Source organism: Paraburkholderia aspalathi (assembly GCF_900116445.1).
GTDB lineage: Bacteria > Pseudomonadota > Gammaproteobacteria > Burkholderiales > Burkholderiaceae > Paraburkholderia > Paraburkholderia aspalathi.
Genome location: NZ_FPBH01000012.1, coordinates 56,854 through 172,196, shown reverse-complemented (window position 1 = coordinate 172,196; position 115,343 = coordinate 56,854). Strand labels below are relative to the sequence as shown.

At 60.2% G+C, this 115,343-nt stretch carries 103 protein-coding genes and 1 pseudogene (2 of these 104 only partly in view); 56 read left to right on the top strand and 48 right to left on the bottom strand.

The genetic code is table 11. The annotated features are described in order from the left end of the window. Positions 1-307, bottom strand: the 5' portion of a protein-coding gene (locus BM438_RS19880; RefSeq protein ID WP_093636622.1) for a hypothetical protein. 284 nt of this gene lie to the left of the window's left edge; the window shows 307 of its 591 coding nt (coding positions 1-307); it begins with the start codon at positions 305-307; the stop codon falls past the left edge of the window. 286 nt (positions 308-593) lie between these two features. Beyond that, positions 594-4,181, bottom strand: coding sequence for an indolepyruvate ferredoxin oxidoreductase family protein (locus BM438_RS19875; protein WP_093636487.1), 3,588 nt, complete (start codon positions 4,179-4,181; stop codon positions 594-596). A 99-nt stretch (positions 4,182-4,280) separates the two neighbouring features. Here BM438_RS19875 and BM438_RS19870 point away from each other — a divergent pair, with 99 nt between their 5' ends. The 7 genes from BM438_RS19870 to BM438_RS19840 all read left to right on the top strand — a co-directional run bounded on the left by BM438_RS19870 (position 4,281) and on the right by BM438_RS19840 (position 10,867). Beyond that, positions 4,281-5,186 carry a LysR family transcriptional regulator gene (locus BM438_RS19870; RefSeq protein ID WP_093636484.1) on the top strand — a complete coding sequence of 302 codons (906 nt, stop codon included), beginning with the start codon at positions 4,281-4,283 and terminating at the stop codon, positions 5,184-5,186. A gap of 312 nt (positions 5,187-5,498) precedes the next feature. Then, positions 5,499-6,332: an ABC transporter substrate-binding protein gene (locus BM438_RS19865; protein WP_093636480.1), complete on the top strand. Its 834-nt coding sequence runs from the start codon at positions 5,499-5,501 to the stop codon at positions 6,330-6,332. Positions 6,333-6,372: 40 nt separating this feature from the next. After that, on the top strand, positions 6,373-7,089 hold the full coding sequence (locus BM438_RS19860; protein ID WP_093636477.1) for an amino acid ABC transporter permease: 717 nt from the start codon (positions 6,373-6,375) through the stop codon (positions 7,087-7,089). Positions 7,090-7,110: 21 nt separating this feature from the next. Beyond that, positions 7,111-7,761 (top strand): amino acid ABC transporter permease, encoded by a 651-nt coding sequence (locus tag BM438_RS19855; RefSeq protein ID WP_093636474.1) that lies wholly within the window; start codon positions 7,111-7,113, stop codon positions 7,759-7,761. Next, on the top strand, positions 7,758-8,510 hold the full coding sequence (locus BM438_RS19850; protein ID WP_093636471.1) for an amino acid ABC transporter ATP-binding protein: 753 nt from the start codon (positions 7,758-7,760) through the stop codon (positions 8,508-8,510). Before BM438_RS19855 ends, BM438_RS19850 begins: the two co-directional genes overlap by 4 nt. 122 nt (positions 8,511-8,632) lie before the next feature. Then, on the top strand, positions 8,633-9,430 hold the full coding sequence (locus BM438_RS19845; protein WP_093636468.1) for an IclR family transcriptional regulator: 798 nt from the start codon (positions 8,633-8,635) through the stop codon (positions 9,428-9,430). Positions 9,431-9,736: 306 nt separating this feature from the next. After that, positions 9,737-10,867, top strand: a complete 1,131-nt coding sequence (locus tag BM438_RS19840; protein ID WP_093636465.1) for a porin — start codon at positions 9,737-9,739, stop codon at positions 10,865-10,867. Between the two features lie 139 nt (positions 10,868-11,006). On the opposite strand, the gene BM438_RS19835 is transcribed toward BM438_RS19840, so the two are convergent. Both BM438_RS19835 and BM438_RS19830 read right to left on the bottom strand, forming a co-directional pair. Next, positions 11,007-11,411 carry a DUF2471 domain-containing protein gene (locus BM438_RS19835; RefSeq protein WP_093636462.1) on the bottom strand — a complete coding sequence of 135 codons (405 nt, stop codon included), beginning with the start codon at positions 11,409-11,411 and terminating at the stop codon, positions 11,007-11,009. A 38-nt stretch (positions 11,412-11,449) separates the two neighbouring features. Then, positions 11,450-11,731 carry a CppA family protein gene (locus BM438_RS19830; RefSeq protein ID WP_093636460.1) on the bottom strand — a complete coding sequence of 94 codons (282 nt, stop codon included), beginning with the start codon at positions 11,729-11,731 and terminating at the stop codon, positions 11,450-11,452. 487 nt (positions 11,732-12,218) lie between these two features. Between BM438_RS19830 and groES the strand changes: the two genes are divergently transcribed. Next, positions 12,219-12,509: a co-chaperone GroES gene (gene groES / locus BM438_RS19825; protein WP_007178996.1), complete on the top strand. Its 291-nt coding sequence runs from the start codon at positions 12,219-12,221 to the stop codon at positions 12,507-12,509. Between the two features lie 54 nt (positions 12,510-12,563). Then, a complete protein-coding gene (gene groL, locus BM438_RS19820) occupies positions 12,564-14,204 on the top strand; it encodes a chaperonin GroEL (protein WP_054041672.1) in 1,641 nt (546 codons plus the stop codon). A gap of 148 nt (positions 14,205-14,352) precedes the next feature. Here the strand turns inward: groL and cysC are convergent, their stop codons facing one another. The 3 genes from cysC to BM438_RS19805 all read right to left on the bottom strand — a co-directional run bounded on the left by cysC (position 14,353) and on the right by BM438_RS19805 (position 17,461). Continuing rightward, positions 14,353-14,976 (bottom strand): adenylyl-sulfate kinase, encoded by a 624-nt coding sequence (gene cysC / locus BM438_RS19815; RefSeq protein ID WP_093636457.1) that lies wholly within the window; start codon positions 14,974-14,976, stop codon positions 14,353-14,355. Positions 14,977-14,990: 14 nt separating this feature from the next. Next, positions 14,991-16,205 (bottom strand): sulfotransferase family 2 domain-containing protein, encoded by a 1,215-nt coding sequence (locus BM438_RS19810; RefSeq protein ID WP_093636454.1) that lies wholly within the window; start codon positions 16,203-16,205, stop codon positions 14,991-14,993. A 395-nt stretch (positions 16,206-16,600) separates the two neighbouring features. After that, the gene (locus BM438_RS19805) at positions 16,601-17,461 is read right to left on the bottom strand and encodes a hydroxymethylpyrimidine/phosphomethylpyrimidine kinase (protein WP_054041676.1); all 861 of its coding nucleotides are present in this window, start codon (positions 17,459-17,461) and stop codon (positions 16,601-16,603) included. A 298-nt stretch (positions 17,462-17,759) separates the two neighbouring features. On the opposite strand from BM438_RS19805, the gene BM438_RS19800 reads away from it, so the two are divergent. The 8 genes from BM438_RS19800 to BM438_RS19765 all read left to right on the top strand — a co-directional run bounded on the left by BM438_RS19800 (position 17,760) and on the right by BM438_RS19765 (position 24,783). Beyond that, on the top strand, positions 17,760-17,930 hold the full coding sequence (locus BM438_RS19800; protein WP_007178992.1) for a rubredoxin: 171 nt from the start codon (positions 17,760-17,762) through the stop codon (positions 17,928-17,930). Between the two features lie 260 nt (positions 17,931-18,190). Next, positions 18,191-19,600 carry a FimL-related protein gene (locus BM438_RS19795; RefSeq protein WP_093636451.1) on the top strand — a complete coding sequence of 470 codons (1,410 nt, stop codon included), beginning with the start codon at positions 18,191-18,193 and terminating at the stop codon, positions 19,598-19,600. A gap of 276 nt (positions 19,601-19,876) precedes the next feature. Continuing rightward, positions 19,877-20,455: a YqgE/AlgH family protein gene (locus BM438_RS19790; RefSeq protein ID WP_054041678.1), complete on the top strand. Its 579-nt coding sequence runs from the start codon at positions 19,877-19,879 to the stop codon at positions 20,453-20,455. Next, positions 20,452-20,892 (top strand): Holliday junction resolvase RuvX, encoded by a 441-nt coding sequence (gene ruvX / locus BM438_RS19785; RefSeq protein ID WP_093636449.1) that lies wholly within the window; start codon positions 20,452-20,454, stop codon positions 20,890-20,892. The genes BM438_RS19790 and ruvX overlap by 4 nt, the downstream gene beginning before the upstream one ends. Next, positions 20,879-21,409 carry a bifunctional pyr operon transcriptional regulator/uracil phosphoribosyltransferase PyrR gene (gene pyrR, locus BM438_RS19780; RefSeq protein WP_093636446.1) on the top strand — a complete coding sequence of 177 codons (531 nt, stop codon included), beginning with the start codon at positions 20,879-20,881 and terminating at the stop codon, positions 21,407-21,409. Before ruvX ends, pyrR begins: the two co-directional genes overlap by 14 nt. Positions 21,410-21,480: 71 nt before the next feature. Further along, a complete protein-coding gene (locus tag BM438_RS19775) occupies positions 21,481-22,506 on the top strand; it encodes an aspartate carbamoyltransferase catalytic subunit (RefSeq protein ID WP_093636443.1) in 1,026 nt (341 codons plus the stop codon). An 88-nt stretch (positions 22,507-22,594) separates the two neighbouring features. Beyond that, complete coding sequence (locus BM438_RS19770) at positions 22,595-23,875, top strand: dihydroorotase (RefSeq protein WP_093636440.1); 1,281 nt, start codon at positions 22,595-22,597, stop codon at positions 23,873-23,875. A gap of 38 nt (positions 23,876-23,913) precedes the next feature. Continuing rightward, complete coding sequence (locus BM438_RS19765; protein WP_093636437.1) at positions 23,914-24,783, top strand: lysophospholipid acyltransferase family protein; 870 nt, start codon at positions 23,914-23,916, stop codon at positions 24,781-24,783. Between the two features lie 22 nt (positions 24,784-24,805). Here BM438_RS19765 and BM438_RS19760 read toward each other — a convergent pair whose 3' ends face one another. After that, positions 24,806-25,717, bottom strand: a complete 912-nt coding sequence (locus tag BM438_RS19760; RefSeq protein WP_093636434.1) for a symmetrical bis(5'-nucleosyl)-tetraphosphatase — start codon at positions 25,715-25,717, stop codon at positions 24,806-24,808. 226 nt (positions 25,718-25,943) lie between these two features. Between BM438_RS19760 and BM438_RS19755 the strand changes: the two genes are divergently transcribed. The 20 genes from BM438_RS19755 (at position 25,944) to BM438_RS19660 (ending at position 48,504) form a co-directional block, all read left to right on the top strand. Next, positions 25,944-26,855, top strand: a complete 912-nt coding sequence (locus tag BM438_RS19755) for a GDP-mannose 4,6-dehydratase (RefSeq protein WP_093636431.1) — start codon at positions 25,944-25,946, stop codon at positions 26,853-26,855. Between the two features lie 299 nt (positions 26,856-27,154). After that, on the top strand, positions 27,155-28,216 hold the full coding sequence (gene rfbB, locus BM438_RS19750) for a dTDP-glucose 4,6-dehydratase (RefSeq protein ID WP_093636428.1): 1,062 nt from the start codon (positions 27,155-27,157) through the stop codon (positions 28,214-28,216). 10 nt (positions 28,217-28,226) lie between these two features. Continuing rightward, the gene (gene rfbA, locus BM438_RS19745) at positions 28,227-29,120 is read left to right on the top strand and encodes a glucose-1-phosphate thymidylyltransferase RfbA (protein ID WP_093636425.1); all 894 of its coding nucleotides are present in this window, start codon (positions 28,227-28,229) and stop codon (positions 29,118-29,120) included. Beyond that, the gene (gene rfbC, locus BM438_RS19740) at positions 29,105-29,656 is read left to right on the top strand and encodes a dTDP-4-dehydrorhamnose 3,5-epimerase (protein WP_093636422.1); all 552 of its coding nucleotides are present in this window, start codon (positions 29,105-29,107) and stop codon (positions 29,654-29,656) included. The genes rfbA and rfbC overlap by 16 nt, the downstream gene beginning before the upstream one ends. A gap of 11 nt (positions 29,657-29,667) precedes the next feature. Next, on the top strand, positions 29,668-30,594 hold the full coding sequence (gene rfbD, locus BM438_RS19735; RefSeq protein ID WP_093636419.1) for a dTDP-4-dehydrorhamnose reductase: 927 nt from the start codon (positions 29,668-29,670) through the stop codon (positions 30,592-30,594). Between the two features lie 246 nt (positions 30,595-30,840). After that, entirely contained in the window at positions 30,841-32,256 is a 1,416-nt protein-coding gene (locus BM438_RS19730; RefSeq protein WP_093636416.1) for a mannose-1-phosphate guanylyltransferase/mannose-6-phosphate isomerase, read from the top strand. A gap of 1 nt (position 32,257) precedes the next feature. Next, entirely contained in the window at positions 32,258-33,076 is an 819-nt protein-coding gene (locus BM438_RS19725; RefSeq protein ID WP_093636413.1) for an ABC transporter permease, read from the top strand. Between the two features lie 4 nt (positions 33,077-33,080). After that, positions 33,081-33,857, top strand: a complete 777-nt coding sequence (locus BM438_RS19720) for an ABC transporter ATP-binding protein (RefSeq protein ID WP_093636410.1) — start codon at positions 33,081-33,083, stop codon at positions 33,855-33,857. Positions 33,858-34,067: 210 nt separating this feature from the next. Further along, positions 34,068-35,450 carry a phenylacetate--CoA ligase family protein gene (locus BM438_RS19715; protein WP_093636407.1) on the top strand — a complete coding sequence of 461 codons (1,383 nt, stop codon included), beginning with the start codon at positions 34,068-34,070 and terminating at the stop codon, positions 35,448-35,450. After that, positions 35,447-37,024, top strand: a complete 1,578-nt coding sequence (locus BM438_RS19710) for a polysaccharide deacetylase family protein (protein WP_093636404.1) — start codon at positions 35,447-35,449, stop codon at positions 37,022-37,024. Before BM438_RS19715 ends, BM438_RS19710 begins: the two co-directional genes overlap by 4 nt. Further along, a complete protein-coding gene (wecB, locus tag BM438_RS19705) occupies positions 37,021-38,139 on the top strand; it encodes a non-hydrolyzing UDP-N-acetylglucosamine 2-epimerase (protein WP_093636401.1) in 1,119 nt (372 codons plus the stop codon). The genes BM438_RS19710 and wecB overlap by 4 nt, the downstream gene beginning before the upstream one ends. Next, a complete protein-coding gene (locus BM438_RS19700) occupies positions 38,132-39,388 on the top strand; it encodes a glycosyltransferase (RefSeq protein WP_093636398.1) in 1,257 nt (418 codons plus the stop codon). Before wecB ends, BM438_RS19700 begins: the two co-directional genes overlap by 8 nt. Next, positions 39,385-40,512 (top strand): glycosyltransferase, encoded by a 1,128-nt coding sequence (locus BM438_RS19695; RefSeq protein ID WP_093636396.1) that lies wholly within the window; start codon positions 39,385-39,387, stop codon positions 40,510-40,512. Before BM438_RS19700 ends, BM438_RS19695 begins: the two co-directional genes overlap by 4 nt. A gap of 25 nt (positions 40,513-40,537) precedes the next feature. Beyond that, positions 40,538-41,962: a UbiA family prenyltransferase gene (locus BM438_RS19690; protein ID WP_093636394.1), complete on the top strand. Its 1,425-nt coding sequence runs from the start codon at positions 40,538-40,540 to the stop codon at positions 41,960-41,962. Further along, positions 41,959-43,278 (top strand): FAD-binding oxidoreductase, encoded by a 1,320-nt coding sequence (locus BM438_RS19685; RefSeq protein ID WP_093636392.1) that lies wholly within the window; start codon positions 41,959-41,961, stop codon positions 43,276-43,278. Before BM438_RS19690 ends, BM438_RS19685 begins: the two co-directional genes overlap by 4 nt. Continuing rightward, positions 43,275-44,015 (top strand): SDR family oxidoreductase, encoded by a 741-nt coding sequence (locus tag BM438_RS19680; RefSeq protein WP_093636390.1) that lies wholly within the window; start codon positions 43,275-43,277, stop codon positions 44,013-44,015. The genes BM438_RS19685 and BM438_RS19680 overlap by 4 nt, the downstream gene beginning before the upstream one ends. An 8-nt stretch (positions 44,016-44,023) precedes the next feature. Beyond that, on the top strand, positions 44,024-45,676 hold the full coding sequence (locus tag BM438_RS19675) for a hypothetical protein (RefSeq protein ID WP_143131726.1): 1,653 nt from the start codon (positions 44,024-44,026) through the stop codon (positions 45,674-45,676). 166 nt (positions 45,677-45,842) lie between these two features. After that, positions 45,843-46,781: an NAD-dependent epimerase/dehydratase family protein gene (locus BM438_RS19670; protein ID WP_093636386.1), complete on the top strand. Its 939-nt coding sequence runs from the start codon at positions 45,843-45,845 to the stop codon at positions 46,779-46,781. 14 nt (positions 46,782-46,795) lie between these two features. Continuing rightward, complete coding sequence (locus BM438_RS19665) at positions 46,796-48,079, top strand: NAD(P)/FAD-dependent oxidoreductase (RefSeq protein ID WP_093636384.1); 1,284 nt, start codon at positions 46,796-46,798, stop codon at positions 48,077-48,079. Positions 48,080-48,081: 2 nt separating this feature from the next. Further along, positions 48,082-48,504 (top strand): GtrA family protein, encoded by a 423-nt coding sequence (locus BM438_RS19660; protein WP_093636619.1) that lies wholly within the window; start codon positions 48,082-48,084, stop codon positions 48,502-48,504. A gap of 11 nt (positions 48,505-48,515) precedes the next feature. Here BM438_RS19660 and BM438_RS19655 read toward each other — a convergent pair whose 3' ends face one another. The 3 genes from BM438_RS19655 to BM438_RS19645 all read right to left on the bottom strand — a co-directional run bounded on the left by BM438_RS19655 (position 48,516) and on the right by BM438_RS19645 (position 52,905). Then, positions 48,516-49,529 (bottom strand): methyltransferase domain-containing protein, encoded by a 1,014-nt coding sequence (locus tag BM438_RS19655; protein WP_093636382.1) that lies wholly within the window; start codon positions 49,527-49,529, stop codon positions 48,516-48,518. Between the two features lie 430 nt (positions 49,530-49,959). Beyond that, entirely contained in the window at positions 49,960-51,621 is a 1,662-nt protein-coding gene (locus BM438_RS19650; RefSeq protein ID WP_093636380.1) for a hypothetical protein, read from the bottom strand. Between the two features lie 216 nt (positions 51,622-51,837). Further along, complete coding sequence (locus BM438_RS19645) at positions 51,838-52,905, bottom strand: phytanoyl-CoA dioxygenase family protein (RefSeq protein ID WP_093636378.1); 1,068 nt, start codon at positions 52,903-52,905, stop codon at positions 51,838-51,840. Positions 52,906-53,050: 145 nt separating this feature from the next. Between BM438_RS19645 and BM438_RS19640 the strand changes: the two genes are divergently transcribed. Continuing rightward, entirely contained in the window at positions 53,051-53,449 is a 399-nt protein-coding gene (locus tag BM438_RS19640; protein WP_093636376.1) for a transposase, read from the top strand. A gap of 323 nt (positions 53,450-53,772) precedes the next feature. Here BM438_RS19640 and BM438_RS19635 read toward each other — a convergent pair whose 3' ends face one another. Next, a complete protein-coding gene (locus BM438_RS19635) occupies positions 53,773-55,737 on the bottom strand; it encodes a hypothetical protein (RefSeq protein ID WP_167378423.1) in 1,965 nt (654 codons plus the stop codon). A 516-nt stretch (positions 55,738-56,253) separates the two neighbouring features. Here BM438_RS19635 and BM438_RS19625 point away from each other — a divergent pair. Then, positions 56,254-56,982, top strand: a complete 729-nt coding sequence (locus tag BM438_RS19625; protein ID WP_093636370.1) for a class I SAM-dependent methyltransferase — start codon at positions 56,254-56,256, stop codon at positions 56,980-56,982. A gap of 37 nt (positions 56,983-57,019) precedes the next feature. Here the strand turns inward: BM438_RS19625 and BM438_RS19620 are convergent, their stop codons facing one another. Genes BM438_RS19620 through BM438_RS19585 form a run of 8 tightly spaced genes read right to left on the bottom strand, consistent with a single transcriptional unit; the run spans position 57,020 to position 67,110 of the window. Continuing rightward, a complete protein-coding gene (locus tag BM438_RS19620; RefSeq protein WP_093636368.1) occupies positions 57,020-57,898 on the bottom strand; it encodes a hypothetical protein in 879 nt (292 codons plus the stop codon). Next, positions 57,895-58,488, bottom strand: a complete 594-nt coding sequence (locus tag BM438_RS19615) for a histidine phosphatase family protein (protein WP_093636366.1) — start codon at positions 58,486-58,488, stop codon at positions 57,895-57,897. The genes BM438_RS19620 and BM438_RS19615 overlap by 4 nt, the downstream gene beginning before the upstream one ends. A gap of 17 nt (positions 58,489-58,505) precedes the next feature. Continuing rightward, positions 58,506-59,561, bottom strand: a complete 1,056-nt coding sequence (locus BM438_RS19610) for a glycosyltransferase (protein WP_093636363.1) — start codon at positions 59,559-59,561, stop codon at positions 58,506-58,508. Between the two features lies 1 nt (position 59,562). After that, complete coding sequence (locus tag BM438_RS19605; RefSeq protein ID WP_093636361.1) at positions 59,563-60,546, bottom strand: glycosyltransferase family 4 protein; 984 nt, start codon at positions 60,544-60,546, stop codon at positions 59,563-59,565. Beyond that, complete coding sequence (locus tag BM438_RS19600) at positions 60,543-61,610, bottom strand: glycosyltransferase family 4 protein (RefSeq protein ID WP_093636359.1); 1,068 nt, start codon at positions 61,608-61,610, stop codon at positions 60,543-60,545. Before BM438_RS19600 ends, BM438_RS19605 begins: the two co-directional genes overlap by 4 nt. Beyond that, the gene (locus BM438_RS19595) at positions 61,607-63,949 is read right to left on the bottom strand and encodes a glycosyltransferase family 4 protein (protein ID WP_093636357.1); all 2,343 of its coding nucleotides are present in this window, start codon (positions 63,947-63,949) and stop codon (positions 61,607-61,609) included. Before BM438_RS19595 ends, BM438_RS19600 begins: the two co-directional genes overlap by 4 nt. Before the next feature lie 4 nt (positions 63,950-63,953). Next, the gene (locus BM438_RS19590) at positions 63,954-66,128 is read right to left on the bottom strand and encodes a glycosyltransferase family 2 protein (RefSeq protein ID WP_093636355.1); all 2,175 of its coding nucleotides are present in this window, start codon (positions 66,126-66,128) and stop codon (positions 63,954-63,956) included. A gap of 4 nt (positions 66,129-66,132) precedes the next feature. Continuing rightward, positions 66,133-67,110, bottom strand: a complete 978-nt coding sequence (locus BM438_RS19585) for a glycosyltransferase family 4 protein (protein WP_093636352.1) — start codon at positions 67,108-67,110, stop codon at positions 66,133-66,135. A 606-nt stretch (positions 67,111-67,716) separates the two neighbouring features. On the opposite strand from BM438_RS19585, the gene BM438_RS19575 reads away from it, so the two are divergent. The 3 genes from BM438_RS19575 to BM438_RS19565 are packed head-to-tail and all read left to right on the top strand — an operon-like array spanning position 67,717 to position 71,607. Next, complete coding sequence (locus BM438_RS19575) at positions 67,717-68,676, top strand: UDP-glucose 4-epimerase family protein (RefSeq protein WP_093636348.1); 960 nt, start codon at positions 67,717-67,719, stop codon at positions 68,674-68,676. Positions 68,677-68,686: 10 nt separating this feature from the next. After that, positions 68,687-69,709: an MraY family glycosyltransferase gene (locus BM438_RS19570; RefSeq protein WP_093636346.1), complete on the top strand. Its 1,023-nt coding sequence runs from the start codon at positions 68,687-68,689 to the stop codon at positions 69,707-69,709. A gap of 11 nt (positions 69,710-69,720) precedes the next feature. After that, a complete protein-coding gene (locus tag BM438_RS19565; protein ID WP_093636344.1) occupies positions 69,721-71,607 on the top strand; it encodes a polysaccharide biosynthesis protein in 1,887 nt (628 codons plus the stop codon). Between the two features lie 70 nt (positions 71,608-71,677). On the opposite strand, the gene BM438_RS19560 is transcribed toward BM438_RS19565, so the two are convergent. Then, positions 71,678-72,679 carry a glycosyltransferase family 9 protein gene (locus tag BM438_RS19560; RefSeq protein WP_167378422.1) on the bottom strand — a complete coding sequence of 334 codons (1,002 nt, stop codon included), beginning with the start codon at positions 72,677-72,679 and terminating at the stop codon, positions 71,678-71,680. 75 nt (positions 72,680-72,754) lie between these two features. Next, a complete protein-coding gene (locus BM438_RS19555; protein WP_054041755.1) occupies positions 72,755-73,855 on the bottom strand; it encodes an MraY family glycosyltransferase in 1,101 nt (366 codons plus the stop codon). A 269-nt stretch (positions 73,856-74,124) separates the two neighbouring features. Between BM438_RS19555 and BM438_RS19550 the strand changes: the two genes are divergently transcribed. Both BM438_RS19550 and BM438_RS19545 read left to right on the top strand, forming a co-directional pair. Beyond that, the gene (locus BM438_RS19550) at positions 74,125-75,678 is read left to right on the top strand and encodes a methyl-accepting chemotaxis protein (RefSeq protein ID WP_093636340.1); all 1,554 of its coding nucleotides are present in this window, start codon (positions 74,125-74,127) and stop codon (positions 75,676-75,678) included. A gap of 157 nt (positions 75,679-75,835) precedes the next feature. Beyond that, positions 75,836-77,359, top strand: coding sequence for a hypothetical protein (locus BM438_RS19545; protein WP_244179402.1), 1,524 nt, complete (start codon positions 75,836-75,838; stop codon positions 77,357-77,359). Positions 77,360-77,465: 106 nt separating this feature from the next. On the opposite strand, the gene galE is transcribed toward BM438_RS19545, so the two are convergent. Genes galE through BM438_RS19525 form a run of 4 tightly spaced genes read right to left on the bottom strand, consistent with a single transcriptional unit; the run spans position 77,466 to position 81,796 of the window. Beyond that, positions 77,466-78,494 carry a UDP-glucose 4-epimerase GalE gene (gene galE, locus BM438_RS19540; protein WP_093636336.1) on the bottom strand — a complete coding sequence of 343 codons (1,029 nt, stop codon included), beginning with the start codon at positions 78,492-78,494 and terminating at the stop codon, positions 77,466-77,468. A 12-nt stretch (positions 78,495-78,506) separates the two neighbouring features. Continuing rightward, positions 78,507-79,655: a glycosyltransferase family 4 protein gene (locus BM438_RS19535; RefSeq protein WP_093636333.1), complete on the bottom strand. Its 1,149-nt coding sequence runs from the start codon at positions 79,653-79,655 to the stop codon at positions 78,507-78,509. 51 nt (positions 79,656-79,706) lie between these two features. Beyond that, positions 79,707-80,537, bottom strand: coding sequence for a glycosyltransferase (locus tag BM438_RS19530; protein ID WP_093636331.1), 831 nt, complete (start codon positions 80,535-80,537; stop codon positions 79,707-79,709). Then, positions 80,534-81,796: an oligosaccharide flippase family protein gene (locus tag BM438_RS19525; RefSeq protein WP_093636329.1), complete on the bottom strand. Its 1,263-nt coding sequence runs from the start codon at positions 81,794-81,796 to the stop codon at positions 80,534-80,536. The genes BM438_RS19530 and BM438_RS19525 overlap by 4 nt, the downstream gene beginning before the upstream one ends. 304 nt (positions 81,797-82,100) lie before the next feature. Between BM438_RS19525 and BM438_RS19520 the strand changes: the two genes are divergently transcribed. The 4 genes from BM438_RS19520 (at position 82,101) to waaA (ending at position 86,998) form a co-directional block, all read left to right on the top strand. After that, positions 82,101-83,495: a phosphomannomutase/phosphoglucomutase gene (locus BM438_RS19520; protein ID WP_093636327.1), complete on the top strand. Its 1,395-nt coding sequence runs from the start codon at positions 82,101-82,103 to the stop codon at positions 83,493-83,495. Between the two features lie 162 nt (positions 83,496-83,657). Further along, positions 83,658-84,659: a lipopolysaccharide heptosyltransferase I gene (gene waaC, locus BM438_RS19515; RefSeq protein ID WP_093636325.1), complete on the top strand. Its 1,002-nt coding sequence runs from the start codon at positions 83,658-83,660 to the stop codon at positions 84,657-84,659. Between the two features lie 61 nt (positions 84,660-84,720). After that, positions 84,721-85,605, top strand: a complete 885-nt coding sequence (gene kdoO / locus BM438_RS19510; RefSeq protein ID WP_093636322.1) for a Kdo hydroxylase KdoO — start codon at positions 84,721-84,723, stop codon at positions 85,603-85,605. A gap of 76 nt (positions 85,606-85,681) precedes the next feature. Further along, positions 85,682-86,998, top strand: coding sequence for a lipid IV(A) 3-deoxy-D-manno-octulosonic acid transferase (waaA, locus tag BM438_RS19505; RefSeq protein WP_093636320.1), 1,317 nt, complete (start codon positions 85,682-85,684; stop codon positions 86,996-86,998). 55 nt (positions 86,999-87,053) lie between these two features. Here waaA and ureG read toward each other — a convergent pair whose 3' ends face one another. From ureG to urtA, 13 genes are all read right to left on the bottom strand, one after another. Beyond that, complete coding sequence (ureG, locus tag BM438_RS19500; RefSeq protein ID WP_093636318.1) at positions 87,054-87,707, bottom strand: urease accessory protein UreG; 654 nt, start codon at positions 87,705-87,707, stop codon at positions 87,054-87,056. Between the two features lie 11 nt (positions 87,708-87,718). Beyond that, positions 87,719-88,399, bottom strand: coding sequence for an urease accessory protein UreF (locus BM438_RS19495; RefSeq protein ID WP_093636316.1), 681 nt, complete (start codon positions 88,397-88,399; stop codon positions 87,719-87,721). Beyond that, positions 88,386-89,066 carry an urease accessory protein UreE gene (gene ureE / locus BM438_RS19490; protein WP_093636314.1) on the bottom strand — a complete coding sequence of 227 codons (681 nt, stop codon included), beginning with the start codon at positions 89,064-89,066 and terminating at the stop codon, positions 88,386-88,388. The genes BM438_RS19495 and ureE overlap by 14 nt, the downstream gene beginning before the upstream one ends. Positions 89,067-89,069: 3 nt before the next feature. Continuing rightward, entirely contained in the window at positions 89,070-90,776 is a 1,707-nt protein-coding gene (gene ureC / locus BM438_RS19485; RefSeq protein ID WP_093636312.1) for an urease subunit alpha, read from the bottom strand. Positions 90,777-90,831: 55 nt separating this feature from the next. Next, a complete protein-coding gene (locus BM438_RS19480) occupies positions 90,832-91,137 on the bottom strand; it encodes an urease subunit beta (protein WP_093636309.1) in 306 nt (101 codons plus the stop codon). Between the two features lie 17 nt (positions 91,138-91,154). Then, complete coding sequence (gene ureA / locus BM438_RS19475; protein ID WP_054041799.1) at positions 91,155-91,457, bottom strand: urease subunit gamma; 303 nt, start codon at positions 91,455-91,457, stop codon at positions 91,155-91,157. A 172-nt stretch (positions 91,458-91,629) separates the two neighbouring features. After that, positions 91,630-92,433: a transporter substrate-binding domain-containing protein gene (locus BM438_RS19470; RefSeq protein WP_093636307.1), complete on the bottom strand. Its 804-nt coding sequence runs from the start codon at positions 92,431-92,433 to the stop codon at positions 91,630-91,632. Between the two features lie 228 nt (positions 92,434-92,661). Then, a complete protein-coding gene (locus BM438_RS19465; protein ID WP_093636304.1) occupies positions 92,662-93,543 on the bottom strand; it encodes an urease accessory protein UreD in 882 nt (293 codons plus the stop codon). Positions 93,544-93,705: 162 nt separating this feature from the next. Next, a complete protein-coding gene (urtE, locus tag BM438_RS19460; RefSeq protein WP_074286084.1) occupies positions 93,706-94,398 on the bottom strand; it encodes an urea ABC transporter ATP-binding subunit UrtE in 693 nt (230 codons plus the stop codon). Positions 94,399-94,454: 56 nt separating this feature from the next. Continuing rightward, positions 94,455-95,318, bottom strand: coding sequence for an urea ABC transporter ATP-binding protein UrtD (gene urtD / locus BM438_RS19455; protein ID WP_093636302.1), 864 nt, complete (start codon positions 95,316-95,318; stop codon positions 94,455-94,457). Further along, positions 95,315-96,499, bottom strand: coding sequence for an urea ABC transporter permease subunit UrtC (gene urtC / locus BM438_RS19450; protein WP_093636299.1), 1,185 nt, complete (start codon positions 96,497-96,499; stop codon positions 95,315-95,317). The genes urtD and urtC overlap by 4 nt, the downstream gene beginning before the upstream one ends. Before the next feature lies 1 nt (position 96,500). Next, complete coding sequence (gene urtB / locus BM438_RS19445; protein WP_244179401.1) at positions 96,501-98,126, bottom strand: urea ABC transporter permease subunit UrtB; 1,626 nt, start codon at positions 98,124-98,126, stop codon at positions 96,501-96,503. 144 nt (positions 98,127-98,270) lie between these two features. Then, entirely contained in the window at positions 98,271-99,569 is a 1,299-nt protein-coding gene (urtA, locus tag BM438_RS19440) for an urea ABC transporter substrate-binding protein (RefSeq protein WP_093636295.1), read from the bottom strand. Positions 99,570-99,776: 207 nt separating this feature from the next. On the opposite strand from urtA, the gene BM438_RS45560 reads away from it, so the two are divergent. Then, a complete protein-coding gene (locus BM438_RS45560; RefSeq protein ID WP_167378421.1) occupies positions 99,777-99,914 on the top strand; it encodes a hypothetical protein in 138 nt (45 codons plus the stop codon). Positions 99,915-100,040: 126 nt separating this feature from the next. On the opposite strand, the pseudogene BM438_RS19430 reads toward BM438_RS45560, so the two are convergent. After that, positions 100,041-101,147, bottom strand: a pseudogene (locus BM438_RS19430) (DUF3443 domain-containing protein); the annotation flags it as partial. A 35-nt stretch (positions 101,148-101,182) separates the two neighbouring features. Between BM438_RS19430 and BM438_RS46225 the strand changes: the two are divergent. Next, positions 101,183-101,320 carry a hypothetical protein gene (locus BM438_RS46225; RefSeq protein WP_244179400.1) on the top strand — a complete coding sequence of 46 codons (138 nt, stop codon included), beginning with the start codon at positions 101,183-101,185 and terminating at the stop codon, positions 101,318-101,320. Positions 101,321-101,531: 211 nt separating this feature from the next. On the opposite strand, the gene BM438_RS19425 is transcribed toward BM438_RS46225, so the two are convergent. The 5 genes from BM438_RS19425 to BM438_RS19405 form a co-directional block, all read right to left on the bottom strand. Beyond that, the gene (locus BM438_RS19425; RefSeq protein WP_093636289.1) at positions 101,532-101,984 is read right to left on the bottom strand and encodes a DUF2844 domain-containing protein; all 453 of its coding nucleotides are present in this window, start codon (positions 101,982-101,984) and stop codon (positions 101,532-101,534) included. Positions 101,985-102,171: 187 nt separating this feature from the next. After that, complete coding sequence (locus tag BM438_RS19420) at positions 102,172-103,494, bottom strand: DUF3443 domain-containing protein (protein ID WP_093636287.1); 1,323 nt, start codon at positions 103,492-103,494, stop codon at positions 102,172-102,174. A gap of 24 nt (positions 103,495-103,518) precedes the next feature. Then, the gene (locus BM438_RS19415; protein ID WP_093636285.1) at positions 103,519-104,001 is read right to left on the bottom strand and encodes a DUF2844 domain-containing protein; all 483 of its coding nucleotides are present in this window, start codon (positions 103,999-104,001) and stop codon (positions 103,519-103,521) included. Between the two features lie 404 nt (positions 104,002-104,405). Continuing rightward, positions 104,406-104,729 (bottom strand): rhodanese-like domain-containing protein, encoded by a 324-nt coding sequence (locus BM438_RS19410; RefSeq protein ID WP_054042884.1) that lies wholly within the window; start codon positions 104,727-104,729, stop codon positions 104,406-104,408. A 68-nt stretch (positions 104,730-104,797) separates the two neighbouring features. Continuing rightward, entirely contained in the window at positions 104,798-105,451 is a 654-nt protein-coding gene (locus tag BM438_RS19405; protein WP_093636283.1) for a protein-L-isoaspartate O-methyltransferase family protein, read from the bottom strand. Positions 105,452-105,800: 349 nt separating this feature from the next. Here BM438_RS19405 and BM438_RS19400 point away from each other — a divergent pair, with 349 nt between their 5' ends. The 6 genes from BM438_RS19400 (at position 105,801) to BM438_RS19375 (ending at position 112,760) form a co-directional block, all read left to right on the top strand. Continuing rightward, complete coding sequence (locus tag BM438_RS19400; RefSeq protein WP_093636281.1) at positions 105,801-106,886, top strand: LacI family DNA-binding transcriptional regulator; 1,086 nt, start codon at positions 105,801-105,803, stop codon at positions 106,884-106,886. A 3-nt stretch (positions 106,887-106,889) separates the two neighbouring features. Beyond that, complete coding sequence (locus tag BM438_RS19395) at positions 106,890-108,377, top strand: sugar ABC transporter ATP-binding protein (RefSeq protein ID WP_093636279.1); 1,488 nt, start codon at positions 106,890-106,892, stop codon at positions 108,375-108,377. Then, entirely contained in the window at positions 108,358-109,371 is a 1,014-nt protein-coding gene (locus BM438_RS19390) for an ABC transporter permease (RefSeq protein WP_093636277.1), read from the top strand. The genes BM438_RS19395 and BM438_RS19390 overlap by 20 nt, the downstream gene beginning before the upstream one ends. 83 nt (positions 109,372-109,454) lie before the next feature. After that, complete coding sequence (locus BM438_RS19385) at positions 109,455-110,417, top strand: substrate-binding domain-containing protein (protein WP_054042876.1); 963 nt, start codon at positions 109,455-109,457, stop codon at positions 110,415-110,417. Between the two features lie 79 nt (positions 110,418-110,496). Beyond that, complete coding sequence (locus BM438_RS19380) at positions 110,497-111,546, top strand: sugar phosphate isomerase/epimerase family protein (protein ID WP_093636275.1); 1,050 nt, start codon at positions 110,497-110,499, stop codon at positions 111,544-111,546. Between the two features lie 62 nt (positions 111,547-111,608). After that, a complete protein-coding gene (locus BM438_RS19375; protein WP_093636273.1) occupies positions 111,609-112,760 on the top strand; it encodes a Gfo/Idh/MocA family protein in 1,152 nt (383 codons plus the stop codon). A 66-nt stretch (positions 112,761-112,826) separates the two neighbouring features. Here BM438_RS19375 and BM438_RS19370 read toward each other — a convergent pair whose 3' ends face one another. From BM438_RS19370 to BM438_RS19360, 3 genes are all read right to left on the bottom strand, one after another. Continuing rightward, positions 112,827-113,087, bottom strand: a complete 261-nt coding sequence (locus BM438_RS19370; RefSeq protein ID WP_012432018.1) for a hypothetical protein — start codon at positions 113,085-113,087, stop codon at positions 112,827-112,829. Positions 113,088-113,230: 143 nt separating this feature from the next. Continuing rightward, entirely contained in the window at positions 113,231-114,391 is a 1,161-nt protein-coding gene (locus BM438_RS19365; protein WP_093636271.1) for an ABC transporter substrate-binding protein, read from the bottom strand. Between the two features lie 31 nt (positions 114,392-114,422). Continuing rightward, a protein-coding gene (locus BM438_RS19360) for a CysB family HTH-type transcriptional regulator (RefSeq protein ID WP_007175965.1) crosses the window boundary here: on the bottom strand, positions 114,423-115,343 show its 3' portion. 21 nt of this gene lie beyond the right edge of the window; 921 of the gene's 942 nt are visible here — the last part of the coding sequence; its start codon lies off the right edge, out of view; its stop codon occupies positions 114,423-114,425.

Genomic DNA, 115,343 nt, shown 5'->3' with positions numbered 1-115,343 from the left:
GCGCGGTTGCGGCTGCGGGCATGCTTGCGCCAGGCGGGGTCGCCGAAAAACTGCTTTGGGGCAAGGGTGGCCGCGACGGGGCACCCGTCGACGACGTTTTGGTTGCCGCAGGTTTGCGCGGTGGAAGCTGCGATTCGTGCGCGATGTTGATCTTCGTCTGCTTGTTGGCAGTGGCGTAGCACATCGCGGTGTCGATGCTGCGCTGATAAGCGCTTTGACTTCGGATGGGGTAGACGAGTGGCTGCCATGCGAAAGCAGCACTGCTAAACACCCATAGCGTCAATGCCGTATATGTTTTGATTCCCATCGCAGTCGCTCCCGCAGCGATGTTTCGCCGTTCGCCGGCAATCGCGCTTCGCGGTATGTTCTCGTACCTGCTGATTTTGCCGCTGAACGGCGGCTCACTTCCGCGAAGGCTGCTTTCTTGAGGGTAGCACCGGGGAACGTCGGCGCAAGGCGTCGTATAGCGCGCGAAAACGCCATCCTGCAGTCGAATCACGACACTCCAGCGTGAAAGGGCGGCAAACGCGGCGAAAAGCCAGGGGAATTCCCTGGACGCCGCGTGCCGCCACGCTGACTGAAAGACCAGATTGTCAGATCGCCTTTCTCACCGGTTGGAAGTCCGCCTGGTCAGCTGCGCTGCGATATTCCGCCAGCCATTTGTCGCGTTTCGTCGCCGCGGCCAGGACGTTGCGCTCCTTGACGTGACCGAAACCGCGAATCTCGTCAGGGAGGTTGGCAAGCCGCATCGCGACGTCCAGACGGCTGTTGTCCAGCGTGCTGCAGAACTCGTCGATCAACGCGATGTACTGGTCGATCAGGGCGCGTTCACCGCGCCGCTCGGCAGTCTTGCCGAATACATCGAACGCACCGCCGCGCAGGAACTTGAGCTTCGCCAGCACACGGAACATCGGGAGGGTCCATTGCCCGAAGCGTTGCTTTTTCAGGTGACCGTGTTCGTCGCGTTTCGCCAGGAGGGGCGGTGCGAGGTAAAAGCCGAGCTTGTAGTCGCGGCCAGGTTCGCCTTCGAACTGTGCCCGCAGTTTTTCGAAGTACGCCGGGTCGGCATACAGACGCGCAACCTCGTACTCGTCCTTGTAGGTCATCAGCTTGGCCAGATTGCGCGCGACCACTGGCGTGAGGCGTAGCTTCGAGCCCGCGGCGAGCGCGGTTTCTTTGGCTCGCATCTGTTCGATTACCGCTCGATAGCGCGCGGCATACTGCTCATTCTGATAGAGGCCCAGCAGTTCGACGTTACGCTCGATGAGCCGCTCAAGCGACTCCGGCATCTGCACAACGATTGCCTGTTGCTGATTGGCGCGCGGCGCGAATGCATCGGCCGCTGCTTCGCCGTTCTGTGCGACAAAGCGACCCCATTCGAACGCGAGGCGATTCTTGTCGACCGCCACGCCGTTCAGTTCGATGGCACGGTCGAGGCTTTCGTAGCTGACCGGCAGCCAGCCGCGTTGCCATGCGAAACCCAGCAGCAGCGGATTCGCGTACAGCGTGTCGCCAAGCAGCGCGAGCGCGAGGCGATTGGCGTCGATGAAATCGCAGTCCTCGCCGATGCTGTCGCGCAGGTCGCCCTGGATCTGGTCGCCGGGAAAGGCCCACTGCGGATCGCGCACGAATTGCGCGGTCGGCGTTGCGCCGCTGTTGATCGCGGCCTTGGTGACACCGCGTTGCGTGCGTGCCAGGACTTCGGCGGACGCCGATACGATCGCGTCGCAGCCCAGAATCAGACGCGCTTCGCCGGTCGCGATACGGGTTGCGTGCAACTCGTCCGGCGTTGCTGCGATCTGCACGTGGCTCAGTACAGCGCCGCCTTTTTGCGCGAGGCCCGCCATGTCGAGCACGCTCACGCCTTTGTTCTCGAGATGCGCGGCCATGCCGAGCAGGCCGCCGATCGTCACGACACCAGTGCCGCCGACACCCGTTACGAGCACGCCATAGGGTTTGGCAAGACCGGCGATCTCCGGGCGCGGCAGCGCTGTGAAGTCCGGAAGCGCGGCTCCACTGGCCGTCTTTGCCGGCTTCTTCAACTGCGCGCCTTCAGCGGTAACGAAGCTCGGACAAAAGCCGTTCACGCACGAGAAGTCTTTGTTGCACGACGATTGATTGATCTTGCGCTTGGTGCCTTGCGGCGTTTGCAGCGGTTCGACAGACAGGCAATTCGATTTTACCGAGCAGTCGCCACAGCCTTCACAGACGGCGTCGTTAATGAACGCCCGCTTGGCCGGATCCGGATAGGTGCCGCGCTTACGGCGCCGGCGCTTTTCGGTCGCACAGGTTTGGTCGTAGATCAGGACCGTGGTGCCCGCGACCTCGCGCAACTCGCGTTGCAGACGGTCGAGCTCGTCGCGGTGATACACCTTCACGCCTTCCGGCAAGCGCACGCCCGTAGCGTATTTTTCGGGTTGGTCGGTGACGACGAGCACCTGCTTCGCACCTTCGGCGGTCACCTGGAACGCGATCTGCGGCACGGTCAGCACGCCGTCGATGGGCTGGCCGCCGGTCATCGCGACCGCATCGTTATAGAGAATCTTGTAGGTGATATTCGCACCGGCCGCGATCGAGGCGCGGATCGCCAGCAAACCCGAGTGAAAGTAAGTACCGTCGCCCAGATTCGCGAACACGTGACGTTCGTTGGTGAAGTGCATCTGGCCAGTCCACGCCACGCCTTCGCCGCCCATCTGGCTGAAGGTTTCCGTGTTGCGGTCCATCCATATGGTCATGTAGTGGCAGCCGATGCCGGCGAGCGCGCGTGAGCCTTCGGGGACGCGCGTCGACGTATTGTGCGGGCAGCCCGAGCAGAACCACGGCTGCCGTTCGGTGACGGTGCGCGGCGTGGCTGCGTCCCGTTCCTTCGCTTCGATGATGGCAATGCGTGCTTCGATCCGGGCGCGTACGTCCGCAGGCAAATCGGCTTTCGCAAGACGCCGCGCGATCGCCTTTGCGATCAGCGCCGGCGACAGTTCGTATTGCATCGGCAACAGCGCCTGGCCGCGCGGGACTGACCACTCGCCGCCTGCGTCATCGCGTTGATCGAACTTGCCGAATACTTTCGGGCGCACGTCGTCGCGCCAGTTGTAAAGCTCTTCCTTCAGCGCGTATTCGAGGATCTGGCGTTTCTCTTCGACCACCAGAATCTCGTCGAGTCCCGTAGCAAAATCGCGTGCGTTCTGCGCATCGAGCGGCCACACGCAACCGACCTTGAGCACACGAATGCCGATCCGTGCGCAGGTGTCGTCGTCGAGCGACAAGTCGGCCAGCGCCTGACGCACGTCGAGGTACGCTTTGCCCGCGGTCATGATGCCCAGGCGCGGCGTTGGGCTGTCGATCACCACGCGGTTCAGTTTGTTTGCGCGCACATAGGCGAGCGCCGCATACCACTTGTGGTTGAGCAAACGCGCTTCTTGCGCGAGCGGCGGATCGGGCCAGCGGATGTTCAAGCCGCCTTCGGGCATCTCGAAGTCATCCGGCAACACGATCTGCAAACGGTCCGGATCGATGTCGATCGACGCGCTGGCTTCCACAACGTCTGTCACGCATTTCATCGCGACCCACAGACCGGAATAGCGGCTCATGGCCCAGCCGTGCAGACCATAGTCGAGATACTCCTGCACGCTCGCCGGATAGAGCACCGGAATGCCGCTCGCGACGAACATGTGCTCGGACTGGTGGGCAACGGTTGACGACTTCGCCGCGTGGTCGTCGCCCGCCAGCACCAGCACGCCGCCATGCGGATCGGTGCCTGCCGAGTTGGCATGCTTGAAGACGTCGCCGGTGCGATCGACGCCCGGACCCTTGCCGTACCACATGCCGAATACGCCATCGACTTTCGCGTCGGGCCACAGATTGAGTTGCTGCGTGCCCCACACAGCGGTGGCGGCGAGATCCTCGTTAACCCCTGGCTGGAACACGACGTCGTGTTCCTTCAGATGCTTTTTCGCTTTCCACAGTGCCTGGTCGAATGCGCCGAGCGGAGAGCCGCGATAGCCCGATACATAACCCGCCGTGTTCAGTCCCGCGCGACGATCCCGTTCTTTCTGCAGCATCGGCAAGCGGACCAGCGCCTGGGTGCCGCTCATGTAAACGCGGCCTTTCTCAAGCGTGTACTTATCGTCGAGTGAAACGGTGGCGAGGGCGTCGTGCAGCGGGGGCGATAGGGGGGCGTTCATGGGGCGGCGTCTCCGGAAGCTTTATTGTCCTGGCGAGTATAGGAAGCCGAATTCCCATCGTAAAATCACAAATACCGAACCCTGCTATGCGAAAAACACATGTCAAAAGACGTCACATTGCGGCAGATGCGTTATTTCGTTGCGGCCGCGCAAAACGGGCAGTTTTCGATGGCGGCGGCGACCGAACACGTGTCGCAATCCGCGATTACCAATGCGGTGCTTGCGCTGGAGGAGACGCTGGGAACCCGGCTCTTTGAACGCCTTCCGCAGGGTGTCGCGCTGACGCCGGATGGGCAGGACTTTCTCAATCACGCGCGTCATATCCTCGATTCGGTACGTGACGCGATCTACAAGGCGCCGTTTCGCTCACACGACCTTAAGGGCACGGTGCGCATTGCTGCCTCGTACACCTTGCTCGGTTATTTCCTGCCGGAACTGTTGGGGCGGTTTCGTGCGACTTACCCACACGTCGAGCTGGATCTGCGCGACGCCGATCGTCCCGAGATCGAGCAGGCCATACTCGATGGCGATATCGATCTGGGCGTGGCCTTGCTGTCGAATGTGGATCATCTCAAGCGGTTTCAGCATCACGTGCTAATCCGTTCGCGGCGTCAGTTGTGGACCGCGCCGACGCATCCGCTGGCACAGGTGAACTCGCCGTCGCTCGCGGACATTGCGGCGTATCCGTATATCCTCATCACCGTCGACGAGAGCGAACGAGCGACGCTGCGTTACTGGAAAGAAAACGGCGTCGAGCCGAATATCGCGTTTCGCACGAGTTCAATGGAGGCGTTGCGCGGACTGGTGGCGCATGGCTTCGGTGTGACGATACTCTCGGACATGGTGTTTCGGCCATGGTCGCTGGAAGGGAAGCGGATCGATGCCCGGCCGATTCTCAACGCGATCCCGCAGATGGACGCGGGGATGTTGTGGCGCAAGGGTGCAACGCTCGATGCGCCAGCGTTGGCGTTCCAGCAGTTCCTGATTCATGCGTGCGGCAGCTAAGCCGGCGCTTATCCGTTTTTCGCATACCACTTCAGTTTTCCGACGCCGCCCGCGTAGTCCCGCTTGCAACCGCAAGACGACATGGGACACGGCCAGATAAGCAATTTTGCATTCCTGATCCGGACCCCAGTCGCGGCGGGGCAAACCCCATTGCAACTATTTTTTTCCCGTGAAACACTGCGCTTCATCTGCTGTGTCGGACATGAGTCCGATATACCAGACAGTCGAGCATTGGCGCGCATGCCGCGAAGGGCTTGCTAAGCGCCGCTTCCGTCCACGCACGGACTTCTCACACCAGATCGGGACTGAAAAATGAAATTTGTCAGGGAAAGCGCAAAGTTCACTTGTTTGTTCGCCTTAGCCGGTCTGTTGGTGCTCGCCGGCTGCACGAAAGTCGCCCCGCCGGAACAGGGTGCCGCGGTTGATTCGACGCTGAAGCAGGTGCTGCAACGCGGCACATTGCGGGTAGGCGACTGCTTGACCTTTGCGCCATTCGGTTTCTACAACAAGGACGGCCAACCCGATGGTTACGACGTCGACCTGGCGAAAGAACTGGCGAAGCAGATGGGCGTCAAGCTCGAAGTCGTGAACACGACGAGCGCGAACCGCATTCCGAATCTGCAAACCAGCAAGGTTGACGTGGTGTTCTGCAATTTCACCCGCAACCTCGAGCGAGCGAAGGAAATCGCATTTACGAATCCCTACGTGGTCGCGAGTGAGGCGCTGCTGGTCAAGAAGAGCAGCGGCATCAAATCCATCAATGACATGTCGAATCGCACGATTGCAACCGTCAAGGGCTCGACGAATGGCGACGAAGTGCGCTCGCTGAATATGCAGGTCAAGATCCAGGAGTTCGACAGCTCGCAGGCTGCAATCCTCGCCGTCAAGCAGGGTCAGGCCGACGCGATGATCGAGGACAACAACTTTCTCGCTTACCAGGCATCGCTCGATCCGGAGCTGACTGTCACCAATGAAGCACTGGTTCCGCTCGAATACAACGCGTTCGGTGTGAAGTCCGGAGATCAGGTCTGGCTCAACTACCTGAACCTGTTCCTGTTCAACATCAACGCATCGAAGCAGAACGCACAGCTATACAAGAAGTGGTTTGGCGCCGAGCCGCGCTTTCCGCTGAATCCGCAGTACTGAAACCCCACTAGCGCCGCACTGCTCGACCGACGGAGGAGCCATGAGCTATGAATGGGTGACCCTTGCGGGTTATTGGAGCGATTTCGTTCGCGCAGCGTGGTTGACACTCCAGATCACGCTTCTGGCCTTCCTCCTCGCGATGCTGCTCGGCTTGCTCACCGCTCTCGCGAGCGCATCGCGCGTCGGGCTGCTGCGGGCGATCGCGCGGGCGTACATCGAAGCGATCCGCAATACGCCGGTCCTGCTGCAGATCTTCATCGTGTTCTTCGGGTTGCCGTCGCTTGGCATCACCCTCAATGCGTATACGGCAGGCGTGATCGCGTTAGGGGTGAATGTCGGCGCATATCTGGCGGAAGTGTTTCGTGCGGGTATCCAGTCGGTACCGCGCGGTCAGCTTGAAGCGGCGTCGATTCTCGGTCTGGAACGTTCGCAGATTTTCGTCGAGGTGGTTTTGCCGCAGGCGGCGCGCGCCGTCTATCCGGCGATCGTCAACAACCTGATTCAGTTGCTGCTCGGCACGTCGCTTCTTTCTGCGATCGCGCTACCCGAGTTGAGCGGAACGGCGACGGTGATCAACGCACGCACGCTGCTCTATATCCAGACTTTCTCGATCACCCTGATTGCCTACCTGTTTCTGAGCAATCTGCTGTCGTGGCTGGCGAGCCAGATCGGCGTGCGTGTCTTTCATCCGCCGCTCGTCATGAAGAAACGCACGCGCCGGTGGTTCCTTGTCGCACGACAGGCCGATCGCACCTGAGCACCCAACCGGAGACCGGCCATGTCGCAAGAATTGTTAATGACCAGCCTGGCGATCCTGTTTCAGGGACTGCTGGCGACACTGCTTCTGTCCGCAGCGTCAATCGTTGGTGGAACGCTGATCGGACTGCTGGCGGCGGTATTACGCTCATTCGGGCCGTGGGGTACGCCGCGCATCGCCAGGCTCTATACCGAGCTGTTTCGCGGTACGCCGGTGCTGATCACGCTGATGTTTATTTACTTCGGCGTTTCGTACTTCGGCTACGCGATCGATGTGTTCGCAGCGGGTGTGGTGGGCTTGAGCATCTATCAGGGTGCCTATATTTCCGAAGTGTTCCGCTCAGGCATTGAAGCAGTACCGAAAGGCCAGTGGGAGGTGTCGCAGATCCTCGGGCTTAGCAAGATCCAGGCGTTCTTTTCCGTGATCTTGCCGCAGACCGGAAAGATCGTGATTCCGCCGCTCGTCGGCCAGTATTTGTCGCTTATCAAGGACACGTCGATCGTCAGCATGATCGGTATGTCGGAACTGATGCATGGTGGTCAGGCTATCGTCGACCGGGTGGGCAAACCGGTGGAAATCTATGGACTCGTTGCCGTGCTTTATTTCATTGTGTGCTTTCCACTGTCGCAGTGGGTGCGGCACCATGACCGAAGAAGGAGCCTGCTGTCATGACCAGCGTCACTACGTCGAAGCCCATCATCAATCTCACTGGCGTCAGCAAGTCATTCGGCGCTACACAGGTCCTGAAGGAGATCAACCTTGATGTGCGGCCGGGCGAAGTACTCGTGCTGATCGGGGCGTCGGGCTCCGGAAAGAGCACGGTGCTGCGCATCATGAGCGGTCTGGAGACGGCCGATGCGGGCGAAGTCTGGGTCAACGAAGTGCCGCTGCACGATGCGCGCCGGGCGAAGGAAATTCGGGGGCATGTCGGCATGGTGTTCCAGCAATTCAATCTGTTTCCGCACAAGAGTGCGCTGGGTAACGTGACGCTTGCCCTGATCAAGGCACGCAAGATGAGCGCCGCAGACGCACGCAAACGTGCGATGGATGCGCTCGACCGCGTGGGACTTGCCGATCGAGCCGAGCACTACCCGAGTCAGCTCTCCGGTGGCCAACAGCAGCGTGTCGCGATCGCCAGAGCGTTGGCCGTCGAGCCGGGCATCATGTTCTTCGACGAAGCCACGTCCGCTCTCGATCCGGAACTCGTCGGCGAAGTGACCGAAGTCATGCGCGGATTGGCGCGCGACGGGATGACCATGGTCGTCGTCACACACGAGATGGGCTTCGCGCGCAAGACCGCCGACCGCGTCGTGTTTATGGACAAAGGCGTCATCGCGGAGCAGGGCGCCCCGGAGCAGATTTTCGTGAACCCGCAGAACGAACGTACGCGACAGTTCCTGCATCGTGTGCTCGACCATTGAGCACCCGTGAAGGGCGTCAGGCGTCTTCGTGCTGCGTGATGGCAAGGCGTCGCCCTTTACGCGCTAAACTCGCGTCACACAAAAGATAAACTGCGATCACTATCGCCGACGGAGTTGAAGGAATGTCTGCATCGGAATCATCGAGGGCCAGGGGGGTGGACCGCGTCATCGGCATTCTCAAGCAGTTGCATATCGCGCGGCGTCCGATGACGATGCGCGAGTTGATTGAAGCGACCGGCGCGCCACGCTCGAGCATCTACGAATTAGTCACCATGCTGACTGAAGCCGGATGGCTCGAGACGAGTGTCGACGGGAGCGTGTTTTTTGGCCGCGAGATGCATTACTACGGCTCCGACTATGCCGTCCATAACGACCTGATCAGTCGCGCCCACCAGGCGATCCTCGCGCTCGTCCGAACGCACGACGAAACCGCGCAGTTGTGCATGCTCGAAGGCAACAAGTACACCGTGGTTCTATCGGAGAACAGCTCGCGACCATTCAACATCAGTTCCGACATCGGCGTGAAGGTGCCGATTCCGTGGACCGCATCGGGCCGCCTGCTGCTCGCCCATATGCGGGCGGAGGAAATTCGCAGCTTGATCCCAGACGAAGACTTTATCCTCGACAACGGCAGACGCGTTGAATTTCAGGACTTTCTTTGCGATGTCCAACGCGCCGCTGATCAGGGCTACTGTTGCACCGAGGGTCTGTCCCATACTTTTCGACTCTGCATGGCGGCACCCATACGCGATCGCACCGGTCTCCCTGTTGCAGCGCTCTGCTTCATGACAAGCCGCGATACCGATCCGGAGAAGCGGGCGATGATGCTGGAAGACCTCATCAGATCGGCGAAGGCGTTGTCGCAACCTTATACCCGCATTGTAAATGCCGAGTGGTCTGCTCGCGGTCGGAAGGGGTGAGGGAAGGGTGGGAAGTTTTGGAAATGAAGTTACCCGTTTCGGCTATTTACTTCCCGGAACTCGGACATTAAATTTGCGGCCGTCTGGATGACTTTTCTTTTGTTGTAATCCACGCAGGTCCAGACCTTAGCTATGCGAAGTTGCATAGCTTTTTTTTTGCCTGCGAGAAAGATGCGGAAAGGGAAAGATGCAGAAAGTTCCCATTCCTAATTTTTGGTCGTGTTTACCCAACACTATTTTCAATCACGTTTTACCGCCAGTTATTCTGCGCTCCGCAGGCTCATCAACACAAACTTAAGGACGCAGATGAAGAAGACCACACTGGCAACTCTTTCGCTGGTAATGCTTGGCGCAACCGGCGTAGCTCACGCACAAAACAGCGTCACGCTGTACGGCATCATTGATACCGGCCTGACCTACGTTTCGAACGACGGCGGCAGCAAGTCGATCAGCATGTCGTCGGGTAACGAGTCGGGTAGCCGCTGGGGCCTGAAAGGCTCAGAAGACCTCGGTGGTGGCCTGAAAACAATCTTCCAGGTGGAGAACGGCTTTAATTCGACGAACGGCAAGCTCGGCCAGGGTAGCCGCATGTTCGGTCGCCAGGCGTTCGTTGGCCTGAGCAGCGACAAGTGGGGTACGCTCACGGCCGGACGTCAATACGATCCGCTGGTTGATCTGGTGCAGCCGGTGCAGGGCGATGGCTTCCTCGGTGGCGTATTCATCTCGCCGGGCGACATCGACAACGCCGACAACAGCGCGCGGGTCAATAACTCGCTCAAGTACACGTCGCCGACCTGGTCCGGCTTCCAGTTCGAAACCATGTACTCGCTGGGTGGGGTGGCTGGTGCAACGGGCTCGGGTCAGAGCTACGCTGCCGCAGCGGCATACAGCAATGGTCCCGTCAACCTGGCCGCAGGTTACTATCACCTGAGCAACGGCAACGGCACGAACCGCGGTACGACGACGTGGGATTCGCTGTTCAACACATCGGTCAACGCGGCGTACTCCACTGCGGCGTCGATCAACAATGCCCGTATCGGCGGCAACTACGTGTTCGGCTCGGTGACCCTGGGCGGCTACTTCAGCCATGCCGAATACACTGCAGACGCCAGCTCGACATTCACGCAGACGGAAAAGTACAACACGGGTTCGGTGTACGCCGTGTGGCAGGTATCGGCACCGCTGCAGACCGAGATCGGCTACGTGTACATGAAGTCGAGCGGCAATTCGTCGGCAAAGTACAACCAGTTCGCTGTTGCAGCGGACTACTCGCTTAGCAAGCGTACGGATGTCTACGCATTTGCTGGCTACACGACCGCATCGGGAACGCAAGACTCGTCGGGCACGGCCGCTGTTGCTGTTATCGGCTCGGCAACCGGCGACTCGGGTTCCAACAAGCAGGCTACTGTAACTGTTGGCATTCGCCACAAGTTCTAATCGATAGATGCACTAAAGAAAGCCCGCGTGATGCGGGCTTTCTTGTTTGCTCGAAAGAACTCTGGATCGGCGATCTTGAAACCTTATTGTTTCGATGACGGCCGGGCGCAGATCGGGAGTTCAAAGTTGAATCGGCGCATTAGTCCTGAGCGGCCGCATGGGTAGCGTCGGCCTGTACCAATGCGCGCACGAGCAGGTACACGGCTGGCAAGTTGTCGTCGTCACGTCGCCAGTCGACGGGTTCGTCGAGATCCATTCCGGACAAACGACTGTCCTCAAACCGGATAAACGTAGAGCGCACTGCCTCGCTGTGCCGCGCCTGGAAGCCCCGATTCTCAAAGACCTGTTCGTCGATTGTCAGCAACGTGCGCCAGGTCGGCAATTGCGCGCTGCTTGAGTAACGGCGACGGCCACTGTCGAGGTGACGACCTGCGACCGTGGCAATGATCTGCTGAAGGTCGAGCGACGCACTGCGAAGTGCGCGTTCGAGAGCGACAGGATTGATGTCTTGGACATCCATATCAAGAGCGGAGTCGTTATTCATACTGTTATTTTCCTGAGGACTCGCTGCAATTCGCAGCATCAAATTTGATGCTTCAACAACGCCTGGTTTCGCTGTGCCAATAACTGGCGGATCTGGGCAAGATAGTTATCGCCGACCGTACAGTCTTCAACGGGCCGGATATGTTGATGAGGCGTTGGTGGACGTACGCCGAGGTAGCGGCACACCGCTGACAGATAGGGTTTGCCGTTGCTTCCCAGATGTCGCGCCGCGTCAGCCACGCGTACGTCTCCGACATGCTTGCGCAACCACGCAAGTGTTTCGCGATCACCGTCGTTCAAGATGCGGATGAGCTGGTTCATGGCCGATCCTGTATGTAAACACAGTACTGTAAATTTATACAGTATTTGATCGGGATGCAAGTTAATTTGCAGGTCTACTCCATTAGCCGAACGGCCATCGTGTCCGAGTTGGAGCGAGATATTTCGATTGCCGGCGGGTCAAGGGATTTCCCTGGTCTAGGGATTACGCACATATTTCGCGTACGTAGCTGAGGAATAGCCGTCCGGAAGCGCGCAGCGCGCAACCTGATGGCGGCGAGTGCGCACGGATAACCTGCTGTATTTAAAGGTGATCCTTCAGCATGTCCGGTTTTCGCTGCGGTGCAAGGTTCAGGCGTGAGCGAATGTCGACATCGACAACTGTCAAAACGACATCCCTTCTTGAATTTGTCACCACCCGTCCATATAATTAGCACTCGCTGCACGAGAGTGCTAACAACATCGCCGGTTGGCTCAGCCAGCCGGGTTTTCTCAGCGTTCTTCAGTCTCAATCAAGAGAGGAGTATGTATGAACCTTCGTCCTTTGCATGATCGCGTGATCGTCAAACGTCTGGATCAAGAAACCAAGACCGCGTCGGGCATCGTGATCCCCGAAGCCGCAGCAGAAAAGCCGGATCAAGGCGAAATTCTGGCAGTCGGCCCGGGCAAGCGTGACGACAAAGGCGCACAAATCGCCCTCGACGTGAAGGTCGGTGACCGCGTCCTGTTCGGCAAGTACGCAGGCCAGACCGTCAAGGTCGACGGCAACGAACTGCTCGTGATGCGCGAAGAAGACATCATGGCCGTGGTGCAGAAGTAAGCGCCAGTCGCTACTTTTCCCGGTCATATCCCAAAGAATTCAAGGAGTTAGAAGATGGCAGCTAAAGACGTCGTATTCGGTGATTCCGCCCGTGCCAAGATGGTTGAAGGCGTGAACATCCTCGCGAACGCTGTGAAGGTCACGCTGGGCCCGAAGGGTCGCAACGTTGTCCTGGAACGCAGCTTCGGCGGCCCGACGGTCACGAAGGATGGTGTTTCGGTCGCGAAAGAGATCGAACTGAAAGACAAGCTCCAGAACATGGGCGCACAAATGGTCAAGGAAGTTGCTTCCAAGACCAGCGACAACGCAGGTGACGGCACCACGACCGCAACGGTTCTGGCTCAGTCGATCGTCCGCGAAGGCATGAAGTACGTTGCATCGGGCATGAACCCGATGGACCTGAAGCGTGGTATCGACAAGGCTGTGTTCGCAGCGATCGAAGAACTGCGCAAGATCAGCAAGCCTTGCACGACCAACAAGGAAATCGCTCAAGTCGGTTCGATCTCGGCAAACAGCGATTCGTCGATCGGCGACCGTATCGCTGAAGCGATGGACAAGGTTGGCAAGGAAGGCGTCATCACCGTTGAAGACGGCAAGTCGTTGCAAGACGAGCTGGACGTTGTCGAAGGTATGCAATTCGACCGCGGCTACCTGTCGCCGTACTTCATCAACAACCCGGACAAGCAAGTTGCAGTGCTCGAAAACCCGTTCGTGCTGCTGCACGACAAGAAGGTTTCGAACATTCGTGACCTCCTCCCGGTCCTCGAGCAAGTCGCTAAGGCTGGCCGTCCGCTGCTGATCATCGCAGAAGACGTCGAAGGCGAAGCGCTGGCTACGCTGGTTGTGAACAACATCCGCGGCATCCTGAAGACTGTTGCTGTCAAGGCTCCGGGCTTCGGCGATCGTCGTAAGGCCATGCTGGAAGACATCGCGATCCTGACCGGCGGTCAAGTCATCGCTGAAGAAACCGGCCTGACGCTCGAAAAGGCAACGCTGGCTGAACTGGGTCAAGCGAAGCGCATCGAAGTGGGCAAGGAAAACACGACGATCATCGACGGCGCTGGCGAAGCAGCAACCATCGAAGCACGTGTGAAGCAAGTTCGCACGCAAATCGAAGAAGCTACGTCGGACTACGACCGTGAAAAGCTGCAAGAACGCGTGGCCAAGCTGGCCGGCGGTGTTGCAGTGATCAAGGTCGGTGCTGCGACCGAAGTCGAAATGAAGGAAAAGAAGGCACGTGTCGAAGACGCACTGCACGCAACGCGCGCAGCTGTGGAAGAAGGCATCGTTGCTGGCGGCGGCGTCGCACTGATCCGTGCACGTACGGCAATCGCTGGCCTGAAGGGCGCTAACGCCGATCAGGACGCAGGTATCAAGATCGTGCTGCGCGCGATGGAAGAGCCGCTGCGTCAGATCGTCACGAACGGTGGCGAAGAAGCCAGCGTCGTGGTGGCAGCTGTTGCTGCTGGTACGGGCAACTACGGCTACAACGCTGCAACCGGCGAGTACGTCGACCTGGTTGACGCAGGTGTCGTGGACCCGACGAAGGTGACGCGCACGGCGCTGCAAAACGCAGCTTCGGTCGCTGGCCTGCTGTTGACCACCGACGCAGCTGTTTGCGAACTGCCGAAGGAAGATGCTCCGATGGGCGGCGGTATGCCCGGCGGCATGGGCGGCATGGGCATGGACATGTAATTTCCGATTGAGCCTCACTTGGGCCTCGTTTGAGGCTCAGTTGGAAACACATGGGGAGGTGCGTCGCGAGGCGTACTTCCCAAAACAAAAAACCCGCAGAAATGCGGGTTTTTTGTTTTGGGGCTAACGATAAGCCGGTTCGCTATGACTAGCGCTCGATGCAATCGGTGTTCATCAGGCAGTTGTCGCGCAAGTAGCTGAATATGTGCGCTACGCTCTCGGCCGGCGTCGACATTGCCGTATCTATCTTCAACTCAGGATCAGCCGGGACTTCATAGGGTGCCGATACGCCGGTAAACGACGCAATCTCGCCGGCGCGGGCTTTGGCATAGAGACCTTTCGGGTCACGACGGGCGCAAGCGTCGACCGAGGCGGAAAGATAAGTCTCGATGAAATTGCCGGGTCCAACGATTTCGCGCGCCATCGCTCTGTCTTCACACATGGGTGAGATAAGTGCCGCGATAACGATGAGGCCTGCGTCGTTCATCAACTGGGCCACGTGCGCCACCCTGCGAATATTTTCACGCCGGTCTTTCTTGTCAAAGCCGAGATCGGACGCCAAACCGTGGCGGATATTGTCCCCGTCGAGGACGTAGCATGCATGGCCTAGCGATGCGAGTTGCTGCTCGAGTGCGAAAGCGATTGTTGATTTACCCGCCCCGGATAACCCCGTCAGCCAGATCGTGACCGGCTTGTGGCGGAACATTTGCATCCGGTCGCGAGCAGTCACTTCACCATGGAAGCGTTGCAGAAAAGGCAGGGGCTGTCCCATTGTTTTCTCTCGACTCAGGCGGCGCAGTGCCAACCTTGCCGCCAGACGCCTGCGTTGTGCAGGCGCTCCAGCGAATTTTCGATCGTGACGTGAAAACCGTCTGACACGCCCGCAGGCAGAGGAATTGAAAATCCAGCGTGGGAGCTTGGGTATCCCGCGCCAGCAACGTCGGGCCGATACTCACCACTCGAACCTCTCGCGACGACCTCCGTACCAACGCGGACTTCGAGCGGAACTCTTTCTTCCGGCCGGGTGAGATTGACGGCCCAGCCCGAAATCACGCCGTTATGGACGGCGTCGACAAAACCGTCGTACATGTCGGCGGTAGTGTGCGGTTGGCTCTGCGCGAACTCTATGTATTCCTTGATGGGAGTGAGATCAAACTGGTTGATCACGCTCACCACTTTCGAGAGGAATTTTTCGTCAAAACCGAAAACGATCGAACTGTGCGCGTACGGATTTTCGAGCTGATTGATCGCCTCCTGAATGGTGCGCACCGACGCCAGGGCCTTTGAAAACACGTCGCCTGCTTGCAGGGCATGTTGCGCTATCGCCTGGTTGACGTCCTGAAATATCTCGTAATCGAAACGATTCTCTTCGGCAAACGTTTGCCTTGCTGTTTCACTCACATGAGTTCTGTTTTTGGGCGAGCCACTCGTTTTGTTGGTTTCGAAAAAAAAGGGCAATTCGAGCCCGGTCTTTCCGCAGAGCCGAAGTAAAAACTCGCTCATGTCCTCGCAGACGCCGGTTGCCGCGAAATGTTGGAGAACATGGGTCCGTGCGACTTCGAGGCTGCTTTCGTCAACCACGGAATGACCGCTCAACATCTGGGTAAACAGGTTTTTTCCCGCGAGTGATTCGCTGACCCACTCGTCGAGCGAGATGGTGCCGCGCCGAACCAGGGCTTCGGTTGCCGACACGCTGGCGCCTCGCACAACGTCGCCGTTCTTGCCGTTGGCTGCGTACCAGTAGTGCGATATCTGACGTGCAAGTGGATCGCGCAGAATCGTGCAATACGTTAGCGCGCTCTTCAGGTTCCTGTGCATGCCATAGGGTTGATGGCCTCCGCCAATCCTCGTGGTCATCAATTTGGCGTGACTGCTTTCCCAGCCTTCTCGATCCCATTCGAAGTTCACGAACTGATCTTTGCCTTTATTCAGATCAAAAAATGAGATAACAGTTGATCCGCCGCTCTTAGGCGGATGGATGAAAAAAATTGGTGAGGCCATGGGGGCTTATGACAGATTTACGAAATAGAAAGCTTAGCTCGGAGATAAAACCGGTGCTGTAACGTTTAATTACAAGTTAAAACGCATGTTGGCGTCGTGAAAGGAGCGGTAGTTCCGTTGGGTTTCGCGAGGAAGTCGAGCTCAGCCATGTGCTGAGGCGAGGCCTGAGGAAGAGATCACGTACAGGCGTGTCCGCTTGCGCGGGGCTTTCCACGGCGAACATCGATCAAGACGGGGAAAGGCGAGTTGGTGGCACGCGGCCGCGAGGCGTGCTTCCCAAAAACAAAAAACCCGCAGAAATGCGGGTTCTTTACCGGGGCTGTCGGGCCGCCGCTGAAGTGGAAACGCTCGCCAAGCGCCTGCCGCTTGCGCAGCAGACGCTTCGAGCCGTCAAATCAATGCCGTGCTTCGCCCGGTGCCGCGTCCTTGCCGGTTGCCGGCGGCGTGTCGTCGTCGCTGCTGCGGGCCCAGAAAAAGCGATCCGGCAGATAGGCGCCCATTCCCGGCCGAAACGCGTTGCGCATCGCCTGATACAGATACTCCTGCGCCTCGCGCACGGCTTCCGCCGGCTCTTGGCCGTTGGCCAGCAAGGCGGCAATCGCGGCGCCGAGCGTGTCGGTAATACCCATGATCCGATGGGCGCCGCGGTCCCACATATCCTGGCGCAGTTGGCCGTCTTCACTGAACAGCGTATTAACGAGCCGGTGCGTGCCGGTTTCCGTCGACAGAATGTATTCGCAGCCTTGCGACAGCAGATGCGAGATTGCCGCGTCGAGGCTCGGTGCTTCGGCGTCGCCGTCTGGCTGGGCGAGCGCGAGCAGCGTGGCCGAATCGGCGACCAGCAAGGTGGTTTGCGGCGCGAGCAGGTCGGCGATCGCTTCGCGCAGTTCGTCGGCGGCGAGCACGTGTTCGTCGTCGAGCGTGAAATCGGGGGCGAGGATCAGCGGGATGTCGTCGTAATCGGCGACCACTTCGGCAATTGCGCTGACCACTTCCGCGCGTGTGCAAGCGCCGACTTTGAAGGCGGCGATCGGCATGTCTTCGAGCAGCATCCGGGCCTGGGTCGCAACCACTTCAGGATCGAGCCCGGTAACTTCATCGCAGCTTGCCGAGTCGCGCACGGTATAGCCCGTGAGCACGGAGACGCCATGGCAGCCCATGCTGGCAAGGGTCATCAGGTCTGCTTGCAGGCCGGAGCCGCCGGTGGGATCGGAAAGGCCGAAGGTGAGGACGATCGGAGGCGTATCGCTGGGCATGAAGATTTACAAAAAGGAGCTGTATTTAGGCGCAGACGGTGCGCAATCGGCTCAATTATGCGGCCTAAACTGTCATGAGGGCGTTTTTTCGCATTCTTCGGCAGGTTGCCGCAAGCGAGCAGCACATAAGCGGCAACCAGGCGCGACCCCACGCGCAAGCGCTGGCCAAACCGACGCAACCCTCTAGCCACAGGCCGCCGCACACTACGATTGCGCGTTTCTGATTGCTAGGCATTGGGGCGGCAACACGGTACCATCATGGCTCCCGTTTCCACGGACTCTACGACGCGACACAAGAATGGAATATCAAAGCTGGATGTGCCTGATTTGCGGCTGGATTTACGACGAAGAAGCCGGTTTGCCGGAGGAAGGCATTGCGCCGGGCACGCGCTGGGAGGACGTTCCCATTAACTGGACCTGCCCGGAATGCGGCGCGCGCAAGGAAGACTTCGAGATGGTCCAGATCTGAGGTCCGAGGGGTAAACGGCGGTCTCCAGCTGAGCGCCATGCTGTGTGGTTGCGGCGCGGCGTTTTTGCAGGCGGCGTCGGCCGGATCGAACGCGGTTCATGCGCTCGGCGTGCAGCCCCAACGCGGTGGCGCGGAACATCCCCGGTTGCACCGTGTCGCAGCGGTAATCTGTCATTGTCCTGTCGCCAGTTCGCGCGTTAGCCGGTCAGTCTCTCGTGCAGCGCCGAAGCGGCGGCCCGTCAGCTTCCTGTCGCCTGCCCATGACTCTTCGACCCGCTGCACCCGATTCCTTCGATGCATTGCCCAATCCTCGCGGCGGCGCTGTCCGCACCGCGGAGCTGGCGCTGGCTGAGGCGTTGCTGGCGTTCGAACAACACCGCGAGAGCACCTCGGCGCTGCTGCGCGCGTCGCATGCGTTGCGCGAGGCCGGCTGGCTGAGCGCGCAGCGCTTCGCGGACGCGCTGGTGCGGCTCTCGCCTCTGGCCGAGGGTGATCCGGCTGACGCAGACAGCGCGCGGCCCGTGTTCGGCGCCGCATTGCACGATTTCCGCGCGGCGCTCGAGCGCCACAATCTGCGCGAACTGTCCTGTTCATCCACGCTGTTCCATCACTATCACGCGCTGTGTGCTCATCTGTCGGAGCACACGCCGGGTTCGACCGTTGCATTCGAAGATCTCGCGCTGAGCGCGCGCCCGGTGCCGCCGGTGTCGCTGCATACCCAGTCCGCGGATCAACTCGCCCATTTGCGGGCGCGCTACGAGCGCGCGCTGTTGCCGGTGTTGCGCTCGCAGCCGGATAGCAGTGGTGCTGCGCTGGCGTTCACGAACGCGGCGCTCGACGAACTGGACGCCGTCTTTACCGAACTCGCCGGCCCTGACCCCTACGATTTCTGGCGCCTCGCCAAAGCTTGTGCCAAGGCGCTGCGCGTCAGCGGCCGCGCCACTGGCGATGCCGACGCGCGGCGTTTCTATGCGCGCTGCAATCTCACGCTGGCCGACCATGCGCACGGCATCGAGCGCGCGCCGCGTTCGCTGGTGCGCGCGACGCTGGCGCTGCTGTGGCGCGATTACGCGCTGTTCGGCGCTGCAGCGGAAGACGCCGATCAGGTCGAAGTGCTGCACGACTATGGCTTGACGGTCGATTGGCACGTCGCGGGCACCCAGGCATCCGAAATGCTTTGGGAAGCGGGCGCCGTACAGGCGCAGGCGGTCAGCGCGACCCGCAGCACGCTGACGCGCGAGCTGGGCGTGTTGGCCGTCAACGCGCATGCGTATGAAGATTTCCTGCAAACGGCCGATGCCTCGATTTCGGCGCTGACTGAGCACGCCCGTGCGGCCGACCAGCCGGAGAAAGCCGATCCGAGCGAAGCGTTGCAGGCGGGCGACGCCGCCTACCGGCTGGGTGCCGCCGCGTGCGCGCTGGGCCTCGGCCATGTGGCGCTGGTTGCCGATGCGCTCGGGCTCGCCTGGCGCCGCCGCGCGCACGCCGGCGTATCGACGCCGGCGGTGCGCTCCCATGTCATCGTCGGTGCACCAGCGGCGAGCACGCTCGAGCAGGCCGCCGAGGCGTTGCGTGCGATGCTGCACAAAGTCGCTGCGGGCGTCGCGCCGACAGGCAGCAACGCGGCGCTGGCCGCATTGACGCGTTCGATCGAGCAGGGCGGCGCCTGAACTGCCGGCTGCGGTATCACTGCGGTATCAATCAGCAGCACGCCCTGCGCGCCGGCACGCATGCTCTGCCGGCAACAGCGAGGCGCAATGTTCGAACCCGGAGGCACGCGATATGCGTGTCGTAAACACCGCTGAGCGCACCATGGACAAGGTCTGCGTGCGTGATAGAGTGCAACTTGATTCGCCGTCGATGGCTCGCGGCGCACTTCATCGCGCACATCGCGGTCACGCGCTCAAAGCCCGCCATCCCGCACCGTCTTTGCTAAAATCCGAACTATGTCCAAGAGTACCGATCGCATCAATCTGACCAACCAGTTCCTGATCGCCATGCCGAGCATGGCCGATCCCACGTTTTCAGGAACGGTGGTCTACCTTTGCGATCACAGTGAGCGCGGTGCGCTCGGCCTCGTGATCAACCGGCCGACCGATATCGACCTTGAAGCGCTCTTCAGTCGCATCGATCTCAAGCTCGAGATCGAACCCCTTCTCCATGTGCCTGTGTATTTCGGCGGCCCGGTACAAACCGAGCGCGGCTTCGTGCTGCACGATCCGAAAGACGGCAATGCGTATACGTCGTCCATGTCGGTGCCGGGCGGGCTCGAGATGACCACGTCGAAAGACGTGCTTGAAGCCGTCGCGAGCGGCACTGGTCCGGAGCGCTTTCTGCTCACGCTCGGCCATGCCGGCTGGGGCGCGGGTCAGCTCGAAGAAGAGATTTCGAAGAACGGCTGGCTCACGGTTGAAGCCGACCCGAAAATCGTGTTCGACGTACCTGCCGAAGAGCGTCTGGAAGCGGCGCTCGCGCTGCTCGGCATTTCACTGTCGATGCTGTCGGGCGAAGCAGGTCACGCATGAGCCTGGCAGCCGGACGTGAAGCGACGCTGCTTGCGTTCGACTACGGTGAAAAGCGGATCGGCGTGGCGGTGGGCAATTCGCTCACCCGCAGCGCACGCGCGCTCGTGATCGTGCAGAACCGCAGCCGCGAATACCGTTTCGAGGCGATCGGCAAGCTGATCAGCGAGTGGAAGCCGGACGCGCTGGTGGTCGGTTTGCCCATGCACCCGGACGGCACGCCGCACGAAATGACCCAACTCGCGAAGCGCTTCGGCAATCAGCTGAATGGCCGCTTCAATCTGCCGGTGACATGGATCGACGAGCGCTATTCGTCGGTCGAGGCGAAGGCGGAAATCCGCGCCGGCAACGGCCGCGCCGACATGCTCGACGCCGAAGCCGCCAGCATCATCCTCCAGCAATATCTAGACGGACTTTCCGACGATCATGAGTTCCATTGACGCCGAAGCACTTTATCGCGCCGTGCTCGACCAGGTTCGCGCGGCGTATGGCGACGCCTTCAGCGCTGCCGATGGCCCCGTGCTGGCCGGCATCTACAGTGGCGGCGCGTGGCTCGCCGAGCGCCTCGCGCGCGATCTGAAGGCGCCGAGCTTCGGCGTGGTCAACGTCGCGCTGCATCGCGACGACTACGCAAAAAAAGGCCTGCACTCGCAGGCAAGTCCGACCTCGCTGCCGTTTTCCGTGGACAAGCGCCGCATCGTGCTGGTGGACGACGTGCTGTACACCGGCCGCACGATTCGCGCGGCGTTGAATGAGCTGTACGACTACGGCCGTCCGGCATCGGTCGAACTGGCGGTGCTCGCCGACCGCGGCGGACGCGAGTTGCCGGTGGCGGCGCGTTTTGTCGGCGGCGTGGTGGATGTGCCGGCCGATGCAACGCTCGTGCTCGCCCGCGAAGCAGGCGGCGCCGATGGCACTCAGCGTTTCACCTTTCACACCGAAGCACGCGTCGATTGAACGCAGCTTTGCGCATTGAGCAAGGCGTCGACGCCGAACACGTTGAAGCCCGTATTTGAAGCAGGTACTCCATGAACACCGCCACCCAGGCCTCGCAGAATTCCACCGACAGCGCCACCGAGCGCTTCCGTTATGGCTTCCTGAAGGGCAATCCGCAGCTCACGAAGAACGGCGAGCTCAAACATTTGTTGTCGATCGAAGGTTTGCCGAAGGCGATCGTCAATCACATTCTCGATACCGCCGACCAGTTCGTCAGCGTGACCGATCGAGAAGTGAAGAAGGTGCCGCTGTTGCGTGGCAAGTCGGTGTTCAACCTGTTCTTCGAGAACTCGACGCGCACCCGCACGACCTTCGAAATTGCCGCGACGCGTTTGTCGGCCGACGTGCTGAATCTGAACATCAATGCGTCCTCGACGAGCAAGGGCGAGTCGCTCCTCGACACGATCAACAACCTCTCGGCGATGCATGCCGATATGTTTGTCGTGCGCCATGCATCGAGCGGCGCACCGTACCTGATCGCCCAGCACTGCGCGCCGCACGTGCATGTGATCAATGCCGGCGACGGCCGTCACGCACACCCCACCCAGGGTCTGCTCGACATGTACACCATCCGCCACTACAAGAAGGACTTCACGAATCTGCGTGTGGCGATCGTCGGCGACATTCTGCATTCGCGGGTCGCGCGCTCGGACATTCATGCGCTGACCACGCTCGGCGTGCCGGAAGTGCGCGCGATCGGTCCGCGCACGTTGCTGCCGGGCGGTCTCGAGCAAATGGGCGTGCGCGTATTCCACAATCTCGACGAAGGCCTGAAAGACGTCGACGTGATCATCATGCTGCGTCTGCAAAACGAGCGGATGAGCGGCGCGCTGCTGCCGTCGGCCCAGGAGTATTTCAAGAGCTGGGGTTTGACGCCGGAGCGCCTCGCGCTCGCCAAACCCGATGCGATCGTGATGCACCCGGGGCCGATGAATCGTGGCGTCGAAATCGATTCGCAGGTGGCCGACGGTCCGCAATCGGTGATTCTGAACCAGGTGACGTTCGGCATCGCGGTGCGGATGGCGGTGATGGGAATCGTCGCGGGCAATCACGATTGATTTTTCGCCACGGCGCGCACCCACACACGCACACGCGACAAGACACGCAGAACTTAGCTGAACGCTTGGCTAAACATTAAGGCAGCGCATGAAGATTCATATTCAAGGCGGCACGCTGATCGATCCGGCAGCGGGCACCGAACAGCAGCAGGACATTTTTATCGAAGCAGGCAAGATCGTCGCCATCGGCAACGCGCCTGCCGATTTCAGCGCAACGAAGACGATCGACGCCAAAGGCTTGCATATCGCGCCGGGCCTCGTCGACCTGTCCGCGCGTTTGCGCGAACCGGGCTACGAACACAAGGCGACGCTCGAATCCGAAATGGCCGCGGCGCTCGCAGGCGGCGTGACGAGTCTCGTGTGTCCGCCGGACACCGATCCAACGCTCGATGAGCCGGGCCTCGTCGAGATGCTCAAGTTCCGCGCGCGCAATCTGGACCAGGCGCATGTCTATCCGCTCGGCGCGTTGACCGTCGGCCTGAAAGGCCAGGTCATCACCGAGATGGTCGAGCTGACCGAGGCGGGCTGTATCGGTTTTTCGCAAGCCGATGTGCCGGTGGTCGACACGCAGGTGTTGATGCGTGCGTTGCAGTACGCGAAGACTTACGGCTACACGGTGTGGCTGCGCCCGGTTGATGCGTATCTCGGCAAGGGCGGTGTGGCCGCGAGCGGCGCGCTGGCGTCGCGGCTCGGGCTGTCGGGCGTGCCGGTGTCGGCAGAGACGATCGCGCTGCACACGATCTTCGAACTGGTCCGCGTGACGGGAGCACGAGTGCATCTGTCGCATGTGTCGTCGGCGGCGGGCATCGAATTGATGCGCGCGGCCAAGGCCGAGGGCTTGCCGGTGTCGTGCGACGTCACCGTGAACCACGTGCATCTGATCGACGTCGACATCGGCTACTTCGACGCGCAGTTCCGCCTCGATCCGCCGTTGCGCCAGCAGCGCGATCGCGAAGCAATCCGCGCGGGCCTCGTCGACGGTACGATCGACGCGATCTGCTCCGACCACACACCGGTCGACGACGACGAAAAACTCCTGCCGTTCGCCGAAGCCACGCCGGGCGCAACGGGCCTGGAGCTGTTCCTGTCGCTAACAGTCAAATGGGCCGACGAAGCGGGCGTGCCGTTGGCCAAGGCGCTGAACCGCATCACCACGGCGCCGGCCGACGTGCTGAAGCTGGAAGTGGCTGGCCGCATCGCCGTGGGCGCTGTCGCCGATCTTTGCGTGTTCGACCGCAACGCGTATTGGCGCGTCGAACCGCGTGCATTGAAGAGCCAGGGGCACAACACGCCGTTCCTCGGCTATGAACTGCCGGCGCGCGTGCAGGCGACGATCGTGTCCGGTCACGTTGCGTTCGAGCAGCGCTAATATTCGCGGCATTGCCCAGTTACGGAAAGCTCCGACAAATGAAGCTCGCGTTACGCAAGGCCCGTCTCGTCGCCCATCTGCTGCATGGCATGTGGATCGTTGCGACGCGCTTTTCCAAGGTCGGTGCGGAGGGGCGGCAGACGCTCAACCGCGAATGGTCACTGAAAATGCTGCGTCTATGCGGCATGCGGCTCGTCGTGCATAACGACAGCGCGCGGCTCGACCGCGGCGCGCTGGTGGTTGCCAATCACATCTCGTGGATCGACATCTACGTGATCAATGCGTGGCGGCCCACGCCGTTTGTCTCGAAGGCCGAGATCCGGCAGTGGCCGGTAGTCGGCTGGCTGGCGCAGCAACTGGACACGGTGTTCATCCAGCGCGAGAAGCGCAGCGACGCGAAGCGGATCATGCACGAACTGTCCGACCGCCTGAGCGCGGGCGAGCTGATGTGCGTGTTTCCTGAAGGGACGACAACGAACGGTCTGGCGCTGCTGCCGTTTCACGCGAATATGTTCCAGGCCGCCGTGTCGGCCTCGGTGCCGGTGCAGCCGCTGTGCATCATGTACGAAGATGCGCAGGGCCGGCAATCCACCGCGCCTGCGTATATCGACGATCTGACGCTGGCTGATTCGCTGAACATGTTGTTGAGCGGCGGGCCGTTGACCGCGCACGTGTATGTCGGCGCGCCGCTTGCACCAGGTGCGGATCGGCGCACGCTGGCGGCGGAGGCGGAAGGGGTGATTGCTGCGGCGTTGCGGGAGATGCAGGGTGGTATGACGAGGTCGGGTGCTGCGATCGCGGCGTCGATTTCATCAGCCGATGCGCGCAACACGCACAACGTCTCGGATACTTCTAACGTTTCGCCGGCGCTGATCGATCCTGTCGATCAGTCCGGCCGGTCGGCTTAATAGGGCGGCTTAGCGGGTCGGCTTAGTTGCCGCCTGCTACGCGGCAAGTCTCGCAGTCGACCTGGGTCAGCGTACGCTCCGCCGGATTCTGCGCAAGGCGCACGGCCGAGAGTTTCTCCCCCCAGACGCAGCCGGAATCCAGCCCGATCAGGTTGTCGCGCAAGGTCAAACCGAGCGCGGCCCAATGGCCGAACACCACAGTGATGTCCTCGGTCTTGCGCGACGGCACGTCGAACCACGGCATGCTGCCCGGCGGCGCCGAATTCAGGCCAGCGCTGCTGCTGAAATCCATCACGCCTTCGGCAGTGCAGAAGCGGATGCGCGTCAATGCGCTGCACGTCACGCGCAACCGCTCGATCCCCTTGATGCCGGGCGTCCAGCGATTCGGCTCGTTGCCATAGAGCCCCGCGAGCGTTTCCTTCCAGTTCGGTGCACGCAGTGCTCGCTGCAATTCATCGGCGAGTTCCATCGTCATGGCGGCATCCCATTGCGGCAGCACGCCCGCATGCACCATCAACATGCCGTTATCGAAATGCGCGATCGGACGATGACGGACCCAGTCGAGCAGATCCGCGGCATCTGGTGCGGCGAGAATGTCGTCGATCGTGTCGCCTTTCTTCGATTTGCGAATCCCCGCCGACACCGACAGCAGATGCAGGTCATGGTTACCCAGCACCGGCACCGCCTGATCTCCCAACGCGATGATGTCGCGCAGCGTGGCAAGCGATTCGGAGCCGCGGTTGATCAGGTCGCCCGCGAACCATAGCGGCGTGCCTTCGGGCGGCGCGGCCTTGGCCAGCAGTTGCTGGAACGGCGTGCGGCAGCCTTGCAGGTCGCCGAAAGCGAGCGGTAGCGGGTGCGCCTCTGAAACGGCAGCGGATCCGGCACCAAACGCAGCAGGAGAAGCGACGGTGGAAGCGGTGGAGGATGTCATCGGAAAGTCGGTGCAGTTCGATACACGCGGTTACGAACAAGGCGTGCCGCGTTGGGCGGTGCAGCAAATTAGCGTGACATAATAGCCCGTTTGAAGCACGTATATCGTGGCAAGCGCCGTCGGGAGCCGCAAGCAAGTGGCATTCCCAGGGGCGTTGTCAGGCGCACCGCAAGGGCCGCGCGCGATATTGCACTACAACAGGATGACCCTCGTGAACGGAGAAAGCATGTCGTCTGCTGATGCGAAGCAACCTATTCGCACCCTCGTTACTGGGGCGAGCGGCTTCACTGGGCGCTATCTGGTCGACAACCTGCTCGGCCGCGGCCATACGGTGATCGAAACGGTGGCCGGGCGCGACGAGCCTGAAACGCCGACGCGCCTCAGGCTCGACATTACGTCGCCCGACGCCTGCCGGCGCGTGATCGAAACCGCGCGGCCCGACTACATCGTGCATCTGGCGGCCATCAGCTTTGTCGGCCACAATGATCCGCTCGACTTTTACCGCGTCAACGTGATCGGCACGCTGAATCTGCTGGAGGCCTGTGCGGCCGTCGGCCATACGCCGCGCAAGCTGTTGATCGCGAGCAGCGCGAATGTGTACGGCAACGTCACTAGCGACGCCATCGACGAAACCTTCCCCGTCACGCCGGTGAACCACTATGCCGCCAGCAAGGCGGCCATGGAAACGATGGTGCGGACCTGGTTCGACCGCCTGCCCGTCGTGATCGTGCGGCCGTTTAACTACACCGGCCGCGGGCAAGCGTCGAACTTCCTCGTGCCGAAGATCGTCGAGCATTTCGCGCGGCGCGAACCGGCGATCGAGCTCGGCAATATCGACGTGGCGCGTGATTTCTCGGATGTGCGTTACGTGGCGAACGCCTATGAAGCTTTGCTCGACTCAGGCGTCGCTTCTGAAACGGTCAACGTCTGTACCGGCACGCCGTACACGCTACGGGACATTCTCTCGGCAGCGAGCGATCTGACCGGGCATGAGCTCGAAATCCAGATCAATCCGGCGTTCGTGCGACAAACCGACGTGAAGATGCTGGCCGGGTCGCCCGCCAAGCTGCGCTCGCTGGTGCCGACGGTCGAGGCGATTCCTTTCATGGATACGCTACGTTGGATGTTGGCCGCTTAATTGGCGCAATCGGCGGTATCTGCGGGTATCTGCCGTTATCTTGTGCCGTTGCGTCGTGCCAAACCATTCCCTTGGTAGGGAACGGAAACCAAACTTGTCAAGCTGTTTCAAGTTGTTAGGGTTCTAGTTTTTGCCCCGGGCGGCTTTATAATCAGGGCTTTATAAGATTGGCGTTTGAGCGCCTGCCCGCTGTACGAGGGGCGGCGCGAGGCGCTGACAAAAACTCGGACTCCACCACGCGGGGCGCGTAGATCGGCGAAACGATGCCGGTTTGCCGCCAACATCTAGAAGGGAAATTCATGATCCTGGTAACGGGCGGTGCCGGCTTTATCGGCGCCAATTTCGTGCTCGACTGGCTCGATGCGTCGGACGAAGCGGTGCTGAACGTAGACAAACTGACCTACGCCGGCAATCTGGGTACGCTCAAATCGCAACAGGGCAATTCCCGCCATGTGTTCGCGCGGGCCGATATCTGCGATCGTGTCGCGATGGATGCGCTCTTTGCCGAGCACAAGCCACGCGCCGTGCTGCACTTTGCCGCTGAAAGCCATGTGGATCGCTCGATTCACGGCCCGGCTGATTTCGTGCAGACCAACGTGGTCGGCACCTTCACGCTGCTCGAAGCCACCCGTCAGTACTGGAATACGCTCAGCGAGGCCGACAAGGCCGCGTTCCGTTTCCTGCATGTCTCGACCGACGAAGTGTTCGGCTCGCTGTCCGCTACCGATCCTCAGTTTTCCGAAACCACGCCGTACGCGCCGAATAGCCCTTATTCGGCCACCAAGGCGGGTTCCGACCATCTGGTGCGCGCTTACCATCACACGTATGGCCTGCCGGTGCTCACCACGAACTGCTCGAACAACTACGGTCCGTACCAGTTCCCCGAAAAGCTGATTCCGCTGATGATCGCCAACGCGCTCAGCGGCAAGGCGCTGCCGGTGTACGGCGACGGTCAGAACGTGCGCGACTGGTTGTATGTCGGCGACCATTGCAGCGCGATCCGCGAAGTACTCGCGCGCGGCACGCCGGGCGAGACGTACAACATTGGCGGCTGGAACGAAAAGAAGAACCTCGACGTCGTGCATACGCTGTGCGACCTGCTCGACCAGTTGCGTCCGAAGGCGGGCGCCTCGTACCGCGACCAGATCACCTATGTGAAGGATCGTCCCGGCCACGACCGCCGTTATGCGATCGACGCCCGCAAGCTCGAGCGCGAACTCGGCTGGAAGCCGGCGGAGACGTTCGAAACAGGTCTCGCCAAGACGGTCCAGTGGTATCTGGACAATCAGGTGTGGTCTGACGAAGTCGCTTCGGGTGAGTATCGGAAGTGGGTTGAGACCAACTACGCGCAACGCGCGTAAGGGCACGGCAATGGCGCGCAAAGGCATTATTCTCGCGGGCGGATCGGGCACGCGCCTGTATCCGATCACGCATGTCGTCTCCAAGCAGTTGCTGCCGGTCTACGACAAACCGATGATCTACTACCCGCTGTCCACGCTGATGGTGGCGGGGATTCGCGATGTGCTGATCATCTCCACGCCGCAGGATACGCCGCGTTTCGAAGCCATGCTCGGCGACGGCAGCCAGTGGGGCATGAACATTCAGTACGCGGTTCAGCCTTCGCCGGACGGCCTCGCGCAGGCGTTCATCATCGGCCGCGACTTTGTGGGCAACGATCCGTCGGCGCTGATTCTCGGCGACAACATCTTCTACGGCCACGATCTCGCGAAGCAGCTGGAACGCGCGAATGAGAAAGACGAAGGCGCGACCGTTTTCGCTTATCACGTGCACGATCCGGAGCGGTATGGCGTCGTCGAATTCGACAAGCAGTTCCGCGCGTTGTCGATCGAAGAGAAGCCGGCCAAGCCGCGCTCGCACTACGCCGTTACGGGCTTGTACTTCTATGACAAGCAGGTCTGCGATATCGCGGCGGACATCAAGCCGTCGCCGCGCGGCGAGCTCGAAATTACGGACGTCAACTCGCGTTATCTGGCCAACGCCGCGCTCAATGTCGAGATCATGGGCCGTGGCTATGCGTGGCTCGACACGGGCACGCACGACTCGCTGATCGAAGCGGCGACGTTCATCGCGACGCTGCAAAAGCGCCAGGGTCTGGTGGTTGCGTGTCCGGAAGAGATTGCTTACCGGCAGGCATGGATCGACGGAGAACAACTGCTCGCGCTGGCCAAGCCGCTGGCGAAGAACGCATACGGCAAGTATCTGCAAAACCTTCTTACGGACCACGTTGCATGGCCATCCAAGTAACCGCTACGGCGCTGCCGGAAGTCAAGATCATTGAGCCGAAAGTGTTCGGCGATGCCCGGGGCTATTTCTACGAAAGCTTCAATGCCGTGGAGTTCGCGGAGCACGTGGAGAAAGACGTGACGTTCGTGCAGGACAACCATTCGCGTTCGGCGAAAGGCGTGCTGCGTGGCCTCCACTATCAGATTCAGCACGCGCAGGGCAAGCTCGTGCGCGTGGTTGAAGGGGAAGTGTTCGACGTTGCTGTCGACATCCGCAAGAGTTCGCCGAATTTCGGCAAGTGGGTGGGTGTGACGCTGTCGGTGGAGAACCATCGGCAGTTGTGGGTGCCGCCTGGTTTCGCGCACGGCTTCGTCGTGTTGTCCGAATCGGCGCAGTTCCTCTACAAGACCACCGACTACTGGTTCCCCGAACACGAGCGCAGCATCGTCTGGAACGATCCGGCGGTCGGCATCGAATGGCCGATCGACTTCGAGCCGTTGCTGGCTGCGAAGGATGCGGCAGGCAAGCGCCTTGCCGATGCTGACGTCTTCGCCTAAGGGGTTGCCGCATGAGCGCACATGATGCCAAGCGGACGATTCTCGTCACCGGTGTAAATGGCCAGGTTGGCTTCGAACTTGCGCGTACGCTGCAAGGGCTCGGCAACGTGGTCGCGGTTGATCGCGCCACGCTGGATCTGTCCAATCTGGACCAGATCCGTGCCGTTGTTCGCGACGTGCGGCCCGCGCTGATCGTCAACCCGGCGGCCTACACCGCGGTCGACAAGGCAGAAGAGGAGTTCGATCTCGCCATGCGTATCAACGGCGAAGCGCCGGGTGTGCTGGCTGAAGAAGCGAAAAAGCTCGGCGCAGCGTTGATTCACTTTTCGACCGATTACGTATTCAACGGCGAGAAAGACGGCGCCTACGTCGAAGACGATCCCACCGATCCTCAGAACGCATATGGCCGCACCAAGCTCGCTGGCGAGCAGGCCATCGCCGCGACTGGCGTGAATCACCTGGTGCTGCGTACGAGCTGGGTGTACGGCACTCGCGGCAAGAATTTTCTGCTCACCATGCTGCGTCTCGGCGCCGATCGGCCCGAGCTGAAGGTCGTTGCCGACCAGTTCGGCGCGCCGACCTGGAGCAACACGATCGCGACGTTGAGTGCGCATCTGAGCGCGCAGGCTTTTGCCGCGGAAGACAGCGCGACGTGGTGGAGCGAGCGCTCGGGCATCTATCACCTGTGCGCTGGCGATGCGACTTCGTGGCACGGCTTCGCGTCGGCCATTTTCGAGCTCGCGGACCTGCCGAACCGGCCGAAGGCGCTGCCGATTCCCGCTTCCGACTATCCGACGCCGGCAAAGCGTCCGTCCAATTCACGCATGTCGAACGAGAAGCTGGCACAGATGTTCGGGCTTGCCGCGCCGCATTGGCGCGATGCCTTGAAGCTGTGTCTGACCGATGCTTTTCCTCGGTCGCCTGCAGCCCGTTCTTAACGCATAGCACGCGCCCTCGCTCGAAGCTCGCCTGGCGGCGTAGCGCCTTTGCTGTCTGACGATAGTGAAAGGGGGCGGGGGTAGAATATCGGTCAGTCTGGAAGGCTCGCGCCGGCCCTGAATGTGGGCCTGGCGCGTCAACGTTCAGGGCGCGCGGATCGTCGCACGGCCCATTGATTCTGTGGGTTGTGCTGACTATTCGTGGTCATGGCGCTTCCGTAATAAATACGGTACTGAGAGGACTCTGTGAGTTTGTTACCGATCATTCTTTGTGGCGGGGCGGGTTCGAGACTATGGCCGGTCTCGCGCGAGTCGCACCCGAAACCGTTCATCCGCCTTGCGGATGGCGAAAGCTTGCTGCAAAAGGCGTTCTTGCGCGCGGTGGCACTGCCGGGCGTGAAGGAAGTGCTCACGGTAACGAACCGCGATCTGTTCTTCAAGACTGAAGACGATTTCCGCGAAGTGAACGCGAAAGGCTGTGCAACCTCGTTCATTCTCGAACCGTTCGGCCGCAACACGGCTGCGGCGGTTGCCACGGCGGCGTTGCATACGGCGAAAGTGCACGGCGACCAGACGGTCATGCTGGTGCTGGCCGCCGATCACCTGATTACCAACCAGCAGGCGTTCGGCGCGGCTGTGGCTGCTGCGCAGAAGCTGGCGCTGGCGGGCAAGGTGGTGACCTTCGGCGTGCATCCGGAGACGCCTGAAACGGGCTATGGCTACATCGAGGCGGATGGCGACAAGGTAGTGCGTTTCGTCGAGAAGCCGTCGCTCGAGAAGGCCCGCGAGTATCTCGCCTCGGGCAAGTTCGTGTGGAACTCGGGCATGTTCTGCTTTACCGCAGGCACGATCCTGAAGGAAATGAAGCTGCACTGCCCTGAGATTCTCAGCGCGGCTGCCGAGTGCATGGAGAAGTCGCCTTCTGCCGCGGGTAAGGATGGCGCGCAGGTTCGTCTCGAGCCGGGCTCTTTTGGCGCGGTGCCGGACGTGTCGTTCGACTACGCGGTGATGGAGAAGTGCGAGCAGGCTGCGGTGGTTCGCTGCGACATCGGCTGGACGGACGTCGGTTCGTGGACGGCGCTCAGCGATCTCTCGCCGGCGGACGGCAGTGGTAACCGAATCGAAGGCGAAGCGCTGCTGCTCGACGTCAAGAACTGCTATTTGCGTGGCGGCGACCGGCTGATCGGCGCAGTGGGCGTCGAGAACCTGATCGTGATCGATACGCCGGATGCGCTGCTCATCGCGGACAAAGACCGGGCGCAGGACGTGAAGCAGATTTTTGCCGAACTCAAGTCGCGCGGTCACGAAACGTACAAGGTGCATCGCACGGTGCATCGGCCGTGGGGAACGTATTCGGTGCTTGAAGAGGGCCCTCGCTTCAAGATCAAACGCATCGAGGTCAAGCCGGGCGGAAGCCTCAGCTTGCAGATGCATCATCACCGCAACGAGCATTGGGTCGTGGTCAGCGGTATGGCCAAGGTCGTTAACGGAGAGAAGGAGTTGTTCGTTTCGACCAATGAATCGACCTACATCCCGGCGGGTCACAAACATCGCCTCGAGAACCCGGGCGTGGTCGAGCTCGTGATGATCGAAGTGCAGAGCGGCGAATATCTTGGCGAAGACGACATCGTCCGCTTCGAAGACATTTACGGACGTACTTGAGATGGATATTAGTTTTAGCAACGATTCGGAAGATCTGACTCGTCACAATGAAAGCGACGATCTGATCGTTGGCATGAAGGCGGTGCGGGTGTGGGGTACGCTGGGCTGGCACGATATCCGGCAACGGTATCGCCGTTCAGTGCTCGGGCCGTTCTGGTTCACGTTGAGCACGATCATCATGGTGGTGGTGCTGGGTGCGCTGTATTCCACCTTGCTGCATCAGGAAATCTCCCAATATCTTCCGTACCTCGCGGTCGGTCTGGTCGTGTGGGCGTATCTGTCCGCGGTAGCTAATGAGGGCTGCGTTGCCTTTATTAGCGCCGCCTACCTGATCAAGCAGATCCGCTTGCCACTTACCGTCCACGTATGTCGCATTGCGTGGCGCAATTTTGTGATTTTGCTGCACAGCTTGCCGGTGGTCGTGGTGCTGCTGCTCATCTTCGGACGCTGGCCCGGTTGGGAATTCCTGCTGGTGCCGTTCGCGCTCGCCATTCTGCTGCTGCATGGCGTCTGGCTCGGCGTGACGCTCGGTGTGCTGTGCGCGCGCTTTCGCGACATTCCGCCGATCGTGACCAACCTGATCCAGGTCGTGTTTTTCTTCACCCCTGTGATGTGGTCCCCGGAAATTCTGAAAAACCGCGCGTGGGTCGCCGAATACAACCCGCTTTATCACCTGATCGAAACGGTGCGTGCGCCGCTGACCGGTCGTCCGACGCATTGGGAGTCGTGGGCGTGGTCGATCGGCCTGTTGATTGTCGGTTTTGCCTTTGCGCAATTCCTGATGAAACGTTTCCGTAATCGCGTTCCTTACTGGCTTTGATATTGTGAGTTCTTCATCGATTGTTGCTCGTAACATCTCCGTCGAATTTCCGATCTACGAGAACTCGCATCGCTCGTTGAAAAAGGCGGTGCTCAACCTCACGACGGGTGGCCGGATCGGTCAGGATGCCGGTCGTCATGCGATCGTCAAGGCGATCGACGACCTCAGCTTCAGCTTTACCGAAGGCGAGCGCGTGGGTTTGATCGGCCACAACGGCTCGGGCAAGACAACCTTGCTGCGCACGCTCTCAGGCGTGTACGCGCCGGTGCGCGGCGAGCTCAAGGTGAACGGCAAGATTGCTTCGCTGCTGGACGTGTCGATGGGTCTCGACCCGGATGCAACCGGCTTTGAAAACATCTATCTGCGCGGCATTCTCGACGGTCTGAAGCCGGTGCGTATCCGCAGCAAGATCGACGAAATCGCCGACTTCAGCCAGTTGGGCGACTACCTGAATCTGCCGGTGCGCACCTATTCGAGCGGGATGATGTTGCGTCTTGCGTTCGCGATTTCGACCAGCGTCGAAGCCGACATCCTGATCATGGACGAGTGGCTGAGTGTGGGCGACGCGGAGTTCAGCATCAGGGCGGCCGAACGTCTCGAGAGCCTGGTGGGCAAGGCATCGCTGCTGGTCGTTGCTTCGCACGATCCGGGTCTGGTGGCACGAGTGTGCAACCGGAAGATTTCCATGGAGCACGGCAAGATGATCTCCGACGAACCGGTGATCGCGCCGGAAGTCAGCGAGGGGCCGTTGATTAGCGAAACTGCTCGGTTGCCGCACTAACGCCGCAAGCGGGCGTGCCTGAACGGGTCGCGTGACCACGGCACTGCCCGGTGTGACCATTCAGAAGAGTGTGATGCGGGTGCCGAGCTTCGGTCCGTAGACAGGCTTCGCGCCCAATACAATAGTGACAACAGTGCCACTGAACGCGCCCGCGAACCTCCCGCGGCGCGTTTGGCGGGAGCCACACAGGCGCAACAAGGTTCGAATTTCATGCGAGCTAACCATCCATTTCTGCGGTATTCCGAGTCCCTGCTGGTGCGCCAGCCGTTTCGCACGTTAAAGGGTTTCGCGGGCGGCTACATTGCGTATCCGATTGCGGAGAGTCGCGAAAAGCGTAGCGTACGTCCGAAGATCGAAGAATTGCGCCAGCACTACACGTTGCCGATGCCGCACCGTCGTCGCATCGCGCTCGAGCGGCTGGCCAGCATTCTCGAATTCGCCGGTGCGCAGGTGCCGTATTACCGCGACCTGTTCCAGGCAAAGCAGTTCGATCCGGCGAAGGTCAAGCAGGACCCGCGGTATCTGGAAGAGCTCCCGTATCTGACGAAAGACATCATCCGCGAGCAGGGTGCGCGCATGCTGTCGATTCCGCTTGAAGCGGGTCGCCATCACGTGTGCAAGACCGGTGGTTCGACGGGGTTGTCGACCACGATCTACTACGACCAGGAAGGCGCGGACTATTCGTCGGCGGTCACGTTCTACGCGCGTGAACGGATCGGCAAACTGCGCCATCGTTCGGAACTGCACTTTGCCTGCCGTTTCCCGGATCAGGTGATGCCTGAATGGCCGTCGCGCGAAGACTTCAAATGCTTCGCGATGAATCGCAGCAACATTTTCTTCGACCGGATCGACGATCAGGGTCTCGAAGAAATGTGGCAGACGCTCAAGCGTCGCAAGCCTTATCTCGCGCACTCGCATCCGTCGACCATGTATGCGCTCGCTTGCTACGTGCAGCGCAAGTACGGCGGCGGCAAGGCGTTCGCGGTGTTCGAATCGAGCGGCGAATTGCTCGAGCCGCACGCCCGCGAAATGATCGCGAAGGCGTTGCGCTGTCGGGTGATCGATCGCTACGGTCTCGCCGAACTCGGCGTGATGGCCTACGAACTCGACGGCCATGAGGGCGGCTTCCAGATTCTCGAATCCGAAGGGTGGCCGGAAAGCCGCGTGTCGGAAGGCAATCCGGATGGCGCGCATGAGCTCGTATTCACGGGTTTCCGCAACCGCTTGATGCCGTTGATTCGCTACGCAACGGGCGATCTCGCGCGTGTGCAGGAGACCGAAAAGGGTTTCTTCCTGACGGACGTTGTCGGACGCATTCACGACGTCGTGCCGATTAATGGCGTGGCGCACCCGACACACCATATTCAGGACATGCTCGACCATCGCGTCGGCGGGATTCAGGAGTTCCAGATCGATCTGCGAACCGAGCCGCCCACCTTGCGAATCGTGCTTGAACCGACAGCGAACGCGGAAGAAACGACCAACAAGCTGCGTCACTTCTGGCAGGACGCGTTCACGATTGCCTATGTTGGGCACGACGATCTGGTGCGTGTCGGCAGCCGGGCCAAATTTCGTCACGTGGTCACTGCATGATCGGCATTCTCTTCTCCGACGCGGCAGCGGAAGCCGGCCAGTATGTGCTGGCGGCTGTGCAGCGCTCCGTCAGCGCCACCCAGGCGCAATCGATCTCGCGCAGCACCTTGCGTTCGATCGCGCCGGACGTGGTCGTCGCGGTCGACGCACCGGACGGCTGGAGTGCGGACCTGATCGCATGGTTGACCGCGCGGCCCCGCAAGCTCGTCGTGTTCGGCCGGATGCCGGTAGCGCTCGCAGACTATCTGCGCTATCAGTCGACGGACGTGCCGGCCGAGTTGGCGAGCGCGAGCCGCAGCGCGTCGGCGTCCGCGGGCGAGGCGCGCGAGAGCGCCGCAGTGGTGCGCTATAGCGAATTGGCGCAGACGCTGGGCGGCCAGCCGTGGCATCGCCCGTTCGAGCGTTTCGACTTCACCGACGAGTGGAACAACCTCGGTTTCGGCGCGATTCGCAGCGACGGCTCGATCTGGGCAGTCGCGCAAGCAGCCCAGGTGCCCCCCGAGGCGGAACTCGCGGCTGTCGTCGTAGACGGCGAGCGGCAGTTTTCGTATGCCGCGCTGTGGGATACCGGCGCATCGGGTGTGCTGTGGTTCAACCGCCCCGTGGGCCCGTGCGATTCATTCGAATGGCGCATGGTCGAGAATTTTCTGTCGGGCTACCGTTCGGACACGCTGCCGTGCCAGCCGGTGCTGAGCGAGTTGCCGTGGGGTTACGACGCGGCGATTACCTCGCGGCTCGATTGCGACGAAGACGTCGAGTCGGCGCGTCCGTTGTGGGAAAGCTATCAGCGCCTGGGCGTGCCTTTCTCGTTGGCGGTTCACACGCAGAACCTGAGTCGCACCGAGCATCACGGCATTCTTCGTGAACTGCTGGCCGACAGGCAGCAGGGCGCGGTGCTGTCGCACACAGCGACCCACGCGCCGAACTGGGGTGGCAGCTATGAAAGCGCCCAAGCGGAAGGCGCGCATTCGGCGGCCTTGCTCGAAGCGGTGACGGGCGTTCCAGTGCGTTACGCCGTGTCGCCGTTTCACCAGTCGCCACCGTATGCGATGCGCGGCCTCGCCGACGCCGGTTATGAAGGTTGCATCGGCGGGATCATCCGCAATGATCCGGAGTTTCTGACGGCGCGTGGCGGCGCGTTGGCCGGCCTGCCGACAGGCTTCATCGGCCACAGTCAGCAGTGTATGCTGCACGGCGAATGCATGCTCAACGAGGGCGACAAGCTTGCCATTTTCAAGCAGGCCTTTGACTACGCTTACGCCACCAACACGCTGTTCGGCTATCTCGACCATCCGTTCTCCGAACGCTACGCATATGGCTGGCCGGATGAGGCATTGCGCATCGATGCCCACGAGAAATTCATCGCGTACATCAGAAGCAAGGCGCAAAAACCACTCTTCATGCATGAGGACGCGGCGCTCGATTTTCTGAAGTTCAGGTCGCTGACCCAGGTGATTGAAGAGGGTGGTACGTTTCGCATTCTGACGCCGTCGAATGGCGCCTCGCCGTTGACGCTCGGCGTCGAGTTTCGCGGTGCTCACGTGCAGGTCGAGGCAGGGAAGCCATTGCAATGAAAGTCATGGTGGTAATGGGCACGCGGCCCGAGGTCATCAAGCTGGCGCCAGTGGTGCGGGCCTTGCGTGCCGAAGTGGACACCATCGTCTGTGCGAGCGGTCAGCACAAGGACATGGCTGCGCAGGCGCTCGAATTCTTCGGCATCGAACCGGACATTACGCTCGATACGATGAGTCCCGGGCAATCGCTGAACGCATTGTCCGCGCGGCTTTTATCCGCGCTCGATCGGGCGCTGGAGCAGGTGCGTCCCGACTGGGTGATCGTGCAAGGCGACACGACGACGGCGTTTTGCGCGGGTCTCGCGGCTTTTCATCGCGGCATTCCCGTGGGCCACGTCGAAGCCGGATTACGCACTGGCGATCTTAAGAGCCCGTTCCCCGAAGAAGCGAATCGCAGCCTGCTGAGCCGCATCACCACGTTGCATTTCGCACCGACTGAGCTCGCGCGTGAGAACTTGTTGAGCGAAGGCGTGCCCGCGGAAAAAATCGTCGTCACCGGCAATACGGTGGTGGATGCGATTGCCGCAGTGCGCCGGAGCTGGGACGCGACGCCGCCGCAAAGTCCGCTGCCGTCATGGACGGGCGCGGAGCAGCACATCCTCGTCACCTGCCATCGGCGCGAAAACTTCGGCGACGTGTTGCAGGACATTTGCCGTGTGCTGCGCGACCTGTGCCAGCGCTATAGCGAATATCGCTGGATATTTCCGGTGCACCTGAATCCGGCTGTTCGCGAACCCGTGTTGCGCGAACTGAACGGCATCCCCAACCTCGCCTTGATCGAGCCGGTCGACTATCCGACCAGCCTCTATCTGATCAGCGGCAGCGCGGTCGTCGTCAGCGACTCCGGCGGCATTCAGGAAGAAGCGCCGACCTTCGGTGTACCGGTGGTCGTGATGCGCAATCACACCGAGCGGCGCGAAGGCGTGGATGCGGGTTTTGCGACGCTGGCCGGTCAGGCGTCGGACAGCATCGAAAGCGCGGTGATTGGCTGGCTCGACGATCCGGCGCGCCGCGAAGCGCTGCGCAATCGCGCGAACCCTTACGGTGACGGGCTGGCCTCGCAGCGTATTCTCGACAGTCTGCTGGGTCGGCCGGTCGAGGTGTTCAGTGGTTGAAGGCAAGGACACGGCGTTTGCCGCGCGAGACTGCGTGTTGTTTTCGACCGCTGATTGGGACGAACCGTACTGGACGAACAAGCAGCATACGGCGAGCATTCTGGCCGCACGCGGCTGGCGGGTGCTTTACGTGGAGAGCGTCGGTTTCCGTTCGCCCAAGGTAGGTAGCGGGCGCGACTGGGCCCGCTTGTGGCGTCGTCTGTGGCGCGGCGTGCAATCGCTCGTACTCGGGCCGCCGCGGCGTGCTGAGAACATCTGGGTGTTGTCGCCGTTGATGGTGCCGGCCGGGCACCACCTGCCGTTTGTGCGCTCACTGAACCAGGCGTTGCTGCGCTTTTCCGTGACCCGTTTCGCGAAGTCGCAGCGCTTCAAGGATCCTGTCGTCTGGACTTATCACCCGTACATGCTCGATGCGATTGCGACGCTGCCTCGCGGGCCGCTCGTGTATCACTGCGTTGACGATATCGCGGCGATTCCCGGCGTCGACGTGGCGGCGTTCCGTAACGCGCAGCAAGCGTTGGTGGGGCGCTGCGAGGCAGTCTTCACGACGGCGATGTCGTTGAAGGAAACGTGCCAGCCGTTTAACCCCAACACGCATTTTTTCGGCAACGTGGTGGACGAAGCGCATTTCGGCGAGGCGCGTGCAAAAGGGGCGCTACCGCCCGAGCTTGCCGCGATTCCGGAGCCGCGGCTCGTGTATCACGGCGTGCTGTCCGACTTCAAGGTCGACTTTCCGTTGCTCCTGCAGACCGCGCAGGCCCGGCCGCAGTGGCAATGGGTGATCATCGGCGAGGAGCGTGAAGGGCAGCGTAGCGAATTGCTCGCGCAACTGGCGCGCTTGCCGAACGTGCATCTGCTCGGCTATCGCAGCTATCAGACTTTGCCGCGCTATATGCGTGGCATGCAGGTCGGCGTGCTGCCGACCTTGCTGAACGAGTACACCCGTTCGATGTTCCCCATGAAGTTTTACGAATTCCTCGCGGCGGGCTTGCCAGTGGTCTCGACGCCGCTGGACTTTGCGAAAGAGCCGCGTGCGGGTCTCGAAGTAGGGGGCGACCTCGAAGCCTTTATCGCCGCAATCGAGAAACAGCTTGCACGCGGCAAGCTGAGCGCGGATGAGTCGCGGGCAGCGGTGGGCGACAACACGTGGGAGCGCCGGCTGGACAAGATGCTACAGATCACTTTCCATGGCCGTGAATCGGGCAACGGCAGTGTGCAACAGCACCACGGCGCGGAGGTGCGCACGTGAAAGTGGTTCATGTTTACCGTACCTATTTCCCCGATCCGCCAGGTGGCTTGCAGGAAGCGATTCGCCAGATCGCGTTGTCGACGCGCGAGTGCGGCGTCGAGCCACGCATTTTGACTTTGTCGCCGACACCCGAGCCAGGCGAGATCGATTATCCCGAGGGGCGCGTCGTACGCGCGAAATCCTGGGCGGCGCCGGCCTCGTGCGATCTGGGCGGCCCGGGTGCGTTGATGAAGTACCGGCAGATGGCCGACTGGGCCGACGTCGTGCATTTCCACTTTCCGTGGCCGTTCGCCGATGTACTGCATCTGCTGGGCCGAACGAAAAAGCCCACAGTGATGACATATCACTCGGATATCGTGCGGCAGAAGGCGCTAGGCGCCGTCTACGGGCCGTTGATGCGACGCACGCTACGCAGCATGTCCGCGGTGGTTGCAACCTCGCCTGCCTATGCGCAGACCAGCGAGGCGCTGACGGAATGCGTGACGAAGGAACGGTTGAAGACCATTCCGCTCGGCATCATCGATTACCGCGACGAGCCGCATTCCGTGGATGCGCAACGCGACATCGCAAATCGTCTCGGTCTTGCGGCCGGCGAACCGTATTTTCTCGCGCTCGGCGTGTTGCGCTATTACAAGGGCCTGCACACGCTGATCGAGGCAGCAAGCCATGTGAATGCGAAAATCGTGATTGCGGGCTCCGGTCCGGAACGGGAGCGCCTCGCGGCGCTGGCGCAGCAATTGGGCGCGACCAATGTCGTTTTTGCCGGACAGGTGACGCACGAAGAAAAGGTCGCCCTGCTTAAAGGATGCCGCGCGATGGTATTGCCGTCACACTTGCGTTCTGAAGCATTCGGCATGGTGCTGGCCGAGGCCGCCATGTTCGGTAAGCCGATGGTGTGCTGCGAAGTGGGATCGGGAACGTCCTACGTCAATCAACATGGTGTGACGGGTTTTGTCGTCGCACCGGAACAATCAAAAGAACTGGCTGGCGCAATGAATGTGCTGCTGAGCGACGATGCGGTAGCGGCGGCTATGGGAAGCGCCGCTCGTGAGCGATACGAAACGCTGTTTTCGGGCGCGGCGCTTGGCAAAGCATATAGTGCGCTATACCGGGAAGTCGCGTGACGCGGCAAGGGGAAGGATTCGCGAAATGCAATGGAAAACACTGGCGGTAGATCTGGACGGCACGCTGATACGATCGGATATGCTGATCGAGACGGGTTTTGCCTATCTGAAGGCGAACCCGTTGCGCTTTTATCGTCCGCTGGTCTGGATTGCCCAGGGCGGCAAAGCGCACCTCAAGGCAAAGCTTGCCGCAGCTACGCACGTCGACGTCTCGACCTTGCCCTATGACCCGAAAGTGATCGAGTGGCTCAAGCGCGAGCGTGCGGCCGGCCGCTCGCTGGTGCTTGCGACCGCCAGCGATGCCCGCTACGCCGAGGCGATCTCCGGGCATCTCGGCTTGTTCGACAAGACGCTTGCCACCGACGGCAAGGTCAATCTGTCGTCAGGCCGCAAGCGTGATGCGCTGGTGCGCGAGTTCGGCAACAAGGGCTTCGATTACGCCGGCAACTCACACGACGATATCGCGGTCTGGGAAGCGGCTGAGCGCGCCTATGTGGTGAATCCTTCGCCCGGCGTAGCGCGGCGGGCGCAGAAAATCGGCAACGTCGAGAGCGTGCTGCAGACTCGCAAGAACCCACTTCGCGTGTGGCTCAAAGCGCTGCGCGTGCACCAGTGGCTCAAGAACCTGTTGATCTTTATCCCGCTGCTGGCGTCTCATCAAGTTTCATCGCTGGAACTCGACCTGCGTGGCGTGCTCGCGTTCGTGCTGTTTGGCCTCTGCGCGTCGAGTGTCTATCTGCTCAACGACCTGCTCGATCTCGACGACGACCGGCATCATCCCACCAAGCGGCGGCGCCCGTTCGCCTCGGGTTCGTTGTCGATCGTCTGGGGCATGGTGGCGTTTCCGGTCCTCGCGATCGGTGCGTTCGCGGGGGCGCTGATCTGGCTGCCGTGGCGGTTTGCCGCCGTGCTTGCAGGCTATTACGTCCTGACGATGTTGTACTCGTTTGTGCTCAAACGCCGCGTGATTCTCGATGTCGTGGTGCTGGCGATGCTCTACACCGCGCGCATCATCGCCGGTACGGCGGCGTTCCGGATGAACCTGACGTTCTGGTTGCTGGGCTTCTCGATGTTTCTGTTTTTGAGCCTGGCGCTGGTGAAGCGCTATGCCGAATTGCATGCGACGCGCGTAGCAGGCGGCGCGAAAGCGCGCGGCCGCGGCTACATAGCCGACGACCTGTCGATGATCTCGTCACTTGGCGCCGCCTCCGGTTATCTTTCGGTGCTGGTGCTCGCGCTCTACATTCAGGACTCAAAGACGACGCATCTCTACAGTCATCCGCAGGTGATCTGGCTGGCGTGTCCGTTGCTGCTCTACTGGATCAGCCGCACATGGCTCATCACGCACCGCGGGCTGATGCATGACGACCCAGTGGTGTTCGCTGCCAAAGACCGCACGAGCTTGTTGACCGTCGCGCTGATGGGGCTGGTGTTCTGGTTCGCCATATGACGAAGCCGCTCAAGTCCTGGGGGCGTTACCCAGATCATCCGCAGGCGGGCCATGCCGTGCAGTGGCGCGACCGCCTGCAACCGGTACTGGCGCAGGTTGCCGGCGCCAACGGTACGACGCTGGCCTATGGCAATGGCCGTAGCTATGGCGACAGTTGTCTCGCTGCGAGTGATCAGGTTGTGTATACGCGGCCGCTCGATCGATTTATTGCGGCTGACTGGCAAACTGGCGTGGTGCGCGCGGAGGCGGGTGCAACGCTCGACGACATTTTGCAAATCGCGGTTCCGCGCGGCTGGATGCTGCCCGTCACGCCCGGTACAAAGTACGCAACGCTGGGCGGCGCAGTAGCCAACGACGTGCACGGCAAGAACCATCACGTGCGAGGCACGTTCGGCCGTCACGTGCGCCGCTTTGCGTTGTTCCGCTCGGACGGTGGGGTGTTCGAATGTTCGCCCGAGGAAAATGCCGAGTACTTTGCCGCAACGATTGGTGGCCTCGGACTCACCGGCGTGATCGCCTGGGTGGAAATTCAGTTGATGCCGATTCGCTCGAGCCGCGTCTCGGTAACAAGCATCCGATTTGGCAATCTCGACGAATTTTTTGCGTTGTCGGAAGAGCTCGACAGCAAGCACGAATACAGCGTGGCATGGATCGATTGCCTGAGCCGTGGGTCATCGCTTGGGCGCGGCATCTTCATGGTTGGCGATCATGCGGAGCGGGGTGGTCTGCAACTTCCGGTCAAGAAGAAGCGCGCTGTGCCGATCACGCCGCCGATCTCGCTGATCAATCCGCTGACGCTGCGCGCTTTCAATGCGCTGTACTACAACCGTCAGCAGCAGAAAACGGTGCAAAGCGAAGTCGATTATGACAGCTATTTTTATCCGCTCGACAGCCTGCTCGAATGGCACCGGATTTACGGCAAGCGTGGGTTCCAACAGTATCAATGCGTGCTGCCCCAGGTTAACTCCCGCGACGGCATGCACGCCATTCTGGAGGCAATCGGGCAAAGTGGTACGGGCTCGTTTCTCGCCGTGCTCAAGCGCTGCGGCGATGCGGTCTCGCCGGGTCTGTTGTCTTTTCCGATGGAAGGGGCGTCGCTCGCACTGGATTTCCCGCAGCACGATGAAAGCAATCGTCGGCTGTTCGAGCGGCTCGACGCGATTGTCCGGGAAGCCGGTGGACGCTTGTACCCGGCAAAGGACGCACATATGTCCGCGAGCGATTTCCAGCTCGCGTATCCGGCGTGGCATCAGTTGGAGGCATTGCGCGATCCCGCGCTGATGTCCCGTTTTTGGCAACGAACAACACAAACATGAAAAAAGTCCTGATAGTCGGTGCGACTTCCGCAATTGCCATCGCCTGTGCGCGCCGTTGGGCGTCCGAAGGCGCGACGCTGTTTCTCGTCGGGCGGCAGGCGGAGCGCCTGGAACAGATTGCCGCGGATCTCGTGGCGCGCGGCGCCAAGGCGGCGACGAGCCACGTGCTGGACATGAACGACTTCGACGCGCATCAGGCGATGCTCGATGCGTGTGTGGGCACGCTTGGCGGTATCGATGTCGCGTTGATCGCGCATGGCACATTGTCCGATCAGAAAGCCTGCGAACAGGATGTGAAGGTCGCGTTGCGTGAGCTGTCTACCAATGGGTTGTCGGTCATTGCGTTGCTGACCCCGTTGGCGAACCTTATGGAAAGCGCGAAGACCGGTGTGATTGCGGTGATTTCGTCGGTGGCGGGAGATCGGGGCAGGCCTTCGAACTATGTCTACGGCACCGCGAAGGCTGCGGTGTCTACGTTCTGTGAAGGCTTGCGCGCGCGGCTGTTCAAGTCGGGCGTACATGTGCTGACCATCAAGCCGGGATTCGTGGATACGCCGATGACGGCCGGTATGCCGCTCCCGGGGCCGCTTGTCGCCACGCCTGAGCGTGTCGCGAACGATATCGTTCGTGCGGTCGAGAAGAAGAAGGATTCGATTTATACGCCGTGGTTCTGGTCGGGGATCATGTTGATCATTCGATCGGTGCCGGGGTTCTTGTTTAAGAGGGCGTCGTTGTGAGGATGCGTTTGACGGCGATTGCCGCGTGGGTGCTCGGGCTCTGCGGCTTGTTCGTCGTTGTCAGTTGTGTCATTGGCGTCGTGAGAAGCTATTCTCCTGTGCCGTTCTGGGATCAATGGGACGGCTCTTTGGGCGGTTATATACGCTTCGCAGACAACTGGTCCGTGCTGTGGGAGCAACACAACGAACATAGACTGCTCTTGCCCAGGCTGATTTTCTGGACGGATATTCGATGGTTCGGCGGCCGTAATATCGTCGATCTCGTGGCGAATCTCGTCTTGCTCGCGGGTTTGGCTGCAACGGTTGGCCGGATCGTGTCGCGCGATGTCCGCCTGACGTGGATCGCGGGTATCGCGCTTGCCGGTGCGATCGCAACGATAGCGTTCTCCTGGATACAGGACGAGAACCTGACATGGGGATTCCAGAACCAATGGTTCGGCGTCTATCTGTTCGCGATGTTGGCGTTTGACGCATTGGCGCGTTGCCGTGATGCGTCTGGAAGAAGTGGTCAGTTTCTGCTGGCGTTGCTATACGGCGCGCTCGCCGCGTGCTGGATGGCTAGTGGCCTGTTGGTATTGCCGGTGCTGCTCGCTTTTTCACTTTACTTCGGTCTGTCAAAGCAGCGCGTTGCGTTGATAGGGTTCGCAACCGCTGTGGTATGGGCTGCATACTTCAGGCACTACGCGTCGCCGCCAGTGCACGGAAGCGTGACGAGCTCTCTACTCCATCATCCGATACAGATGGTCGAGTACGTGCTGCTTTATCTGGGTGCTCCAGTTTGGGCTGCGACGGCGCAGCTTTCGCTGACATACCTGGCCGGTGCCATTGTCGTGGTCGCTACACTGGCCGGTTTGTGGCTCGGGCGCAGCCGAGAGGTTCGCGCTCCCGCATTGCTTGCTTTCGCCGTTTTTGTATGCGGCTGCGCGTTCATTACCGCCGGGGGGCGCTTACCCTTTGGTATCGAATCTGCGTTTGCGCATCGCTACACCACGTCATCGCTATTTGCATGGTTGTCGCTACTGCTTTACTTCTGGGTCAACGCACCGCGCCCGCAGGCTCGCGCCGTGAACGCTGGATTATTTGCCTTGGCGCTTGCCACGGTTTTGTCGTATCAGGGTGCAGCCTTCCGGCCGGACCGGGATCAGTTGTTTGCCCGGAAGTTGGCCGGACTTGCGGTGCGCGAGGACGTATACGATGGCGAATGGACACATGTCGTGTATCCTGGGGGCGAGGCGCTTCGGATTACTTCGCAAGCCGCGCAGGCTCGAGGCCTGTCGATTTTCAAGCGATGCTCGCAAGACTATCCTTGCGCGCCTGAACAAACTACGGCGAGTCGCACCTGTGAAGGCGCGATCGATCTGATCAAGCCGACCGGCACGCCGGGCAGATATATGGCCAGTGGCTGGATTTACGATCAGGATGCAAAAGTGCAGCCGACGGAAGTTGTCATCGTCAATGCGCAAAACGACTTGCGCGGTTATGGGATTGTCGGCAGACACCGGCCAGATGTCGAGACGGTACTGAAGTTTAAGGGCGACCGTGTTGGCTGGACCGGTTTTTTCCGTGCCGATGATAAGACCATCCGCGTCCTGGCGAAACAGGGAGATACGTACTGTGCGTTGACCGAGGCAGGCAAAGTGCCGGAGCAAGTTGCCCAGTAGTGTGGATGCTACTGTTCGAACCAGACGGCGGTGATGAATTTGAATTGCAGCCCCAAATAAGAAGGGGCGTTTCACAAAGTTTAAAATGTCGCGTTATTTGACGCGAGCATGTGCTGGCCCGTGTGCCGCGCATTACCTAAACTCGAGTAATCTGAACGATAGATCAATGAACGATACGCGCATCATTCTCCCAGGCGGCGCCGGCCTTGTCGGCCAGAACCTTGTCGCTCGTCTCAAGCAGCGCGGGTATACGAACCTGGTCGTACTCGACAAACACCGCGCCAATATCGAAGTTCTGCGCAGCGTGCACCCTGACATCACGGTCGAGTACGCGGATCTGGCAGAGCCGGGCGACTGGACTCGTTATTTTGAAGGCGCGGCCGTTGTGGTGATGCTGCAGGCCCAGATTGGTGGCCCGACGCTCGAGCCATTCATCCGCAACAATTTGACGTCTACGACTCACGTGTTGGCGGCGATCAAACAGTTCAATATCCCGTATACGGTGCACATCAGTTCATCGGTCGTGGAATCCGTAGGTGACGATTTCTATACCGACACTAAGAAGCAGCAGGAAGAGATGGTGCTGGCGTCAGGCATTGAATGCGTCGTGCTGCGCCCGACGCTCATGTTCGGCTGGTTCGACCGCAAGCACCTTGGCTGGCTTTCGCGCTTTATGCAGCGCGTGCCGGTCTTTCCGATTCCCGGAAGTGGGCGTTACATGCGTCAGCCGCTCTACGCTGGCGATTTCTGCAACGTGATTATCAGTTGTATCGAATCGCGCATCAGCGGCAAGGTGTTCAACATCACGGGGCTGGAGCAAGTCGACTACATCGACATTATTCGTCAAATCAAGGCGGCTACGAATGCCCGTTGCGCGATCGTGCGCATTCCGTACGGACTGTTCTATGTGCTGCTGAAGGTGTACGCGCTGTTCGACAAAAACCCGCCTTTCACGGCGGATCAGTTGAAAGCGTTGACTGCCGGCGACGAGTTCGAGGTGATCGACTGGGAAGGCATATTCCAGATCAAGGCCACGCCGTTTGCCAAGGCGATGCATGAAACCTTCAACGACCCTGTGTACAGCCAGATCGCGCTTGAATTTTGAAGTAGGAAATAGTGATGACAGACGAAAAGATCGCGGTGTTGGGCGCGGGCCCCATGGGCCTTGGGGTCGCCTACCAGTTGGTTAAAGACGGGCGCAAGCCCGTTATATTCGAAGCAGACGACCGCGTAGGCGGCATGGCCGCGTGCTTCGATTTCGGTGGGTTGTCGATCGAGCGCTATTACCACTTCCACGCGATCTCCGATCACGCGTTCTTTGAAGTGCTGCGTGAACTTGGTATCGAGGACCAACTGAAGTGGGTCGAGACCAAGATGGGCTACTACTACCAGGGACATGTGCAGGCTTGGGGAAACCCGATCGCGTTGCTCAAGTTCAAAGGGCTGAGTCTGACGGCGAAGATTCGCTACGGCCTGCACGCGTTCCTGTCCACCAAGCGCGACGACTGGCGTCCGCTCGACCACGTTGAAGCGTCCGGTTGGATTCGCCGCTGGATTGGTGAAGAGGCGTGGGAAGTATTGTGGCGCCGGCTGTTCGACTACAAGTTCTACGACTATGCGTACAACTTGTCGGCTGCGTGGATCTGGAGTCGCATCCGCCGTATCGGCCGGTCGCGCTACGACTTGTTCCGCGAGAAGCTTGGCTATCTCGAGGGCGGCTCGGATACGTTGCTCGAGGGCATGCGCCGTTACATCGAAGCTAACGGTGGTGAATTCCGTTTGGGTTCGCCGGCACAGAAAGTTGTGATCGAGGACGGCGCCGTCAAGGGCGTGCAGGTCAACGGGGAAGTGCTGCCCTTCGATAAGGTTATCAGCACGATTCCGTTGCCGTATGTCCCGCGCGTCATTCCGGATTTGCCCGCTGACATTTCGACCGCGTTCCAGAGCGTGAAGAACGTGGCGGTGGTTTGTGTGATCGCCAAGCTGAAGAAGGCGGTGACGAAGAACTTCTGGCTGAACGTCAACGATCCGGATATGGATATTCCTGGCCTCGTTGAGTACACCAATCTCCGCCCGCTCGGTGAGCACATTGTGTACGTCCCGTTTTACGTGCCAGGCGAGCATGCGAAATACCAGGAAGCGGACAGTGTTTTCATCGACAAGGTGAAACGCTATCTGATGAAAATCAATCCGGCTTTGACCAGCGACGATTTCATCGATGTACGCGCGAGTCGTTATCGCTACGCGCAGCCGATTTGCGAGCCGGGCTTCCTTGACCGTCTTCCGCCGATCCAGCTTCCGGTGAAGGGGCTTCTGGTGGCCGATACGTCTTATTACTACCCGGAAGATCGAGGCATTTCTGAAAGTATCGGTCTGGCGCGAAAGATGGCGAGGATGCTGTGACGATGCCCGCAGGGACCGCGAAGGGGCGACTGGTGTCGCCCCGTTTCCTCAAATTCCTTCTGGCTGGCGGGGTTGCGGCCGGAGTGAATTTCGGTAGCCGGATCATCTTCAATAACTGGATGCCGTTTACGGCGGCGATCGTACTTGCGTATATCGCAGGCATGATCACCGCCTTCATTCTGACGAAGCTATTCGTCTTTACGGAGAGCGTTCACTCCACATCGCGGTCTGCGATGTTTTTTACGTTGGTGAATCTCGTCGCCGTGCTGCAGACGTGGGTGGTGAGCGTGGTGTTGGCTTTTCATGTCTTGCCGTGGCTCGGAGTTGTGTGGCACAAGAAGGAAATCGCTCACCTCGTGGGTGTGATCGTGCCCGTATTTACTAGCTATATTGGGCACAAAAAGCTGTCGTTCCGATCACACTAGGGCTGCATCGGTTACGCCCTTTGTCTCTTTCGGCGCAACGTTGAACCCAACGACCGCAGCGGTCCAGTGACTCTCCACGAAGTCGACTCTCTGAGGTCCTGGATCGTCCGGTGTGCCGCCTCCAATTTTCTTGAGAGCGCGAGATTGCGTGACCGCTCAAGCTCGAGTAGATCTGCGAGCGACTTGCTATTCGAGGCAGCAATGTGCGGCACGGAAGTCGTCGTCGCACTCTTCATGGCGGCCCAGCTGTTGACGATCTGCTGTTGATCGTCCGAAGCTTTTAGCGCGACGAAGAATTCGATTTCATAGCGCTCTGTGTCGAAAAAGTTATCACAGGCGAAGTGAACGAGTCCGGCGCGCGCCAGACTTTCAAACAGGCTCGCAAATGAGCGGGGTGTGAACGTCCAACAGTGCACGTCGTGGTATGTGCCGTTTTGGAACGAATCGGTTGCAGGTGGAATTGCGTCGGCAAATGAATGGCAACGCTCGACCGATTCTGCGTTCAATTCGGCATCCCAGGCGCGTTTGGGATCGACGTGGGAGACGTTCAGCAGATGGTCAAGAATGCATATGGGTTGCGGTACACGGGCATGCGCAATGTAGGCGCTTAGAACGTCACATAGCTCCGTTTCGCGGCGGATGAGATCAAAAGTAAAACGCTTATCGGGGACGACAAGTCTCAATTCTCCCTGCCAATTCAAAATGGAGTGTAGTTCCTCCAGCCATGTGATCAGATCGGGGACGTGTTCGATTACGTGAGACGCTATGACGTAGTCTACGGTCCTATTCTTCAGACATTCACGCAGTGTTTGAGCGCCCCATACGGCATCGATCTCAACAATCGCGTCGATGTCGACTGCGGAATTGGTCCGATACTTATTCCTTAAAGATTCGGTATCGGCATGATCGATGTAGATGACATCGCCCTCTGATTTCGTCACTACAGGACGAAATAGAGGCCCGATCTCAATACCAGTCAGTTGTTTCAGATTCAGGCCGTCGAGCAATTTCTGCTTGCGATTCATCAACTATTTCCTCGCGAAGTGAGCACTGAAATGACGCCGTTCACCTTCCTTGGCTAAAGCTGATACTTGCGCTGCTGGATGTCCGCTCGATTTGCATGCGAACTAGATAAACCCGGAATCGTGTCGTGAACGGACGTGAGTGACATCGGGACCCAGGTTTGTGGCTGGTTTGGGTAAACCCCTGGGTACAGAGATATTGCGGCGTCAAGCGGCGCGTGGCTCGTCCACGATTTTGCCTTTGCCCGCTAACTCGCCCATGATAGTGCCGGAAGCTACGAAAGGCTACGAGAAGCTACCAAAGGCTACGAGAAGCTACAAAGGCGATTTCTTTTACTCATCTTCCCGATAGGTCACCTTAAGGGGCGAATGTGAAGAAAGGCGACCATGGCGCGGTGCCCGGCGAGGGGGAGATCGCCGGAAGGATTTTATTTTAGGGGAGCTTGCAGAAGCGGCCGTGCTGGTAGACGTAAGCGGAGATGGGCCCTTCAGTTGCATTGGCGAATCCGGTCCACCCCGCGTCTTGCGAAGCCATTTTGACCGCCTTGGAAACGTCCAATCTACGCTCGCCCGAAACGCCATATCCAATCGTTTTGCCTTCAGCGTCGGTCAGGACGATAAGCAAGGTCTCACGGCCGGCAGTCGTCGCCCAGCCACTTGCATGTATAACGCCCTTGTCTGTGGACGTTGCGTCGAGATGCCCTAGACAGAAGCTTTGATCCACGCGGGCGGCATCGAATTTCACGACTCCGGCGTCGCGCAGCCAGCCGCGTCCGTACAGTCCGATTTCATAGTTGGCGGCGAAATTTGCGTTCGCTACAAACCAATCGTGCATCGAAGCTGGATAGATCGTCGCGTCATACTCGGGATGATCGAGACCGATTTTTTGGCCCAGTACCGCGAGCTTCCATTTGTACAGGTAGGCATTGTCTTCGAACGCCTGAGATTGGTAGAGCGCGGTGAACGTTAGCAGCGCAAGCGGGGCGACGGAGGCCAGGAGCCGCGTACGACGTGTGGTCACGACATCAAGAACGAGAAGCGCGAGAACCGCAAAGCTGATTACCACCGGCGTGGTGTAACGTCCCGACACCGATGCGCCGAGTCCGAGCATCCAGCGACTGTTCGAAGCGCCCATCGCAGAGGCAACAACAAGCCCGTACGAGGCGATAAGGAACGACCTGTATGGGGTCACCTGGGCCTTTGCGAACAGACGTACTGTGACAACTGTTGCGACCGCGAGCGATGCAATGCCGAACAGGGCAGATATCTTCAGACTCCATGTACCCCAATCCATGGCATTGGATGAAATCATCGCGGCGATGGTGTTCCATGCGAAAAACGTCGGATTCCCCATGAACGCCGCGAAGAATTTGAGCCGGATAAGCGAGATATGTGCGGCCGCAGGATCGATAGGCAGAATGGGTTTGTAGTACCCATGGAAATAGATCAGTGCGCACAAGGCACCGCCCGCTGCCACAATGAGAGATTCGCGGATAGGCCGACGCTGCAGAACGCCTTGGATCGCCATGACGCCGAAGGCAACAACGCCATTACCCATACTTAGCGTGGATGCGACGCAGAAGAGCATCGCCAGCGAGATTCGAAGTGGCCGGTTATCAGAGCGGGAGAATTGGGCAAAAGCCATCAGCGCGAACAGATAGACAGCAATGCACTGGCTCTGGAAACCCCACTTGATGTTTTCGGCTTGAACCCAGAGCAGCAGGAACCCGAGGATGAGGCCGACGACGAGTAGGGGAGGGTGTGATTCCTTGTGCCCGGATCGGTATTCGCGCCATAGCACAAGAGCCACGGCGAAGAGCAGGACGTAGTTCGCGACAATGGTGAAAACATTTCGACCGCCGAACAGAACGATGTCCAGCCAGAAGAGCACGCGCGAAAATACAATCCGGTGCTCCATGTGCTGAGCCCAGAAAACGGCGTAGTTGCCTTCAGTGAGGTCCTTGAAGAATCCTAGTTCTCCGTCCCATTGATCCCCATAAGGGATGGGCGAGAAAAAGTGATACCCGCCATAAATGGACGTGGCGACAATCAGGGCTGCAAGGAGCGAGGCCCAAATAGAGAGGGTGCGCGACAACGTATTCTCCGGGAATGGTCGCGCGAGTATGCCATATCGGATCACACGCGTTATTTGGGCATTCGGATCGTGAGGCTTCTGGCGTCGTCATGCCGGAACAGTCAGCTTGTACCGGTATCGGATGGTGCTGATGACGGTGGGATGTGCGCCGCGAAAATAGTGTCGTTGAACTTCACGCTCTGAAACAGAAAGCCGCCCTTTCGGGCGGCCGGTACGTCAAGCTTTGATTGCACGCCCCTCTCTAGCACCAAAATAACGATAGTGGTGAATCGGATCAACGCCAGCGGCCTTGACGTCAGGATTGGCGGCTAGATATTCTGCAGCATCGAAATCCGCAGGGAGCGGAGCGGCACGATCAATTTGTTGGAGGCGAGTCGCCAACTCGACGAATTCGCCCGGAATATCGTATCCGCAGTACTTATTCGGGGATCTTTCGCCAGTGAGGATGTTCATCGGTTCCCGAAACTTGACGGCGCCATACATCGGGTCAGAACTTAGGGGCGTGTAGTACGTGCAACCCTCGAAATAGTAATGTGTGACCTGCGACCAACGGGTTTTGGTCTTGTCCGATTGCTTCAGCCCACCATGAAGGAGGTTGGCAAGCCAAATGAGGCTTTGTCCCTTCTTAGGGGTAAAGAGTTTTGGCTTGATGCCATGCTCCTCAACCAAGGCTTCCCAAAGCGGCTCAAATGTCTGCTGGTTCCGCGAGCTAGGTGTCTCTACGGAGCAAACACCAAGATGTTCGTTCGTATAAATCGGCCACTTATGCGACCCCGGGTAGTAAATCAGCGGGCCAGCATCTTCATCGATGTCTTCAAGAGCGGTCCAGACGCCGCACATGAAGCGCTCTGGAACCGAGCTGAAATGTACTGAATCACTGTGGTAATGCTGCTGCGTGCCCACGGGAAAATTCAGAGTCTGAAACGGCCATGCCTGACGACCGAACAGGTTGCTCAGAAGCGAAATGATCTTGGCATTCGTTGCTAGCCGGCGCACGTTCTCATTATCTTTCCATGCGTCGATGACGCGCAGGCTATCGCCAGCATCGTATCCTTCGGAAAGCCAATATTCCCATTCGTACTTGTCTACCAGAGCTTGTTTGATTTGATCTGCTATTGAGTCGAACTCTTCGTCAGGAAAATCGATGATGGCGAAGCCGTCTCGGTAAAGGTCTTCTGCAACCCGGCGCGTCTCGTTATCAAACCCCGCCGTCGCGATTCCTTTGTTGAAGAACGGGCTTTCGATAAACGGGACCCCCGGCAATAGATCGCTGTGTATTTTCATTGGTCGATTGTTGGTATATACGATGATTTATCGCGGCAATAGCATGCCGCGGCCCCTTTGGGACCTATTGAATATTCACGTACCTTAATCGAGTTGTTTGCTGGCCGTCAAGATATCGTAAGCGCTTCTTGCAGAGTCGTATTAAATGACCTATCCAAGACAGTTCGACACCCATACATTGAAGGTCTTGGGAGTATCGTATCCACTAAAAATAGGTGGACACGCGAACACTATCGAAGAAGAAGCCCCGCTTGGCCGGCGTCGACGCCGTCGCTATAGCGTCGAGTTCAAAGCCCGGGTGGTGGCAACCTGCCAGGGGCCTAGGGTGTCGCTTGCGGCCATCGCGTTGTACCACAAGCTGAACGCGAATCTGCTCCGACGGCAGGTAGAACAGACAGAAGTAAACGAGCGCGTTCTGGTCGCACGCGGCGACGTGTCGGTGCCCTCGCCAGCGTCGCCCGCATTCTTCCAGTTGCGCTGGAGACGAGGAACGTACGCCGGGCTGAGATCCGCGTCGAAGTACGCCGCGCTGACCAGTCGATAACGATTAGCTGGCCGACATCCGAGGCAGCACAATGCGCCGCCTGGCTGCGTGAGTGGCTCGCGTGATCTGCATCGCTGGCAGCCGGCTGTGATCGTCGGCTAGCTCAACCCGTCAAGACGGGTTCCCCAGCCGCTTACGCCTGACTGATTCATCAAACCTTATCGAAGCATGACGCATGCGCAACGAAGCGGAGTTGATTTAGCACGATCCATTACATCAGCATGAGCGATGCGGGCACGACGTGCACTTGTCCGCCAAGACAAAGGTCGGGACTATGCCTCCGCCACGTTGATCAAGGGCGCCGAAGGCCTAAGCGTTGTGGCCTACATTGTCGGCGGCAAAAACAGGTTTGTTGCAATAGGTTGAGGATCAATGCGTAGAGTCTCGAGGGCGACGCGTATGTTCCTGCGCCAAAGACCGTTCGTCGACGTCGTCAACTTCATTTGCTTTACGCGCAACGCATCGGCGTTGCCTGATGCCATCGCTAGGAAGTCATTGTTCGACCTCACCAGTGGCGACAAGACGAAGCCTGTTTTTCCCATTGACGGAATGTAGCGAAACCGGAAAGTGCGGTCATCGGTCAAGGTCAATTCGATGAACACTTCAGGTAGCTTGTAAAGGCCGAGTGCTATCTGGCCGAGCAGTGTCGGCTGCATGTCAATCTTTGCGATCACGATTCCATTGCTTGGCGGAACCGTAACTGGGGTATTGATCGACGCTTCCGTATCGCTCAAGGGCATCAGTTCTGACGCGATGGGCGCGTTTCTACGAACCATGCGTAGATAACTTTGATCCGGGTTCGTTATGGAAAACCGGTCGACTATCGAATAGCGGGTGAGCAACTCTCGCCAACTGAGCGCATCTTCAATCGACGGTAACCGATGATCGATGGCGATGACCGTGAACATGATGTTCTGCGGAGCGTTGACACCGACCAGATGTTCCGCGTTCATTCGATCAAGTTTCGGTGTGTACGCTGAGTAGCTTTGAATGATCGGTCGCGGAGCCCATTTAATGTCATTCGCAAACAGAATATCCATTCGCATCGGATAGACGTCGGCTGTTCCCGTGATGTTGGGGAGCGGCGCCCGATCATGAATCTCCTGTTTCGTCGCAGCGAACATCTGGGGGAAGGAGTCCAGTCCAGTTACACGTCTAGCGAGCGTGTCGAACAGCGGCCTGTAGACGTCATGTGTTCGTTGGAGCACGAGGTCGCGACGAAAATCTGGCAATGAATGCTCAATCACACCCCATCCGAACAGCGTCACCAGAGCGACCACGATGCCTTGTCTGGCCGACAGCATTGGTGCGAGCGACAACCCGACGGTAAGAAACGCCGCTGCCGCGATACGCGGGTGCATGTCCTGACGCACAAACCCCGACTTGAAACACACGAACAGATAGAAAACAAAGCCCGCAATCGCGATTGCACCCAACAAACCGCGCGAACGGACTACATAGAAGTAGAAAACCAAAACACAGAGAGATGCTGCTATAAGCCAGTGATAGGCCTGTGATACGTGCCCTTCTATAGACATTGCCTCGGAATATCCCGAGATTATCGGCGCCTGGGCAAGGAAGAATTGCGGTAGCGCGTCAAGCGGTTGGCCGGTCCAAACCCAACCAGATGCCATTGATAAAAGCGTGATCACAACAACCGCTACTGCCATCCTGAGATGCTGCCCGCGGACAAGCATGCCCACTGAGAGAGCGAGTTCCACCGCAACAAGGCCAGAAAAGCTCGCCTTTATTAGTGGCAGGATCCCGATCGACATGGATACTGCGCTGACAAGCAGCGCAGCCGACGAGGTCATCTTGATGCGCGCGATGCTACCGGGCGGCAAGCTGATACGAAACGCGATGAGCATCAACAAAAGCGGCGGCGTCATCAACGTTGCATCCCGCACCCACGATTCGGCGCCTAGCAGCGGAAGCAGCAGGAGCAGTAGCGGCCTATTGTTAAAGCTAAGCAGGGCAAAGCCAGCGCAATACCCGATCGCAATGATCGCGCTCCCGATGAGTGCGATTGGGTAGGTTGCGGGATGGTATAGCTGGGTATAGACCGAGGCAAACGGACCAAACGTGAAAATCACGTCTCGCCCAAAAACGAGATGATTGGCGACGGCCTCATTTAGTGCATATGTCCAGACCTCGACGCTGCTCATGGCAGGTCCAAACGGCATGATCGACAAGCCGGCGATAAATAGCGACAGCACCGCGAGGACTTTGATCGGTGTTCGCAGGCTCAGAGCTGCAACTTGTTTTGTTTGATTGATTGTGGCGCTCATGTGTGTCGCGGACGAAGAGGGGCAGCGCGAATAGTAACAAAATGGTTGTGTTCCAAGTCTTCGACTTCAAAACTCGCTGTTTCGCCGCAACGGTCGTGTTGTCCGTGCCGCCGGCACAGGCCAACACGATGCGAGCCCGCAATGCCAGGGCCTGCGCGGTCTTGCGTCGCATCGTCAACGCTTGCAGGGTTTCGCGCTCCGAATCGTTCAGCACGAACTCTGCTTGACGCTATCTAGTTGCTGGCCTTTCAAGGTCGAAGCACCGTTCATCCTCCAGCATAACTACCTCTACGCGTGCACCACTGTGCAACGGACGGTCCGGATCTACCGAGCGGCGTCAGCGAGTGAATGATTGGAAGCGCCGACCTCGATGGCGCCGGCTGGTGGCCCAATGTTGTCGTGTGCAGGCGCGAGGAACGACCTCGGTGCTTGCCATGTACAATTACCAACCCTTACACGGTCGAAACGGCAAGCGCAACGCATACCTTCGGCCAACCGGAGATGGAGAGAGAGCCAATGCGTGAAGCGCCGATTCACCCTAACGACGACATGTTCCACGGTTCGCTGGAACACTACGCTTCGGTCGGCAAGCAGATGGCTGACTTCGTAGTACATGCGGCCGAACTGGCGGGCGCCGAATCGCCGACGATTCTCGAACTCCCGTGCGGATATGGCCGTGTAACGCGTCAGTTGGCGGAGCGATTTGACCCTTCGCACATTCACGTGGCGGATATCATGGCCCCGTCCGTAGATTTCTGCGTTGAAACCTTCGGGACCATTGGGTACCACATCACTGATCCTGTTTACGAGTTCAAAAACATCCCTGGAGAAACATTCGACGTTGCTGCGCTAGGCTCGCTCGTTACCCATTTATCCAGTCACAATGCGCGCTCGGTCATCGGACATTTTTTTTCGAAGATCAAACCAGGAGGCGTCGGTGTAGTCACCACGCACGGTGAGAAATCTCGCGAACATCTTGGTATTGGGGATTGCTATCAAGTGGGCGAGGACGCACGTCAACATCTGTTGAACAGCTACGACGCAAATCAGTTTGGCTTTGTGAACTATCGAGTCGATCACTCGCTTGAGGCAAAGACCGTAGATTACATTGGCGATAGCTACGGTATCTCGCTCACTCCCGGCGATTGGGTGAAAGAGGTCTGCGCGGAAAACGACCTGACTATCGTCGAGCATCGCCCGGGCGGCTGGGACAATCACCAGGACGTATTTCTAATCAGGAAATAATCTGGTTTAAGCCGCCTGGCGTCGTTAGCACCCGACGCTAACCTCGAGTAACGACATTCATCGTATGTGGATGCGGTCGCAAAGCATAGTAGTCGAAGAAATGCTGTTGCCACAGCGCGCAGACCGTATCCATTTGTTCGATGAGATCTGATCCGAAAGCATGGCCAGAATCTGCGGCGTCAATTCTGGCTCGCATGCGGTCCAGTAGCAATCGCTCAAAATCGTTGTTGCAATAGCCCTTTATTTGCTCGTGCGTGAGCGGATAGGCCACGGTGTTCGTGTTCGCATGCGTCGAAACGAAAGTACTAAATAGACGCTCGACGATAAACGGCAGAAAGGGCGCTGGATCCGTATGGCTGGTTTCCTCCATGACGTTTCGCGCAGCGACGTGAGTCGGCTCAGACTCCAGAAACTCGGCGATCGGAACCAGAACGCCGCCTACGTAACTTTCCCAGAACTGCTGGGATCCCACCCAGAAATTGCTATAGGCGAGGTACCGGGAATCGTGCCTCGGCGTCTCGCCGAGCTTCCAACCCAACTTGCAAGCGTTGATCAGTTCTTGCGCCGCACGGGTAAGTCCAGGATGGGCATGCTCGCCCTGCATCCAGACGTTATACGACCAATAGGCAATCTGCGGAAATGGATTGATGAAGCAGACGTCCGCATCAGCCTGTGTGCGCACGAATTCGAGGAAGCGTGCGCCTGATATCTTTGCCTTCAGGTTGAACTTCGGAGAGAACAGGCCCGTGAAGTCGTGGCGTAGATGAACCTTGTTGCGATACATGTCGACAAGGATCCCGAATTCACGCCACTCCGCCCGCGCGTTTTCCGCCCGCACTAATGGAATAAATTCAGGGTCGGCGAGTGCCTGATCCTGCGCATAAAGCGGTTCGTAGATCGCAACGCTCTTGTTCATACCTGGCCTACGCGCTCCACGCAATAGCGTTTCAGGTCGCTGCGCCACTTCAGGTAGGTGAATGACGCGTTAGGTACGGTGAAGCTCGGGTAGCGCGTTTCGATAGGAATGCCCAGCAGGTGCTGTAGAACCACGCTAATGGGTCCGCCGTGTGCAACTGCGGCAGTCAATCCCGGCTCCGACGCATGGGGCAGTACTTCGAGATCTACCCAGTTGCGCACGCGATCGGCCATATCCAGATGCGACTCACCTCCCTCATAGCGATTGGTGATGTCCTCGTTGAACGTCGGATACGCGGCGTTAAAGTCAGCTTCACGCCACGTGGCGTAGATGCCGGGATTGGTCTCGGCAAGCCGGGCGTCAAGCTTCATGGGCGCTGATTCACCGAAGACGATTTGCGCTGTCTGATGGGCACGCTTCCACGGGCTGGAAAAGAGGGGGGACGGTTGATAAGTAAACCGCTCCAGTGTCTTCGCAAGTTGTGTGGATTGTGTTTTGCCCAGGTCCGTGAGTGGGTCCTGGTTGGTCGAAATGAGCAGTCCTTGCGCATTTGCGGTCGACTGGCCGTGCCTGATCAGTAGAAGGTCCATAGTTCGGATTGGGTCGACTAGATTGAGTTTTCGCTGGTTAAAAGTGTCATCAGCGTCTGCGCAGGTGCCGCAAGTCCAAACCGCTGGTGCACATCGTCGAACGCATTGCGTTTCATCTCCTGTCGCAACTGGCTATCCTGATACATCTGTTCCATGGCTTCAGCCCACTCGTCAGCTGTATTGTTCACGAGATAGCCCGTCACTCCGTGCGTCACGGCATCTTCGTATACGGGGCTTTTCGAATAGATGCCCGGAATGCCGAGGCTGCCATAGTCGATGTATTTGATACATGACTTGCAACTATTGAAGAACAGCGCTTCAGGATCTTCCCGACCGCCAAGCGGAACAACCGAGAACAGATAACCCGCGTCGCGTATGGCGGACTTATACGCCGCGTTGTCGAGAAAGCCCTTGGCCGCCAGCCGCGGAATTCGGGACATCTCTGGAAAGCCGTCGCCCCAAAATTCCAGCGACACTTCCGTATGCCGATTCATGAAGTCCACAAGGACCTTGAAAAAGTCCTTTCTGAAGTGGACAAGCTTGATGCCGTCAGTGTTTGAAAACATGATCTTTGGCGGTTGGACTTCTCGCCAATCGCTCGGATCCGACGGAATAGCGCTGTGATCAAACCCGTTGGAAATGATGGACACAGACGAACGAATACGCTGCAATTTATTGCGCAGTGCTTCGTTGGACACTGTCGCCACGGAAGCATGTCGCAGCAGCCAGGTTATGTTCGCCAACAGGTCGTCGTTCAGATCAGTGACGCTGTACATCGGCAAGTCAATGATCCAGTCGTCCATATCGTAGATCGTACGCAGGCCTAGATCGTTGGCCATGCGCATCAAATCTACCGCCCGGTTGGAGGTGTGCTTGTTGAACAACACCGCGTCAAAACGCCTGAGCTGGCCGATGGTAATGTCGCCTTCGACAATTTCCTCCCATTCGATCATGCCGTGATTGGCCATATAACCGAGCAGGGGACCAAAGCGGGCGGCAATCGACCTCGACATCAATTTGTCGTGTGATAGCGAAACTCGCTGCACTACCAGTAATCGTGGGATTCTTGGCATGTCAAATACTTTCTCTTGCTAGCATCTCGGCGAGTTGTGGTCCAATGGTTGAAGCTGAATGCCGGTCCAGCACACGCTCGTACGTCTGCAAGATTTTCGATTCACGATCCGCGTCTGTCATTGCGCCTTCGATCGCCTTTGCTAATCCTTGTACCGAATCGGTGGGCGCATACCAGACACCGTCTGCGAAATGCTCCCTTTGCCAAGGGCCGTCTCCAATAACAAGCGGTTTGCGCATGATCGCGCCCTCCAGGCTCGAACGCCCTGGCGGATCGATGCTGGCTTCAACTATGACTGCACAGTTGGAAATGATCGAACGAAGGAGCGCGCTGCATGGCTGCACGAAGGGTAGGAAGGTGATGCCAGGGTGTGCTTCCTTGACGCATTGCCGGTAATACTCGTCGTCTCTCGCACCGCCGACGAATACGCCTTCGAGCTTAAGTTCGTTCAACGCCCGGATCAGTTGCAACTGGTTTTTGATCGGTTCAATCAGGCCGAGACATAGTGCGAAGTTAGTCGCGTTGCAGATCGTCGACAACAGATCGTTGTCTGCCGGCGCGAGAAAGCGATCGGAAACGCATGTCGGAACCACCAGGAGTTTGTCCTCCGGCACGGAGACATACTGCGTAAAGTTGGCGAGTTCCGCTTGTGATTTGAATAACAGCTTGTGCACGCCACGAGTGATCTCGGCAATTCTCGCAACCTCGTTAGCGGTCGGTGCGTCGGTCCACCAGACATTCGGCCAAAGAAAGACAGGCTTGTTCTTAAGTTTGGCCTCTCGGAGAATGGCTTCTCCGTCGGCGTGTACCGAGAAATGGATGATGCCGTCGTAGAAACTGAGTGGCCGGCTGCCGATGCCGTAAATGTCCGTATGAACACCGGAAGCCTTCATGATTTCGGCGACCTGTACGAGCTCGGACTCGCCTCCGCCGCTTACAGTGAATGCTGTGCTGTACGTGGTGAGCAGGAATTTCAAACCCGTCATGTCGTTCTCCCGGTCGCAAGCTGTGTGAACAGATTGCGCCACACTTCATCGCTGGTCTTCAGAAGGATATCCTTGGCGCGATTCAAGTAGATTTCGCGCGACTGCCCGGCCTTGCCCCCGGTGACATCGACCAATTGCGCGAGCAGCGTTGCCCATGAATCGGCAGGCGCGTCATCCGGCAATACGCTTTCGGCGAGACACAACTCTTCGGCTGCCGTGCCCGCACGCACGAGTACGGGCTTCCCATAATGCATCGCTTCAAGTACGGGCACGCAAAACCCCTCGTGACGACTGGTCACCAACAGAACAGCTGATCGTTCGAAACAATCAAGCAGATCGCAGTCATCGAGCGTGCCCTTGAAATCGACGTGGTCGAGCACGCCGAGTCTGCGAGCATAGTTAATCAGGTATTTCGAGTAGTCATAGTTCGGCATGCTGCCTATGACGGACAACGTTGAAGGCACGCCGAGGTTGCGTAACCTGTGCAGAATCTCGATGCCATCTTCGATCCGCTTGTGTGGAACGACGCGGCCAACCATCAGCAATTCGGCGTTCGCGCGCGGTGCGCTGCGCGAGTTCGGATTGCGGCTGAATGCGGGCATGTCGGCGAAGACAGGCGGGACAACTTCAATCGTTGCATGCCCAGCTACGCCTTCAAGCGCTTGGGCCGAAAAATGCGAGTTCGCAACGAGTAAATCGAAGACGCCGAGGGCGGGTAACTGCGCGAGCGCGTCCTGGCACAATTGAGCAGTGCGTGGTTCGAAAGCGCGTAGTAGTTCCGGATCTGTTACGCCATGGAAATAGCCAATCTTCTTGCAATTCAACTTCGTTATCTGATCCAGGTTCGGATCAAAAATTGAATAGCTAAGGAAGAGGACATCGTCGGGCTGAACCGCGGAAGATAGTTCGCTGAGAGGATGCACTCTCTCGTTAGCGGCATCGTGGTTCTGTGCGTACAACTCCGCGGAGAAGCCAAGCCGCCGCGCAGCTCGAGCCACGCCGAGGCAATGGTTTCCGACAGCGTCGCCGCTGAAGATGTCTGGCGCGCAGATCAGCACTCTCATGGAGACACGACTCCTGCTTTGATTTCCGCCAGTCTATCGGCGTATGCACGAGCGACTGCCTCAATAGAATAGTCGCGGACAATACGCGCCTGGCCGGCCTTGGCAACGCGTTTCCGGCGGTCTTTGTCTTCGAAGACCGTACGGATCTGTTCCGCCGCAGTCGACACGTCGGGATCGCACCAGTACTGACCCTCGTAAAACAGATAGTCGCCTGCGCGCAGGGGGACGAGGTCTCCATCCACAAGAAAGGATGTCTGCTCGTCGCAGAAATCCACATTCCCAGAGAAGTTCGTTACTACGACAGGCTGTCCCAATAGCATGGCTTCAGCAATCACGCGCCCGAACCCTTCGCTGCGATGGAGCGAGATATAAGCGTCGCATGCGGCCATAAAATCGACCGTATCCTGACGGCTCAATCGCTCCGAGACGATACGGATTCGAGGATCCTGTGCAGCGAGTTCGCACACTGCGCGCCACGTCGGATCGCTGTCTCGCACGTTCATCGCTTTGACGATCAGACTGACGCCGGAGGTCTGGGCGCCAAATGCTTTCTGAAACGCATGGATACCGGCGATTGGATTCTTGCGCGTCAGCCACGAATTGCCGTCGAACATCAGGTAGAACAGGAACTCGTTGGACGGTAAGCCAAACCGGCTGCGGTCGGGATTCACCGGCGCTGGGATGTTCACTGCCATCGGAACGTGATGGACTGCAGTGTCCCCTTGTCTCGCGAATGCCGATTGTACGAACCTGCTCTGCGCCCAAATTTCGTCGACGAGCCGATGAAGCTGGCCGAAGGCGCTCGGCCACTGTGGCAATTCCCACGGCCACGCGCCGATCTTGTACGTGTCAGCCTCGATGAGGTTGCGTCCGCCCTCGAGCGAAAGTCGCAGCATTTCGGGCGGCGGCAGGCAAAAGACGCTCAACCCGTACTTGAGGTTGACGCTTAGGAGGTGGTCGACGGACGTATCGAGTTTCGCTGGGCCTGCCATGGGCGCATTGATCAGCGCGCATGGGATCGCGGAGAGCCCAAGAGCTTTCGACGCCATTCTTGCGTCTTCGCCGAGCCCGAGCACTCCCTGCGGAAATCCGACAATGTTGACCCCGAACGGGCGGGCGCGCCAGGCGCGCTCGATCGACATAACGTATTGATTGCCGCTGCCGTGAGAATTGGCGCTAACGGTAGCAATGGAGATCGAACCCAGCGTTGGATATTCGTTTCTGCCGTGGTTTTGCCACCAGCGTACCAGCTCGGTTGCTCCGGCCTCCGTGCTGGTGTCAAATGTCGCGGTCAGGTCAGCGCGGTCCTGCCGGATCGATTCGAGGAATCGGGGGACGGCAGACGCGGGTGTTCCGGGGGCCGACTCTGATGCCAGCAAGGTCGGCAAGAGGGTGTTTGTCGACCATTGGATAACCGGGTAGGCGAACTGTCCTTCGCTATCCCACCAGGTCAGCGCGGCCAGGCGTCCAGTCAATGTTTTCAGATCGAACGCCTGCCGCAAATCAGCCCGGTCGCGACACATCAGAATCAGAAAACGGGGAAGAGGGATCCCTGTGGCGTTATCGGAGTCCTCGAGCTCAAAGAGACCCTCAGGCACGCCAGAAAGTATCCATCTGATGCTCGGGTATTGGTCCTTTCTGTGATCGCGCCACCAGCCCAGAAATGCGATTCGACCGCCGAAGGTCTCGAGGTCGTACGCTTGCCGCAAATCGGCGCGTTCGTTTCTGATGAGGTGCAGCAGACGCGGGCACGGCACTTCGTCGGCATTACTGCTTTCGTGTGTTTCGAGAAGCGCGTGAAAGATCTCTGCCGGAGACCATGCGATCCTCGGGTATTCGACTTGGCCGCGCTCTTGCCACCAGCTCACGCACCCCAGTCGACCGGCAACAGTAGTCAGGTCAAAAACCTGTTTCAAATCGGTTCGGTTTTCGACGATTACCGAAAGGAACGCAGGTAAGTCGAAACCACTTGGCCCGTCGATATCGGCCGGCTCAAGCAAAGTTGCGGTCAGATGCTTTCCGTCCAGAATGCTCGGCGCTGTGCTCTTCAGCCAATATGCAATGCTTCGGGGGTGTTCCGAGATCAGCGTTGCGTTGTCGAGTTGCTCGACATACGCAAGGTCTTGCGACCTAGGTTTCCAATCGAAGTCTGGGTAGTCTGTACGCGCGACTGATTCCCACCACAGATACAGTGCAATCCGGTCGGTCAGCGTCTTGCAGGAAAACTCAGCAAGATCGGCACGAAACTTAAGCAAGAAGTAAACGGCGCTGGGCAACGCGAATCGTTCACCTTCGGACGGGTGTCGTGCTTGATCCAGCCACTCGGTTGTTTTTGTCATTTGTTTACTGAATCAGATCGGCAACTCGGGAAGGCCACGCAAAGGAGAAGTCCTCGTGTTCCAGCGTCAGGTTCGGCGAGTAGCATGGGTCGTTCAACAAGAAATCACCCCAGCGGTTCTGCACGTACGCGACTTCCCGATTGAATCGGGCGATCTTCTCCGGATTGTCTTCGTATCCGCGAGTCGCAGACTCGTGGTGATACAACTCGGCATAAGGTGTCCACACATTGCGATACCCCTCTTTGCGAACGCGCAGGCAGAAGTCGACGTCGTTGAACGCGACCTGTAGCTGTTCGTCGAGTCCGCCGACCTGCTTGAAAATCGATTGCCGTACCACGAGGCAGGCGGCGGTCACTGCGCACATCGAACTGCGCAGCAGTGTTCTCGAGAAATAACCCGGCTGAGGCTTGGCGCTATGTTTGTGCGAGTGACCGGCAACACCCCCGACACCGATAATGACGCCGGCATGCTGCAGTGTGTCGTTCGGATAGAGCAGTTTCGCGCCGACACAGCCCACGCCCAGTTGCAGCGCGAGCGATACCATTTCGCTCAGCCATTCCGGTGTGATGACTTCGATATCGTTGTTCATCAGACAGACGAAATCGGCTGTACTCGCAAGCCCTACGCGATTATTCAGTGCCGAGTAGTTGAACGGGGCATCGTCCCGCTTCACTGTCACGACGCCGTCTGCCTGCAAGCGGGCAAAGAGTTCGTGCGTTGCCGGCTCGACCGAACCATTGTCGATGATCGTGATGCGAAAGTTCTTGTAGGTGGTCTTTTCGCGAATCGACGCCACACATTGTTCAACCAGACGAGCAGCATCGCGCGTCGGAATGATGATTTCGACCGACGGTTGTACGTCCGGGAGTTCGTAGCACACCTTGTTGTAACCGCTTGCTCCGGGCGCCGGTTCGACATGGCCCTTTACGCCTTTTCTCTGCAAGTGCTCGTCGATTGCACGCATCGCCGCGATGTGTGCATACGGCTTGGCTTCATGCGTGGACGCAGTGCTTTGCGGGTGTACGCGCCAGTGATAGAGCACGCGCGGAATGTGATGAATCGCACCTTCGCCGCAGTAGTCAAGGAATCGCAGCGCCAGATCGTAGTCCTGCGAGCCGTTGAACTCGTCGCGGAATCCGCCGATTTCCCGCATTGCCGAAGCACGGTACACGCCGAAGTGCGTGATCATGTTCTGGCTAAGGAACAGGTCGTAGTTGAACGCCGGCTTGAAGTACGGTTCGGAACGCACGCCGTCTACCGAAATCTTGTCTTCGTCCGAGTAGATCAACGAGGCTTCCGGATGCTCCTGGATGGCTTCTGCGACACAAAACAGTGCGAGCGGGTGAAGTTCATCATCGTGATCCAGCAGGCCTACGAATTCACCCGTGACCAGTTCGAGCGCGCTGTTGCTCGCAGCACTGATGCGGCCGTTCGTGGTGCGGTAGGTCACCTTGATGCGGGGATCTTTGCGCGCGTACTCCGTAAGCGTTTTTCGAACGCTGGGGTCGGAGGAGTTGTCGTCCGCGATGCAAAGCTCCCAATTGTCGTACACCTGGTTGATGACCGAATCGATTGCCTTGCGAAGCCAGCGCTCCGGCGTGTTGTAGGTCGGCATCAGCACGCTGAATAGCGGCTTGTCCTTCCAGCCCGACACACGCTTGCGCAGCGCGGTGTATGCGGAGCGTTGTGGCTCGTGCGACTTGATCCACTTCGGATAGTCGCGACGGCCGTCGGCCACAGGCGCGGGTGTGTTGGCGACAACGCTTGGTTGCGAAGCCAGCATGTGGCGTGGCCGATGCAGAACGAACGGCACCTCACGCGCCAGAAGCTCGATGTTGAAATTGCTAATGGAGAAGAGACCGGCCTGTGCGATCGGATCCAGGCGCAACGCGTTCGTGGTGAAGGGCAGAAGCAGATCCTGCTTGACCGTGCCGTCCGAACCGACCGTCATGTAGATGGCCGTTGCTTCGGACATGCCGTGGCCTGCGTCGTAGTAAAGGACGCAAGGCGACGCCGGCAGCTTGTCAGTCTGCAACTGAAAGGAGACCCGGACATGTCTGCCCACCATCTTCTTCCAGCCTTTGATCCAGAACTGCGGATCGTTATTGATCGCTAGCCACGGGAAAGCCGCACTCGACGTTTTTTCAACGTTCTTTAAAGGACGCAACTGAAATTTCATATTCTCACACCAGGGAGCGGTAAGTCGTTTCTAATTGAGTGAGCACCGTTTGCCAGTTCAGGTGTCGACGGTGAGCCTCAGCGGCGTGCGTCGTGCGCGAACCTCGAGGTTTTGCTGCTCGGCGTATCGCGTCAACAATGCTGTCGACGTTTGAGGGATCCAGATACTCCACCTCGTCGCCGAAGTATTCGCGTGTCGACCCCACCTCGGTCACCGCGGCGGGGCATCCCGCTGCATGAGCTTCGAGTGCAGCGAGCCCCGGTGTTTCCAACGTGCTCGGCAAAACGAACACTTCGCATGCCGCGTACGCGGAGCGAAGCGCCGGCGAATCATGGGCTAACGTGCCTGCGTAAATGAGCTGGTCGCCACCCTCCGCGAAGCACGCCTTCGCGTATTCCGGATCACGCTGGTGGCCGATCAGAACGAGCTTGAGTTCGGGGAACGATTTCATCGCCTTGACCAACGCCAACTGGTTTTTGCGTGGCTCGATGTTGCCCACGTTCAGCACGAAGCGATCGTGAATCTTGAACTCGTTACGAAACAGCTCGGGCGCGACCGGCTCGTAAAAGCTTTCCTCGACGCCGTTCAGAACCGTGACGAATTTTTCTCGTGGGAGGTCAAAGATCCGTGCGAGTGTCTCGCACTCGAGGTCGGAGTTCGCAACGACGCGGTCCGCCAACGAAAACTGGTGATGGATCTCGCCGATCGGATAGAGATGCTTGGTCTCTTCCGTCACCCACAGACTGGACGAGACCACTAGGGGCAAGCCCAACTGCTTAACGAAGTTGCAGAAATGGACTGAGCCGCCGACGCACGAGAAGAAGTGGACCACGTCATGTTCGAGGAACCGTGGGTTCCATTGATCGAACAGCGTGACGTCCACTCCGTGCGCGGGTAGATGCTTGCGATACGCAAGCAGCTGTATTTCTCCGCCTCCGGGGGTGTGGAAGGCCATTGGGTAAGTGGCGAACAGCACTTTCATGAATGGGACTCTATCTGCTCAAACTTTTAATCAGATCGACAATCTCTGCCAGCGCACAGGCGCGCATGATGCGCTCGCGATCACGCGGCGCGGAACGGCGATCCGTAAGATGCCTGATGGCGATCCGGCCGGTACGTCGCAGGACGTACGCGCGGCGGCGCGATGCAAAGCCCAGTGGTAACAGTGGTAACTAAGTGTCGACTCGCCGGAGCGCGGGTCGCCGCGCCTCCACGTCGCTCTGGAGCGAAGTTGATTGTGCTGTCGTCGAGCACGTCGGACCTAAACTGCGAATTCCACATGCGCGAATATGTTTGAGATGTTAAGAAGTGTTCGAGCGGGCGTCTGAGGGGCCCGTCCGTTTTATCATCACGACCCGAGACTCCGCCGTGCTTTCAGCCTGTTTGCTACTCGCGCATTTTAGCGCCTAACGCTTACGAGAAACGGGTTGCAGCGGAAGCTGCCCGCATACAATACGCTTCCCAAACAGACTTCCACAGAAGCATCGCCGATGCCAGATTGTATCGTGTCTCATCAGCCTGTCCCGCCGTTTGTAGGCGCGGTAATCCATGCCGGAGCGTGGTCACTTCGCCAGTTGGACGCTGCCCGATGACTCAACGTGTGCTGATTACCGGCGCCAACGGTTTCGTCGGCCGCGCGGTATCCCGGGCATTGCTGCAGCGCGGCGACAGCGTCGTCGGCGTCGTACGCCGCCCGCAAACCACCGTCGAAGGCGTCCGCGAATGGCTCTTCGACGCTAACGACTTCGAAGGCATCGACCAGCGCTGGCCAGTGGCAACGCGCTGCGACGCGGTTATCCACCTCGCCGCACGCGTGCACATGAAGCACGAAACGACGGCCGATCCTTTCGCCGCCTATCGCGCCACCAACGTCACAGGCGCTTTGCGCGTCGCCGCTGCCGCCCGCCGCGCGGGCGCGCGCCGCTTCGTTTTTGTCAGCAGCATCAAAGCAGTGGGCGAAAGCAGCGCCGGCCGGCCCATTACCGAGGCAGACGAACCCGCGCCCACCGACCCCTACGGGATCTCCAAGCTCGAAGCCGAGCGCGCGCTGATCGACTACGGCCGTGAATCGGGCCTTGAAGTCGTGATCGTGCGCCCGCCGCTGGTCTACGGCCCCGGCGTGCGCGCCAACTTCCTGCAGCTGATGAGTGCCATTGCTAACGGCGTTCCGCTGCCCCTCGGCTCAATTGCGGCCCGTCGCAGCCTCCTGTTCGTCGACAACCTGGCCGACGCGCTCGTGCACTGCACAACCGACCCACGCGCCGTTGGCGAGACCTTCCATGTAACTGATGGCCGCGATCTAAGCGTTTCAGAGCTGGCCCGGGCACTCGCCACCCAACTGCACGCGCCGGCGCGCCTGATACCCGTTCCCGTGGGTTTACTGAGCCTTGCCGGCCGTCTGACCGGCCGCTCGGCCCAGGTCGACCGGCTGATCGGTGAACTACGCCTCGACAGCTCTCATATCCGCGAGCGCCTCGGTTGGTACCCGCCTTATACCGTCGAACATGGCTTGCTGGAGACAGCCGCCTGGTACCGCTCAACGCACTGAACCATCCTCAATGCCGATCGCTTCGTTCCTTACCGCTCCTTTCGTGCACCTGCTCCTTTGGGGCTTACTAGCGCTGTGTGCATGTGTGGGGATCCTATGGTTTCTGCTCCGCACGGGCCTGGCCTGGCGCCTAGCCACCGACATCCCCAACGACCGTTCGCTGCACACACGTCCAACGCCGCGCGTAGGCGGCTGGGGCATCGTGCCGGTGGTCGTGATCCTGATCTGGCTCGCGGCGCCCGCCCTATGGTTGCCCGCGCTACTGGCGGCGCTGCTGGCCGCGTTGTCGCAAATCGACGACCGCCGCGGTTTGCCCGCCCGAGTCCGGTTCGGCGGCCACGCAGCGGCCGTGGTTGCGCTGATCGTCGTCTACCCGGCTGCAGCACCTTGGTGGGCCCTGGCAGCGCTGGCGTTCTTACTCATCTGGCTGGTCAATTTGTACAATTTCATGGACGGTTCGGACGGTCTTGCCGGTGGTATGGCCCTGTTCGGCTTTGGCGGCTACGCAATCGCCGCGTCCATTTCAACCCATCCGGACCCCGCGCTGGCGCTGGCTTGTCTGGTGGTGGCGGGAGCGGCAGCGGGGTTTCTGCTGTTCAATTTTCATCCCGCCCGAATTTTTCTCGGCGATGCGGGTTCGATCCCCTTGGGCTTTCTGGCTGGTGCCCTCGGCTACTGGGGTTGGCGCGAAGGCGTGTGGCCAATCTGGTTCCCGGCGGTAAGTTTTTCTCCCTTTATCGGTGACGCGTCGGTTACTCTGCTTAAACGGCTGCTCCGTGGTGAAAAGTTTTGGCAGGCGCACCGGGAACACTACTATCAAAGACTGGTGCAGGGCGGTTTCGGGCACGCATCAACGGCCCGAATTTGGTATTTGTTCATGGTCGCGGGCATAATGCTTGCTTTATGGGCACTAGGTATTGCTGTGGTTTATCAATGGCTTGTCGTCGTCGCATGGGCTGCTGTGCTCGTGCTCGCCGGGCTTTTCATTGATCGCTACTGGCGGCGCCATGTGTCCCGTTCCGGGCAATCTTGAGGTTCTGCGCAATGAAAAGATTCAAAGCCCGATGGCTTTCGTTCAGTGCGTTTGCGTTCGACTTGTGTGCGGTGGCGCTGGCCTGGTTGCTGGCCTACGTGATCCGTTTCAACGGGCCCGTGCCTGCCCCATTCTGGTCGAGCGGACTCCATGCACTGGTGTGGGTCCTGGTGATCTATGCCGTGATGTTCCGCAGCTACGGGTTGTATCGGGGCATGTGGGTCTTCGCCAGCCTGCCCGACCTCGTGAGAATCGCCAAGGCGATTGGGGTCGGTGCGGTAGTGGTCGTCATTGGCTCGGCGCTGTTGCAGCCGGCCCCGGTCGTGCCACGCTCTGTCCTGATCGTTTCGCCCATGCTGCTTTTCCTGTCAATGGGCGGCTCGCGCGCGTTGTATCGCGCTGCGAAGGAGTTCTATCGCTACGGTGGCCTCGTGGGGCAGGGCAAGCCTGTGCTGGTGCTCGGCGCGGGTAATGCCGGCGCGAATCTGGTGCGGGAGCTGAAACGTTCCGGAGAGTGGCGCCTCGCTGGTCTGTTGGACGACGACCCGGTCAAACAGGGTCGCGAAATCTACGGCTACCGTGTGCTTGGCGCTATCAGCGATCTGCAGAAGATCACGGCTGAAATGAAGGTCGAGCACGTCATCATTGCGGTGCCTTCGGCTTCGGTGGAAGCGCATCGCCGTATTGCCACGTTGTGCGTGCGCGCAGGCGTACGCGCCATGACGCTGCCGGCGCTCACGCCGCTTACCCAAGGCCAGGCTTTCCTGTCGCGCGTGCGGCAGATCGATCTCGAAGACTTGCTTGGCCGCGATCCGGTCATGATCGACACGCAGCACGTCGAAGCGCTGCTTAAGAACCGTGTCGTGATGGTGACCGGCGCAGGCGGCTCGATCGGCTCTGAACTGTGCCGGCAAATCCTGCGCTTCGGGCCGGTCCAACTGGTGGCGTTCGACGTCTCCGAGTTCTCGATCTACCGCCTCAACGAAGAGCTGCGCGATAAATATCCTGAAGTATCGGTAGTGCCGATCATCGGCGACGCGAAGGATTCGTTGCTTCTCGATCAGGTGATGGGGCGTTACTGCCCGCATATCGTGTTTCACGCCGCGGCCTACAAGCACGTGCCGCTGATGGAAGAGGTGAACACCTGGCAGGCCGTGCGCAACAACGTGCTCGGCACATATCGCGTGGGGCGCGCAGCGATTCGCCACGACGTCGCCCATTTCGTTTTGATTTCCACGGACAAAGCCGTCAATCCGACCAATGTCATGGGCGCGAGCAAGCGTCTTGCGGAAATGGCTTGTTCAGCGTTGCAGCAGGGCGCAAAACGCACGCAGTTTGAAACCGTTCGATTCGGCAATGTGCTCGGCAGCGCAGGCAGTGTGATTCCGAAGTTTCAGGAACAGATTGCGCGCGGCGGCCCGGTGACGGTTACGCACCCGGAAATCACGCGCTTTTTCATGACGATTCCGGAAGCGTCGCAACTGGTGCTGCAGGCTTCCAGCATGGGACATGGCGGCGAAATCTTCATTCTCGACATGGGTAAGCCGGTGCGGATCGCTGACCTCGCGCATGATCTGATCCGTCTTTACGGCTTTACGGAAGAGCAGATTCGTGTGGTGTTCACCGGTCTGCGTCCTGGCGAAAAGCTGTACGAAGAATTGCTGGCGGACGACGAAACCACCACCCGTACGCCGCATCCGAAGTTGCGTATCGCGCGGGCGCGTGAAGTGCCGGACAGCTTCATCGACAACCTTCTGCCCTGGCTAATGCAGCATCGCGTGCCGAGCGACGACGAAGTACGCCGCGATCTGCGTCGCTGGGTGCCGGAGTATCAACCGGCCGCTGCACCGGCTTTGCGCAGCGTCGGTAGCGTCACGCAAGTCACGCGGGCCTCCTAGATCGTACGTGCCTTTGGGGGTGCCGTGTTCCGCGGATGCCCCCAGAGCGCGCCGTCCCTTCCAGCCTCGTTTACCGTAGCAACTCGCGACAATAATCAGTCACCTCGCTGGCGATTCTCTCGATCGGAACGCTGTCGATATCCTGCTCAGCGGAAACGGTCCGTATCGTCGATTGGGCATGGAGTCGCCACTCAGGCTTGATTTGACAGAAGATCGCGACACCGGGCTTTCCGAGTGCTGCGGCGATATGCATAAGCCCCCCATCCGCGCCGATAAAAAAGGAACTCTGCTTGATCAACTCGGCTGCCGCGGCGATATTCGGCAGGTCTACGTAAGACTCGACATGGCCGCAAGCAATGTCGTCACGGACCGCTCTCACCGTATCGAGCGCAATTTCGCCCGTGCCGATCAGAATGAACCGCGGGCTCGGGACCTGCTTAGGCCAGCTCGACGAAATCTGCTTGATAAGCATCCCCCAGTTTTCGTACCTGCGTCGCTTGTCGCCGCCCCCCACCGCGACCGCAATCGTAAATGTTTCTGCGCTTCCGGCGGCCTGGTCAGAGATCGTCAACGTGGGTGCGATCGGGCCGGATTCGTGCGTCGATTTGAACACGCGCGTAATCCGTTCGTACGAAAGCTGAATCCTCGAAAAATTCTCGCCCCTGCTGTGCCCCATGATCGAAAACCACGGCGTGAACGGATGGTATTGAATCTTCTTTAAGATGGTTTTCGTAGTGAGGCTTTGGACTATCACCATGTCATACCGCGCATCGCAATCGTCCAGCGAACGGGACACGCGTCGGAACCGGGTATCCCTCACAAAAAGTTCCACCGGACCGTGTGGCATGCATAGATCGATGGATATGCGCGGGTCGATCAGAAGCCTTTGTGACAGATCCATAATGGAGTCACCAATCGTGGCCCAGTCGTAATACCAGAGTAATTTTTTGACTTTTTGTGGCGCGGCATCAGCTATCAAAAGCTGCTGGCCGGAGAGAAGCATCAAGGCGATTCGCTTGACGGACGAAATAGATATCATGTCGATCGGGATAACGCCAAAAGTCCGGTTCATTGCGGACCCTTGGCGATTCATGGATGCAACTGATGATATTCGTGCCGCCTGCGTTCAGGCAGATATGTGCTTCGACTATCGCTTCCCTTTCCTTACCACCATCCACCTCGGCGACTTGAACCGCACGATGCTCATATAGAGCCACACGTAAGTCGCCGCAAACACCACCACAAAGCAGAACAGATGCAGCGTGTGCCGCCAGAACAACGTCGCCGGCACGACTGCGATCAGGCACAGCAGCCACAAGTACGGCGACGTCAGCGAGTTCCGCCGCGTCAGCTCACGAGCGGTACGCGCACCCACCGCCCAGCGCATCAAGCGCTTGTAAACCAGCATATGCAGATGCACGCCGTCGGGAATTCCAGGCGACATCCCGCGAATGAACTTCTTCCGGTAGATGGAGAAGCAGGTCTCGAAGATCGGGTACATGAAAAGCAGCACCGGATACCACGCCGACACATCGCGATTGCGCATCACCAGCATGATCGACAGCTCGGCGAGCATGAAGCCGATGAAATACGCACCGCCGTCGCCGAGGAAAATCAGCCCCGCCGGGAAATTCCAGATGAAGAAGCCGAGCACCGCGCCCATCATCATGAACGACGCCGACAGCACGATCGGATCGGACACCTGGAACGCGACGTAAGCGAGCGAAGCGAACATCATGAACGCGACCATCGAAGCGAGGCCGTTGAAGCCGTCGATGATATTGATCGCGTTGGCGAGCGCCGCGACGGCCAGCACGGTCACCGCGCAGGAGATCACCGCATACGAGAGCAGAAAGTCGAGCGGCGGCACGCTGATGCGCGTCACGGCGATATTCAGCAGGAAGTAGGCGAGGGCGGCGGCCGCCATGGTGCAAACGAGCCGTGCGAGCGGCGAGACCCGTTTTGTCAGATCCTCGACCAATCCCGAACCGAACGCCGGCATGCCGCACGCGATCAGCCCCAGGATGCCGCCCGACACGGCGGGATACGCGTGATGCAACTGCACGGCAGACACGATCAGCCCGACCAGAATTCCGGCCCCGCCGATGCGCGGCACCGGGCGCACATGGAATTTCTGCACGCCGGCCAGATCGGTATCGGTCGAGAATTTTTCATGCAAATGCGCATAGCGCACGATCAACAGCGTGATCAGCAGTGAAACGAGGAAGCCGAGCGCAAAACTAAGCATGAAAGTGGGCCTGAGCGAAGACGCCGAATTATACAAACGAAACGCATGAGGCCCAGAAAAGCAGCGCTCGTGCCAAACCGGCGAAAAATCCCAGATAGTGAAGCTTTGACAGCCCGCAAAGCCACGCCTGTCATGGATTCCACCTATGCAGCGAGGTCTCGCGAGGGCCGTTAACCTAGATGCGGTGAGGTGTAGGTTGCCGGCGAAAAAGACGATCGCCGGCGCATCACGGGGTTCGCCGCCGATCAATGAGACGTTCCGGAGAACCAATGCTTAACAACATCACCATTCGTGGCGGCCTGACGCTAGTGATTAGCGTATTCGTCGTTTTCCTGCTGACCGTGATCGGCGTCGGCTACGGCGCGCTCAAACTGGCGAATAGCAGCCTCGACGAAACCCAGCACAGCGCCGCAGCGCTGTCGCATCTGAAGGCGAGCTCCGAGAAGCTGCTGCAAGTGCAGCTCGCGCTCGGCTCCTATCAGACGCTCTTCAGCGTCGGCAAGCAGACGGACGACCTGTTGCCGGCCGCGCATAAGGTGCTGGTCGAGTCGAACAAGGACTTCGCCGATTACATGACCGGCCCGTTCGCAAGCGAGGACGAGAAGAAGCTCGCGCAGAACGTCGAGCAGGCGCGCAGCGCGCTCGTCGACAAGGCGATCGAGCCGGCGTTCAAGGCGCTCAACGACTTCGACTTCAATACCTTCCGCAACATCCAGGGCGAAACCGCGAACGCTTTCTACGCGACCTATTCGAAGGCCATCGACGCGCTGCAGCGCTTGCAGACGGACAGCCAGCACAAGCAGGCCGAGAAGGGAGCTCAGCGGTTCCAGCTTGCGACGCTACTGTTCGCGGGGATCGGCGCGATTTCTATCGTGATCGGTGTGATGGCGCGGGTCGGCTTGTCGGCGGCGGTGGTCAAGCCCGTCAATGCGACCATAAAACACTTCGAACGCATTGCGGCGGGTGACCTGACGATCTCAATCAAAAACAAGTCGCGCAACGAGATGGGCCAGTTACTCGGCGCATTGACGAAGATGCGCGATGGCCTCGTTGAGACGGTGGCAAAGGTGCGTGGCAGCACGACCGCGATTACGCAAGGCGCCAACGAGATTGCGGCAGGCAATGCCGACCTGTCTTCGCGGACAGAGCAGCAGGCGGCGGCACTTCAACAGACCGCGGCGAGCATGGAGCAGTTGTCGGCGACGGTGAAGCAGAACGCGGATAACGCGAAGCAGGCAAATCGGTTGGCGCAGGGTGCGTTAGACACGGTAACGCGCGGTGGCGCCGTGGTGTCGCGCGTCACTGAGACGATGGATGGGATCAGCGAATCATCGCGCAAGGTGGCTGAGATCATCGGCATGATCGAGGGGATCGCGTTTCAGACCAACATCCTCGCCTTGAACGCGGCCGTCGAGGCAGCCCGTGCGGGCGAGCAGGGGCGCGGCTTTGCGGTGGTGGCCTCGGAAGTGCGTAGCCTCGCGCAGCGCTCCGGCTCGGCGGCGAAGGAAATCAAGGAACTGATCGGCGAATCGGCCGCCAAGGTAGAACAGGGGGCATCGCTCGTGTCCGACGCACAGAAGACAATTCACGAAGCCATGGACGCGGTTCAGCGCGTCACCGGCGTCATGAACGAGATCGAGGCTTCCGCGCATGAACAGAGCGACGGTATCGAACAGGTCAACAAGGCCATCACACAGATCGACGAGGTGACGCAACACAATGCGGCGCTCGTTGAGGAGGCCGCTGCCGCAGCAAAATCCCTCGAAGAGCAGGTCATCATCCTGAAGGATGCCGTTGCGGTGTTCCATCTCGATGAGGCTTGATAAGGCGGTCTAATTTACAATCCTGTTTTTCCATAACCGTTTTCGCTTGCGGCTGATTTCGCGAGGCTATTCGAAGAGTTGCGTAGCCCGAACAACGTCGAAAGACAGCCCCGCATTCGAATAACCTGAAAACAGGTGCGCCGTGCTCAAGGGGTGGGTGGCTTTTGTCGTCTCAGCGATTTGCGTGGCGCTGTTTATCATCGTGTTCGGGCAGACCTTCTCGTCCGTCCAGCTTCACGAAACCGGGGATTTTGCGGCGAATTCCCTGCTGGTGCTTCAGGCCAAGCAATTCAGCCTGTTGGTCGGCAATTATTCTCGAATCGGATTTAACCATCCGGGCCCCGCGTTCCTTTACGTACTCGCCGCCGGCGAGGCCGCATTTTTTGATCTGACACGCTGGGTTACTTCGCCGTTCTCCGGGCAGATTTATGCGGTGGCGTTGCTTTCCGGATTCTGGATCGCATCGATCGGCGTGCTTTTGCGAAGGATGCAAGGGTCGATGTCGGCTGCCGTGGCTACCACGGCTCTGTTTGTCGGTGTCACCGCGTATATCAACTATCAGGCGTTTGCGGGCACCTGGTTCCCGCATCTTTACTACTTTGCGTTTGCCGCCTTTACGGTGGCCCTTGCTGCTTTGATCATGGGGCGCAGAGACGGACTCGTGCTGCTTGCGGTCAGCCTGGGGTTCCTTTTGAATGGTCATGCGTCCTTCTTCGGGATAGCCGCAATCATGCTCGCATGTGCGGTCGTTGCGAATACGTGGCTTTATGCTCGGACCGGCAACACGCGGGGCAATTGGGTATTGAGTCGTGACTATCTCGTAGGGAATTTTCGGGCGATTGCGATCGCGGTGGTGATTGCAGCACTGTTTCTTGTCCCGCTCGCGATCCAGACCATTCTCCATTTTCCTGGACCGGTCGCTGAATATGCCGCTTTTGGCCGCGTGCATCACGCGAACCATCTTGGCGACGCAATACGTTTCGTTGGTCTGTTCTGGAGTAACGGCCTCTTTGGGATTCTGTTCGGCGCTGCCGCCTGTGCCGTCCTCGCGACTAACCATTCGGGGCGGGAGGGTGAAGACCGCGTTGGGTCGGAGAGAGCAATCGTGCTGTCATTGGCGAGCGCGACGGTCGGCTTCCTTTTTTATTCTGTCTTCGGCGTCGACAATTTTTCGTTCGTCTACGTCGGGATTTTCTACTATGCGGTGCCAGCGCTTGCGCTGACGTTGCTGTTGAAGCGCGTTTTCGACAACGTGACGGGCGTGCCAATCCGTGTGACCGTGGCCGTCTGTGTCGCCGTGGCTGTTTTCACCGGTGTTCGTATCCATCAGCCGCCTGAATACGCTTCTCAATACAACGACCCGGAGATTCCGGCCGTCTACGCGGCGATCAAGCAACTCGGAGCCGATGGTCTTGTGTTTGATCTCGACGGTTCTGCGAACTGGGAGCACCTCTGGGCGACCGTGGTGGGCACGCGGGTTTATGCGCTGCGTCAGGGAGCCGCGCCGTTTTGCATCGCGCAAAACTGGCAGCTTGTCTTCTCCCAATCGGCGCGTTGCACAGCGGCGCAAATTGGCAGCGCGCATGGACGCTATCTTGTGTCAGCGGTGCCGAAGGAAGGATTGGTCAGTGCGGCTAATGTCGCGGGTTTGTATTTCTACCCGGAAGGCGCCGTGAAGTAACTGAATCGCTGCTTTGGTGAGGGTGCTGCCTTCACCATTCAATGACTTCTGCGTGTGCAAAAGTAAAAACATAAGCACACGCAGAAGCGTAGACAGATATCCGAGGTTACGCCTGCGCAAACCCCTGCGGATTCGCCGACTGCCACCGCCAGTGATCCGCGCACATCCGCTCGATCCCAAACTCAGCGCGCCATCCGAGTACATTCAAAGCCGCTGCCGGATCCGCAAAACACGAAGCCACATCGCCCGGCCGCCGCGCCACGATCTCATAAGGCACAGGGCGCCCCGAAGCCTTCTCGAACGCCTTGACGACGTCGATCACGCTATACCCTTGGCCCGTCCCAAGATTCACCACCAAACTGGCATCGCGCTTAACCAGCGCATCCAGTGCCGCCAGATGTCCGCGCGCCAGGTCCACAACGTGGATATAGTCGCGCACGCCGGTGCCATCCGGCGTTTCATAGTCGCCACCGAAAACCCGCAGCTTTTCCAGCTTGCCGACAGCCACCTGCGCCACATACGGCATCAGGTTATTCGGAATACCCGCCGGATCCTCGCCAATCAACCCGCTCTCATGCGCGCCAACCGGATTGAAATAGCGCAGCGTCGCGATCCGCCAGGACGCATCCGCCAATTCCAGATCACGCAGAACCTGCTCCGCAATCAGCTTCGACTGCCCATAAGGATTGGTCGCCGACAGCGGAAACGATTCATCGATCGGCGAGCTCTTCGGTACGCCATACACCGTTGCCGATGAACTGAACACGAACTGCTTCACGTTGCGATCGCGCATCACGCCGAGCAGCGCCAGCAAACTGCCGACGTTATTGCTGTAGTACTCGATCGGCTTCGCGACCGATTCGCCCACCGCCTTCAGCGCGGCAAAGTGAATCGCGCCGGTGATCGGGTGTGCGTCGAAAATACGATTGAGCGCCGCTTCGTCTCGCGCGTCGGCATCGTAGAAGCTCACGGCCTTGCCGGTGATTTTCTCCACGCGCCGCAGCGATTCGCGGTTGCTGTTCACGAGATTGTCGATTACCACGACGTCGTAACCGCCGTTGAGCAGTTCGACACATGTGTGCGAGCCGATAAATCCTGCACCGCCCGTTACCAGAATCGTACCCTTCGTGGTCATGCTGTTGCTCCGTTAAAGTAAAACGCCCGTCATTTTCTGCACCAGGTCTTTATACGTTTCGACGACCACGCGCTCGTCGAATTCTTCCGCGACTTTCTGTCGGCCGCGTTCCGCCATTGCACGGCGCTCGGCGCCGCTCATGTCGAGCATCTGCGCCAGCTTCTCCGCGAGACTCGCGGCATTGCGCACTTCGCACAGCAATCCATTGACGCCGTCCGCCACCACTTCACGGCAGCCGGGCACATCCGTCGTAACAATCGGCCGGCCCATCGCCGATGCTTCCATCAGCGTACGCGGCACGCCTTCGCGATAGGACGGCAGGACGACGCAGTCCGCATCGACGATAAAGGGCCGCACGTCGTGCGCCTCGCCAAGATACTCGATGATGCCTTCCTGCTCCCACGCGGCTACTTCTTCGCGTGTGATCGCGCTGGGGTTGTCGACGCCGACCGGACCGAGCAATTGGAACCGCGCCTGAGGATAACGTTCACGCAAGCGCCGCGCGGCTTCGACATATTCGGCCACGCCCTTGTCCCACAGGAGCCGCCCGATCAGCACGAACTTGAATTCCGCCCGCTCCGGCAGCGGCGTGAAGGCGAATTGCTCGAGATCGACGCCTTCGCCATGCAGGAGACGCGCACGTTCAGGATGCACCAACAAATTCTGTTCGACAAACGCGGCCTGGTCGTCGCGATTCAGAAACCAGATCTCGCGCGGGAAGCGGAAGGCGAAACGGTACAGTTTTTTGGCGACTTGCGCAGCGCGGCTCTGCTGGATGAATACGTAACCGAGCCCGGTCGTCACCGCCACCGACTGCACACCCGCCAGTTTCGCGGCGACCGAGCCGTAAATGTTCGGCTTGATCGTGTAGTGGAACACAACGTGCGGGCGGATGCTTCGATACAAACGATACAACGACAAAAGTGTGCGCAGGTCCTCGCGCGGACTGGTGCCTTTGGAGGCCACCGGCAATTCGATGCAGCGGCACCCCATCGCGGTGAGCAGCTCGAACGTGCGGTCGCGCGGCGCGAGCACCGTCACGTCGACGCCGCGCCCAACCAGCATGCGGATCAGCCCTTGCCGATACGTATAGATTGCCCAGGCGGTGTTACAGACGAGTGTAATGCGTAGCGCGGGCGTCGATTTCAAGGCAGGCTTCATGCGGGAACGGGCTCGACGGTGAATGACAGGGTGAATGACGGCGTAACGGAATCAGTGGCCCGCACGTGGCGCGAGCAGCGTGCGTTTGACCCGCTGCAAGGCGCGGTAAGGCGTCACGAAGTGCAGCAGATTTTTGGCGAGACCCAGCCAGTCGTACAGGTTGGTGACGTTGAAGTAGCGCAGTTGCAGTCGCAGCGTCGAGCTGACCTGGCGGCGCCGTTTGGTCGCGCTGATGCCGCCTTCGTTCAGCTCGTAGTAGAGCCCGAGTTCCGGAAGATTCGCGCAGTCGTAGCGTGCCATCAGGCGCAGGAACAGATCGAGGTCTTCGGCGGAAGGATAGGCCGCGCGATAGTTGCCGACCGCGCGAACCGCGTCAATGCGTAGCATCATCGAAGGATGCGCGAGGCATGAGCGGAAGAAGCGCAGACGCCGGATCTCGTTCGGTTCCGCTGGCGGCGTCAGCATGAAAAGCGGCTTGCCTTCACGCGTGACGACCTGCGTCCACATGCCGAGCCCCGCCACTTGCTGATGCAACTCCATGAACACACGTTGTTTGGCGAGGCGCTGCGGCACGCTGCGGTCGCCCGCGTCGATGCGCGCTGCGTAGCGAAAGCCGCGCTGCGCAAGGGCGTCGATGCCGGTTTGCAGCGCGCGCTCGATGCCGCCGTTCTGCGGCATGCGCAGCACTTCGATCTTCATGTTGGGGATTGCCGGCGCGACGATCGGCGGCGTGCTGCCGTCGTCGACGATCAATACGTGGATCAGCGCGCTTTCGCTGAAGGAGGCCAGCGTGAGATCGACGTCGGCCTGGCCGTTGTACGCGGGCATCAGAACGGCGACGTCGTCGAGAGACATTTGCGCGGCGGCGGATGAATTCGTCATGGGCGCAATTTGAAACGAATGTAATAAAGATTAACTGACGCGGCGGCGAGATAACCGGCTGCGAGACCCACCAGCGCACCGTAGGCGCCAAGCCGCGGAATCGCCAGCAGATTGACCACGAACGCAACAGCCAGCGCCAGCAGCCACTTCGAGAGCAACACGAATTTGGCCTGATATTTCAGCACGATCAGATTGCCGATCGCTTCAATGCCGGCCGGCACGGAAAGCCACACGGCCCAGCGGAAAATCTCGATGGCGCCTTCAAAGTCCGGCCCGAACACGCGGCGGATGATGACCCCCGCCAGCAGATCCAGCACGATCGCGCCGCTCACCATCAGCGCGGCGGTCATGGCGGTGAGCCGCCACACGTTGCGGCGCAATTGCGCGGCGTCCTGCACGCGGTAGACGAAGGCGGGCGCAATCGTCTGCGCAAGCATCAGCGCGAGCGTGATCCAGTTTTCGTTCAGCTGCTGTGCGGCGGAATAGCGCCCGAGGTCGGCGAAGGAAATCGCCCGCTCGAGCATCAGTCTGTCCAGTTTCAGGAACAGATACATACAGATCAGCCCGATCCAGAACACCGTGCCTGCGGTCGCGAAGTGCTTGAACAGCGAACGGTCGACGTGCCAGCCGAGCTTGCCGCCATGCCGGCGGGTGTAATAGATCAGGAGAACCGCGCCAATGAGCGCCGATTCCGCGGCCCACAGCCAGCCGAAGCGCGCGGGCGTTGCTATCGCGCGCAGCATCAGATAGACGACGCCGGCCTTCAGCACCGCGGTGCTCATGCTGGTGAGCAACTGCGGCTTGCTGTACGTCATGCTTTGCAGCCACGCATTGATCACGCCGACGAACGGTTCGCGAAACAGCATCGTGACCGCAAGGCCGGCGAGCATGGCGCCCACCAGCGGGTCGAAGAAGTGCAATGCGATGCCGAGCCACGTGAGCAGCAGGGCCGCGACGGAAACCGAGAAGCGCAGCGCAAAGGCACTGCCGAGCACCGTACCCAGCTGAGTTGGCGGCCGGCTGACGATGGTGGGAACCAGAATTTCCGCCCCGCACACCCAGGTAATCGGCGACAGCACCAGCAGCAGCGTGTTCGCGTACTGCCATTTGCCGAAGGTGTCAGGCCCGAAGTAGCGCGCCAGCATGCCGCTGATCGCGATCGCCACGCCGATCTGCGTGAGCCGCTCCAGCCCGAGCCAGACGATGTTGGTGAAGGCGCGGGTGACGTCGGGATTGGCGAAGCGTTTGAGCGTCAGCATCCGGTCGACACTCGCCTATGCGGTTGCACGCGTGGTAGGTGTTGCAGGTGTTGTGCGGGTGACGCAACGTGCGCCAGGGCGCAATGTGTAACAGCCCACTTGGCCGACTGTCGCGGCAACATTGCAAAAGCAGGGCGTCTAAGCATTAGAATGGGCGTCTATTAGGGCATGTCCGGAAGGCGCAATTATAAGTTGGAACCGGATCGCTTCCGGCAAGGGCGCATCGCTCGGTTTAGCAGGTAGTTTTACCGATCCCTCGGCTATACGCCGGTCAAAATTTTCCATTGCACGCAAGTGAGCCATCATGATCTCCAAATCTATTTTCAAGGCATATGACATTCGCGGTGTGATCGGCAAGACGCTCGACACTGATGCAGCGCGTTCGATCGGTCTCGCTTTTGGCAGCGAAGTGCGGGCGCAAGGCGGCGACGCCGTGGTGGTGGCGCGTGACGGCCGCCTGTCGGGTCCCGATCTGATCCAGGCGCTATCGGACGGTCTGCGTGCGGCGGGCGTCGACGTGGTCAACGTCGGCATGGTGCCGACCCCGGTCGGCTACTTCGCGGCCAGCGTGCCGTTGCAGCTCGACGGCGGCGAGCGCCGCGTCGATTCGTGCATCGTCGTGACGGGTAGCCACAATCCGCCTGACTACAACGGCTTCAAGATGGTCCTGCGCGGCGCGGCCATTTACGGCGAACAGATCCTCGCGCTGCATCAGCGCATCGTCGACGAAAACTTTTCTGCAGGCAGCGGCACGTACACCGAGTACGACATCGCCGACGCCTATCTGGATCGCATCACCAGCGACGTCAAACTTGCGCGCCCGATCAAGATCGTGGTCGACACCGGCAACGGTGTGGCAGGTGGCCTCGCGCCGAAGCTCTTCAAGAAGCTCGGCTGTGAACTGGTTGAACTGTTCACCGAAATCGACGGCAACTTCCCGAACCATCACCCGGATCCGGCTCACCCGGAAAACCTCCAGGACGTGATCCGCGCGCTGAAGGAAACGGATGCAGAAATCGGTTTCGCCTTCGACGGCGACGGCGACCGTCTTGGCGTCGTCACCAAAGACGGCCAGATCATTTATCCGGACCGCCAGTTGATGCTGTTCGCCGAAGAAGTGCTGTCGCGCAACAAGGGCGCGCAGATCATTTACGACGTGAAGTGCACGCGCAATCTGGGCAAGTGGATCAAGGAGAAGGGCGGCGAACCGCTGATGTGGAAAACCGGCCACTCGCTGGTCAAGGCGAAGCTGCGCGAAACCGGTGCGCCGCTGGCAGGCGAAATGAGCGGCCACGTGTTCTTCAAGGACCGCTGGTACGGTTTCGACGACGGCCTGTACACGGGCGCGCGTCTTCTGGAAATCCTCACGCGTGTGGCGGATCCGAGCAAGCTGCTGAACTCGCTGCCGAACTCGAATTCCACGCCGGAACTGCAATTGAAGCTCGAAGAAGGTGAAAACTTCGAGCTGATCGCGCGTTTGCAGCAAAACGCGAAGTTCACCGGCGCGGACGATGTGGTGAAGATCGACGGCTTGCGTGTCGAGTACCCGGACGGCTTCGGTCTGGCGCGTTCGTCGAACACCACGCCGGTGGTGGTCATGCGTTTCGAAGCCGATAGCGACGCAGCGCTTAAGCGCATCCAGGAAGACTTCCGCCGTGTGATCATGGCCGAGAAGCCGGACGCGAAGCTGCCGTTCTAAAAGCTCCAGCGGCGGCGCGGTTCTTCGTGAACCGCGGTTGCAGTCGAACGCGGCGCGGGTTTCAGTTACCGCGCCGCGTTTTTTCATGCCATTTACCCATGTCGCGATAGAATTGCCGTCCTTTCACAGCATCTTCGGGCCGGATAGCCGGTTTTCCCACACTTGAGCGTGCAAAAGATACTAATCGTGAGGGTGTCGTCATTGGGCGACGTCGTTCACAACATGCCGGTGATCGCCGACATCCGACGCCGCCATCCCGAGGCCCAGATCGACTGGCTCGTCGAGGAAAGCTTCGTGGGGCTCGTGGAGCTCGTCAGCGGCGTGCGGCGGGCGATTCCCGTGTCGCTGCGGCGCTGGCGCAAGCGCATCCTCTCGGTCGACAATTGGCGCGAGATCGGCGCGTTTCGCCGCGCGCTCGCCGCCGAGAACTACGACCTTGTAATCGACTGCCAGGGGCTCATCAAGACCGCGTGGGTCGCGAGCATGGCGCGCGGGCCGCTGGTCGGCCTCGCGAACCGTACCGACGGCGCGGGCTACGAATGGCCGGTGCGCTTCTTCTACGACAAGCGCGTGCCGATCGAGCCGCGCACCCATGTGGTCGAGCGCACGCGCCAGCTGGTGGCCGCCGCGCTGGACGACCCGCGGCCGCAACCCACCGACGACATCGACTTCGGCATCGACACCGGGCGCGCGGCGCTGGCGTTGTCGGAAGCGAATCTGAATCTGCCGGTGCCTTACGTGGTGTTCGTGCACGCCACCTCGCGCGCCGACAAGCAGTGGCCCGACACCGCCTGGATCGAGCTTGGGCAGTCTTTGGTGCGGCGCGGCGCGTCGATCGTGCTGCCGTGGGGCAGCGAGGAAGAACGCGTCACCAGCGAGCGTCTGGCGAAGGAATTCGGCGGTGCGGCGATCGTGCCGCCCAAGCTCTCGTTGCCGGCGGTGGTCGGCCTGATCGAAGGCGCCGCCGCGACAGTCGGCGTTGACACAGGTCTAGTTCACATTGCGGCGGCGCTGAAGCGTCCGACGGTCGAGTTGTACAATTTCGCCACCGCGTGGCGCACCGGCGGTTACTGGTCGCCGAATGTCGTCAATCTCGGCACCGCTGGCAAGCCGCCCACGCTGCAAGAGGTCAAGTCCGCGCTGGCCGGATTCGGCCTGCTCTAATGTCGTAACGCTGTAATGCGGTGTGCTTCGCCTTACGCTCCATCCGTTTTTAAGGGCGACCATGAACGAAACCCAGATCATCGAAGTAGCGAACGCCGACTGGCACGGACGCAATCTGTCCGTGCCGCGCGAGACGCTGCTGGCCGGCGTCGAACTCGGCAAGGTGCTGTATTTCCCGAATCTGCGCTTTGCCATCGAAGGCGGCGAACAGGCCTTGCTCGATCCTGCATTGGCCGATCCGAATCGCAAGAACATCAGTCTTGAGCCGAATGGCGGCGCGCTGCATGGGGTGGCCGGTGATGCGGTCACGCAATCGGCAGTGCGCGCGTTGATCGCGCGTTATCAGGCCAATGCGCGCACGCTGGTCGATGGACTCTTTCCCGAATACAACAGTAAATTGCGCGTCGCGCCGACCAGCCTGCGGCTGCATCAGGTGGAAGGGCGCGAGACGTCCTGGCGTAAGGACGATAGCCGTCTGCATGTCGATGCCTTTCCGTCGCGGCCGAATTACGGCGAGCGCATTCTGCGCGTGTTCACCAACGTGAATCCGCATGGCGCGCCGCGCGTGTGGCGAGTCGGCGAACCGTTCGAGGATATGGCTAAGCGCTTCCTGCCGCGCATCAAACCGCAGATGCCGGGTTCGGCGTGGCTGCTGAACCTGCTGCATGTGACCAAATCGCCGCGCAGCGAATACGACCATTTGATGCTGAATCTGCACGACGGCATGAAGGCCGATCTCGAGTATCAGAAGTCGAGCCCGCAGGAGACCATGCCGTTTCCGCCGGGTAGCGTCTGGGTGTGTTTCTCCGACCAGACTTCGCATGCGGTGATGTCCGGCCAGTTCATGCTGGAGCAGACCTTCTTCCTGCCGGTCAAGGCGATGGCGCAGCCGGACTGCGCGCCGCTCGGCATTCTCGAGCGCCTGAAGGGCAGGGCTCTCGTTTGAGCGCCGCTGTCTGTTTCGATCGCGCGGTGAAACGCGCGCTTGCTTTCGGGTTCGCGCTCGAGCGTGCGGAGTCCCGATGCTGAGGGCGATTTATAACGCGCTCTGGTGGATCGTCGCGCCGCTCGCCGTGCTGCGCTTGCTGATCCGTTCGCGCAAGGAGCGTGGCTATCGTGAGCATATCGCCGAGCGGTTCGGTTACTCGCGCGGCCGGTTGCCGGAAGACAATGCGCCGTTGATCTGGGTGCATGCGGTGTCGGTGGGCGAGACGCGTGCCGCGCAACCGTTGATCGATGCGTTGATGAAGGCGCGTCCCGACGCGCGAATTCTTTTGACGCATATGACGCCGAGTGGCCGTGCCACCGGTGAGCAGATTTTCGGCGACCGTGTGTTGCGCAGTTATCTGCCGTACGACATGCCGCATGCGGTGCGGCGGTTTTTGCGGGCGTGGCGGCCGTCGCTTGGTTTGGTGATGGAAACTGAGGTGTGGCCCACGCTGATCGACGAATGTCGTCGCGCGGATGTGCCGTTGGTGCTCACCAATGCGCGGATGTCGGCACGCTCGTATAAGCGTGCGGCCAAGTTCGGTCATGCGACCAAAGGCGTGTTCGGTGGGTTTGCGCGTGTGCTGGCGCAGAGTCCTTCGGATGCGGAGCGGCTTACTGCACTTGGTGCACGTAATGTCGCGGTGCTTGGCAATCTGAAGTTCGATATGAGCACGCCGCCGGAACTGGCGGCGCGTGGCCATGCGTGGCGTGCGGCGATCGGCACGCGGCCGGTGTGGGTCGCGGCGAGTACGCGTGAAGGCGAAGAGGAACTGGTGCTGCAGGCGTTCGCGGCGCTGGGTATCGAGGATGCGCTGTTGATCCTGGTGCCGCGGCATCCGCAACGGTTTAATGAAGTGGCGGGGCTGGTCGAGAAGGCCGGTTTGCGTCTTGAGCGGCGTTCGACTTGGGCGCCTGCTGCGACGGTGGCGTCGGGTGCTGCTTCAGCTGTAGGCGGTGGTGTGCCTGCTTTGCCTTCTAACGTCAACGTGCTGCTTGGCGATTCGATGGGCGAGTTGGGCGCTTACTATGCGGCTTCGGATCTGGCGTTTATCGGTGGGAGTTTGCTGCCGTTGGGCGGGCAGAATCTGATTGAGGCATGCGCGGTTGGGGTGCCGGTGCTGATCGGGCCGCATGTATTCAACTTCACTCAAGCGACGGCGGATGCGGTTGCGGCGGGTGCGGCGGTGCAGGTGCAGGATCCGGCTGATCTGGCGCGAGCGCTGCGTGAGCTCTTCGGCGATAAGGCGAGGCGGCTCGCGATGGGCGGCGCGGCTTCGGCGTTTGCCGCGCGCCATCGTGGCGCGACGGCGCGGACTGTTGATGTGTTGATGGCGGTGTTGCCGGAGTGAGGGAATGGGCGCTGAAGCGCCCTGACTTCAAAGCTTTGAAGCGCGCCTCTCGGGTTTAGACCTTCAACAGCCCCTTCTTCTCGATAAATTTCACCACCACATCCAATCCGTCGAGCGCCTTCAGATTGCACATCACGAAGGGACGCTCGCCGCGCATCTTCTTCGCGTCTGAAGCCATTACCTCCAGGTTTGCGCCGACCATCGGTGCGAGATCGGTCTTGTTGATCACCAGCAGATCCGACTTCGTAATGCCTGGGCCACCTTTGCGCGGAATCTTTTCGCCGCCAGCTACGTCGATCACGTAGATCGTCAGGTCCGACAGTTCCGGGCTGAAGGTTGCCGCGAGGTTGTCACCGCCCGATTCGATGAACACGATGTCCGCATCGGGAAAGCGCGTCAACATGCGATCGACGGCTTCGAGGTTGATCGACGCGTCTTCGCGAATCGCCGTGTGCGGACAGCCACCCGTTTCCACGCCCATGATCCGTTCGGCCGGCAACGCGCCCGCTACGGTCAACAGACGCTGATCTTCTTTCGTATAGATGTCGTTGGTGATCGCGACGAGGTCGTACTGTTCGCGCATCGCCTTGCAGAGCATTTCGAGCAGCGTGGTCTTGCCCGAGCCGACGGGGCCGCCGACGCCCACGCGCAGCGGCGGCAGTTTCTTCGTGCGGACAGACGAGTGAGCGGGGTGATGAGGTGCGTTCATGATGGATCTTTTTAAGAGCGAAAGAGCCGCGAATACTGCGACTCGTGACGCGCCGACAGAATGCCCAATTGCGGCGCGAAGGTGTTGATGTTGTCGGGTGAAGTGGCCAAGGCTCGTGTGACGGCGGCGTCGATCGGCTCGCGTAATGCGACGATGATGCGTTGACCCGCGAGTTGACCGAGCGGCACCGCCTTCAATGCGGCAGCGGCCTGGTTTTCTACCCAGCTGAATGCGTAGGCGGCAAGAGCGGCGTCAGGCGCTGCGTCGTGGGCGAACGCGGCGAAGGCGAAGGCCGTGGGCTGAGCTAAGGGCTTGAGCGATGCCAGCGTCATACGTCGGTCTGCGCCGCCCCATTCGAGCGACACGCACAATTGTCGCAGCGACCAGCCCATCTGTTCCGTTTCGCGTCTGAGTTCTGCGGACTCGCGGCTTGCCAGGAATTCGCTGTTTGCTTCGCGCAAGCCATCTGCGTCGTGCGCGCGCCAGCGTTCCATTTGATGTGCGAGAAACGGCAGTTCGCCACGCGCGAGCACGTCGGTTAAGCCGCTTGCGATCCAGTCGCGTGCGGAATCCGCATCGGTGATGAGTTGCGCTTCGATCGCGGCTTCGAGACCCTGCGAGTAGCTGAACGCGCCGATCGGTAATGCCGGCGACGCGAGATGCAGCAGCGCTGTGAGTTCAGCGATGCGCATGGTGATGATGCCCGTGGCCGCACGATTCGTCGTGGACGTGATCGTCGTCTTTGGGATCGTGCGAATGGTCGTGGCCGTGGTCATGCGAGTGACCGTGCGCATGGCTGAGGCCATGATCATGATCCGAGTGATCATGTCCATGCTCATGCCCATGATGCTCGCCGAACACCTGCTGAGCTAACGCATAGTCTTCAGCAAAGGTCTCATCGTGACCATGCTTGTGACCACCGCCGTACGCGCCAGATTCCGGCTGGAACGGCATCGACACCTGATCCACGCTTGCGCCGATGCGCTTCAGCATATCGGCCAGCACCGGATCATATTCAAGCTTCAGATAATCCGCACCGACTTCGACCGGTGTATGACGATTGCCGAGGTGATAAGCGGCGCGCGTCAGAGTCAGCGCATCTTTCGCGCGGACAACCAACACGGCTTCGGGAGCAGCGACTACGCGCACCAAACCACCATCATCAGCGACCAGAACATCGCCGTCGCGCAGCACCGTGCCGCGCGGCAACAGCAGCGCGACCTCCTCACCGTTATCCAGCGTTGCCGCGAGACGACTCTTCCGGCGGTCATCAAAAGCAAGCGTCAAAGTCGGCGCGCGCTTCACCAGAACAGGTGCGAGCTTCAAATGCGGCGCAATCAGTTTGTCGAGAGTGCGCATGGTTTAGAACAGGAAGTAACGCTGCGCCATCGGCAGCACGGTGGCCGGTTCGCAGGTCAGCAACTGACCATCAGCGATAACCTGATACGTCTCAGGATCGACGCTGATCGCCGGACGCCACGCGTTGTGAATCATGTCCGCCTTCGTAATCTTGCGGCAGTTCTTCACAGCAACGATACGCTTGTTCAGACCATAACGTTCGCCGACACCCGCATCCGCAGCCAACTGCGAAACGAAGGTCAGTGAAGTACGTCCCAGCGCACCACCACGCGTCGCGAACATCTCGCGATAGTGGACCGGCTGCGGCGTCGGGATCGACGCGTTCGGGTCGCCCATCTGCGCCATCGCGATCATGCCGCCCTTCAGAATCAGCGACGGCTTGATGCCGAAAAACGCCGGCTCCCAGAACACCAGATCGGCCCACTTGCCCGGCTCGATCGAGCCGACTTCATGCGAGATGCCATGCGTGATGGCCGGGTTGATCGTGTACTTGGCGACATAACGCTTCGCACGGAAATTGTCGTGCCGCGCGTTATCTTCAGGCAGCGCGCCGCGTTGCACTTTCATCTTGTGCGCGGTCTGCCACGTGCGGATGATCACTTCGCCCACGCGCCCCATCGCCTGCGAATCCGACGACAGCATCGACAACGCGCCGAGGTCATGCAGGATGTCTTCGGCAGCAATGGTTTCGCGACGAATGCGCGACTCGGCAAACGCGATATCTTCCGCGATCGACGGGTCCAGGTGGTGGCACACCATCAGCATGTCGAGATGCTCTTCGAGCGTGTTGACGGTGTACGGGCGCGTCGGATTGGTGGAGGAGGGCAGCACATTCGCTTCGCCGCACACCTTGATGATGTCCGGTGCGTGGCCGCCGCCTGCGCCTTCTGTGTGATACGTGTGGATCGTGCGGCCCTTGAACGCGGCCACGGTCGCTTCCACAAAACCCGCTTCGTTCAGCGTATCCGTGTGGATTGCGACCTGCGTGTCGGTATCGTCGGCGACGGAAAGACAGTTGTCGATCGCAGCAGGCGTCGTGCCCCAGTCTTCGTGCAGCTTCAAACCGATCGCGCCCGCAGCGATCTGCTCCAAAGCAGGCTGCGGCTGACTCACATTGCCCTTGCCGAGAAAGCCGAGATTCATCGGGTAACCATCGGCCGCTTGCAGCATGCGTTCGAGATGCCACGGACCCGGCGTGCACGTCGTCGCGTTCGTGCCCGTTGCCGGACCCGTGCCGCCGCCGAGCATTGTCGTTACACCGCTCGCGAGTGCTTCTTCGATTTGCTGCGGGCTAATGAAGTGGATGTGCGTATCGATGCCACCCGCCGTCACGATCAGGCCTTCACCCGCGATCACTTCAGTAGACGCGCCGATCGCGATCGTCACGTTCGGTTGAATGTCGGGATTGCCCGCTTTGCCGATCGCGGCAATGCGGCCGTTCTTGATACCAATGTCGGCCTTGACGATGCCCCAGTGATCGAGAATCACAGCATTCGTCACGACAGTATCGACTACGTCGGCATGCACGCGTTGCGACTGGCCCATGCCGTCGCGAATCACTTTGCCGCCGCCGAATTTCACTTCTTCGCCGTAAGTCGTGAAGTCGCGTTCGACTTCGATCAGCAACTCGGTGTCGGCGAGGCGCACGCGGTCGCCGGTGGTGGGGCCGAACATTTCCGCGTATGCGCGGCGGCCGATGCGTAATGTCATGGTGTGGGTCCGGAAATGAGCAGGGTGGTCAAAGCAAGCGTGCGCGGGTCGCGCATCAGAGCTTGCCCATCACCTTGCCGTTGAAGCCGTAGACGACGCGGTCGCCCGCCAGTTCGACCAGTTCGACGGTGCGTTCCTGGCCGGGCTCGAAGCGCACGGCGGTGCCTGCCGCGATGTTGAGACGGAAGCCGCGCGCCGCTTCACGATCGAAGGAGAGCGCCTCGTTCACTTCATAGAAGTGGTAGTGCGAGCCGATCTGCACCGGACGGTCGCCGGTATTCGACACGACCACCGTGACGGTGGCGCGGCCCGCGTTGAGTTCGTGTTCGCCGTCGTCGACGAGGAGTTCGCCGGGAATCATGGGGCTGCCTTGCGTGATTAGGGGATCGGGTGATGAACGGTGACGAGCTTGGTGCCGTCGGGAAAGGTGGCTTCGACCTGGATGTCGGGGATCATTTCCGGCACGCCTTCCATCACGTCGGCGCGCGTCAGCAGCGTGGTGCCGTAGTGCATGACCTCGGCGACCGTTTTGCCGTCACGGGCCGCTTCCATCAGCGCGGCGGTGATGAAAGCGATCGCTTCGGGGTAGTTCAGTTTGAGGCCGCGAGCACGGCGCCGTTCGGCGAGCAGCGCGGCGGTGAAGATCAGCAGCTTGTCCTTCTCGCGAGGTGTCAGCTTCATCGGATATCAGGTTGGGTTACGCCTGTCCCAGCGAGGACAGGCGTTGGATGCGATCGGGGTCGCACTTCTTTGCGCGCCGTCGCGGCCGCATCGAAATGCGACGCGAAACAAACCGCGACAAGCTTACTGCCAGATCAGCTTACAAAGATATCAAGCTGAATTAACGACCCGCTTACAGACTGGTCGGCAAGGGCGCGCCGAACCACTTCTTCGACATCGTGTTGAGCGTGCCGTCCGCCTTCGCTTGGGCGATGGCGGCGTTGACCTTCGCCTGCAGCCGGCTTTCATTCTTGTTCATGCCGACGAAACATGGTGAATCCTTTATAACGAACTTAGGTTCCGGACGGCGCGGCGGATTCTTCGCATTGATCGCGGCGGCGACGATATTGCCGGCAGCGATCAACTGCACCTGGCCCGAGAGAAACGCGGCGATGGTCGCGTTGTTATCTTCGAAGCGTTTGATGGTCGCGTTTGGCGCCATTTGCGTGAGGCCGATTTCTTCGAGCGCGCCGCGCGTGGCGCCGACCGTCTTGCCGGTGAGATCAGCGGGGCCGGTGACCTTGATGTCGGCGGGACCGAACACGCCTTGGTAGTACGGCGCATAGGCCGTCGAAAAGTCGATGACCTTGTCGCGCTCAGGCGTTTTGCCGAGCGACGAAATCACCAGATCGACCTTACCCGTTTGCAGATACGGAATGCGATTCGCGCTATTCACCGGCACGAGTTCGAGCTTCACGTTCATTGACTTCGCGAGCATCGCGGCGGTATCGATGTCATAGCCTTGCGGCTTCATATCCGCGCCGACCGAGCCGAACGGCGGATAGTCTTCGGGAACTGCGACTTTCAGCACGCCGGCTTTGGTGATGTTGTCGAGCGTATCCGCGTGGGCGGCGGGCGCATTGATGGCGAGGACGGGCGAGAGCAGCAGTGCGGCGAGCCAGGCGCGACGCGCAGGGCGAAGGGTCGATCGGGTCATGTTGTGCGAGCGGTGGTGGCGGGTGGTCGGCTGCCGTCAGGACGTGGCAGCATCGTGGGAGCTTTCGATGCAAGGTGTGTGCCATGGCGGTGCAGCATGGCTTGGCGGGGCGAAAGACACGATGACGCACCGACTTGGAGCGGTCGGATGCGCCGGATTGGTGCTTGTGACGTCTTACGAAGGTGAAAGGCGCGCTCGCGCTGCGAGGCGCCTTTGCTGATGCGCGGATCAGGTCGACCAGATTCGAAGTGGCACAGCGTCGACGCCATGCACGACCGGCCGCAATTGAAGCCAGCACTGAGTCAAAGCACGCTGCAGCGTCTCCATTGAGCGCGAAACCGCCCGCACGAGTAAAACCCCTTCAGTGACACAGGAAGCCGCCGCCCGCAACGCATCGTCAAACGGCAACTGAGCGGTGAGCGTTTCAGCGAGCGCGTCATCGCAGGCCGCCCCGACAGCCCAGAGCGTCCCATACGCAGGAAACCCGGCAAGCCCTTGCGCGGCATCGCGCAATGAATCTTCCGCGCTGAGGCTCGCACGCTCGAGCCACAGTGCCTCGCCATTCGCGCCAACGATCCGCGATACGGTTCGCAACTGCCCGTTTGACCATCGCTCACCAGCCGCTTGCCGCCCGAGCTGAGTAGCGTCCCACCCAATCGCGGTAGCGCCTTCGCCAAGCGTCAGCGAAAAATCCAGCATCGCGTTGGCTTGATCGAAAACGATATTGTTCTGCGGCAGCCAGTCGAGCTTTGCCTGGGGGCCGACACGCACCGCAATATTCTGCCGTGCCGCACGGCCATTGGACTTGTACCACTTGGTCGCGCCGGGCGTGGTGATGACGGCGTGCGCGCTGTCGCCGACATCCACGTCGATATCGAGTTGATCGCCGCCCGCGATCCCACCCGGCGGATGCACGATCACTGCGTGGCAGATCGCATGGCCTTCCGGATAGAACGGCCGTTGCACGCGTAACGGACCATCATGCAGCCGATGCTTGAGCGTCGTCCGTTCGCCGTCTTTGACGAAGCCGAGTTCGAGGCGTGCGCGCCATTGCGAGTGCGCCGTGGGTTGCGCGGTGGCGAGTGCAGCGTGGTTTTCGTGAAGCGACATGCGAATGAATGAGCGGCTGGGAGCTGCATTGGGCACAGTAGCGGACGCAGCAACAGACGCGTCAATGCGCAGCGTGCCCGCACGCGTTAGGCAACGACGAGCCGCGTTGCCACAGGATGCGGCGAGAATAGCACGCTGCGCTGTTTGTACTGCTTGTGCCGCTCAGACGGCAATCAATGCGCGCACGCCATCCGTATCCATGTTCGCGCCTTCGCCGCCCGCGACGATTTCACCGCGGCTCATCACCCAATACCGATCGGCGATCTCTTTGGCGAAGTCGTAATACTGTTCGACGAGCAGCACGGTCATGCCCATTTCTTCGACCAGTTGACGCAGCGTGCGGCCAATGTCCTGAATGATCGACGGCTGGATGCCTTCGGTGGGTTCATCTAGGATCAGCAACTGTGGATCGCTCATCAGCGCGCGGCCAATTGCGAGTTGTTGTTGCTGACCGCCGGAGAGATCGCCGCCGCGGCGGCTGCGCATGTCCTTCAGGACGGGGAAGAGTTCGTAGATACGATCCGGGATTTTCTTCGGGGCCTTTTTGCTGGCTGCACCGACCAACAGATTTTCTTCGACGGTTAGCCGCGGGAAGATGTCACGGCCTTGGGGAACATAGGCGAGGCCTTTTTCTACACGTGAGTAAGTCGGCAGCTTGGTGATCGGTGCGCCGCGCCAGGCGATCGAGCCGCTCTTGGTTTGGACGACGCCCATCAGGCATCGAAGCAAGGTCGTCTTGCCCACGCCATTGCGACCCAGCAGCACGGTGAGCTTGCCGTCGGGCACGGTGAGTTTCACGTCACGAAGAATGTGGCTGCCGCCGTAGTACTGGTTGAGGTTTTCTACTTCTAGCATGTCGATCGATCCTTGAATTCTGGTGGCTTTTTGCGGCCGTGATTTGATTGTGGCCGTTACCGCCCGAGATAAGACTCGATCACCGTCTCATCTCTCTTCACCTCGTCAAGCGTGCCGTGGGCGAGCACTCGCCCTTCGGCCATCACCGTGACCTTGCCCTTCTCACCCGACAGCGCCGCGACAAACTCCATATCGTGTTCGACAACCATCATCGAACAACTCCCGCGCAAATGATTGAGCAGTTCAGCCAATTGCATGGTCTCGTCATCGGTCATGCCTGCTGCAGGCTCGTCGAGCAACAGCAACGCCGGTTTTTGCATCAGCAACATGCCGATCTCGAGCCGCTGTTTCTGTCCGTGCGACAACTCACCGGCCAGCCGCCGCGCTTCGCTCTCCAAGCCAATCAAGGCCAGCGTTTCTTCAATCCGCGCTTGCGCCTCACGATCCAATCGCGCACGCAGAGATGCCCACCATCCCTTGTCGGCCTTCATGGCCAACTCAAGGTTCTCCCACACCGGATGCTGTTCAAAAACAGTAGGCTTCTGAAACTTGCGCCCAATCCCGGCGCGCGCAATAGAAGGCTCATTCATCCGCGTCAGATCAATCGACTGCCCCAGAAAAACCTTGCCGGAATCCGGCTCGGTCTTCCCGGTGATGACATCCATCATCGTCGTCTTGCCGGCCCCATTCGGCCCGATGATGCAGCGCAATTCACCCGCGTTGATCGATAACGTCAGCGCATTCAATGCGCGAAATCCATCGAAACTCACGGTCACGTCGTCAAGGTACAGAATCGTCCCGTGCGAAATATCGATCTCGCCCGGCACCACCGCGTGCCCCATGCTCGCGACACCGCTCAGCGACCGTTCAGCAGGCTCTTCGGGCAATGCAAGATCAGGAACCATCGGGTTTTCGTTCATGAGCGGTTCCTCTTGCGCGTGACCATTTCGATCAGCCCCATGATGCCGTTCGGCAACAACAGCGGGACCAGCACGAAAATCAGACCAAGAAAGAACAGCCAGTATTCAGGGAAGTTCGCGGTAAAGAAGCTCTTCGCGCCATTCACCGCGAACGCGCCGATGATCGGTCCGATCAACGTGCCGCGTCCACCCACCGCAACCCAGATTGCCATCTCGATCGAGTTGCCCGGCGACATCTCGCCCGGGTTGATGATGCCGACCTGCGGCACATACAAGGCGCCAGCAATCCCGCACAAAACAGCGGAGACGGTCCACACGAACAGCTTGTACGCGAGCGGGCTGTAGCCGAGGAACATCAAACGCGTTTCGCCATCACGCACCGCAGTGACCACACGGCCGAGCTTCGACGTGACGATTGCCCGCGCGCCGATGAAAGCCAGGATCAACACTGCAAACGTGATCAGCAGAAGGGCGGTGCGCGTGCCCGGATGCGTAATCGGAAAACCACCGATACGTTTGAAATCGGTAAAGCCGTTGTTGCCACCGAAACCTGTTTCATTGCGGTAGAACAGCAGCATGGCGGCAAACGTCATCGCCTGCGTGATGATCGACAGGTACACGCCCTTCACCCGCGAGCGGAACGTGAAGAAGCCGAATACCCAGGCGACCACCGCCGGCACCAGTACCACCAGCAGCAGCGCATAGCCGAGATGCTGCGTGCCTTGCCAGTACCACGGCAGTTGGTGCCAGTCGAGAAACACCATGAAGTCGGGCAGGTCGCTGCCGTATTTGCCTTCGTGGCCGATCGAGCGCATCAGGTACATGCCGATCGCGTAACCGCCCAATGCAAAGAACAACGCGTGTCCCAGGCTCAGAATGCCGCAATAGCCCCACACGAGATCGAGTGCCAGCGCGGCGATTGCGTAGCACATGAACTTGCCGGTGATCGTCATCGCGTACGCGGACAGATGGAACGCGCTTGTCTCCGGGACCACCAGCGTAGCGAACGGCACGCCGAGACCGAACACGATGATCAGTGCGATCAGCGCGAGCCACGCGCGGCGTGACAGCAGTGCGGGACGCGGCGGCAAGCCGAGCGCGAAGCCGGACTGCGCTTCGCGTCCGGCAACAGCGCCACTGCTCGCCGAGCCGACGTGAGCCGAAGAGGTAGCCGATGTCATCTCATGCCTCCGCGCTGCGGCCCTTGAGGGCGAACATGCCCTGCGGACGCTTCTGGATGAACAGCACGATCAGCACGAGCACCGCGATCTTGGCGAGCACAGCACCCCAGAACGGCTCGATCGCCTTGCTGATCAACCCGAGACCGAAGCCGCCGATCACCGTGCCGGCGAGTTGACCGACGCCGCCGAGCACGACGGCCATGAACGAATCGATGATGTAGCTCTGGCCGAGATCCGGGCCTACATTGCCGATCTGCGACAGCGCACAGCCACCCAGGCCGGCAATGCCTGCGCCGAACGCGAACGCATACGAATCGACACGCGCGGTCTTCACACCGACGCATGCTGCCATCCGCCGGTTTTGCGTGACGGCGCGCACGAACAGACCCAGGCGAGTTTTAGTCAGGACAGCCCACGCAATCCCGACGACGATCAGCGAGAACGCCAGAATCGCCAGCCGGTTGTACGGCAGGATCAGATTGGGCAGCACGGTCACGCCACCGCTCATCCAGGCCGGGTTGATCACCTGCACGTTCTGCGCGCCGAACACCATACGTGTCGCCTGAATCAGAATCAGGCTGACACCGAAGGTGGTCAGCAAGGTTTCGAGTGGACGGCCGTACAAATGCTTCAACACCAGCCGTTCGAGCACGATGCCGACGAGTCCGGCTGCAGCGAAAGACGCCGGCACGGCCAGCAGCGGATACCAGTCGAACGCACCGGGCGCAAAGCGCTGGAACAGGTTCTGGACGACGTAGGTGGCGTAAGCGCCGATCATCAGGAATTCGCCGTGCGCCATGTTGATCACGCCGATCAGCCCGTACGTGATTGCGAGACCCAATGCGGCGAGCAGCAGCACGCTGCCGAGCGACAAGCCTGCGAACAACGTGCCCGCGATCTGGCTGCGGCGCTGGATCGAATCGAGTTCGTCGATGCCGCTTTGCGCGGCGGATCGCACGCGATCGTCCACTTCATTGAAGGTGCCGTCCGGCTTCTTCGCGACGAGCGGACGCAGCAGTTCGTTCATGTCGAGATCGTGCCGTGCGGCGACCAGTTGCACGGCTTCGAGGCGCTTGGCCGGGTCGGCGTCGTGCAACGCGGTCATTGCCCACAGCGTGTCGAGGCGCTTCTTCAGCGCCGGGTCGGTTTCCTTTGCACGTGCCGCATCGACGAGCGGTTTGATCGACGGATCCGGGTTTTGCAGCAGTGCGGTGACGGCGGCGTCGCGCGTCGCTGCATCGGGCGAATCGAGTTGCAGACCCGAGAGTGCGCCCGCTACTTTCGAGCGCAGCAGGTTGTTCAGAGTGACCGGTTGCGCGTCGCCCGCGGCGACCGTTTTACCAGTGACGGCATCGCGTGCCGTGTCGCCGTCTTGCAGCAGCACTGCGCCGGAATCGGTGGCGAGCGCGCTGTCTTCGGACAGGGCTTTGAGCACCGCAAGCGATTCTTTGTCGTGGTTGGCAATCAGTTTGTCGATTGCCGCGGATTTCGCGTCGAAGTCGTCACCGGCGAGCGGCGCGACATCGGCCGGAGCGAGCGCGAAGGCGGCAAGCGGCGCGCTAACGATAAGCGCGAGCGCAAGGCCGCCGATGCTACGTCGTGCGAATTTCGGAAATGAAAACGCCATGATGGCCTTTGAAGAAAAACCGGCGAGGCGGCGCGGCATCGAGGTGATGCACCGGTGCCACGCCGTTGTCTTGCGTCTTGCAGTGTCCTGCCGGACAGAGCCGTGGTTCAGTTCCGGCTCTGCCCAGAAGGTTCAGACTCAGGCTCAGGCGACTCGCGAGCGCTTCAGGAATGCCGGAATCGAACTGACCACATCCGGCTTGCTCGAATTGCCGGCAATGAATGGGCTCCACGGTTGCGCGCGAACCGCGGTCTTGGTACGCCACACCACGTTGAACTGGCCGTCGGCACGCACTTCGCCGATCATCACCGGCTTGTGCAGATGGTGATTGCCGTCCATTTCGAGCGTGAAACCCGACGGCGCCGCAAACGTCTGGCCGACCATCGCCGCGCGCACCTTGTCCACGTCCGTGCTCTTCGCTTTTTCGACGGCCTGCTTCCACATATGGATGCCGACGAACGTCGCTTCCATCGGGTCATTCGTCACGCGCTTGGTGCCGCCCGGCAGGTTGTTGTCCTTGACCCATGCCGCCCATTGCTTCTTGAACTTCTCGTTGGCCGGGTTGCGAAGCGACATGAAGTAGTTCCATGCCGCGAGATTGCCGACCAGCGGTTTCGTATCGATGCCGCGCAGTTCTTCTTCGCCGACCGAGAACGCGACGACCGGCACGTCGGACGCCTTCAGCCCCTGGTTACCCAGTTCCTTGTAGAACGGCACGTTCGAGTCGCCGTTGACGGTCGAGATCACCGCGGTCTTGCCGCCCTGCGAGAAGGTCTTGATGTTCGCGACGATGGTCTGATAGTCGCTGTGGCCGAACGGCGTGTAGACCTCCTGGATATCGGCTTCCTGCACGCCTTTCGACTTGAGGAACGCGCGCAGGATCTTGTTGGTCGTGCGGGGGTACACATAGTCGGTGCCCAGCAGGAAGAAGCGCTTGGCGCCGCCACCTTCCGCGCTCATCAGGTATTCGGTTGCCGGAATCGCTTGTTGATTCGGCGCGGCGCCCGTGTAGAACACGTTGCGCGACATTTCTTCGCCTTCGTACTGCACCGGATAGAACAGCAGGCCGTTCAGTTCTTCGAACACCGGCAGCACCGACTTGCGCGACACCGACGTCCAGCAGCCGAACACGACCGCGCACTTTTCCTGGGTGATCAGTTGACGCGCTTTTTCGGCGAACAGCGGCCAGTTCGACGCCGGATCCACGACCACCGGCTGCAGTTGGCGGCCCATGACGCCGCCGTTCTTGTTGATGTCCGCGATGGTCATCAGCGCGGTGTCTTTGAGCGATGTCTCCGAGATCGCCATCGTGCCGGAGAGGGAATGTAGAACGCCTACTTTGATCGGACCGCTGCCCGATTGCGCCTGAGCAAACGGAACCTGACCTGCAAGCGCCAATGCGCCCGACATGGAGCCGAACTTCAACAGACTACGACGTTTCATGTATTTCCCCTTGCCATTGATGGTGAATGTTTATGGGTGTCGATTTCAGCCAGCAGGGCTTATCCCGCATGACTTGCCGCTTGTGTACTGCAAGGCACATGCCATGTAGTAATTTCGACTTGAAGTCCACGGATGCCGTGCTGTGAGGCGGTGATGTGCCGCCTAAGTTATGCGCAACGCGGCGCAAAATTGGTGCAGGAGCGGGGCGTGCGCCTCGTTCAGGTGCGTGCCGCGCCGCAACGAAGCGTGTTGATCGGCCAGCGGGCGTCTGCGGTGCATGGTCGCTGCGCCGTTGTGCATGGGCGTGCTCTGCTCACGCTGCGCGTGGTGACGGGCAGCGCATGAGGTTTATCGAACGCGAGCGTGGATATCGCGGTGTGGGATTCGGCGGGAGTGGTAGCAAGAAAAGAGGCCGGCGCCTCGCGGCGCCGGCCTCTTCTTTGTACACGACGTCCGTGCTGCAGCCGATTGTCAGAAGGCGACGAACGGCCCAGTCTGCGTACCGATCTTGGCGCCTTCGAGCACGGTATATACACTACGGCCGAAGAAGAACGGTAGGCCCCACAGGAAGTAATTGGAGAGAGTCTGATAGGCCCCCAGACTGTCAAAAGCGGCGTACTGACTGGCCATCAGGTTCATCGCATTACCCACTTGGAACGACGCCGCCACGGATGTAGCTGACCCATTGCTCGGTTTGAGCGCGGCGGTCAGGCTAAGCGCGGACGTTGGTATGTACATCAACGAATATTTGTTTACCGGAATAGTGCTGTCCTGGAAGAAGTTCGCGCCTGAACCGCTATCGATCGCGCTTTGGACGAACGATTTGCCCTTGTAAATGGTCGTGAAGAAACCCGTCTGGTCCACAGGTACGACATTCGCCGTCGACGGCAGCACATTGTTTTGACGCGTGCCGACGCCGAACACCAGTTCTCCCGTGGCCGTGGCTTGACCGTCGGAGGGCAACGCCGGCAAGCGGATGATTGTGCCGTTGTTGTCCGAAGTGAAGTTGGCTACCGGATTCATGACTTGCGTGTCGAGCGGTACGCGCGTTCTAGTGCACGAAGACGGAGACACGCAATAGTAGTAGTACGCCGGAGAGGCGGACTGCGCAGCGCTAGGGAAGTCGCGCGCCCTATGGCCGATGCCGATCACACCGTTTGCACCGAGCTCGGCAACCGTGCTCAAGTCAGTGCCGCCGCGCGGGACGCAGCTCGCGAGTCCGGTGGCATATGCGCTCTCGCCGATCACCTGGATCGGCAGGTTGCCGGCCGTCTTGCCGCCGATTGCCACGTCAGCCCGTTTGACCGGCCCCCACGTATAGCCGGAGGCGAACGGCGCACATTGGGCGATTGGCGCACCACCGGTCGGGTCGTCCGTAGCCCCAGTCTGTGCTGGCAATCGGGAGGCGAGCGTGGAATCCAAGGCACTGGCCATCACGCGCACGCCAATCGAACCGGTATCGAGCAACATGTGATCGACGGTGGAGCATTGCGTGCTTCCTTGTGAGCCGGGGAGGCATATGGTTGCGCTCACGTAAAGCATGTTGGTTTGGCCCATCGTCCGATCGACGATGATCGGGACCGTGTTGACGTCGGTGACCGGAGTCGGAGTCGGTGTCGGAGTCGGAGTCGGAGTCGGAGTCGGAGTGGGTGTCGGAGTCGGAGTCGGAGTCGGAGTCGGAGTCGGAGTCGGAGTCGGTGTCGGACTCGGCGTCGGTGTCGGTGTCGGACTCGGACTCGGCGAAGGCGTAGGACTCGGACTCGGACTCGGACTCGGCGAAGGCGTAGGACTCGGCGTCGGCGTCGCCGGCTTATCGTTGTCTTTAGTCGCGTCCGAATTGCCTTCGTCGCCACCGCCACCGCCGCATGCTGATAGAGCCAAGCTAGCCGTTAGCAACGCGAAGCAAAGTTTCTTATTGAGGGTTGTCATGTTTCTTGTGTTCCGTGAGATCGATGTGCCGTGTTACTGCAGATCGTCAACACGAACATTCGCGGGGACGAGGCGCGGCAGAACGGCCTTGCCGAAGAAGTTTCCTGCCCTGCCTGCCGACTCGATCTGAAAATCGCCATTGCGTTCGATCAACGGACCGGTGCCGCGCGCGCGGCCCGCACCGGCGGCGACAGCGTTCGGAAAATAGCTACCGAGTAGTGCAACCATGTCGGGGCGCACCGGCCCTTGCCACGAGACGGCAAATACGACATTGGTAGGCAGCACGTATTCGCGAATCCTGACGCCGTCGGTGTCATGTGACTCGCGCACGGTATAGGCCGTGGTTGAAGCAGAAGGGGAAGTGGGCGCTGCCGATTGGAGCAAGGACTTCGGGGCCGAACCCGCACCCGGTGCCCCACCCAACGCCGCATACGACGCGAGCGGCAAAAGAGCCGACACGGCCAGCACGATCTTTACAAATCTCATCACATTGCTCCAAAAAACAGGTCGGAGCATGTTGCCTGCGGGCGATTAATGAGAGGCTGTGAAACGTCCTAACGATAAGTAGGAAACGCCGATGCGATTCGGCTACTTCCGCGCGGCGGCAGGGGGTAGGACAGCGGGAAGCAGGCGTCTCGCAACGCCGCCTCCCAAACAAGACACGACGCAATCGTCAGAACGCGACGAACGGTCCAGTCAATCTGCCGATCTTGGAGTTTCCGATCACCGTATACACGCTGCGGCCATAGAAGAACGGCAAGCCCCAGAGGAACATGCGGCTGTGCGTGGAGTACGCACCGACGTTGTTGTACGCAGCGTTACCGCTTGCCATCAGATTCAGGGCGTTGTCGATCGGGAAGGTCACGCTAACAGGCGGACTGGAACCGTCGGTGGGCTCCATTGTTGCCGTCAGGTTGAGCGGGCTCGACGGCGTGTACCACTCCCACTCGGAAGTCGTGGGAATCGTGTCGTCGGGAAACACGTACGCATTCGTGCCGCTATCGATGGCGCTCCAGTTAAGCACGGTGCCGTGATACTGGGTCGTCATAGTGGCGTACTCGTCGAGCGCAAAGATGTTGGCATTGGCCGGCGGCGTATTGTTCGACTGGGTGCCGACGCCGAATATCAACTGACCTGAGACACCCGCCTGGCCGCCCGCTGCAATCGCCGGCAAGCGGATGACCGTGCCGTTGTAGTCGGCGTCGAATGCCGCAACCGGGTTCATCACCTCCTTGGCAACAGTCATGCGTGTACTGACGCAGGAATTCGCCGATGGGCAGTAGTAGTAGAGTCCAGGTACCGCCTTCTGCAGCGCGTCCTTTGAGTCTTGTACGCCGTGTCCAATTCCCAGGATACCGTTGGCGCCGAGACTTCTGGCGGTGCTGAGGTCTGCCCCACCGCGTGCAGCGCAGTCCGCTGGCGTGCTAAAAGCGCCGTCGCCGGTCACCTGGATCGGAATGTTGCTCGCCGTCCGGTTGCCGATCGTGATGTCAGCGCGCTTGACCGAACCCCATGTGAAGCCGGAGGCAAACGTCATGCATTCAGCGATCGGGAAGGCGCCGGTATTGTCGTCGGGAGCACCGACTTGCGTGAGCAACTGTGAATTGAGCGACTGCAGCGCGCTGGCCGCAATGCGTACGCCTGTCGACCCCGTGTCGACCAGCATGCGGTCGACGGTTACGCACGGCCCCTTGCCCTGCGCGCCGGGCGCACATACCTGGATCGACGCGTACAGCATGTTGATGCTGCCCATCGAATTGTCGACGCGGACAGTGACCGTATTGTTCTTGTCGGTTTTGATGTTGCTCGTATAGCCGGCGTTACCCGAGCCGCTGGTGCCGCCGGAGCCGTTAGGCGGGGTGATCCAGTCAGGCGTGGCGTTCCAGCCGATGGAGCTGCCGTCACCGCTGCTCCCACTGCTTCCACCGCCGCAGGCCGCAAGTAGAACGCTGGCGGCCGTCATGGCCGCCCAGAACGTTTTGTGAATGGTTTTCATATTCTCAGTAACTCGGTGGCCGTCTTATTTCAGATCGCCCGGGCGGACGCCGGCGGGTTTCAGGCGGGGGAGATAGGCGACGCCGAAGAAGTGGCCGAGGCGGCCGGCGGACTCGACGCGAAAGTCGTCATTGCCTTCAACCATGGGGCTGGGTCCGCGCGCACGGCTTTCACCGGCGTTCACGTAGTTGGGGAAGTAGCTGCCGAGCAGCGCCTTCATATCCGGCCGTATCGGCCCTTCCCAGGTGACCGCGAACACGACATTGCTGGGCAGCACGTATTCGCGGATCGTGACGCCGTCGGCGTCGCGCGACTCGCGCACGGAGTAGGGAGCAGTGGCGGTTGCGTTGGCTGCGCCGGTGCCCGTGCTTGCAGCGTCGGTAGACTGCGGCGTGGCACGCAGCATCACCGGCAAGGATGAACTGGAGCTCGGCGCACCGCCTAAAACCGCATACGATGCAAGCGGCAACAGCGTTGCCGCCAGCATCGCGATCTTCAAAACCTTCATCACCTTGCTCCTCCAAAAATGGTCGGAGCATGGTGCCCGGGTTGAGCTCAGGAAACTTTAGGAAAATACTGCGGCGCAGACCGGAAGGAGCGCAATGAACGGGTGGTGTCAGGGAGGTCGAAAGCGATCAGCGCCCTGAGGATGTGCGAAGAGTCATATGCGTCGGCACGCAGCGACAAGCAGCCGACAGCACGCGCGACGAATGAAATGTCGCGCGCAGGCAGAGGGTCAATCGGAGAAGGAAAAAATAAGCGAACCGGCTTACTGAGGAGCCGCCGCATTCGGCATAGCCCGTCGCCCGAGCTTGCCGGCGGCACCTTTAGCCGCAACACTCGGATGTGGCACCGTCGGGGCTTGCGGAAGCGCAGTCAACGAACCATCATCGACCGGCGACAGCAGCGCGCTCAATAGGTGGGAACGGTCGGATCGACCTGACGCGACCACGCGTCGATCCCGCCTTGCAGATTGAAGACGTTGGTATGGCCGCGCGATTCGAGGAACATCGCGACCTGGGCGCTGCGCGCGCCGTGATGGCACACGCAGACGATTTGCACGTCGTCGTCGAGCTCTTCGCTGCGCGCGGGAATCTCACGCATCGGGATCGACACGGCGCCGGCGATCGACGCCGTCTGGATTTCCCACGGTTCGCGCACGTCGAGCAGCACAGGTGCAGGGCGCGATTGATCGGCGAGCCATTCAGCAAGCGCGGGAGCGGTCAGATTTTGCATCAGCAGGACATCCAGTTCAGAGGACGGCGGCGTGCCGGCCGTCCGGAAAAACGTGCGAAACGTGCGATTTAAAACTTGAAGCGCGGCGGCTGCACGGCGTTGATCAGCGGTTCGACATAAGTTTCGAACACGTCGGCAATGCGGTACTGCTTCTCGTCGATACGCGTGATGATCTGCGCCTTCATGACCGGCGCGGTGCCGACGAACGCCGCCAGGCGGCCACCGATCTTCAGGTGTTCGAGGATTTCCTGCGGCAGCACCGGCAGGCCGCCGGAGACGCAGATCACGTCGTACGGTGCGGCGTTGGCCCAGCCGCGCGAGGCGTCGCCCGTGACGACTTCGGCGTTCAGCACGCCGTTGGCGATGAGGTTGTTCTTCGCCAGTTCAGCCAGTTCCGGTTCGATGTCGACCGTCAGCACGTGCTGCGCGCGGTGCGCGAGCAGGGCGGCCATGTAACCCGAGCCGGCGCCGATTTCGAGCACGCTTTCGTGTTTCTTCACCGCCAGTTCCTGCAGCACGCGCGCTTCTACGCGCGGCGCCAGCATGTGCTGGCCGGCCGGGAGCGGCACTTCGAAGTCGACGAAGGCCAGATCGCGGTAGGCGGTGGGGACGAAGTTTTCACGCTTGACGATCGAGAGCAGATTCAGCACGTCCTGGTCGAGCACTTCCCAGGGGCGGATCTGCTGTTCGATCATGTTGAAACGCGCTTGCTCGATGTTCATGGTGGATTCGGCAGTGTGGTTTGGCGAGTTTGCGATTCTTTGCCACTGGCCGGCGGCCTCGGGGGGCGACTCCGGGTGTAACGCCGGGGTACAGCCCGCGGGGTATAGCCTCCGGGGTATAGCCTCCGGGGTATAGCCTCGTATGGCAGGCCACGGCAGGGTAACTGCGGGATTGTACCAAATGGCGGCGCGAATCCACGCCGTCGCGGGCAGTGCGCCGCCGTGTCGCGCCTCGGACCACTCTTGCCATGCCCGCTCGACCCCGTGTTAATCCCTAGCGATCCGTCCTTGCGATTCCCGCTTCTATCGCGCAAAAATGTAATCGATTACATTCTCGAGGCAAATCCACTTGTCCAAGTCGGTGTCCAAAGCGGCCCGAGCGACTTCGTCGCCGTCGTCGAAAGCGCGCCCGCAGCCTGACGCTCAGCCGCAGCGTCCGGCTGAGGGCCTTTCGATTGCTCAGGTGGCGGAGCAGGCGGGGGTCTCGGTGGCGACGGTTTCGCGCGTGCTGAACGGTCACGAGAACGTGCGGCCGGCCACGCGCGACAAGGTCTTGGCGGCCGTCGACGCTAGCGGCTATCGCGTCAACGAACTCGCGCGCAACCTGCGCACCGCGGAAAGCCGCCTGCTGCTGACGATGGTGCCCGACGTCGGCAACCCCTTCTACGCGGAGATCGTGCGCGGCATCGACAGCGTCGCGCGCCAGCACGGCTATTTCATGCTGCTCTGCGACACGGGCGCCGATCCGGGACGCGAGCGCAGCTACTTCGATCTGCTGCGCCGCCGCCGCGCGGACGGCGCGATCTGCCTCGATCCCGCCACCATCCAGCAGGCGCTCGGCGAGGCATCCAGCGCGCTGCCGTGGGTCGCGTGCTGTGAGTTCGATCCGGAGATGGGCGTGCCGTATGTCGGCATCGACAACTACAAGGCGGCGGGCGACGCGGTGCGGCATCTGCTCGCGCGCGGCCACCAGCGCATCGGCCTCATCAATTCGGATGTCGACTATCTGTACGCGCGGCAACGTCAGCAAGGCTACCTGGACGCGTTGACCGAAGCGGGCATCACGCCGGACGAGCGTTGGCGCATGAACCTGAACAGTCTCGACTACGAAGCAGGCGCATCGGCAGCGGCCTTGCTGGTGCAGCAGCCTCACGCGCCGAGCGCGATCTTCGCCGTCTCCGACACGCTGGCGATCGGCGTGATCCATGGCTTGCGCAGCGTCGGCAAGCGCGTGCCGGACGATGTCGCGGTGGTCGGCTTCGACGATATCTCGCTCGCCGCGCAGGTCGATCCGCCGCTGACCACCATCGCCCAGCCGATGCGCGAACTTGGCGAAACCGCCGCGCGCCTCCTGCTGCAGCGGCTCGCGAATCCGTTGGCGAACGTGCCGGGCGTGTTGCTGCCGCATCGGCTCGTAATTCGCAGGAGCGCGTAAGCCATGAGCCTCGCCATTCGCTTCGACGATATCCGCAAAGACTTCGGGCCAGTGCGCGTGCTGCACGGCGTGAGCTTTGACCTGGCGCCGGGCCGCATCTACGGTTTGCTCGGCGAGAACGGTGCGGGCAAATCGACGCTAATGAAAATCCTCGCCGGCTACGAAACGGCGACCTCGGGCACCTTGCTGGTAGACGGCCACGTGCAGCAGTTCATCGGTTCGCGCGACGCGGAAGCGGCCGGCATCGTGCTGATTCACCAGGAGTTCAATCTCGCCGAGCATTTGACGATCGCGCAGAACATGTATCTCGGCCACGAGAAAAAGCGCGGCTGGTTCGTCGACGACGCTGCAATGCGTGCGGAGGCCGCGCGTTTTCTGGCGCAGGTGGGTCTCGAGAAGGCGCCGGATACGAAAGTGCGCGAGTTGATCGTCGCGGAAAAGCAGATGGTGGAGATCGCAAAAGCGCTGTCGCGGCGCGCGCGTTTGCTCATCATGGACGAACCGACTGCCACGCTCACGCCGTCCGAAACCGAGCGCCTCTTCACGCTGATGGCGAAGCTGAAAGCCGACGGCGTGACCATCGTCTATATCTCGCACAAGCTCGATGAAGTCGAGCGCATCACCGACGAAGTGATCGTGATGCGCGACGGCCGCTTCGTCGCACGCAGCGAAACCGCGGGACTTGCGCGGCAGCAGATGGCGAATCTGATGGTCGGGCGCGACGTGTCCGATATGTTCCCCGACAAGATCACCGTGCCTGCCGACGCGCCGATCGCGCTAAAGGTAGAAGGCCTTGCTGTACCAGACTGGGTCGAAGACCTGAGCTTCGACGTGCGCGCAGGTGAAGTGTTGGGTTTCGCCGGGCTGGTCGGAGCAGGCCGTACCGAAGCCTTCGAAGCGCTCATCGGCCTGCGCAAACGCACGGCGGGCCGCATCGAAATCGCCGGCCGCCGTGCCGATCTGAAGAGCCCGCGCGATGCGATGCGCCACGGCATTACGTATCTAAGCGAAGACCGCAAAGGCAAAGGCCTGCATGTGAACTTGAGCCTGCAGGACAACGTCACGCTGATGACGCTCGAGCGTTACGCGCATCCCTTGCTCGATATGAAAGCGGGGCGCGCGGCATTGACCCAGGCTGTGCACGACTTCGGCATTCGCACCGGCGATCTGTCGAGCCGCGCGCGCATGCTTTCCGGCGGCAATCAGCAGAAGCTCGCGCTCGCCAAGTTCCTGCAACCTGATCCGAACGTGATCGTGCTCGACGAGCCGACTCGCGGCGTCGATGTCGGCGCGAAACGCGACATCTATTTCCTGATTCATCGTCTCGCCGCGCAGGGCCGCGCGGTGATCGTCATTTCATCCGAACTGATCGAGTTGATTGGTTTGTGCCACCGCGTCGCCGTGATGCGCGCGGGACGCCTGCAAACCACGCTCACGCTCGAACACCTGACCGAAGAGGAGTTGATCGCCCATGCGACCGGCACCCACTGAAGCCGTCCAATCCGGCCGCGCGTTGCGCTTCGCGCATCGTCTGTATGCGCTCGGGCCGCTCGTTGGACTGATCCTGCTGTGCATCGTCGGCACGCTGCTCAATCGCGATTTCGCGACGCTCGACAACATGATGAACGTGCTCACGCGCACCTCGTTCATCGGCATCATCGCGGTCGGCATGACCTTCGTGATCATTTCGGGCGGCATCGATCTGTCGGTCGGGTCGATGGCGGCGCTGATCGCGGGCAGCATGATCTGGCTGATGAACGGACTCGCTGCGGGTGTCGGTGGCCATACGTTCGCGCCCTTGCTGATTCTCACGCTCGGCATTGTGTTCGCGCTGGTACTCGGCGGGTTGTTCGGCTGCGCGCACGGCCTACTGATTACCAAAGGACGTATCGAGCCGTTCATCGTCACGTTGGGTACGTTGGGCATTTTTCGCGCGGTGCTGACGTGGCTCGCGGACGGCGGCGCGCTGACATTGGATAACTCGCTGTCCGATCTATACGGACCGGTTTACTACGCGAGCTTCTTTGGCGTGCCCGTTCCGATCTGGGTGTTCCTGGTCGTTGCGGCGGGCGGCGCGTTGATCCTCAATCGCACGGCGTTTGGCCGCCACGTGCAGGCGATCGGCTCGAACGAACAGGTTGCGCGCTACGCGGCGATTCGCGTCGATACCGTGAAGATCGTGACGTACGTGCTGCTCGGTATTTGCGTCGGCGTCGCGACGGTGCTGTATGTGCCGCGGCTCGGTTCGGCCACGCCGACCACGGGTTTGCTGTGGGAACTCGAGGCGATTGCGTCAGTGGTGGTGGGCGGCACTGCGCTGAAGGGCGGCGAAGGGCGCGTGGTCGGCACGGTGATCGGCGCGATCCTGCTTTCGGTGATCGCCAATATTCTGAATCTGACCAGCATCATCAGCGTGTACCTGAACGCGGCGGTGCAGGGCGTCGTGATTATCTTCGTCGCGTTTGTGCAGCGCGGACGGCGGTAGGTGGTGGGCGTTGAGCTTCAAGGAATACAGCGGCAAGTTCGAGAATCGGGGCGCATGAACGCCTCACAATAGGAGACACAACCATGAAGCAGGTAATTCGAGCGGTCGGCGCCGGCATGCTGGCGTTGGGAATACTAGGTACGGCAGGCGTTGCGCGTGCCGATGAAAAGGTCACGCTGGGCGTCGCGATTCCGACTGCCGACCACGGCTTTACGGGCGGCATCGTCTGGTGGGCGAACAAGGCGAAAACCGATCTGGAGAAAGCGCACCCTGATCTCAAGGTGATCGTAAAGACTGCAGCCGGCGCGCCCGAACAGGCGAACCAGTTGCAGGATCTGGTGACGGTGAACAAGATCAACGCATTGGTGATTTTCCCGTTCGAATCGGCCTCGCTCACGCAGCCGGTGGCTCAGGTGAAGAAGAAGGGCGTGTACGTGACAGTAGTGGATCGCGGCCTGACGGATACCAGCGCACAGGATGCGTATGTTGCGGGTGACAACACGGCGTTCGGCAAGATTCCCGCCGAGTATCTGGCGAAAGCGCTCGACGGCAAGGGTGACATCGTCGCGCTGCGTGGCATTCCGACGACGCTCGACAACGAACGCTGGACCGCGTTTACGGGCGTACTGAAGGCGTATCCGAACATCAAGATTCTCGACGGTAAGTATGCGAACTGGAATCGCGACGACGCCTTCAAGGTGATGCAGGATTACCTCACGCGCTTCAAACACATCGACGCGGTCTGGGCCGCCGACGACGACATGGCCGTGGGCGTCATCAAGGCGATTGAGCAGGCCAAGCGCACCGACATCAAGATCGTGTTCGGCGGCGCGGGTTCGAAGGGCATGGTGAAGAACGTGATGGACGGCGCGCCGATGATCAAGGCAGACGTATCGTACTCGCCGAAATTCATCTACGACGCGATCAAGCTCACCGCAGAGGCGCGTCTGAAGGGCGAAAAACTGCCGCCGACCACGATCATTCCGTCGGTGCTGATCACGAAGGAAAACGCACAGCAGTTCTATTTTCCTGACTCGCCGTTCTGATCCTGGGCATCCGGCGCGCGCTTGCCATGTCTCTGTCGTAGAGGCGTGACAGGCGCGTCACAGTTCGAGGAACCGTACGATGAAAACCATCAAAGGGCCGGCGATCTTTCTCGCTCAATTCATGGGCGACGAGGTGCCGTTCGACAACTTCGCGCATCTGGCCGGCTGGGCCGCGAGTCTCGGCTTCAAGGGGATTCAGGTGCCGTGTGATACCCGTCTGATTGATCTCGAGCAGGCGGCAGCGAGCCAGACGTATTGCGACGAGCTGCGCGAGGTCGCGGAAGATGCCGGCGTGACGATCACCGAACTGTCGACGCATCTGCAAGGGCAACTGGTAGCCGTGCATCCGGCCTATGACGTGTTGTTCGACGGCTTTGCCGCGCAGCATGTGCGCGGCGATCCTGCCGCGCGGACGCAGTGGGCAGTCGAGCAGATGAAGCTCGCAGCGAAGGCTTCGCAGCGTTTGGGTCTCGATACGCACGTGTCGTTTTCCGGCGCGCTGGCGTGGCCTTATCTTTACCCGTGGCCGCAGCGTCCTGCAGGTTTAATAGAGGCCGCGTTTGAGGAACTCGCGCGCCGTTGGACGCCGATTCTCGACGCGTTCGACGAAGCGGGCGTGAACGTGTGCTACGAACTACATCCGGGCGAGGACCTGCACGACGGCGTGACCTTCGAGCGCTTTCTGGACGCCGTGAAGCAACACCCGCGCGCGAACATCCTTTATGACCCGAGCCATTTCGTTTTGCAGCAACTCGACTACCTTGCGTTTATCGACATCTATCACGAGCGCATCAAGGCGTTCCATGTGAAGGACGCGGAGTTTCGTCCGAATGGCAAGCAAGGTGTGTATGGCGGCTATAGCGGTTGGGTCGAACGCGCAGGGCGTTTTCGATCGCTTGGCGACGGGCAGATCGATTTTGGCGCGATCTTCTCGAAGATGGCGCAATACGATTTTCCCGGCTGGGCGGTGCTGGAATGGGAGTGCGCGCTGAAGCATCCGCAGGATGGAGCGCGTGAAGGTGCGGAGTTCATTCGCCGCCACATCATTCGCGTGGCTGATCATGCATTCGATGATTTCGCGGGCAGTGGCGTGGATGCAGCGCAGCTAAAACGCGTGCTAGGCATTTGACAACGAGTTGGCTGCGAGCTAACCGTGAAGTGGATGAAGCAGATCGCAAAGGAGTGAGTGCGATGGCACAAAGAAGACTCAGGCTCGGCATGGTCGGTGGCGGCCAGGGCGCATTTATCGGCGCGGTGCATCGAATCGCGGCGCGGCTCGACGACCGGTTCGAACTGGTAGCGGGCGCGTTGTCGTCCGATCCGCAGCGCGCACAGGCGAGCGCCGCTGAGGCCGGCATCGCGCGCAGCTATGCAGACTGGCGCGAGATGGCGCGCGCCGAAGCCGCGCGCGACGACGGTATCGACGCGGTCGCGATCGTCACACCGAATCATCTGCATGCGCCGGTGGCGACGGCTTTTCTCGAAGCGGGCATTCATGTGGTGTGCGACAAACCGCTGGCGATTTCGTTGGCGGAAGGCGAGGCGCTCGCGAAGCTCGCGCGCGAGAAGAACAAACTGTTCGCGCTGACGCATACGTATTCCGGTTATCCGATGGTGCGCCATGCTCGCGAGCTCGTCGAACAAGGCGAGCTCGGTGAAATACGCGTGGTGCAAGTCGAATACGCGCAGGACTGGCTGGCTGAACCGATAGAAGCGAGCGGTACGAACAAACAGGCAGGCTGGCGCACCGATCCTTCTTTAGCGGGACCTGCCGGCTGCCTCGGCGATATCGGCACGCATGCGTATCACCTCGCTGCCTTCATCACGGGGATGACGCCGTCGTCGCTATCCGCCGAGTTGCATACCTTCGTGCCGGGACGCCGTATCGACGACCACGTGCAGGCGATGCTGCGCTATTCGAACGGTGCGCGCGGCATGCTGTGGGCGAGTCAGGTGGCAAGCGGCGCGGAGAATGCGCTGCGTCTGCGGGTGTATGGGACGAAAGCGAATCTCGCCTTCGATCAGGAGAATCCGAACGAATTGTGGTTCACGCCGCTCGGTGGGTCGGCTGAGCGACTGACACGCGGACGGGTGAAAAGTGCGATCGCGGCGCATGCGACGCGTGTGCCTCAGGGGCACCCTGAGGGCTATCTGGAGGCGTTCGCGCAGTTGTACAAGGATGCGGCGTTACAGATCGAAGCATTGAATGCAGGTCAACCGTTGCCGGCTGAAAGCCTGTTGCTCACGACGGTGGATGACGGTGTGGCGGGCCTACGTTTTATCGACGCCGTGTTGGCAAGCAGCGCGGCAGACGGTCAGTGGCAAGAGGTTGCGAATGGTTGAGCGTAGTAGCCGAGCTACCTCCGCCGCCGCTAATAGCCCGGTGTTGGCGTCGCGCGCCCCTCGCCCTCAACCGCCCTTGCTCTTCTTGATCTGCTCTTCAAAAGCAATATCGAGCTTGCTCGCTTTGCGCGGCTTCGGCGGTCCGAAACCGTCGACGAATTTGACGAAGTCGTCGAGCGTCAGCGGATCGGAGACTTTCTTATCGGTACCGCTCGATTTGTCGACCAGATAAAACAGGCCGCCGGACAGGCTGATCGCCGCGAACTGCGGGTTGCCGCTGCGGGTTTTTAGCCGCTCGACGGCGTGGATGGCTCGGGTGGTGCGCATGATGTGGGACGGCTGGTCGGGGAAAGACTTCCACTGTAGCAACTTCGCGCGGGGCGTGCGAAGTTGCATCATTGCGCGGTCTTATCCCTGATGGCGTGATCCTTCACGGTGTCCACTTTGCGTCCGAACTTGCGCCGCAACCCTCACTGGCTCAAATAAACGAACTTGCCGTTCTTGATGATGCCCATCACGCTCGCGCGCTGATCCAGCCCAACGTGATCCTTCGGGCTCGTATTGACCACACCGTTCGGCACGACCAGCTCATGCGCATGCTCCAGTTCGTCACGCAATGCGGTACGGAAAGCCGGCGTGCCCGGCTGCGCCGTCTTCAACGCACGCGCAACTGCATCCTGCAGGCGCGGGTACACACCCGCTGCATCGCCCGCAAATTGGGTCACGCTGCCCGGGCCGTACTTCGCCTCGTATTCGTTGGTGAACGCAAGCGCCGCCTTCTTTGCCGGATGATCGGCCGGCAACGTGCGCGCCACCACGACCGGCTGCGTAGGGAACAGCGTGCCTTCCACGTCCTTGCCGCCCAGCTTGATGAACTCGGGCGTGGCGATGCCGTGCGTCTGATAGATCGGGCCTTTGAAGCCGCGTTCGATCAGCGTGCGCTGCGGCAGCACGGTCGGCGTGCCGGCGCCGGCGATCAGGATCGCGTCCGGCTTCGCAGCCATCAGCTTGAGAATCTGGCCGGTGACGCTGGCATCCGTCCGGTTATAGCGTTCCGTCGCCACCAGTTGAATATGCCGCAAGGCCGCGAACTTGCTGAACTCGTTGAGCCAGCTCTCGCCGTAGCCGTCCGCGAAACCGATGAAGCCCACCGTCTTCACGTTGTGGTTCGACATGTAGCGCGTCATCACGTCGGCCATCGCGCTGTCGGTCTGCGCCATCTTGTAGGCCCACACCTTCTTGCCTTCCTGGGGCTCGACCACGCTTGCCGAGCCGATCAGCGTAATCATCGGCGTCTGGCTTTCGGCGACCGGATCGAGCGCGGCCATTGCCGCCGGCGTGATATTCGGGCCGACGATCACGTCGACGTGGTCCTCATTGATCAGCTTGCGGATATTGCGCACCGCCGCGCCCGGGTCGGACGCGTCGTCGAGGAAGATGTAGTCGGCTTTCTGGCCGACGATCGTGGCCGGCCACATTAGCATCGCGTTCTTGCTCGTGATGCCGATCACGGCCGCGGGGCCGGTGCTCGACAGATCGATGCCGACCTTGATGTCGGCCTGTGCTGCGGTAGCGAGCAAGAGCGCGCCGAGAGCGGCGAGGCCGCGAAGTTTGTTCTTATGCGACGTCATCAAGGGTCTCCGTAGCGGGAAGCATGGTCAGTCAAAGTTCGTAGGTTTCGTGTTCGCCTTTGAGCGCCTGTTCGATCAGCTTGCGGTTCATGCTCGGCGACAGTAGTTCGACGAGCGTATACACATAGCTGCGCAGATAGGCGCCCTGTTTCAGCGCGACTCGCGTCACATTGCTGCCGAACAGGTGGCCGACCGGCATGGCGCGCAAATGGCGGTCGCGCTCGGCGTTGAACGCGATATCCGCCATGATGCCGACGCCCAGACCCAGTTCCACATAGGTCTTGATCACGTCGGCGTCGATCGCCTCCAGCACGATGTCCGGATGCAGCCCGCGCAGGCGGAACGCCTCGTTGATCTTGGTGCGGCCGGCGAACGCGTTGTCGTACGTAATCAGCGGATATTGGGTCAGATCATCCAGCGACAAAAGTTTGCGGTCGAGCAGCGGATGATCCGGTTGCATCACGGCGACGTGGTGCCACTGGAAGCAGGGCAGCGAAACCAGCTCCTTATAGTTAGCGATCGCTTCGGTGGCGATGCAGAGGTCGGCCTGGTCGTGGATGACCATTTCGGCCACTTGGGTCGGGCTGCCTTGCAGAATTGAAAGGTGAACTTTCGGGAAGCGCTTCTTGAATTCGGCGATCGCGGCCGGAAGTGAGTAGCGCGCCTGGGTGTGGGTGGCGGCGATCACCAGGTTGCCTTGATCCTGGGCCGCGTAATCTTTACCGACTCGCTTGAGGCTCTCCACTTCCTGCAGAATCTTCTCAACCGACTGAAGAATGATGCGCCCCGGCTCGGTCAGCGAGCGCACGCGCTTGCCGTGTCGTGTGAAGATTTCGACGCCCAGCTCGTCTTCCAGCTCGATGATCGCCTTGGAGACGCCCGGCTGGCTTGTAAACAGTGCTTTGGCCGCTTCGGTCAGGTTGAAATTCTGCCGCACAGCCTCGCGGACGAA

Bases quoted from the DNA above. Each gene is read 5' to 3' on its own strand.
- ureE (WP_093636314.1), bottom strand. From the start codon at position 89,066: ATGCGCACTCTCGACAAACTGATTGCGCCGCATTTGAAGCTCGCACCT.
- BM438_RS19385 (WP_054042876.1), top strand. From the start codon at position 109,455: ATGAAGCAGGTAATTCGAGCGGTCGGCGCCGGCATGCTGGCGTTGGGA.
- BM438_RS19415 (WP_093636285.1), bottom strand. From the start codon at position 104,001: ATGAAGGTTTTGAAGATCGCGATGCTGGCGGCAACGCTGTTGCCGCTT.
- BM438_RS19680 (WP_093636390.1), top strand. From the start codon at position 43,275: ATGAAAAAAGTCCTGATAGTCGGTGCGACTTCCGCAATTGCCATCGCC.
- urtE (WP_074286084.1), bottom strand. From the start codon at position 94,398: ATGCTAGAAGTAGAAAACCTCAACCAGTACTACGGCGGCAGCCACATT.
- BM438_RS19715 (WP_093636407.1), top strand. From the start codon at position 34,068: ATGCGAGCTAACCATCCATTTCTGCGGTATTCCGAGTCCCTGCTGGTG.
- BM438_RS19770 (WP_093636440.1), top strand. From the start codon at position 22,595: ATGAAGATTCATATTCAAGGCGGCACGCTGATCGATCCGGCAGCGGGC.
- galE (WP_093636336.1), bottom strand. From the start codon at position 78,494: ATGACCACGAAGGGTACGATTCTGGTAACGGGCGGTGCAGGATTTATC.
- BM438_RS19420 (WP_093636287.1), bottom strand. From the start codon at position 103,494: ATGAAAACCATTCACAAAACGTTCTGGGCGGCCATGACGGCCGCCAGC.
- BM438_RS19585 (WP_093636352.1), bottom strand. From the start codon at position 67,110: ATGAAAGTGCTGTTCGCCACTTACCCAATGGCCTTCCACACCCCCGGA.
- BM438_RS19465 (WP_093636304.1), bottom strand. From the start codon at position 93,543: ATGTCGCTTCACGAAAACCACGCTGCACTCGCCACCGCGCAACCCACG.
- BM438_RS19665 (WP_093636384.1), top strand. From the start codon at position 46,796: ATGACAGACGAAAAGATCGCGGTGTTGGGCGCGGGCCCCATGGGCCTT.
- BM438_RS19575 (WP_093636348.1), top strand. From the start codon at position 67,717: ATGACTCAACGTGTGCTGATTACCGGCGCCAACGGTTTCGTCGGCCGC.
- BM438_RS19565 (WP_093636344.1), top strand. From the start codon at position 69,721: ATGAAAAGATTCAAAGCCCGATGGCTTTCGTTCAGTGCGTTTGCGTTC.
- BM438_RS19480 (WP_093636309.1), bottom strand. From the start codon at position 91,137: ATGATTCCCGGCGAACTCCTCGTCGACGACGGCGAACACGAACTCAAC.
- cysC (WP_093636457.1), bottom strand. From the start codon at position 14,976: ATGGGACAGCCCCTGCCTTTTCTGCAACGCTTCCATGGTGAAGTGACT.
- BM438_RS19765 (WP_093636437.1), top strand. From the start codon at position 23,914: ATGAAGCTCGCGTTACGCAAGGCCCGTCTCGTCGCCCATCTGCTGCAT.
- BM438_RS19395 (WP_093636279.1), top strand. From the start codon at position 106,890: ATGAGCCTCGCCATTCGCTTCGACGATATCCGCAAAGACTTCGGGCCA.
- BM438_RS19595 (WP_093636357.1), bottom strand. From the start codon at position 63,949: ATGACAAAAACAACCGAGTGGCTGGATCAAGCACGACACCCGTCCGAA.
- BM438_RS19670 (WP_093636386.1), top strand. From the start codon at position 45,843: ATGAACGATACGCGCATCATTCTCCCAGGCGGCGCCGGCCTTGTCGGC.
- BM438_RS19760 (WP_093636434.1), bottom strand. From the start codon at position 25,717: ATGACATCCTCCACCGCTTCCACCGTCGCTTCTCCTGCTGCGTTTGGT.
- wecB (WP_093636401.1), top strand. From the start codon at position 37,021: ATGAAAGTCATGGTGGTAATGGGCACGCGGCCCGAGGTCATCAAGCTG.
- BM438_RS19655 (WP_093636382.1), bottom strand. From the start codon at position 49,529: ATGAATCGCAAGCAGAAATTGCTCGACGGCCTGAATCTGAAACAACTG.
- BM438_RS19870 (WP_093636484.1), top strand. From the start codon at position 4,281: ATGTCAAAAGACGTCACATTGCGGCAGATGCGTTATTTCGTTGCGGCC.
- BM438_RS19365 (WP_093636271.1), bottom strand. From the start codon at position 114,391: ATGACGTCGCATAAGAACAAACTTCGCGGCCTCGCCGCTCTCGGCGCG.
- BM438_RS19600 (WP_093636359.1), bottom strand. From the start codon at position 61,610: ATGAGAGTGCTGATCTGCGCGCCAGACATCTTCAGCGGCGACGCTGTC.
- BM438_RS19550 (WP_093636340.1), top strand. From the start codon at position 74,125: ATGCTTAACAACATCACCATTCGTGGCGGCCTGACGCTAGTGATTAGC.
- BM438_RS19805 (WP_054041676.1), bottom strand. From the start codon at position 17,461: ATGCCCAGCGATACGCCTCCGATCGTCCTCACCTTCGGCCTTTCCGAT.
- waaA (WP_093636320.1), top strand. From the start codon at position 85,682: ATGCTGAGGGCGATTTATAACGCGCTCTGGTGGATCGTCGCGCCGCTC.
- BM438_RS19370 (WP_012432018.1), bottom strand. From the start codon at position 113,087: ATGCGCACCACCCGAGCCATCCACGCCGTCGAGCGGCTAAAAACCCGC.
- BM438_RS19530 (WP_093636331.1), bottom strand. From the start codon at position 80,537: ATGACGAATTCATCCGCCGCCGCGCAAATGTCTCTCGACGACGTCGCC.
- BM438_RS19755 (WP_093636431.1), top strand. From the start codon at position 25,944: ATGTCGTCTGCTGATGCGAAGCAACCTATTCGCACCCTCGTTACTGGG.
- BM438_RS19845 (WP_093636468.1), top strand. From the start codon at position 8,633: ATGTCTGCATCGGAATCATCGAGGGCCAGGGGGGTGGACCGCGTCATC.
- urtC (WP_093636299.1), bottom strand. From the start codon at position 96,499: ATGACATCGGCTACCTCTTCGGCTCACGTCGGCTCGGCGAGCAGTGGC.
- urtB (WP_244179401.1), bottom strand. From the start codon at position 98,126: ATGGCGTTTTCATTTCCGAAATTCGCACGACGTAGCATCGGCGGCCTT.
- BM438_RS19520 (WP_093636327.1), top strand. From the start codon at position 82,101: ATGATCTCCAAATCTATTTTCAAGGCATATGACATTCGCGGTGTGATC.
- BM438_RS19495 (WP_093636316.1), bottom strand. From the start codon at position 88,399: ATGCGCATCGCTGAACTCACAGCGCTGCTGCATCTCGCGTCGCCGGCA.
- BM438_RS19640 (WP_093636376.1), top strand. From the start codon at position 53,051: ATGACCTATCCAAGACAGTTCGACACCCATACATTGAAGGTCTTGGGA.
- BM438_RS19830 (WP_093636460.1), bottom strand. From the start codon at position 11,731: ATGAACCAGCTCATCCGCATCTTGAACGACGGTGATCGCGAAACACTT.
- BM438_RS19615 (WP_093636366.1), bottom strand. From the start codon at position 58,488: ATGGACCTTCTACTGATCAGGCACGGCCAGTCGACCGCAAATGCGCAA.
- BM438_RS19865 (WP_093636480.1), top strand. From the start codon at position 5,499: ATGAAATTTGTCAGGGAAAGCGCAAAGTTCACTTGTTTGTTCGCCTTA.
- BM438_RS19660 (WP_093636619.1), top strand. From the start codon at position 48,082: ATGCCCGCAGGGACCGCGAAGGGGCGACTGGTGTCGCCCCGTTTCCTC.
- BM438_RS19810 (WP_093636454.1), bottom strand. From the start codon at position 16,205: ATGGCCTCACCAATTTTTTTCATCCATCCGCCTAAGAGCGGCGGATCA.
- BM438_RS19635 (WP_167378423.1), bottom strand. From the start codon at position 55,737: ATGAGCGCCACAATCAATCAAACAAAACAAGTTGCAGCTCTGAGCCTG.
- BM438_RS19795 (WP_093636451.1), top strand. From the start codon at position 18,191: ATGACTCTTCGACCCGCTGCACCCGATTCCTTCGATGCATTGCCCAAT.
- rfbA (WP_093636425.1), top strand. From the start codon at position 28,227: ATGGCGCGCAAAGGCATTATTCTCGCGGGCGGATCGGGCACGCGCCTG.
- BM438_RS19790 (WP_054041678.1), top strand. From the start codon at position 19,877: ATGTCCAAGAGTACCGATCGCATCAATCTGACCAACCAGTTCCTGATC.
- BM438_RS19535 (WP_093636333.1), bottom strand. From the start codon at position 79,655: ATGAAGCCTGCCTTGAAATCGACGCCCGCGCTACGCATTACACTCGTC.
- rfbB (WP_093636428.1), top strand. From the start codon at position 27,155: ATGATCCTGGTAACGGGCGGTGCCGGCTTTATCGGCGCCAATTTCGTG.
- urtD (WP_093636302.1), bottom strand. From the start codon at position 95,318: ATGAACGAAAACCCGATGGTTCCTGATCTTGCATTGCCCGAAGAGCCT.
- BM438_RS19850 (WP_093636471.1), top strand. From the start codon at position 7,758: ATGACCAGCGTCACTACGTCGAAGCCCATCATCAATCTCACTGGCGTC.
- BM438_RS19555 (WP_054041755.1), bottom strand. From the start codon at position 73,855: ATGCTTAGTTTTGCGCTCGGCTTCCTCGTTTCACTGCTGATCACGCTG.
- BM438_RS19605 (WP_093636361.1), bottom strand. From the start codon at position 60,546: ATGACGGGTTTGAAATTCCTGCTCACCACGTACAGCACAGCATTCACT.
- BM438_RS19855 (WP_093636474.1), top strand. From the start codon at position 7,111: ATGTCGCAAGAATTGTTAATGACCAGCCTGGCGATCCTGTTTCAGGGA.
- groL (WP_054041672.1), top strand. From the start codon at position 12,564: ATGGCAGCTAAAGACGTCGTATTCGGTGATTCCGCCCGTGCCAAGATG.
- BM438_RS19620 (WP_093636368.1), bottom strand. From the start codon at position 57,898: ATGAACAAGAGCGTTGCGATCTACGAACCGCTTTATGCGCAGGATCAG.
- BM438_RS19685 (WP_093636392.1), top strand. From the start codon at position 41,959: ATGACGAAGCCGCTCAAGTCCTGGGGGCGTTACCCAGATCATCCGCAG.
- BM438_RS19710 (WP_093636404.1), top strand. From the start codon at position 35,447: ATGATCGGCATTCTCTTCTCCGACGCGGCAGCGGAAGCCGGCCAGTAT.
- BM438_RS19380 (WP_093636275.1), top strand. From the start codon at position 110,497: ATGAAAACCATCAAAGGGCCGGCGATCTTTCTCGCTCAATTCATGGGC.
- ureA (WP_054041799.1), bottom strand. From the start codon at position 91,457: ATGAAGCTGACACCTCGCGAGAAGGACAAGCTGCTGATCTTCACCGCC.
- groES (WP_007178996.1), top strand. From the start codon at position 12,219: ATGAACCTTCGTCCTTTGCATGATCGCGTGATCGTCAAACGTCTGGAT.
- rfbD (WP_093636419.1), top strand. From the start codon at position 29,668: ATGAGCGCACATGATGCCAAGCGGACGATTCTCGTCACCGGTGTAAAT.
- BM438_RS19410 (WP_054042884.1), bottom strand. From the start codon at position 104,729: ATGCAAAATCTGACCGCTCCCGCGCTTGCTGAATGGCTCGCCGATCAA.
- BM438_RS19425 (WP_093636289.1), bottom strand. From the start codon at position 101,984: ATGAGATTTGTAAAGATCGTGCTGGCCGTGTCGGCTCTTTTGCCGCTC.
- BM438_RS19875 (WP_093636487.1), bottom strand. From the start codon at position 4,181: ATGAACGCCCCCCTATCGCCCCCGCTGCACGACGCCCTCGCCACCGTT.
- ruvX (WP_093636449.1), top strand. From the start codon at position 20,452: ATGAGCCTGGCAGCCGGACGTGAAGCGACGCTGCTTGCGTTCGACTAC.
- BM438_RS19860 (WP_093636477.1), top strand. From the start codon at position 6,373: ATGAGCTATGAATGGGTGACCCTTGCGGGTTATTGGAGCGATTTCGTT.
- BM438_RS19390 (WP_093636277.1), top strand. From the start codon at position 108,358: ATGCGACCGGCACCCACTGAAGCCGTCCAATCCGGCCGCGCGTTGCGC.
- ureC (WP_093636312.1), bottom strand. From the start codon at position 90,776: ATGACATTACGCATCGGCCGCCGCGCATACGCGGAAATGTTCGGCCCC.
- BM438_RS19375 (WP_093636273.1), top strand. From the start codon at position 111,609: ATGGCACAAAGAAGACTCAGGCTCGGCATGGTCGGTGGCGGCCAGGGC.
- BM438_RS19690 (WP_093636394.1), top strand. From the start codon at position 40,538: ATGCAATGGAAAACACTGGCGGTAGATCTGGACGGCACGCTGATACGA.
- pyrR (WP_093636446.1), top strand. From the start codon at position 20,879: ATGAGTTCCATTGACGCCGAAGCACTTTATCGCGCCGTGCTCGACCAG.
- BM438_RS19725 (WP_093636413.1), top strand. From the start codon at position 32,258: ATGGATATTAGTTTTAGCAACGATTCGGAAGATCTGACTCGTCACAAT.
- ureG (WP_093636318.1), bottom strand. From the start codon at position 87,707: ATGAACGCACCTCATCACCCCGCTCACTCGTCTGTCCGCACGAAGAAA.
- BM438_RS19610 (WP_093636363.1), bottom strand. From the start codon at position 59,561: ATGCCAAGAATCCCACGATTACTGGTAGTGCAGCGAGTTTCGCTATCA.
- BM438_RS19645 (WP_093636378.1), bottom strand. From the start codon at position 52,905: ATGAAAATACACAGCGATCTATTGCCGGGGGTCCCGTTTATCGAAAGC.
- BM438_RS19405 (WP_093636283.1), bottom strand. From the start codon at position 105,451: ATGAACATCGAGCAAGCGCGTTTCAACATGATCGAACAGCAGATCCGC.
- BM438_RS19800 (WP_007178992.1), top strand. From the start codon at position 17,760: ATGGAATATCAAAGCTGGATGTGCCTGATTTGCGGCTGGATTTACGAC.
- BM438_RS19625 (WP_093636370.1), top strand. From the start codon at position 56,254: ATGCGTGAAGCGCCGATTCACCCTAACGACGACATGTTCCACGGTTCG.
- urtA (WP_093636295.1), bottom strand. From the start codon at position 99,569: ATGAAACGTCGTAGTCTGTTGAAGTTCGGCTCCATGTCGGGCGCATTG.
- rfbC (WP_093636422.1), top strand. From the start codon at position 29,105: ATGGCCATCCAAGTAACCGCTACGGCGCTGCCGGAAGTCAAGATCATT.
- BM438_RS19835 (WP_093636462.1), bottom strand. From the start codon at position 11,411: ATGAATAACGACTCCGCTCTTGATATGGATGTCCAAGACATCAATCCT.
- BM438_RS19590 (WP_093636355.1), bottom strand. From the start codon at position 66,128: ATGAAATTTCAGTTGCGTCCTTTAAAGAACGTTGAAAAAACGTCGAGT.
- BM438_RS19840 (WP_093636465.1), top strand. From the start codon at position 9,737: ATGAAGAAGACCACACTGGCAACTCTTTCGCTGGTAATGCTTGGCGCA.
- BM438_RS19570 (WP_093636346.1), top strand. From the start codon at position 68,687: ATGCCGATCGCTTCGTTCCTTACCGCTCCTTTCGTGCACCTGCTCCTT.
- BM438_RS19775 (WP_093636443.1), top strand. From the start codon at position 21,481: ATGAACACCGCCACCCAGGCCTCGCAGAATTCCACCGACAGCGCCACC.
- BM438_RS19560 (WP_167378422.1), bottom strand. From the start codon at position 72,679: ATGAACCGGACTTTTGGCGTTATCCCGATCGACATGATATCTATTTCG.
- BM438_RS19525 (WP_093636329.1), bottom strand. From the start codon at position 81,796: ATGCTGACGCTCAAACGCTTCGCCAATCCCGACGTCACCCGCGCCTTC.
- BM438_RS19470 (WP_093636307.1), bottom strand. From the start codon at position 92,433: ATGACCCGATCGACCCTTCGCCCTGCGCGTCGCGCCTGGCTCGCCGCA.
- kdoO (WP_093636322.1), top strand. From the start codon at position 84,721: ATGAACGAAACCCAGATCATCGAAGTAGCGAACGCCGACTGGCACGGA.